General features: G+C 73.6%; 98 protein-coding genes, 4 pseudogenes and 1 riboswitch (1 of these 103 cut by a window edge). Of the genes and pseudogenes, 52 read left to right on the top strand and 50 right to left on the bottom strand.

Annotated features, from left to right (window positions below; genetic code table 11):
* Positions 1 to 33: 33 nt before the first annotated feature.
* The 5 genes from sbnA to R4Z62_RS03175 are packed head-to-tail and all read right to left on the bottom strand — an operon-like array spanning position 34 to position 9,066.
* A complete protein-coding gene (gene sbnA / locus R4Z62_RS03195) occupies positions 34 to 1,077 on the bottom strand; it encodes a 2,3-diaminopropionate biosynthesis protein SbnA (RefSeq protein ID WP_064531298.1) in 1,044 nt (347 codons plus the stop codon).
* Between the two features lie 44 nt (positions 1,078 to 1,121).
* Positions 1,122 to 2,210, bottom strand: coding sequence for a 2,3-diaminopropionate biosynthesis protein SbnB (sbnB, locus tag R4Z62_RS03190; RefSeq protein ID WP_064531297.1), 1,089 nt, complete (start codon positions 2,208 to 2,210; stop codon positions 1,122 to 1,124).
* Entirely contained in the window at positions 2,207 to 3,211 is a 1,005-nt protein-coding gene (locus R4Z62_RS03185; RefSeq protein WP_491519062.1) for a TauD/TfdA family dioxygenase, read from the bottom strand. The genes sbnB and R4Z62_RS03185 overlap by 4 nt, the downstream gene beginning before the upstream one ends.
* Before the next feature lie 33 nt (positions 3,212 to 3,244).
* The gene (locus tag R4Z62_RS03180; RefSeq protein ID WP_491519061.1) at positions 3,245 to 6,508 is read right to left on the bottom strand and encodes a non-ribosomal peptide synthetase; all 3,264 of its coding nucleotides are present in this window, start codon (positions 6,506 to 6,508) and stop codon (positions 3,245 to 3,247) included.
* A gap of 14 nt (positions 6,509 to 6,522) precedes the next feature.
* Positions 6,523 to 9,066: a Pls/PosA family non-ribosomal peptide synthetase gene (locus R4Z62_RS03175; protein WP_491519060.1), complete on the bottom strand. Its 2,544-nt coding sequence runs from the start codon at positions 9,064 to 9,066 to the stop codon at positions 6,523 to 6,525.
* Positions 9,067 to 9,464: 398 nt separating this feature from the next.
* Between R4Z62_RS03175 and R4Z62_RS03170 the strand changes: the two genes are divergently transcribed.
* The 3 genes from R4Z62_RS03170 (at position 9,465) to R4Z62_RS03160 (ending at position 12,630) form a co-directional block, all read left to right on the top strand.
* A complete protein-coding gene (locus tag R4Z62_RS03170; protein ID WP_018570873.1) occupies positions 9,465 to 10,409 on the top strand; it encodes an MIP/aquaporin family protein in 945 nt (314 codons plus the stop codon).
* A gap of 356 nt (positions 10,410 to 10,765) precedes the next feature.
* The gene (locus R4Z62_RS03165) at positions 10,766 to 11,803 is read left to right on the top strand and encodes a permease (protein ID WP_064531293.1); all 1,038 of its coding nucleotides are present in this window, start codon (positions 10,766 to 10,768) and stop codon (positions 11,801 to 11,803) included.
* On the top strand, positions 11,800 to 12,630 hold the full coding sequence (locus tag R4Z62_RS03160; protein ID WP_491519059.1) for a TIGR03943 family putative permease subunit: 831 nt from the start codon (positions 11,800 to 11,802) through the stop codon (positions 12,628 to 12,630). Before R4Z62_RS03165 ends, R4Z62_RS03160 begins: the two co-directional genes overlap by 4 nt.
* Positions 12,631 to 12,705: 75 nt before the next feature.
* On the opposite strand, the gene R4Z62_RS03155 is transcribed toward R4Z62_RS03160, so the two are convergent.
* Positions 12,706 to 13,512: a thioesterase family protein gene (locus R4Z62_RS03155; protein WP_064531291.1), complete on the bottom strand. Its 807-nt coding sequence runs from the start codon at positions 13,510 to 13,512 to the stop codon at positions 12,706 to 12,708.
* A gap of 168 nt (positions 13,513 to 13,680) precedes the next feature.
* On the opposite strand from R4Z62_RS03155, the gene R4Z62_RS03150 reads away from it, so the two are divergent.
* Positions 13,681 to 14,196: a GNAT family N-acetyltransferase gene (locus R4Z62_RS03150; RefSeq protein WP_355484875.1), complete on the top strand. Its 516-nt coding sequence runs from the start codon at positions 13,681 to 13,683 to the stop codon at positions 14,194 to 14,196.
* A 95-nt stretch (positions 14,197 to 14,291) separates the two neighbouring features.
* Here R4Z62_RS03150 and R4Z62_RS03145 read toward each other — a convergent pair whose 3' ends face one another.
* The gene (locus R4Z62_RS03145) at positions 14,292 to 14,717 is read right to left on the bottom strand and encodes an ATP-binding protein (RefSeq protein ID WP_064531289.1); all 426 of its coding nucleotides are present in this window, start codon (positions 14,715 to 14,717) and stop codon (positions 14,292 to 14,294) included.
* A 149-nt stretch (positions 14,718 to 14,866) separates the two neighbouring features.
* Between R4Z62_RS03145 and R4Z62_RS03140 the strand changes: the two genes are divergently transcribed.
* The 3 genes from R4Z62_RS03140 to R4Z62_RS03130 all read left to right on the top strand — a co-directional run bounded on the left by R4Z62_RS03140 (position 14,867) and on the right by R4Z62_RS03130 (position 18,076).
* On the top strand, positions 14,867 to 15,634 hold the full coding sequence (locus tag R4Z62_RS03140) for an IclR family transcriptional regulator (protein ID WP_491519058.1): 768 nt from the start codon (positions 14,867 to 14,869) through the stop codon (positions 15,632 to 15,634).
* Positions 15,635 to 15,719: 85 nt separating this feature from the next.
* Positions 15,720 to 17,237, top strand: coding sequence for a glycerol kinase GlpK (glpK, locus tag R4Z62_RS03135; RefSeq protein ID WP_491519057.1), 1,518 nt, complete (start codon positions 15,720 to 15,722; stop codon positions 17,235 to 17,237).
* A 434-nt stretch (positions 17,238 to 17,671) separates the two neighbouring features.
* Positions 17,672 to 18,076: an SseB family protein gene (locus R4Z62_RS03130; RefSeq protein WP_018570864.1), complete on the top strand. Its 405-nt coding sequence runs from the start codon at positions 17,672 to 17,674 to the stop codon at positions 18,074 to 18,076.
* 24 nt (positions 18,077 to 18,100) lie between these two features.
* On the opposite strand, the gene R4Z62_RS03125 is transcribed toward R4Z62_RS03130, so the two are convergent.
* Positions 18,101 to 18,445, bottom strand: coding sequence for a VOC family protein (locus R4Z62_RS03125; protein ID WP_491519056.1), 345 nt, complete (start codon positions 18,443 to 18,445; stop codon positions 18,101 to 18,103).
* Between the two features lie 355 nt (positions 18,446 to 18,800).
* Here R4Z62_RS03125 and R4Z62_RS03120 point away from each other — a divergent pair, with 355 nt between their 5' ends.
* The 4 genes from R4Z62_RS03120 (at position 18,801) to R4Z62_RS03105 (ending at position 22,039) form a co-directional block, all read left to right on the top strand.
* Complete coding sequence (locus tag R4Z62_RS03120; RefSeq protein WP_064531284.1) at positions 18,801 to 19,055, top strand: helix-turn-helix domain-containing protein; 255 nt, start codon at positions 18,801 to 18,803, stop codon at positions 19,053 to 19,055.
* 225 nt (positions 19,056 to 19,280) lie between these two features.
* Positions 19,281 to 20,117, top strand: a complete 837-nt coding sequence (locus R4Z62_RS03115) for an undecaprenyl-diphosphate phosphatase (protein WP_064531283.1) — start codon at positions 19,281 to 19,283, stop codon at positions 20,115 to 20,117.
* A gap of 127 nt (positions 20,118 to 20,244) precedes the next feature.
* Positions 20,245 to 20,964 carry a FadR/GntR family transcriptional regulator gene (locus R4Z62_RS03110; RefSeq protein WP_079158814.1) on the top strand — a complete coding sequence of 240 codons (720 nt, stop codon included), beginning with the start codon at positions 20,245 to 20,247 and terminating at the stop codon, positions 20,962 to 20,964.
* A 46-nt stretch (positions 20,965 to 21,010) separates the two neighbouring features.
* Positions 21,011 to 22,039: an asparaginase gene (locus tag R4Z62_RS03105; protein ID WP_064531282.1), complete on the top strand. Its 1,029-nt coding sequence runs from the start codon at positions 21,011 to 21,013 to the stop codon at positions 22,037 to 22,039.
* A 104-nt stretch (positions 22,040 to 22,143) separates the two neighbouring features.
* Here R4Z62_RS03105 and R4Z62_RS03100 read toward each other — a convergent pair whose 3' ends face one another.
* A complete protein-coding gene (locus R4Z62_RS03100; protein ID WP_382847586.1) occupies positions 22,144 to 23,334 on the bottom strand; it encodes a D-alanyl-D-alanine carboxypeptidase family protein in 1,191 nt (396 codons plus the stop codon).
* A gap of 143 nt (positions 23,335 to 23,477) precedes the next feature.
* Complete coding sequence (rho, locus tag R4Z62_RS03095; RefSeq protein ID WP_355485611.1) at positions 23,478 to 24,626, bottom strand: transcription termination factor Rho; 1,149 nt, start codon at positions 24,624 to 24,626, stop codon at positions 23,478 to 23,480.
* A 461-nt stretch (positions 24,627 to 25,087) separates the two neighbouring features.
* On the opposite strand from rho, the gene R4Z62_RS03090 reads away from it, so the two are divergent.
* Positions 25,088 to 25,876, top strand: coding sequence for a class I SAM-dependent methyltransferase (locus R4Z62_RS03090; protein ID WP_491519055.1), 789 nt, complete (start codon positions 25,088 to 25,090; stop codon positions 25,874 to 25,876).
* A 101-nt stretch (positions 25,877 to 25,977) separates the two neighbouring features.
* On the opposite strand, the gene R4Z62_RS03085 is transcribed toward R4Z62_RS03090, so the two are convergent.
* The gene (locus R4Z62_RS03085; RefSeq protein ID WP_491519054.1) at positions 25,978 to 26,733 is read right to left on the bottom strand and encodes a GntR family transcriptional regulator; all 756 of its coding nucleotides are present in this window, start codon (positions 26,731 to 26,733) and stop codon (positions 25,978 to 25,980) included.
* 720 nt (positions 26,734 to 27,453) lie between these two features.
* Between R4Z62_RS03085 and R4Z62_RS03080 the strand changes: the two genes are divergently transcribed.
* Positions 27,454 to 28,377, top strand: a complete 924-nt coding sequence (locus R4Z62_RS03080) for an NADP-dependent oxidoreductase (RefSeq protein ID WP_491519053.1) — start codon at positions 27,454 to 27,456, stop codon at positions 28,375 to 28,377.
* Positions 28,374 to 29,123, top strand: a complete 750-nt coding sequence (locus tag R4Z62_RS03075) for a GNAT family N-acetyltransferase (RefSeq protein ID WP_491519052.1) — start codon at positions 28,374 to 28,376, stop codon at positions 29,121 to 29,123. Before R4Z62_RS03080 ends, R4Z62_RS03075 begins: the two co-directional genes overlap by 4 nt.
* Positions 29,124 to 29,235: 112 nt before the next feature.
* Here the strand turns inward: R4Z62_RS03075 and R4Z62_RS03070 are convergent, their stop codons facing one another.
* Positions 29,236 to 29,631 carry a MarR family winged helix-turn-helix transcriptional regulator gene (locus tag R4Z62_RS03070; protein ID WP_355485183.1) on the bottom strand — a complete coding sequence of 132 codons (396 nt, stop codon included), beginning with the start codon at positions 29,629 to 29,631 and terminating at the stop codon, positions 29,236 to 29,238.
* Positions 29,632 to 29,764: 133 nt separating this feature from the next.
* On the opposite strand from R4Z62_RS03070, the gene R4Z62_RS03065 reads away from it, so the two are divergent.
* Together R4Z62_RS03065 and R4Z62_RS03060 are read left to right on the top strand one after the other, a co-directional pair.
* Positions 29,765 to 30,913, top strand: coding sequence for an ABC-2 transporter permease (locus tag R4Z62_RS03065; protein WP_491521830.1), 1,149 nt, complete (start codon positions 29,765 to 29,767; stop codon positions 30,911 to 30,913).
* A gap of 172 nt (positions 30,914 to 31,085) precedes the next feature.
* A complete protein-coding gene (locus R4Z62_RS03060; protein ID WP_491519051.1) occupies positions 31,086 to 31,901 on the top strand; it encodes a putative protein N(5)-glutamine methyltransferase in 816 nt (271 codons plus the stop codon).
* A gap of 50 nt (positions 31,902 to 31,951) precedes the next feature.
* Here the strand turns inward: R4Z62_RS03060 and R4Z62_RS03055 are convergent.
* Positions 31,952 to 34,037, bottom strand: a pseudogene (locus R4Z62_RS03055) (SpoIIE family protein phosphatase).
* Between the two features lie 227 nt (positions 34,038 to 34,264).
* Here R4Z62_RS03055 and R4Z62_RS03050 point away from each other — a divergent pair.
* The 3 genes from R4Z62_RS03050 to R4Z62_RS03040 all read left to right on the top strand — a co-directional run bounded on the left by R4Z62_RS03050 (position 34,265) and on the right by R4Z62_RS03040 (position 37,417).
* Positions 34,265 to 34,636, top strand: coding sequence for a hypothetical protein (locus R4Z62_RS03050; protein ID WP_064531273.1), 372 nt, complete (start codon positions 34,265 to 34,267; stop codon positions 34,634 to 34,636).
* A gap of 188 nt (positions 34,637 to 34,824) precedes the next feature.
* The gene (locus R4Z62_RS03045) at positions 34,825 to 36,840 is read left to right on the top strand and encodes an oxidoreductase (protein WP_491519050.1); all 2,016 of its coding nucleotides are present in this window, start codon (positions 34,825 to 34,827) and stop codon (positions 36,838 to 36,840) included.
* Positions 36,841 to 36,871: 31 nt separating this feature from the next.
* Entirely contained in the window at positions 36,872 to 37,417 is a 546-nt protein-coding gene (locus R4Z62_RS03040) for a PadR family transcriptional regulator (protein WP_064531271.1), read from the top strand.
* Positions 37,418 to 37,443: 26 nt separating this feature from the next.
* Here the strand turns inward: R4Z62_RS03040 and R4Z62_RS03035 are convergent, their stop codons facing one another.
* Together R4Z62_RS03035 and R4Z62_RS03030 are read right to left on the bottom strand one after the other, a co-directional pair.
* Positions 37,444 to 37,998 carry a hypothetical protein gene (locus R4Z62_RS03035; protein ID WP_064531270.1) on the bottom strand — a complete coding sequence of 185 codons (555 nt, stop codon included), beginning with the start codon at positions 37,996 to 37,998 and terminating at the stop codon, positions 37,444 to 37,446.
* A gap of 161 nt (positions 37,999 to 38,159) precedes the next feature.
* On the bottom strand, positions 38,160 to 39,170 hold the full coding sequence (locus tag R4Z62_RS03030; protein WP_491519049.1) for a fibronectin type III domain-containing protein: 1,011 nt from the start codon (positions 39,168 to 39,170) through the stop codon (positions 38,160 to 38,162).
* A gap of 386 nt (positions 39,171 to 39,556) precedes the next feature.
* Here R4Z62_RS03030 and R4Z62_RS03025 point away from each other — a divergent pair, with 386 nt between their 5' ends.
* On the top strand, positions 39,557 to 40,267 hold the full coding sequence (locus R4Z62_RS03025) for a glycoside hydrolase family 75 protein (protein WP_389598167.1): 711 nt from the start codon (positions 39,557 to 39,559) through the stop codon (positions 40,265 to 40,267).
* A gap of 106 nt (positions 40,268 to 40,373) precedes the next feature.
* Here the strand turns inward: R4Z62_RS03025 and R4Z62_RS03020 are convergent, their stop codons facing one another.
* From R4Z62_RS03020 to R4Z62_RS03005, 4 genes are all read right to left on the bottom strand, one after another.
* Positions 40,374 to 40,784 carry a PTS-dependent dihydroxyacetone kinase phosphotransferase subunit DhaM gene (locus R4Z62_RS03020; RefSeq protein ID WP_018570841.1) on the bottom strand — a complete coding sequence of 137 codons (411 nt, stop codon included), beginning with the start codon at positions 40,782 to 40,784 and terminating at the stop codon, positions 40,374 to 40,376.
* 1 nt (position 40,785) lies between these two features.
* Positions 40,786 to 41,394 (bottom strand): dihydroxyacetone kinase subunit DhaL, encoded by a 609-nt coding sequence (dhaL, locus tag R4Z62_RS03015; protein WP_382847603.1) that lies wholly within the window; start codon positions 41,392 to 41,394, stop codon positions 40,786 to 40,788.
* Between the two features lie 58 nt (positions 41,395 to 41,452).
* Positions 41,453 to 42,445 (bottom strand): dihydroxyacetone kinase subunit DhaK, encoded by a 993-nt coding sequence (dhaK, locus tag R4Z62_RS03010; protein WP_064531266.1) that lies wholly within the window; start codon positions 42,443 to 42,445, stop codon positions 41,453 to 41,455.
* Positions 42,446 to 42,619: 174 nt separating this feature from the next.
* Positions 42,620 to 43,924, bottom strand: a complete 1,305-nt coding sequence (locus R4Z62_RS03005; protein ID WP_064531265.1) for a PP2C family protein-serine/threonine phosphatase — start codon at positions 43,922 to 43,924, stop codon at positions 42,620 to 42,622.
* A 281-nt stretch (positions 43,925 to 44,205) separates the two neighbouring features.
* Between R4Z62_RS03005 and R4Z62_RS03000 the strand changes: the two genes are divergently transcribed.
* From R4Z62_RS03000 to R4Z62_RS02990, 3 genes are read left to right on the top strand one after another with little or no spacing between them, the layout of a single operon-like run.
* Positions 44,206 to 45,795 carry a MutS-related protein gene (locus R4Z62_RS03000; protein WP_355485187.1) on the top strand — a complete coding sequence of 530 codons (1,590 nt, stop codon included), beginning with the start codon at positions 44,206 to 44,208 and terminating at the stop codon, positions 45,793 to 45,795.
* Positions 45,792 to 47,375 (top strand): MutS-related protein, encoded by a 1,584-nt coding sequence (locus R4Z62_RS02995; protein WP_064531264.1) that lies wholly within the window; start codon positions 45,792 to 45,794, stop codon positions 47,373 to 47,375. The genes R4Z62_RS03000 and R4Z62_RS02995 overlap by 4 nt, the downstream gene beginning before the upstream one ends.
* Positions 47,339 to 47,914, top strand: coding sequence for a manganese efflux pump MntP (locus tag R4Z62_RS02990; RefSeq protein ID WP_064531263.1), 576 nt, complete (start codon positions 47,339 to 47,341; stop codon positions 47,912 to 47,914). The genes R4Z62_RS02995 and R4Z62_RS02990 overlap by 37 nt, the downstream gene beginning before the upstream one ends.
* 34 nt (positions 47,915 to 47,948) lie before the next feature.
* On the opposite strand, the gene R4Z62_RS02985 is transcribed toward R4Z62_RS02990, so the two are convergent.
* From R4Z62_RS02985 to R4Z62_RS02925, 13 genes are all read right to left on the bottom strand, one after another.
* Positions 47,949 to 48,920, bottom strand: a complete 972-nt coding sequence (locus R4Z62_RS02985; protein WP_491519048.1) for a diacylglycerol/lipid kinase family protein — start codon at positions 48,918 to 48,920, stop codon at positions 47,949 to 47,951.
* A 24-nt stretch (positions 48,921 to 48,944) separates the two neighbouring features.
* Positions 48,945 to 49,460: an NUDIX hydrolase gene (locus tag R4Z62_RS02980; RefSeq protein ID WP_491519047.1), complete on the bottom strand. Its 516-nt coding sequence runs from the start codon at positions 49,458 to 49,460 to the stop codon at positions 48,945 to 48,947.
* Positions 49,461 to 49,490: 30 nt separating this feature from the next.
* Positions 49,491 to 49,554, bottom strand: a riboswitch (Fluoride riboswitch).
* An 81-nt stretch (positions 49,555 to 49,635) separates the two neighbouring features.
* A complete protein-coding gene (locus tag R4Z62_RS02975) occupies positions 49,636 to 50,181 on the bottom strand; it encodes a hypothetical protein (RefSeq protein ID WP_382847612.1) in 546 nt (181 codons plus the stop codon).
* Positions 50,178 to 50,462 (bottom strand): DUF211 domain-containing protein, encoded by a 285-nt coding sequence (locus tag R4Z62_RS02970; RefSeq protein WP_491519046.1) that lies wholly within the window; start codon positions 50,460 to 50,462, stop codon positions 50,178 to 50,180. Before R4Z62_RS02970 ends, R4Z62_RS02975 begins: the two co-directional genes overlap by 4 nt.
* 44 nt (positions 50,463 to 50,506) lie before the next feature.
* On the bottom strand, positions 50,507 to 50,857 hold the full coding sequence (locus R4Z62_RS02965; protein ID WP_064531258.1) for a DUF190 domain-containing protein: 351 nt from the start codon (positions 50,855 to 50,857) through the stop codon (positions 50,507 to 50,509).
* A gap of 58 nt (positions 50,858 to 50,915) precedes the next feature.
* Positions 50,916 to 51,377, bottom strand: a complete 462-nt coding sequence (locus tag R4Z62_RS02960) for a universal stress protein (RefSeq protein WP_491519045.1) — start codon at positions 51,375 to 51,377, stop codon at positions 50,916 to 50,918.
* A gap of 52 nt (positions 51,378 to 51,429) precedes the next feature.
* On the bottom strand, positions 51,430 to 53,532 hold the full coding sequence (locus tag R4Z62_RS02955) for a proton-conducting transporter transmembrane domain-containing protein (RefSeq protein ID WP_491519044.1): 2,103 nt from the start codon (positions 53,530 to 53,532) through the stop codon (positions 51,430 to 51,432).
* Positions 53,525 to 54,352 (bottom strand): NADH-quinone oxidoreductase subunit B family protein, encoded by an 828-nt coding sequence (locus tag R4Z62_RS02950; protein ID WP_491519043.1) that lies wholly within the window; start codon positions 54,350 to 54,352, stop codon positions 53,525 to 53,527. Before R4Z62_RS02950 ends, R4Z62_RS02955 begins: the two co-directional genes overlap by 8 nt.
* Positions 54,349 to 55,881, bottom strand: a complete 1,533-nt coding sequence (locus R4Z62_RS02945) for a hydrogenase large subunit (protein WP_491519042.1) — start codon at positions 55,879 to 55,881, stop codon at positions 54,349 to 54,351. The genes R4Z62_RS02950 and R4Z62_RS02945 overlap by 4 nt, the downstream gene beginning before the upstream one ends.
* Entirely contained in the window at positions 55,878 to 57,350 is a 1,473-nt protein-coding gene (locus R4Z62_RS02940) for a proton-conducting transporter transmembrane domain-containing protein (RefSeq protein WP_491519041.1), read from the bottom strand. Before R4Z62_RS02940 ends, R4Z62_RS02945 begins: the two co-directional genes overlap by 4 nt.
* 19 nt (positions 57,351 to 57,369) lie before the next feature.
* A complete protein-coding gene (locus R4Z62_RS02935) occupies positions 57,370 to 58,053 on the bottom strand; it encodes a hypothetical protein (RefSeq protein WP_018569619.1) in 684 nt (227 codons plus the stop codon).
* A complete protein-coding gene (locus R4Z62_RS02930; protein ID WP_491519040.1) occupies positions 58,053 to 60,383 on the bottom strand; it encodes an NADH-quinone oxidoreductase subunit H in 2,331 nt (776 codons plus the stop codon). Before R4Z62_RS02930 ends, R4Z62_RS02935 begins: the two co-directional genes overlap by 1 nt.
* Positions 60,384 to 61,146: 763 nt before the next feature.
* Positions 61,147 to 62,043, bottom strand: coding sequence for a DUF305 domain-containing protein (locus R4Z62_RS02925; RefSeq protein ID WP_355484203.1), 897 nt, complete (start codon positions 62,041 to 62,043; stop codon positions 61,147 to 61,149).
* 316 nt (positions 62,044 to 62,359) lie between these two features.
* Here R4Z62_RS02925 and R4Z62_RS02920 point away from each other — a divergent pair, with 316 nt between their 5' ends.
* Entirely contained in the window at positions 62,360 to 63,370 is a 1,011-nt protein-coding gene (locus R4Z62_RS02920) for a questin oxidase family protein (RefSeq protein WP_491519039.1), read from the top strand.
* Positions 63,371 to 63,408: 38 nt separating this feature from the next.
* Here the strand turns inward: R4Z62_RS02920 and R4Z62_RS02915 are convergent, their stop codons facing one another.
* From R4Z62_RS02915 to R4Z62_RS02905, 3 genes are all read right to left on the bottom strand, one after another.
* Positions 63,409 to 63,900 carry a DUF1360 domain-containing protein gene (locus tag R4Z62_RS02915; RefSeq protein ID WP_355484207.1) on the bottom strand — a complete coding sequence of 164 codons (492 nt, stop codon included), beginning with the start codon at positions 63,898 to 63,900 and terminating at the stop codon, positions 63,409 to 63,411.
* The gene (locus R4Z62_RS02910; RefSeq protein ID WP_491519038.1) at positions 63,897 to 64,022 is read right to left on the bottom strand and encodes a hypothetical protein; all 126 of its coding nucleotides are present in this window, start codon (positions 64,020 to 64,022) and stop codon (positions 63,897 to 63,899) included. Before R4Z62_RS02910 ends, R4Z62_RS02915 begins: the two co-directional genes overlap by 4 nt.
* Positions 64,023 to 64,244: 222 nt before the next feature.
* Complete coding sequence (locus tag R4Z62_RS02905; RefSeq protein WP_064531249.1) at positions 64,245 to 64,613, bottom strand: DUF6479 family protein; 369 nt, start codon at positions 64,611 to 64,613, stop codon at positions 64,245 to 64,247.
* A 244-nt stretch (positions 64,614 to 64,857) separates the two neighbouring features.
* Here R4Z62_RS02905 and R4Z62_RS02900 point away from each other — a divergent pair, with 244 nt between their 5' ends.
* From R4Z62_RS02900 to R4Z62_RS02885, 4 genes are all read left to right on the top strand, one after another.
* Entirely contained in the window at positions 64,858 to 65,250 is a 393-nt protein-coding gene (locus tag R4Z62_RS02900; RefSeq protein WP_064531248.1) for a four-helix bundle copper-binding protein, read from the top strand.
* Between the two features lie 81 nt (positions 65,251 to 65,331).
* The gene (locus R4Z62_RS02895) at positions 65,332 to 66,192 is read left to right on the top strand and encodes an oxygenase MpaB family protein (protein ID WP_064531247.1); all 861 of its coding nucleotides are present in this window, start codon (positions 65,332 to 65,334) and stop codon (positions 66,190 to 66,192) included.
* 73 nt (positions 66,193 to 66,265) lie between these two features.
* On the top strand, positions 66,266 to 67,846 hold the full coding sequence (locus R4Z62_RS02890) for a phytoene desaturase family protein (RefSeq protein WP_173860797.1): 1,581 nt from the start codon (positions 66,266 to 66,268) through the stop codon (positions 67,844 to 67,846).
* Positions 67,847 to 67,970: 124 nt separating this feature from the next.
* Entirely contained in the window at positions 67,971 to 68,162 is a 192-nt protein-coding gene (locus tag R4Z62_RS02885) for a DUF2795 domain-containing protein (protein ID WP_064531245.1), read from the top strand.
* A gap of 92 nt (positions 68,163 to 68,254) precedes the next feature.
* Here the strand turns inward: R4Z62_RS02885 and R4Z62_RS02880 are convergent, their stop codons facing one another.
* Positions 68,255 to 70,051 carry a serine hydrolase domain-containing protein gene (locus R4Z62_RS02880; RefSeq protein WP_491519037.1) on the bottom strand — a complete coding sequence of 599 codons (1,797 nt, stop codon included), beginning with the start codon at positions 70,049 to 70,051 and terminating at the stop codon, positions 68,255 to 68,257.
* A 168-nt stretch (positions 70,052 to 70,219) separates the two neighbouring features.
* On the bottom strand, positions 70,220 to 72,628 hold the full coding sequence (locus tag R4Z62_RS02875; protein WP_491519036.1) for a penicillin acylase family protein: 2,409 nt from the start codon (positions 72,626 to 72,628) through the stop codon (positions 70,220 to 70,222).
* A gap of 148 nt (positions 72,629 to 72,776) precedes the next feature.
* Here R4Z62_RS02875 and R4Z62_RS02870 point away from each other — a divergent pair, with 148 nt between their 5' ends.
* The 3 genes from R4Z62_RS02870 to R4Z62_RS02860 are packed head-to-tail and all read left to right on the top strand — an operon-like array spanning position 72,777 to position 75,199.
* Complete coding sequence (locus R4Z62_RS02870; RefSeq protein ID WP_491519035.1) at positions 72,777 to 74,288, top strand: fatty acyl-CoA synthetase; 1,512 nt, start codon at positions 72,777 to 72,779, stop codon at positions 74,286 to 74,288.
* A 15-nt stretch (positions 74,289 to 74,303) separates the two neighbouring features.
* On the top strand, positions 74,304 to 74,714 hold the full coding sequence (locus R4Z62_RS02865; RefSeq protein ID WP_491519034.1) for a GNAT family N-acetyltransferase: 411 nt from the start codon (positions 74,304 to 74,306) through the stop codon (positions 74,712 to 74,714).
* Between the two features lie 41 nt (positions 74,715 to 74,755).
* Positions 74,756 to 75,199: a DUF6228 family protein gene (locus R4Z62_RS02860; protein ID WP_491519033.1), complete on the top strand. Its 444-nt coding sequence runs from the start codon at positions 74,756 to 74,758 to the stop codon at positions 75,197 to 75,199.
* Positions 75,200 to 75,236: 37 nt separating this feature from the next.
* On the opposite strand, the gene R4Z62_RS02855 is transcribed toward R4Z62_RS02860, so the two are convergent.
* On the bottom strand, positions 75,237 to 76,235 hold the full coding sequence (locus R4Z62_RS02855) for a site-specific integrase (protein WP_491519032.1): 999 nt from the start codon (positions 76,233 to 76,235) through the stop codon (positions 75,237 to 75,239).
* A 44-nt stretch (positions 76,236 to 76,279) separates the two neighbouring features.
* On the opposite strand from R4Z62_RS02855, the gene R4Z62_RS02850 reads away from it, so the two are divergent.
* Entirely contained in the window at positions 76,280 to 76,546 is a 267-nt protein-coding gene (locus R4Z62_RS02850; RefSeq protein ID WP_491519031.1) for a hypothetical protein, read from the top strand.
* 251 nt (positions 76,547 to 76,797) lie between these two features.
* Here the strand turns inward: R4Z62_RS02850 and R4Z62_RS02845 are convergent, their stop codons facing one another.
* From R4Z62_RS02845 to R4Z62_RS02830, 4 genes are all read right to left on the bottom strand, one after another.
* On the bottom strand, positions 76,798 to 77,133 hold the full coding sequence (locus R4Z62_RS02845; protein WP_491519030.1) for a helix-turn-helix domain-containing protein: 336 nt from the start codon (positions 77,131 to 77,133) through the stop codon (positions 76,798 to 76,800).
* Entirely contained in the window at positions 77,130 to 77,954 is an 825-nt protein-coding gene (locus R4Z62_RS02840; protein WP_491519029.1) for a tyrosine-type recombinase/integrase, read from the bottom strand. Before R4Z62_RS02840 ends, R4Z62_RS02845 begins: the two co-directional genes overlap by 4 nt.
* An 85-nt stretch (positions 77,955 to 78,039) precedes the next feature.
* Positions 78,040 to 79,241 (bottom strand): IS3 family transposase gene (locus R4Z62_RS02835; RefSeq protein WP_491519028.1). Its coding sequence is split into 2 segments (ribosomal slippage): positions 78,040 to 78,956 and positions 78,956 to 79,241, totalling 1,203 coding nucleotides; the frame shifts between segments, so codons are not numbered across the junction.
* 68 nt (positions 79,242 to 79,309) lie between these two features.
* A complete protein-coding gene (locus R4Z62_RS02830) occupies positions 79,310 to 79,576 on the bottom strand; it encodes a hypothetical protein (protein WP_491519027.1) in 267 nt (88 codons plus the stop codon).
* 330 nt (positions 79,577 to 79,906) lie between these two features.
* Here R4Z62_RS02830 and R4Z62_RS02825 point away from each other — a divergent pair.
* The 3 genes and pseudogenes from R4Z62_RS02825 to R4Z62_RS02815 form a co-directional block, all read left to right on the top strand.
* Positions 79,907 to 80,083 (top strand): annotated as a pseudogene (locus R4Z62_RS02825) (DUF4158 domain-containing protein); the annotation flags it as partial.
* Between the two features lie 55 nt (positions 80,084 to 80,138).
* Positions 80,139 to 82,604: a tyrosine-type recombinase/integrase gene (locus R4Z62_RS02820; RefSeq protein WP_491519026.1), complete on the top strand. Its 2,466-nt coding sequence runs from the start codon at positions 80,139 to 80,141 to the stop codon at positions 82,602 to 82,604.
* Between the two features lie 60 nt (positions 82,605 to 82,664).
* Complete coding sequence (locus R4Z62_RS02815) at positions 82,665 to 84,041, top strand: IS1380 family transposase (protein WP_491519025.1); 1,377 nt, start codon at positions 82,665 to 82,667, stop codon at positions 84,039 to 84,041.
* Between the two features lie 162 nt (positions 84,042 to 84,203).
* Here the strand turns inward: R4Z62_RS02815 and R4Z62_RS02810 are convergent, their stop codons facing one another.
* Complete coding sequence (locus R4Z62_RS02810; protein WP_491519024.1) at positions 84,204 to 84,587, bottom strand: hypothetical protein; 384 nt, start codon at positions 84,585 to 84,587, stop codon at positions 84,204 to 84,206.
* Positions 84,588 to 84,679: 92 nt separating this feature from the next.
* Between R4Z62_RS02810 and R4Z62_RS02805 the strand changes: the two genes are divergently transcribed.
* Both R4Z62_RS02805 and R4Z62_RS02800 read left to right on the top strand, forming a co-directional pair.
* Entirely contained in the window at positions 84,680 to 85,468 is a 789-nt protein-coding gene (locus R4Z62_RS02805) for a site-specific integrase (protein WP_491519023.1), read from the top strand.
* Positions 85,469 to 85,537: 69 nt separating this feature from the next.
* On the top strand, positions 85,538 to 86,380 hold the full coding sequence (locus R4Z62_RS02800; protein ID WP_491519022.1) for a phosphotransferase: 843 nt from the start codon (positions 85,538 to 85,540) through the stop codon (positions 86,378 to 86,380).
* Between the two features lie 155 nt (positions 86,381 to 86,535).
* On the opposite strand, the gene R4Z62_RS02795 is transcribed toward R4Z62_RS02800, so the two are convergent.
* The gene (locus tag R4Z62_RS02795) at positions 86,536 to 87,084 is read right to left on the bottom strand and encodes a GNAT family N-acetyltransferase (RefSeq protein ID WP_491519021.1); all 549 of its coding nucleotides are present in this window, start codon (positions 87,082 to 87,084) and stop codon (positions 86,536 to 86,538) included.
* Positions 87,085 to 87,153: 69 nt separating this feature from the next.
* On the opposite strand from R4Z62_RS02795, the pseudogene R4Z62_RS02790 reads away from it, so the two are divergent.
* Positions 87,154 to 90,131, top strand: a pseudogene (locus R4Z62_RS02790) (Tn3 family transposase); the annotation flags it as partial.
* Between the two features lie 89 nt (positions 90,132 to 90,220).
* Here the strand turns inward: R4Z62_RS02790 and R4Z62_RS02785 are convergent.
* Positions 90,221 to 91,141 carry a LysR family transcriptional regulator gene (locus R4Z62_RS02785; protein ID WP_491519020.1) on the bottom strand — a complete coding sequence of 307 codons (921 nt, stop codon included), beginning with the start codon at positions 91,139 to 91,141 and terminating at the stop codon, positions 90,221 to 90,223.
* A gap of 135 nt (positions 91,142 to 91,276) precedes the next feature.
* On the opposite strand from R4Z62_RS02785, the gene R4Z62_RS02780 reads away from it, so the two are divergent.
* The 6 genes and pseudogenes from R4Z62_RS02780 to R4Z62_RS02755 all read left to right on the top strand — a co-directional run.
* Positions 91,277 to 92,038: an SDR family oxidoreductase gene (locus R4Z62_RS02780; protein ID WP_491519019.1), complete on the top strand. Its 762-nt coding sequence runs from the start codon at positions 91,277 to 91,279 to the stop codon at positions 92,036 to 92,038.
* A gap of 72 nt (positions 92,039 to 92,110) precedes the next feature.
* Positions 92,111 to 93,004, top strand: coding sequence for an SDR family oxidoreductase (locus R4Z62_RS02775; RefSeq protein ID WP_491519018.1), 894 nt, complete (start codon positions 92,111 to 92,113; stop codon positions 93,002 to 93,004).
* 60 nt (positions 93,005 to 93,064) lie between these two features.
* Entirely contained in the window at positions 93,065 to 93,973 is a 909-nt protein-coding gene (locus R4Z62_RS02770) for an alpha/beta hydrolase (RefSeq protein WP_491519017.1), read from the top strand.
* A complete protein-coding gene (locus tag R4Z62_RS02765; RefSeq protein ID WP_491519016.1) occupies positions 93,970 to 94,947 on the top strand; it encodes an NADP-dependent oxidoreductase in 978 nt (325 codons plus the stop codon). Before R4Z62_RS02770 ends, R4Z62_RS02765 begins: the two co-directional genes overlap by 4 nt.
* Before the next feature lie 230 nt (positions 94,948 to 95,177).
* Positions 95,178 to 96,101, top strand: coding sequence for a recombinase family protein (locus R4Z62_RS02760; RefSeq protein ID WP_491519015.1), 924 nt, complete (start codon positions 95,178 to 95,180; stop codon positions 96,099 to 96,101).
* A 44-nt stretch (positions 96,102 to 96,145) separates the two neighbouring features.
* Positions 96,146 to 96,481: pseudogene (locus R4Z62_RS02755) on the top strand (GNAT family N-acetyltransferase); the annotation flags it as partial.
* Here R4Z62_RS02755 and paaK read toward each other — a convergent pair.
* Complete coding sequence (gene paaK, locus R4Z62_RS02750) at positions 96,453 to 97,745, bottom strand: phenylacetate--CoA ligase PaaK (RefSeq protein WP_491519014.1); 1,293 nt, start codon at positions 97,743 to 97,745, stop codon at positions 96,453 to 96,455. The pseudogene R4Z62_RS02755 and the gene paaK overlap by 29 nt on opposite strands.
* A gap of 169 nt (positions 97,746 to 97,914) precedes the next feature.
* Between paaK and R4Z62_RS02745 the strand changes: the two genes are divergently transcribed.
* From R4Z62_RS02745 to R4Z62_RS02725, 5 genes are all read left to right on the top strand, one after another.
* On the top strand, positions 97,915 to 98,781 hold the full coding sequence (locus R4Z62_RS02745) for an alpha/beta fold hydrolase (protein ID WP_491519013.1): 867 nt from the start codon (positions 97,915 to 97,917) through the stop codon (positions 98,779 to 98,781).
* Positions 98,782 to 98,818: 37 nt separating this feature from the next.
* The gene (locus tag R4Z62_RS02740; protein WP_355484226.1) at positions 98,819 to 99,550 is read left to right on the top strand and encodes an alpha/beta fold hydrolase; all 732 of its coding nucleotides are present in this window, start codon (positions 98,819 to 98,821) and stop codon (positions 99,548 to 99,550) included.
* Between the two features lie 91 nt (positions 99,551 to 99,641).
* On the top strand, positions 99,642 to 99,884 hold the full coding sequence (locus R4Z62_RS02735) for a DUF397 domain-containing protein (protein WP_018569437.1): 243 nt from the start codon (positions 99,642 to 99,644) through the stop codon (positions 99,882 to 99,884).
* Positions 99,885 to 100,019: 135 nt separating this feature from the next.
* On the top strand, positions 100,020 to 100,934 hold the full coding sequence (locus R4Z62_RS02730) for a universal stress protein (RefSeq protein WP_491519012.1): 915 nt from the start codon (positions 100,020 to 100,022) through the stop codon (positions 100,932 to 100,934).
* Positions 100,935 to 102,166: 1,232 nt separating this feature from the next.
* Complete coding sequence (locus tag R4Z62_RS02725; protein WP_064531237.1) at positions 102,167 to 102,664, top strand: hypothetical protein; 498 nt, start codon at positions 102,167 to 102,169, stop codon at positions 102,662 to 102,664.
* Between the two features lie 64 nt (positions 102,665 to 102,728).
* Here the strand turns inward: R4Z62_RS02725 and R4Z62_RS02720 are convergent, their stop codons facing one another.
* The gene (locus R4Z62_RS02720) at positions 102,729 to 104,729 is read right to left on the bottom strand and encodes an N-acetylmuramoyl-L-alanine amidase (RefSeq protein ID WP_491519011.1); all 2,001 of its coding nucleotides are present in this window, start codon (positions 104,727 to 104,729) and stop codon (positions 102,729 to 102,731) included.
* Between the two features lie 278 nt (positions 104,730 to 105,007).
* The gene (locus tag R4Z62_RS02715; RefSeq protein ID WP_491519010.1) at positions 105,008 to 106,147 is read right to left on the bottom strand and encodes an aminoglycoside phosphotransferase family protein; all 1,140 of its coding nucleotides are present in this window, start codon (positions 106,145 to 106,147) and stop codon (positions 105,008 to 105,010) included.
* 234 nt (positions 106,148 to 106,381) lie between these two features.
* Between R4Z62_RS02715 and R4Z62_RS02710 the strand changes: the two genes are divergently transcribed.
* Positions 106,382 to 107,875, top strand: coding sequence for a DNA-binding protein NsdB (locus R4Z62_RS02710; RefSeq protein ID WP_491519009.1), 1,494 nt, complete (start codon positions 106,382 to 106,384; stop codon positions 107,873 to 107,875).
* Between the two features lie 862 nt (positions 107,876 to 108,737).
* On the top strand, positions 108,738 to 109,151 hold the full coding sequence (locus R4Z62_RS02705) for an SsgA family sporulation/cell division regulator (protein WP_018569431.1): 414 nt from the start codon (positions 108,738 to 108,740) through the stop codon (positions 109,149 to 109,151).
* Between the two features lie 98 nt (positions 109,152 to 109,249).
* On the opposite strand, the gene R4Z62_RS02700 is transcribed toward R4Z62_RS02705, so the two are convergent.
* A complete protein-coding gene (locus tag R4Z62_RS02700) occupies positions 109,250 to 110,275 on the bottom strand; it encodes a Gfo/Idh/MocA family protein (RefSeq protein WP_491519008.1) in 1,026 nt (341 codons plus the stop codon).
* A 123-nt stretch (positions 110,276 to 110,398) separates the two neighbouring features.
* A complete protein-coding gene (locus R4Z62_RS02695) occupies positions 110,399 to 111,499 on the bottom strand; it encodes a baeRF3 domain-containing protein (protein WP_064531231.1) in 1,101 nt (366 codons plus the stop codon).
* A 344-nt stretch (positions 111,500 to 111,843) separates the two neighbouring features.
* Here R4Z62_RS02695 and asnB point away from each other — a divergent pair, with 344 nt between their 5' ends.
* On the top strand, positions 111,844 to 113,273 hold the 5' portion of the coding sequence (gene asnB, locus R4Z62_RS02690; protein ID WP_491519007.1) for an asparagine synthase (glutamine-hydrolyzing). 412 nt of this gene lie beyond the right edge of the window; 1,430 of the gene's 1,842 nt are visible here — the first part of the coding sequence; its start codon is at positions 111,844 to 111,846; its stop codon lies beyond the right edge, outside the window.

Below are 113,273 nucleotides of genomic sequence, written 5' to 3'. Positions count from 1 at the left end.
CCGGGCCCGCGAGGCCGCGCACACCAGAGCGGGCTACGGCTTGCGGCGCCCGTCCGGAGTGCGGGGCACCGGCTCCGCGTCGCGGGTGGCGGTGGTCATCCCCTTGGGGGCGGTCATCGCCTTCGGATCGAGCACCTGGTCGCCGTAGAGATCCTCCAGCCAGGTCGACTGGTAGATCGTGTCGAGATAGCGTTCGCCGAGGTCGGGGGCGATGGCCACCGCCGTCAGATCGCGCTCGTCGTGCTCGGCCAGCCAGGACATGGCCCCGCTGACCACCGTGCCGGTGGAGCCGCCGAACAGGAACCCGCGCCGGGCCAGCCGGTGGCAGGCGCGGATCGTGTCCGCCTCCTCCACCCGGATCACCTCGTCGACGAAGGACTCGTCCAGCAGCGGGGGACGCATGCTCATGCCGAGGCCGGGGATCATCCGGCGGCCCGGCGCACCGCCGAAGGCCACCGAGCCGACGGTGTCCACCGCGACGATCCGCACCGGCCGGTGCCACTCGCGGAAGTAGCGCGCGCACCCCATCAGCGTCCCGGTCGTGCCCGCGCCCACGAACAGCACGTCCAGACGCGGGAACTGACGGGCGATCTCCGGTGCCGTACGACGGTAGTGCGCACCCCAGTTGCCGGGGTTCGTGTACTGGCTGAGCCACACGTACCGCTGGTCGGAGGCGCACAGGGCGCGCACGTAGTCGATCCGGGCGCCCAGGAACCCGCCGTTGGCGTCCAGGTCGGCGATGACATGGACCTCGCTGCCCAGCGCCTCCATCAGCAGCCTGGTCGACAGATTGCAGCGGGAGTCGGTGACGCACAGGAACCGGTAGCCCTTGCTGGCCGCGATCATGCTGAGCGCGACACCCAGGTTGCCGGACGAGGACTCGATCAGGACCGAGTCCTTGCTCAGCAGCCCGTCCTGCTCCGCGGCCTCCACCATCTCGACCGCGGCCTTCAGCTTGATCGAGCCCGCGAAGTTGAAGCCCTCGCACTTCAGGAAGAGCGAGCGCCCGAAGATCGGCCGGAGGTCGACGTAGAGCTGGCCTTCGTTGAAAGCGTGGGGAGCGGTAATGACGGGCACGCTAACCTCCTGATGCCTGGGCCGGGGGACGGGACGATCAGCGATCAGCCGTACCGGCGCAGCTCGTGGAAGAAGTCGTCGACGACATGCAGATTCCCGGCCCGAGCCACCTCGTCGTGGACGTAACCGCCGACGGCGAGGTCGAGGACACCGAGACCGAACGGGGAGAAGACCACGGTCCGGTCGCCCGGCGGCTCCACCCGGCCGGTCAGCACGTCGTCGAGCGTGCCGTCCAGGAAGTCCCGCCCACCGGTGAGCTGTTCGGCCAGATGCGGCGAGGTGTCCGCCTTCAGGCAGTGCTCGACGTCGTCGACGAAGTTGGCCGCCTCCAGCAGGATCCGGGGATCCAGGTCGCGCAGCGACACATGCAGGACCACCGGATGGTGCGCGAACCAGGACGGGTCGCTGACATGCGGTGCGCCCGCCACGGTCGCGAAGACCACCAGGTCGCTGGAGCGGATCAGCTCCTCCGGGCTGTCGTGCACGGTGATCCGCGCGTCCCGCCCGCCCGGCGCGTCGGCCGTGGCCTGGCGCAGATAGCCGCAGAAGCCCGCCGTGCTGTCGGCCGACACGTCGTACACGCCGACCGTGTCGAAGCTCCAGCCGGTGCCGGCGAGAAACGTGTGGATGTACCGGGCGATCAGTCCCGTGCCGAAGAAACCGACCCGGGTGGGCCGGGTCCTGGTGCGGGTGAGCCGGTCCGCGGCCAGCGCCGCCGAGGCCGCTGTCCGGGTGGCGCTGATGATGGAGCTCTCCAGGCACGCGAACGGATAGCCCGTGTCGTGGTCGTTGAGGATCAGCACCGCCGACGCCCGCGGCACCCCGGCCGCGACGTTCTCCGGGAAGCTGGAGATCCACTTCAGCCCGTCCACCCGCACCCGCCCGCCGACCGAGGCGGGCAGCGCGATGATCCGGGAGGTGGGCCGGTCCGGGAAGCGCAGGAAGTACGACGGCGGGTTGACCGTCTGCCCTTCGCCGTGCAGCCGGTAGGTGGCCTCGACCAGGTCCGTGATCTCCTGCTCGCGGCCCTGGAGCGCCTGCCGCACCTGGGCGCCGGAGATCACCGCGAAGGACGGCACACGACCGGGCCGGGCGGTGGGGGAGTCGGTGGCGGGGGACGTCACGGAGGTCATCGCCGTGTTCCTTCCGGGGTCGGGGCGCCGTCGGCCAGCAGCCGCGGCTCGGCCATCGCCACCAGCACCTGCCGCTCGCCGGTGAACGGCTCCCGGCTGTGCGCGGTGCGGATGTTGTCGACGAGCAGCAGATCGTCGGCCTGCCACGGCTCGCGGCGGGTGTGCTCCTCGTAGACGGCGTTGAGCGTCTGGACGACGTCCTCGCCGATCGGAGTCCCGTCGCCGTAGCGGGTGTTGAAGGGGAGCCCGTCGGCGCCGTACTCGTCGACCAGGTACTCGCGCACCTCCGGCGCCAGCGTCCACTCGTTGAGGAAGGCGATCTGGTTGAACCAGCAGCGGCGGCCGGTGACCGGATGCCGTACGACGGCGCTGCGGCGCTGCCGGGTGCGCAGCGAGCCGTCGTCGCGCCACTCGAAGTCGATGCCGTGGGCGCGGCAGTAGTTCTCCACGGTCTCGCGGTCCTCGGTGCCGAACGACTCGGCGAGCGAGGCCCCGATCTCGTCGTTGTAGCTGCGGGTGAGGAGCCAGCCCTCGCGCTCGAACCGCTCGGTCAGCGCCGCGGGCAGCGCCCGCAGCACCTCCTCCGCGTCCGCCACCGCGGTCGCCCCGCCCCGGTCGGGCGCGGCGAGGCAGGCGAACAGCATGAGCGAGGGGACCCGCTGCGCGTAGCTCAGCTCGTGGTGCATGCACATCGGCTGGTTGTCCGGCCAGGCGGTGGACGAGTACAGCCCGCCCCCGTAGGACTGCCGGGGGGCGAACGCCTCGCGTTCCGTCATGGGTTCACCGGCGAGCGCGGTGAACACCGCCCGGACCCGCTCCGGTTCCCCGAGCGGCAGGCCCCGCACCACGAGCGCGCCGTGCTCGGTGACCTGCGCGCGCACGGCCTCCCGGTACGCGGACGCCCAGGCGGCCGCGTCGGCGGGCGGCTCGACGCGCAGGACCGGCGGCCGGTCCGGTCGCGACTCCACCTCCAGCAGTGACGCCGGGGACGAGAACGACATCTCGGTTTCCTTTCGTCGGGCGTGGTGCCGGGATCAGGAGGACGCCAGCAGTTCGGCGGCGCCCAGGACGGCCCGCGCCGCCGCGTCCGGCCGGGTGCGCGGGAAGTAGTGGCCCCCGTCGGTGAGTTCGTGCAGATCGACCAGGTCGGACAGGAACATCCAGTCCCGGTGGCGGTCGGCCGGCCCGGCGGTGTGCGGGTCGTCGGCGGCGAGGACCACCGTCACCGGCACGGCCAGCCGGGCCGCCTCGGGGGAGTCCAGCGCGGCGGCGAAGTAGCGGTGCGCCGCGACGCAGTCGTGCCGGTAGGCGGCGCCGATGTGCTCGGCGTGGTCCGCGTCGAGTTCGCCCAGCTCGGAGTAGCCGCTGTCCGCGCTCAGCCGTGCGGCGATCTCGGCGTTGCTCCGCCCGGACAGCTCCTCGACGGCGGCGGTGCGGGCGGCGGCGGTGCCCGGCAACTGCGCGCCCAGGAACAGCCGTACCACCTCCACCGTGCCGTCCTCGTGCAGCCGCCGCGCCGTCTCGACGGCCAGGGCCGCCCCGGAGGAGTGGCCCCACAGCATGACCTGGCGCGTGCCGCGCCCGCGGATCTCCGCCGCCACCTGCCCGGCGACCTCCTCCAGCGGGGCGAACGGCTCGTCGGCGGCGGCCAGGTCGTGGCCGGGCAGCTCGACCGCGTACACCGCCGGGCCGCGGCCCGCCAGCGCGCTCGCCAGCGGCCGGAAGTTCACCGCGTTGCCGCCCGCGTAGGGGAAGCACACCAGCGCGCACGCGTCGGTGTCACCGGCCGCCGACAGCGGTTGCAGCAACTCCGTGCGCCGGTGCGCGGCGCCGTCCAGCAGCGCGGCGAGGTCGGCGAGCACCGGATGGCGGGTGATGTCCTTGAGGGACACGGCCCGGTCCAGGGCGATGGTCAGCTTCACCGCCGACAGCGAGGTGCCGCCGGAGTCGAAGAAGTGGTCGCCGCGGCCGATCCGCTCGCGGGGCAGGCCCAGCAACTGCGCCCAGGTGTCCGCGAGCCTGCGCTCGGTGGCGGTGCGCGGCGCGTCCTCGGGGCCGCCGTCCGCCGTGTCCTTCTCGGCCAGCCGCGCGGCCAGCGCGGTCAGCGCCTTGCGGTCGGTCTTGCCGTTGGCGGTCAGCGGCAGGGCGTCCTGCCAGTGGAAGGCCGAGGGCACCATGTACGCGGGCAGCGCGGCCCCGAGCGTGCGCCGCAACTCCTCCGCCTCCAGCGGCTGTCCGCTGTAGAAGGCCACCAGATGCGCGCCCCGGCCCGGCAGTTCGGTGACGACGACCGCGCCGTCGCGCACCCCGGGGGCGCGCAGCAGCGTGTTCTCGATCTCCCCGATCTCGATGCGGAAGCCGCGGATCTTGACCTGGCTGTCCCGGCGGCCGAGGAACTCCAGTGCGCCGCCGGGGTGCCAGCGCCCCCAGTCACCGGCCAGATAGAGCCGCTCGCCGGGCCGGTACGGGTCCTCCCGGTACGCCTCGCGGGTGCGCTCGGGATCGTTGACGTAGCCGCGGCCCACGCACACCCCGGAGAAGGCGATCAGACCGGGCGCGCCCAGCGGCACCGGTGCCAGGTGCTCGTCGACGACGAGGACCCGCACGTTGTTCACCGGCCGGCCCAGCAGCACCCGCTCCGGCACGGCCCGCAGGATCTCGTGGTTGGTGTCGTCCGACGTCTCGGTCAGCCCGTACGCGTTGACCAGCGGGATGTCCGGCTTCAGGGCGAACCAGCGCTGGACCAGTTCGTGCCTGAGCGCCTCGCCGGTCACCGACACACAGGCCAGATCGGGCAGTTCGCGCGGCCGCCGCTCCAGATAGGACGCCACCACCTCCAGGTAGGAGGGCACGACCTGGACGACCGCGACCCGGCCGCGCTCCAGCGTGTCGACGAACCGCTCGACGTCCAGGACCGCCTCCTGCTCCACCAGCAGGGTCCGCCCCCCGGTCAGCAGCGCGGCCAGCAACTGCCACAGCGAGATGTCGAAGCACTGCGGGGCGGTCTGCGCCACCACCGACTCCGGCCCGATCTCCAGGTCGTCGATCTTGGCGAACAGGTGGTTGAGCATGCCCGCGTGCTCGCACATCGCGCCCTTCGGCTCACCCGTGGAACCGGAGGTGAAGTAGATGTACGCCAGTCGGCCGGGCGCGATGTCCAGGCCGGGGTCGCCGTCGTCGTGGCCCTCCGCGTACGCGTCCGGCAGCATCAGCTTCTCGGCCGGGTCCGGCAGCGAGGCCAGGGCCTCGTCCAGGGTGGCGGTGCTGCCCGGCTCGGCCAGCACGAGCCGGCAGCCGGCCCGGGACAGTGCCGCCGCGATCCGGCCGGCCGGGAAATGCGGCTCGACGGGCAGATAGACACAGCCGGCCTTGAACACCGCGAGCACCGACGCCAGCCAGTCCAGGGTGCGTTCGGTGACCACCGCGACCACGCCCTCCGGCCCCGGATCGCGGGCCAGCAGGGCCCGCGCCAGCCGGTTCGCGCGGGAGTTCAGCTCGGCGTACGTCCACGAGTCGTTCCCGTGCACGGCGGCCACGGCCTCGGGCCGCTCCCGTACCCGCTGCTCGAACAGCTCGTGCGCCCGCGCGTCGGGCAGGGCGCGCTCCGGTCCCGCGAGCCCTTCGAGCTGCTCGCGCACCTCCGCCTCCGGCAGCAGGCTCTGCCGCGCGTGCTCGGCGTCCGCGTCGGCGGCCATCAGCCGCAGCGCCGTCAGGTGGTAGCCGCAGATCCGGGCCGCCGCCGCCGCGTCCAGCACCTCGGTGCGGTACCGCAGCCGCAGCACCATGTGTCCCGCACGGTCGGCGCAGCCGACCGCGAGCACCGCGTCCCGGTGCAGGCTCTCCCCGCGGGCGTCCTCCGGGTCGAAGACCACCTCGTACGCCGGTCCGGTCAGCCCCAGTTCGCGGCGCAGCCCGTGCACCGGGAAGTCACGGTGGGCCAGCAGGTCGGCCTCGACCCGGCGGGCGGCGCGCACCACGCCGCGCCAGGTCCGCGGCGCGACCGTCAGCCGGCAGGGGAGCGGTTCGCCCCCGCCGGTGGCGCGTCCGGTCACCACGTCCTGCTCGCCGCTGAGCGCGGCCAGCACCTTGGCGTGGGCGGCCAGCAGCACCGCGCCGACCGGCACGCCGAGTTCGGCGGCCAGGGCGCGCACGGCGCGCGCCACCCGGTCCGGCACCGGCTCCTCGTGTCCGGCCGTGCCGGGCCGGGGCCGCGGCGCCCACCGCGGGACGGCGGTGAAACCACCGGCGGTCAGCACCTCGGTCCAGAAGTCCCTGTCCGCTGCCACGAGCGCTCCCATCGAATGACCCTTCCTCAGTTCGCCGCCGGAGCGGCGGGGTTACCGCCCCACTCCGCGTGCGCGGGGACTTCCTCGCCCTTCATCAGGAAGGAGTCGGGCGCCAGCACGGCCCCGTCGCCCAGCGTCACGCCGTAGTGCACATGGGCGCCGATGCCGAGGGTGACGCCCGCGCCGAGCGTGGTGTGCTCGGACTTGAACGTGCCGTCCTCCTGCGAGTGGCACTGGATCTTGCTGCCGGCGTTGAGCGTGCAGTCGTCGCCGATGGCGGTCAGCGTCCGCTCGGTGATGAAGCAGCCGTCGTCGAAGACCCGCCGCCCGATGCGCACCCCGGTCAGCCGCCAGATCAGCGCCTTGTACGGGGTGCCGTTGAACACGGCCAGATAGTGGTCCGGGACCTTCCACAGCCGCTCGTGCCACCAGAAGTACGGGTCGTAGATGGAGCACAGCTGCGGGCGCAGCGCGCGGAACCGGGTCAGGCAGCGCTCCAGCAGGATGTTGTACGCGGTGGTGACGAGGAGCGTGACGGCCAGATAGGCGCCGATCACGAGGTGGCCCAGCGCGCCGTACAGGCCGACCGAGACGAGACCGAACGCGGTGAGCACCGTGGTGTGCAGCCAGCGCACCACCAGGTGCAGGGCCATGGACCGCAGGTTGTAGCGGTTCTTGGCGGCCAGGCCGCGGTGCAGCGCGTCGCCGCTGCGCAGATGGTCGAACCGCGCGTCGCGCTCCACCGTCCGCGGGATCTCGAAGCAGGGGGAGCCGAGCAGTCCGACGCCCTCCCTCACCTCCCCGTCGAGCGGCACCATCACCTTCGTCGCCAGCAGGCAGTTGTCGCCGGTGCGGGCACCGGCCGGGAAGGCGATGTTGTTGCCGAGGAAGTTGTGCGCGCCGATCGCGGCCCGGCTGGTCCGGAAGGACGTGCTGGAGTAGTCGGCGTTGAGGACGGACAGGCCGTCGGCGACCATCGTGCCGCTGCCCACGGACACCAGGAACGGGGACTGGTGCTGCACCTCGGTGCCGAAGTTCGAGCCGGTCTGCTCCACCCGGTCGAGGTCGTACCCGATGCCGCGCAGATAGGGGACGATGTAGGAGCTGTCCCCGAACAGCCAGGTGAAGAACCTGATGTTGGTGAGGGTCGCCATCATCCGGTGCGCGGCGTAGTGGAAGCCGTAGAGCGGGTACACCCGGTCCGGTCTGACCAGTCGGCGCAGCAGCCGCGGCACGGTGCACAGGGCGAGCACGCCCAGGACGATGCCGCCGCAGTACAGCACCGTGGACACGAGCAGGGTGTCGGCGACGATCTCCCCCGCCGTCGTGCCCCGGGTCTCCGCGGCCAGGCGCTTGCTGAGCACCGGCACCTCGGCGAACAGCATGTAGACGCCGCCCACCGCGAGCGGCAGATAGAGCAGGAAGAGCTGGAGCAGGGTGGTGGTCGCGAACCCGGCCCGGCGCAGGGTGCCGCAGCGGGCGGGCGGGACGCGTATGTGGTCGACGTCGGTCGGCTGGGCCGGAGAGCCGTGCCGCCGCTCGCCGGCCGGGACGTGCTGGCCCGGGTAGAGCGCGGAGGCGTGGCCGAGCTGGGAGCCGTCGCCCATGACCGTGTCGATGTCGAGCACGGTCTTCTCGCCGACGAAGACGTCCCGGCCCAGGGTGACGCTGCCGGTGCGGATGCGGCCCGCGTGCGCCCGGTAGCCGAGGAAGACGGCGTCGTTGCGGATCACCGTGCCGGCGCCGACGGTGAGCAGGTCGGTGCAGACCGGCACGGACCGGGAGAGGATCGTGACGTCCTTCCCGATGCGCGCGCCGAGCGCCCGCAGATACATCACGTACAGCGGATTGCCGACGAAGAGCACCATCGGATTGGCGTGGAGCAGTGATTTGACGAGCCAGAAGCGCAGGTACGCCATGCTCCACACCGGGAAATCCTGTGGTTTCCACCGGCCGACGAGAACCCATTTCACCAGGACGGGAAAGGCGCACAGGGCGAGGAAACCGATCGTGCCGCACAGGAACGACCGCAGATAGATGTGGGCGAGACCCGAAGCGGCGGCCACCCATTCATAGGCCTGGGCGGTGACCATGCCGATGACGAAGGAATAGCCGAGGAATATCAGCGTCTGGAGCGTTCCGCACAGCACGGGACCCGGTGCGCGCCGGGGCGCGGCGGGCGCGGGGTGCTCGGGGTGCGCGGCCGGGGCGGTGGACGACGGGTCCGGGGGCGGTGCGGCGGTGGGCGCGGGCGCCGCCGCGACCAGCGCAGCGGCCAGTTCGCGGAGGGTGGGGTGCCGGTAGATGTCCTTCATGGACACCGACGGCAGTTGAGGGTGTTTCCGCACCCGCGCGCAGAACTGCGCCATGACGAGCGAGTTGGCGCCGAGGTCGGTGAAGAAGTGACTCTCGGCGTGTATTCGGTCGGCGTGCACGACGTCCGCGAGGATGCCCGCGAGTTCCCTTTCGGTGTCTGCGGTGTCTGCGGTGTCCGGTTCTGCTTTTCCGTGCCGGGTGAGCGCGGATTCGTCAGGACCGGGCATCAGTATGTCGGCAGACTTCTCCACCATGCGAGCTCCCTGAGGAAAGGTCGAAAACCGTCGGCCAGGGGTGGCCGGTCCCCGAGACCGTGCGTTTTCGCCTGATCACGAAACCATGGATCAGTCTTGTGCCGTGTGCGCGCGCCTGCCACTCGGATCCGGTGCGCCGATGTCTCGGCCGACGCCCCGCGCGCCGGTGTTCAGGCGGCTCAGGCGCGCCGTGGGGCACCCAAAGGATCACCCGTATGGGGGCGGTGCGCGGTCTCCGGGACGGTGGCGGACTCCGGGGCCGGGCGCCGCGCGCCGAGTCGAGTGGCCCCCGAGAGTGCGGACGCGCAGACTGAGCTGAGACGCGGGGCCGTGACCGGGCAGCAGCGCGGTCGGGCTCCCTGCTGGACCGTGCCGGACCGTTCGTCGAGGGGGCCGATATGGCCGTAGAGATCCCGCCCCTGGTCGCGCCCTCCCGCCTGAGGCGTCGCGGGGGCCTGTGGGGCGAGTGCCTGGCGGAGTTCCTGGGGACCCTGGTCCTTATCGCCTTCGGCTGCGGTGTGGTCGCGATGGCGGTCGCCGCGCTGCCCGGCTCCGGCCGCACCGAGGGGCCCACGACCTTCTTCCTGGGCGCGGGCGACTGGCTCCTCATCACCTGGGGCTGGGCGTTCGCCGTGGTCTTCGGTGTGTATGTGGCGGGCGGGGTCAGCGGCGCCCACCTCAACCCGGCGGTGACGCTGGCGTTCGCGGTCCGGCGGAAGTTCCCCTGGTCCAAGGTGCTGCCGTACTGGCTCTCGCAGGTGGTGGGCGCCTTCGTCGGCGCCGCCCTGGTGTACGCGGTCTACCACGACGCCATCAACACCTTCGACCAGGCCATGAAGGGGCCGAAGACGCACGGGCACACCGTCGCGTCCTTCTCCATCTTCGGCACGTTCCCGGCGCCCTACTTCCACGGCGGCTACTGGGGGCCGCTGGTGGACCAGATCGTCGGCACGTCGCTGCTGGTCATGCTGATCGTGGCCATCGTCGACCTGCGCAACACCGCCGTGAAGGCGAACCTCGGCCCGCTCGTGATCGGCTTCGCCGTGGCGGCCGTCGGCATGTCCTACGGGGCCAACGCCGGTTACGCCATCAACCCGGCCCGCGACTTCGGACCCCGGCTGTTCACGTTCTTCGCCGGCTGGGGAGACCTGGCACTGCCGGGCACCGAACCCGGCTCGTACAGCGCCTACTGGTGGGTGCCCATCGTCGGGCCGCTGGTCGGCGGCGTGGTCGGCGTCCTCGTCTACGACCTGTTCATCGGCGACATCCTGCACATCCGCGCCCAGCAGGACGAACTCCCCGAGGTCGGCCGCACCCGGGGTTCCGCCTCCGACGAGGAGTAGGCCACGTTCTCGGCGCCGGACTCGGTGCCCTTGCCGCCGCGCGGCGTCACGTGGTCCCCGGGCTTCAGGTAGTGGTCGGCGGAGAACCGGAACCGGTTGCCGGAGGCGTCCTTGACGGCGTCCTTGCCGAGTGAAGAATCCGTGAAGGCTCCCGGGGGGCGGGGCGGGGCGGGGCGGGGCGGCCGGCGCGAGCCGGGGCACGGCGACCCCGCCGCCGGGGGAGCGCGTCCTCGGGCCCGGCCTCGCCGCACGGATGACCGGGCCGCCGCCGGCCCGCCTCCCGGCGCGTCCCGTACCCGGGGCGGGGGCCGGGGCCCGCTATGTTCGTGCGCACACAGCGAGGTTCGGAGCCGGGGATGCAGAACACAGACGTACGGGACCAGGAGGCGCAGGCGCCACCGGCGCCGCCGCCGGGCGCCGGGGAACGGGCCGCGCGCGGTCTGCCGCGGTCCTGGCCGCTCCTGCTGCTGGGCGCGGCCGTCCTGCCCGGAGCGGTGGTCTTCGCCGTGGGCCGCTGGTCGGACGGGCAGGCGCTGGAGGCATGGCGGACCGTCTGCCTCGCCGTCACCGTGCAGGCCACGCCCTTCCTGCTGCTCGGCACCGTCCTGTCCGGCGCCATCAACGCCTTCGTGCCGGACCGGGTGTTCAGCCGCGTACTGCCCCGGCGGCCCGCGCTCGCCGTCCCGGTGGCCGGGATCGCCGGCGTCGTCCTGCCGGGCTGCGAATGCGCCTCCGTGCCGGTCGCGGGCAGCCTGATCAACCGGGGGGTGACCCCGGCCGCCGCCTTCGCCTTCCTGCTCTCCGCCCCGGCGGTCAACCCGGTCGTGCTGACCGCCACCGCGATCGCCTTCCCCGGGAACCCCGCCATGGTGCTGGCCCGGCTGGTCGCCTCCCTGGTCACCGCCGCCGCGATGGGCTGGCTCTGGCTCTTCCTGGGCCGCGAGGAGTGGCTGCGGCCGACGGCCCGGCACACCGGCCACCGGCCGGGACACAGCCGCTGGACGGAGTTCCGGCGCGGCTTCCAGCACGACTTCCTGCACGCCGGCGGCTTCCTGGTGCTTGGCGCCATGGCGGCGGCCACCTTCAATGTGGCGGTGCCGCGCACCGTGCTCGACACGTTCTCCGGCTCGCCCTGGCTCTCGGTGCTGTTCCTCGCCGGGCTCGCCGTGCTGCTCGCGGTGTGCTCGGAGGCCGACGCGTTCGTCGCGGCCTCGCTCACCGGGTTCTCGCCGCTGGCCCGGCTGACGTTCATGGTGGTCGGCCCGATGGTCGACCTCAAGCTGATCGCGCTTCAGGCGGGCACCTTCGGAAAGGCGTTCGCGGCGCGCTTCTCCACCGCGACCGCCGTCGTCGCCGTCGTGTGCAGCACGCTCGTCGGAGGATTCCTGCTGTGAGACGCCCGTTCCAGGTGGCCCTGCTCGTCCTCAGCGGACTCGGCCTGCTGCACGCCTCGCTCTTCACCGACCTCTTCCTGCGCTATGTGAAGGAGGGCATGCGGCCCCTGCTGATCGCCTCCGGGGTGCTGCTGCTCCTGCTGGGCGTCGCGGAGGCATGGCCCTCGAAGCGGCGTACGGGACATGACGGGGCGACGCACGACGAGCCCGAGCCCGAGCCCGAGCCCGAGCACGGGCATGGGCATGGGCATGGGCATGGGTATGGGCATGGGCACGAACACGGGGCCGGGAGCGGTCACGGGCACGACCACTCCCGGGCGCCGCGCGTCGCCTGGCTGCTGTACCTGCCCGCCCTGAGCCTGCTCTTCTGGGCCCCGCCCGCCCTCGGCGCGTATACCGCCTCCCGCGAGGCGCCCCGGGCCGTCGACCGGCAGAGCAGCTTCGACCCGCTGCCCGCGACCTCGCCGCTCCCGCTGACACTCAGCGACTTCACCCGCCGGGTGCAGCAGGACCGCACCCAGGCCGTCCGCGGCCGTACGGTCCTGCTGACCGGGTTCGTCACGCCGGACAAGGGGCACCGGGACAGCTGGTACCTCACCCGGATCATCCTGAACTGCTGCGCGGCGGACGCCCAGTCCGTGAAGGTGCGCGTCCACGGGGCCGCCCCGCCCGCGAACACCTGGGTCTCGGTGACCGGCACCTGGCACCCGGGCGGCACCCTGGGCACCGCGTCGGCCGCGGCCGCGCTCGACGCCCGCGCGGTCCGGACGATCGACCGGCCGGTCAACGGCTACACGGACGACCTGCCGCTCGTGCCGTCGCGCTGACGGATCGTGCCGTCGCGCTGACGGACAGACGGGCGGACGGGCGGACGGGCAGGGCCCCGGGCCCGTGGCCCGTGGTCAGGCGCCCGGCCGCGGCCGTACGGTCAGGATCTGCTGGGCGTGCCCGACCGGACCGTGCACATCGTGCAGGACCGTGCTGGTGACGCCCTGGCCCGTGGGACCGAAGACGACGGTGGTGTCCAGGCCGGTCCAGCGGCCCTCGGGACGGCGGTGCAGATGCACGGTCAGATCGACGTTGGGGAAGATCCACTCCTTGGGCGACTCCCGTACGGCGATGCCGTTCGCCGTGTCCACCAGGGCCAGGTAGGAGGCGAGCGGGGAGCTGGGCTCGCCGGCCACCAGGGCGAGCGGGGTGGAGACCCAGGCGGTGGCGCGGCCCGGCCGCGGCGGGGCGAGCGGGCGTACGTCGAGGGAGGCGATGTAGCCGCCGGGCCAGTGGTCGGCCATCGGCCACGGGGCGAGCCGCTCGGGCGGGGTGAGCCGGTCGTCGGCGCCGCCCTCGACGCCCGTGGTGTCCTGCGGGGCGAGCAGCCAGGCCCGCGCCCGCACCACCGGGCGCCCGGCGACACTCACCACGGCCTCCAGCAGCTCGATGGTCCGCCCCGGCCGGACGGTCTCCACCTGGATCTCGCACTCTTCCAGGGCCAGCCGGCCCAGGATGTCGTAGCTGATCCGTGACAGCAGCAGCCCGCCCGGCCCCCGGTCCGCCAGATACCCCTCGATCGCGTGGACCACGAGGCCCCCGAGCGGACTGAAGTGCAGCTCCGTCTCGTCCCAGGCCCCGCTCGCGTGGGCGGTCGGCTTGAAACGGTGCTCGTCGGTGCGGACGTAGTAGCTGTCGGGTGCCGTGCTGCCGGTGTTCAACGGACGCCTTCCCTCGGTCTGTGCCTCACTCTCGCTCCGCGCCCGCGCCGGCCGGCTCCGTACCGGGAACCGGGTGCGCGCGGGACGGACACGGGGCAGCATGACACGGACGGCGGTACCCGCCCTGCGGCAGGGTGCCCCGATGCGGCCACCACCGGGGAGGACTCCGTGCACCTGCGCGACGTGACCGAGGACGACGTGGGCGCGTACCTCCGTATGCGGTGCGACCCGGAGATGACGGCCGGGCTCGGCGGACCGCTGCCGGCCGCCGGAATGGCGGACAAGGTGCGCCGGGACGCCGCGGAGGCGGCGGCGGACACCGCCTGGATCAAGATGATCGTCCCCGGCTCCCGCGGCCCGGAGGCGGTCGCCGGGTCGGTGACCATCTGGTCCCACGGCACGGCCGACGGCCCGGTCTCCGAGATCGGCTGGATGGTGCTGCCCGAGTTCCAGGGGCGTGGCCTGGGCGGGCGCGCGGCCCGGCTGCTGCTCGAACGGGCGCGCGACGAGGACCGCTGGGGTCTGGTGCACGCGTTCCCCGCGACGGACAACGCGCCCTCGAACGGCATCTGCCGCTCCCTCGGCTTCCGGCTGCTCGGCGCGTGCGACGTGCCGTTCGCGGGCCGGGTGCTGCGCGGCAACCACTGGGTGATCGACCCGCGGACCGATCTGACGGCCGGCTGACCCGGGAGGGCCCGTGCCGGGGGCGGTGCGCGGGCCGTGCGGATCCGGAGGCGCGCGGGTCCCGGACCGAGTGGGTCCAGGACCGAGAGCGAGTTTCAGCCGGCGAGGACCTCGGCCCAGCGGCTGGTCCCGGTCCGGTCCGCCCGGACGCCGCAGCGGGCGGAGAGCGCGGTGACGATGCCGAGACCGCGGCCGTGCTCGTCGGGGTCGGGCGCCGAGCCGGGGGTGGGCGGAGCCGCCGGGCCGAGGTCGCTCACCTCGACGTGGACGGCGCCGTGGCCGTCGACCGGGACGCGCCACAGCCGCAGCGTCGCGGGCGGCCTGGCGTGCACGAGCGCGTTGGTGACCAGCTCCGACACGACCAGGAGCACGTCGTCGGCGGCCTCGGCGGGCAGGTTCCAGCCGCCCAGCAGCCGGTGCACACGGCGGCGTACCGCCGACACGGCACCGGGCGTGTGCAGCAGGGGGAAGGCGTGGTCGACTTCCCCGTGGGGCGCTGCGTCGAGCTGCGCTACGGTCATGTGCCCTCCTCCTCGGACCTGCCCCGGGCTTCGACCCCACCCGACGCGACATGTCACGCTAAGGAACGAATGCCCCGCAGGTCAATGAACAGCGGTCGGCATTGCCGAACGACAGTCCTGAGCGGGGCAAACAGGACTAATATCGCCCCATGGCCGGACCCGTCCAGTCGATCGAACGAGCCGCGGCGATCCTGCGCCTCCTCGCCGGAGGGCCCCGCAGGCTGGGGCTCGGCGAAGTGGCGTCCTCCCTCGGGCTGGCCAAGGGAACCGCTCACGGCATCCTGCGCACCCTTCAGCACGTGGACTTCGTCGAGCAGGACGAGACCACCGGAAAATACCAGCTCGGAGCGGCACTGCTGCATCTGGGTACCAGTTACCTCGACGTCAACGAACTCCGCTCGCGCGCCATCAACTGGGCCGACGCCCTGGCCGCCCGCAGCGGTGAGGCGGTCCGGCTGGGCACCCCGCTGGAGGGCCAGGTCCTGATCATCCACCATGTGTTCCGGCCCGACGACACCCTCCAGACCCTGGACGTGGGCGCGCTGCTGCCGCTGCACGCCTCCTCGCTGGGCAAGGTCCTGCTGGCCTTCGGCGCGGCCACCCTCGGCCCGCTGCCCGCGGACGGACTGGCCGCCTACACCCGGCACACCCTCGTGGACCGCGCGGATCTGGACCGGGCGCTCGTCGCGATCCGCGAGGTCGGCTGGGGGGCCGAGGTGCAGGAGATGGCCATGGGGGACGCCGGGGTCGCCGCTCCCATCCGCGGGCACGGCGGCCTCGTGGTGGGCGCCGTCTGCCTCTCCGGCCCGGTCGAACGGATCTGCGATCCCAGGGGCACGCCGCGGCCCGCGCTGGTCGCCCTGCTCCGGGAGGCCGCGCGGGCGATCTCCCGGGACCTGGGGGCGGCCCGCTGGTAGATCCGGGCAGGTCTCCGTGCGAGGCCGCCGCAGACGGCCCGGCAGGACCCGCACCCGCGCGACGCATCGGAAGGCAGGCCCGACCATGGTTGACCGGTATGTGATGTCCATCGACCAGGGCACCACGTCCACGCGGTGCATCCTGTTCGACCGCCGCGGACGGCTGTGCTCGGTCGCCCAGCGGGAACACCAGCAGTACTTCCCGCGGCCCGGCTGGGTCGAGCACGACGCCGTGGAGATCTGGCGCAACGTCCAGCGCGTCGTCCCCGAGGCGCTGGAGAGCGCCGGGGCCGACGCGGGCATGATCGCCGCCATCGGCATCGCCAACCAGCGGGAGACGACGGTGCTGTGGGACCGCGGGACCGGCGAGCCGCTGGGCCGGGCCGTCGTCTGGCAGGACACCCGCACGGCACCGCTGGTCGACGCGCTCCGCGACCGGCCCGGCGACGAGTTCTTCCTCGACCGCTGCGGCCTGCCCCCCTCCACCTACTTCTCCGCGCCCCGCATCCGCTGGCTCTTCGACCACACGGAGGGCCTGGAGGAGCGCGCCCGCAGCGGCGAGGTGCTGTTCGGCACGATGGAGAGCTGGCTGATCTGGAACCTCACCGGCGGCACCGACGGCGGTCTGCACATCACCGACCCCACCAACGCCGGGCGCACCATGCTCGTCAACATCCGCACCCTGACCTGGGACCCGGAACTGCTCGACTTCTTCGGCGTCCCGCGCGCCCTGCTGCCCGAGATCCGCTCCTCCGCCGAGAGCTACGGCGAGGCCCGCGCGCTGCTCCCCGGCGTCCGCATCACCGCCGCGCTCGGCGACCAGCAGGCCGCCCTGTTCGGCCAGACCTGCTTCTCGCCCGGCGAGGCCAAGTGCACCTACGGCACCGGCAGCTTCCTGCTCATGAACACCGGCACCGACCTGGTCCGCTCCCGCCACGGCCTGCTCACCACCGTCGCCTACAAGATCGCGGGCGAGCCCACCGTCTACGCCCTCGAAGGGCCCATGGCCGTCACCGGCTCCCTGGTGCAGTGGTTCCGCGACCGGCTCGGCCTGATCGGCAGCGCCCCCGAGATCGAGACGCTGGCCCGCACGGTGGAGGACAACGGCGGCTGCTACATCGTCCCCGCGTTCTCCGGCCTGTTCGCGCCCCACTGGCGCAGCGACGCCCGGGGAGTCGTCGTCGGCCTCACGTCGTACATCACCAAGGGCCATCTGGCCCGCGCCGTGCTGGAGGCGACCGCCTGGCAGACCCGGGAGGTCGTCGACGCCATGAACGCCGACTCCGGGCTCGCGCTGCGCCGGCTCAAGGTGGACGGCGGCATGACCTCCGACCATCTGCTGATGCAGCTGCTCGCCGATGTGCTCGACGTGCCGGTGGTGCGGCCCCTGGTGGCCGAGACGGTCTCGCTCGGCGCGGCCTACGCCGCGGGACTCGCCGTCGGCTACTGGTCCGACCTGGAGGTCCTGCGCGACAACTGGCACCGGGCCGGCCAGTGGCTGCCGGCCATGGACCCCGAGCGGCGTGCCTGGGAGTACGAGAGCTGGCAGCGGGCCGTCGAGCGGTCCCTCGACTGGGTCCGCCCCCGCGGCGACACCCGCTGACCCGCCCGGCCCGCCCGCCGCGGCCGGTCCCCGCCGGATGCGGCGCATCGGCACGCCGCGCGTGGTTACCCGGAGGCTCCGGGGTTCGGAAGTGAGCCCCCCTGGGCTCTCCGCGCCACAGCTCGCGGAGAGCCCTCGTGCACGCCGTGGGGGGAGTCGCCGTGCGGGCCGGAGACGAGGCCGTCGCGGGGGGCCGTGCGGACCGGAGGCGAGGCCGTCGCGGGGGGCCGTGCGGACCGGAGGCGAGGCCGTCGGGGGCCTCCCGTGCGACCCGAGGCGGAGAAGGGTGAGGCGTTCCCGTGCGGGCCGGAGGTGAGAAGGGCGGGGCGGGACGGTTGCGCGGGGGCTGGTCGGGTACGCGAGCAGAACCGTGCCGGGGCCGCCGCGCCCCGCCGGATCCCCGACCGATCACCGCCGCGACCAGGGAACCCGCCATGGAGACACCCGCGAACGACAACACCGCCACGCCCGCCCAGCAGGCGCTGGACGTGCTCGCCGAGAACGCCGAGGACACCGGGGCACTGGACACACTGGCCGGCAGCGACGTGCTGGTTCCCGTGCCGGACGACGTGAGCGACGAGGACGCCACCGATCCCTCGGCGGTGGCGCTGCCCGTCCTGGAACAGCCGGGCGGGGTGCCCGTGGTCCCGGTGTTCACCTCGGAACTGGAGATGTCCGAGCTGCTGCCCTTCATCTCCCGCTACCGGCTGGTGCCCCTGGGCGCCCTCGCGTCCCAGTGGCCCGCCGACGATCTGTCGCTCACGATAGACGCCAGCTCGCCGCACGGTCTGACGCTCACCTCGGAAGGGGTGCGCACCCTGCTGGGCACCCGGGCCTGACCCCGGGGGCCCGGCGGCCGGCGCTCACGCGTCCTGGACGAGTCCGACGAGGTTGCCGTCGGGGTCCTTGACCGAGGCGATGCTCCGGCCGCCGCCCACCTCCTGCACGTCCTGGAGCAGCTCGCCGCCCGCCGCCAGCAGGGCCGCGAGCCGCTCCCGGATGTCGTCCACGTGCCAGTACGGCACCGGACTCGTCATGCCCTTGGCGTGGCCGCTCGGATCGAGACCGATGTCCTGGCCGGCCGCCTTGAAACCGACGTAGTAGGGCTCGTCGGCGTACGGCTCGACCCCCAGCAGCGCGCGGAACAGCGGCTTGGCCCGCTCGAGGTCCTTGACGGGGTAGATGATCGTCCTGAGTCCTTCGGTCATGGTGTGCTCCTCGGTGTCGGCCGGACCCGGCGGGTGCGGCGGTGGTTCCACCGTAGGGCGGGGGAGCGCGCACGACTTCTTGGATCCTGACCGATTGCTCCGGGCGCGCGCGCCCGCCCCCACCACACCATGTGCACCTCGCGCGCGCCCCTCGTGTGCCGTATGCGCCGCCCCCGCGCGACCGCGCTCCCGCACACCGCGTCCGCGCGACCGGCCCCCTTCCCGCGCCGTACTCGCACCCCCCGCGCACCAGCCGGTACCGGCCAAGGGCCCCCGACTCCCGGACGCGGCGACCGGGCCCGCGCCACAGTGGGAGACGCCGGCGACGGGACCGGCCGACCGACAGGAGGCGGAGATGCTGCGGACTCCCGCCGGCCGGGCGACCCGGCTGCTGGTCCTGGAGTGGCTGAAGGCCCCGGCGGAGCACGGCGCGACCGCGCGCTCGGTCGCCGCCGCCCTCGGCGTCCCCCGGCGCACCGCCGAGGCGCACCTCGCCCTCCTCGCCGACCTCGGCCTGCTGCGCACCCGACGGGCCGGCCGCCGCACGTACTACCGGCGCGACGAGATCCGTATCGCCGAGGTGGCCCGGCTGTTCGAGACGGGCTGGTGACCGCGGCGTCCCGGACGGGTGCGCGCGGGCCGGGACGCTAGGGTGATGCCCGGCCTCTTCCGGCCGGTGCGGGCCCCCTCCGCACCGCCGCCGCGCGCGAACGGCTCGATTTGGGAAGCTCCGGGGCCGTACGTCACCGGGATTTCACCTTGGCGTAGTAAGAGTGTCTGCGACGCACGAGCGTCTACAGCACTGTCGACCAACACATTCCCAGAACTGGATCCCATGAGCGCCATCTCCGTCGGTCAGGCCGTCGTCCTCGGAGTCGTCGAGGGGGTGACCGAGTTCCTCCCCGTGTCCTCCACCGGCCACCTCAAGATCGCCGAGGGGCTCATGGACATCCCCGTGGACGACAGCTCCGTCGTCGGGTTCTCCGCCGTCATCCAGGTCGGCGCCATCGCCGCCGTGCTCGTGTACTTCTTCAAGGACATCGTGCGGATCGTCTCCGCCTGGTTCCGCGGCCTGACCGACCGCGAGGAGCGCTACCACCATGACTACAAGTTCGCCTGGTGGGTGATCTACGCGACCATCCCGATCGTCGTGGTCGGCCTGGCCGCCAAGCCGCTGATCGACGGGCCGCTCGGCTCGCTGTGGGTGGTCGCGGGCTCGCTGATCGCCGGCAGCGGGGTGATGTGGTGCGCCGACCAGATGGGACGGCACAAGCGCGGCGAGGACGACACCTCCTTCAAGGACGCGATGCTGGTCGGCGCCTCCCAGATCCTCGCCCTGCTCTTCCCCGGCTTCTCCCGCTCCGGCGCCACCATGTCCACCGCGCTCATCCTCGACCTGGACCGGGTCGCCGCCACCCGGCTCTCCTTCTTCCTGGGCATCCCCGCGCTGACCGGCGCCGGGATCTACGAGCTGAAGGACGCCCTGGGCGCCGGGGTGGGCGCGGCGCCGCTGGCCGTCGGCACGGTCGTCTCCTTCGTCGTCGCCTACGCCTCCATCGCCTGGCTGCTCAAGTTCGTCGCCAAGCACTCCTTCAACGCCTTCGTCCTCTACCGGATCGTCATCGGCGTGCTGCTCTTCGGCCTGCTGGGCGCGGGCGTTCTGAACGCCTGAGCCGTCCGCACCGGCCGGACCGCCCGACGGGCCGCCCGTCGGGCGGCCCGTCGGTGCGGACGGTCGCGGGGCGCGGCGGGCGGGCGGCGGCTTGACAGCTCCGTACCGCGCGCCGGACCATCGCAGGGTGAACCTGTCAGACAGCCAGACAGGTGGGTCGGTGCCCCGGCGCGTCAGCGCCATGGAGGCGGTGCTCACCCACCTGCGCGGCGCCATCGAGCGCGGCGCCTACGCCGTCGGCGACAAGCTCCCCTCCGAGGCGGAGCTGTGCCGCACGCTCGGCGTCTCCCGGCCCGTGCTGCGCGAGGCCCTGCGCGCCCTGCAGACGATGGGTCTGACCGTGTCACGGACCGGCAGGGGCACCTTCGTCGTCGCCCGCTCGGTGGAGGACCCCACCTTCGGCGACTACGCGGCCAGCGACCTCATGGAGGTGCGCCGGCACATCGAGATCCCGGTCGCCGGCTACGCCGCCCGGCGGCGCACCCCCGAGGACGTCGAGCGCCTGACCGGCCTGCTGGAGCGCATGGAGCGGGAGACCGACACGACCGCGTGGGTCGCGCTGGACACCCTGTTCCACCTGTCCGTCGCGCAGGCGGCCCGCAATCCGGTCTTCCGGCGCGTCATCGAGGAGATCCGGGACGCCCTGGCCCGCCAGTCGGCCTTCCTCAACGAACTGGGCGGGCGCCGCGAGCACTCCGACCGCGAGCACCGCGCCCTGGTCGAGGCCCTGGCCGAGGGCAGCGAGGAGGCCGCGGTGCGGGCCATGTCCCACCACCTCGACCGCGTCGAGACGACCCTCACCGACATCGTGCGCTCCGCACCCACGCCCACCGGGGCCGACGCGTGAACCCCACGCAGGCCGTGCCCTCCACCCACCAGTGATCCAGGCAGTGATGTACAGCAGCTTCCCCGCCGAGGCCCCCCTCGTCCGCGAACCCCGCCACGTCCCCGTCGCCCACCTCGTGCGCGGCGGAGTGATCGAGGGCGTCCACCACGGCTCCGTCGTCGTCCTCGACGCCGGCGGCCGGGTCTCCTTCGAGCTCGGCGACCCCGGGGCGGCCTTCTACCCGCGTTCGGCGATCAAGCCCGTCCAGGCCGTCGCCATGGTGCGCGCCGGGCTCCCGCTGGAGGGCGAACTGCTCTCGCTGGCCGCCGCCAGCCACTCCGGCGAGGAGCGCCACCTCGCCGGGACCCGGCGGATCCTGGAACTGGCCGGACTCACCGAGGACGATCTGCGCAACGTCCCCGACCTGCCCTTCGACCCGGTCGTCCGGGACGCCTGGGTGCGCGAGGGCCGGCTGCCCTCCCGGCTCGCCCAGAACTGCTCGGGCAAGCACGCGGCCATGCTCTACACCTGCCGCCTCAACGGCTGGTCGCTCGACGACTACCTGGACCCGGCCCACCCCCTCCAGCAGGCCATCGCCGAGATCGTCGAGGACCTGACCGGGCAGCGCGTCGCGCGGGTCACCGTCGACGGCTGCGGCGCCCCGCTGTTCGCGGTCTCGCTGGAGGGCCTGGCCCGTGCCGCCGCCCGGATCACCACCGCGGTCGCGGACACGCCCGAGGCACGTGTGGCCGACGCGATGCGCGAGCACGCCGAGATGGCGTCGGGCTCGGGCCGGGACGTGGCCGCGCTGATGCGGGCCGTGCCCGGCCTGCTCGCCAAGGACGGCTTCGAGGGCGTCCAGGTCGCCGCGCTGCCCGACGGCCGGGCCGTCGCCGTGAAGATCGCCGACGGCGCGAACCGGGCCCGGATACCGGTCGCCGCCACCGCCCTCGTCCGGGCCGGTGTCGACCCGGCCCTGCTCACCGAGTTCGCGGGCGAGACGCTGCTCGGCGGCGGCGTGCCGGTGGGCCGGGTGCGCCCCGTACGGGCGCTGGACCCGGACCCGGCTCCCGACCCGCTCACGGCCTGCGCCTGACCGGGACCGGCCTGACCGGCCGGAGGTCTGCGGGGACGGTAAGAGGGGGCCCGCACGAGGGCGCCGGAACGCGGCGGTCGTCCGGCCGGTTCCACCGGTCCTCGTCAGCCGCGTACGAGCCGCCGGGCCCTGCGGCGCAGGCCCAGCAGCACCGCTCCCGCGCCCAGGCCCGCGGCTCCCGCGATGGCGCCGTCGCGTGCCCAGTCCTCCTCGGCGGCGGCGGGGGCCGCCGGCGGCGGGGCGGCGGCCGGGTGGGGGAGTACGCTCCGCGCCTCGTGCGCCACCGGGCGCAGCCCGTCGAGCGAACCGACCGGATCGACGTGTCCGGCGGCGTCGAAGCCCCAGTCGAGCAGGGCGCGCGCCTCCTCGTACACCTCGAAGCCCTCGCCCTCCTGAGGGTTCATCACCGTCACGATCAGGGTGCGCCGGCCGTGGTGGGCCGCGGCGACCAGGGTGTTGCCCGCGTTGCTGGTGTAGCCGTTCTTGATGCCGATGAGGCCGGGGTACGGTTCCACGCCGTCGGCGCCGGTGAGCAGCCGGTTGGTGTTCGCGATCTCGAAGGTGCTGCCGCCGTTGCCGGGGAAGGCGGTCTCCACCGTCGAGCAGTAGCGGGCGAAATCCGGGTTGCGCAGCCCGGCGCGTCCGAACACCGCCAGGTCGTACGCGGAGGAGACCTGGCCGTCGGCGTCGTAGCCGTCGGGGGAGACGACGTAGGTGTCCATGGCGCCCAGCGTGCGGGCCTTGGCCTGCATCTGCCGGGCGGTCTGGGTCCAGCCGCCGTTGAGCGCGGCGAGCACGTGCACGGCGTCGTTGCCGGAGTTGAGGAAGACACCGTGCCACAGGTCGGACACCCGGTAGGTGTGTCCCTCGACCACCCCGACCAGGCTGCTGCCCTCGCCGATCCCGGCCAGCTCCCTGGCGCTGACGGTGTGCTGGATGCCGCTGGGGAAGGAGGGCAGCACGGTCAGCGCGAACAGCGTCTTCAGCGTGCTGGCGGGCGGGAGTTGCTCGTGGGCGTTGTGCGCGGCGAGGACTTCGCCGGTGCCCGCGTCGGCCACCACCCAGGACAGCGCGGAGACGTCGGGCGTCTCCGGCGCGCCGGAGCGGAGGCGGACCTGCGTGCCCTCGCGCCGGAGCAGGGCGGGCTGCGGCACCGTCGCGCTCGGCCGCCCCTGCGCCCCGGGATCCGTGCCGGCCCGGCCCTCCGCCGCGACCGGCGAGGTCACTATGAGCATGCCCGCCGCACAGACAGCGCAGGTCGATACGGCAGCCCGAAGAGAGAATCCGATCGTCATATCGCAAACGTAGGGACGGTTCGGCACAGGCGTGACCTTGCCGGGGGCCGAACGAGGCGACGAGCACTCGGATGCCCTAGCTGCCACGGCCGTTCGGGTCGGGGGCCGTACGGCGAAGGGGGCCGTACGGTGGAAGGGGCCGTTCAGTCGTTCGGCAGCGTCGGCTGGACCTGGCGCAGGAACGCGGCGTTGTCCGGTGTCCGGCGCAGCCGCTCCAGCAGGGTCTCCAGACCCGACTGGCCCTCGCGGCCCAGCAGGACCCTGCGCAGCCCCCGGGTGGCCGTCAGCTCGCCCGGGTTCAGGAGGAGTTCCTCGCGGCGGGTGCCGGATGCCTGGATGTCGACGGCCGGATGGATGCGGCGGGTGGCGAGTTCGCGGTTCAGCCGCAGCTCCATGTTGCCGGTGCTCTTCAGCTCCTCGAAGAAGAACTCGTCGGCGCGAGAGCCCGTCTCCACCAGTGCGGTGGCCAGGATGGTGAGCGAACCGCCCTCCTCCGCCAGCCGCGCGGCCCCGAACAGCCGCTTGGGCCCGTGCAGCGCGCTCGCGTCCACGCCGCCGCTGAGGGTGCGGCCGCCCGAGGCGGCGGCGTTGTTGTGGGCCCGGCACAGCCGGGTCAGGGAGTCGAGCAGGAGGACGACGTCCTCACCGGCCTCCACCAGGCGCTTGGCCCGTTCCACGACGAGTTCGGCGAGCGCGATGTGCTGCTTGGGCGTCCGGTCGAACGTGGAGGCGTAGACCTCGCCGTGCACCGAGCGCACCATGTCGGTGACCTCCTCGGGCCGTTCGTCCAGCAGGAGGACCATCAGCCGGCACTCGGGGTGGTTGCCGGCGACGGCGGCGGCGACCTGCTGGAGCAGCACCGTCTTGCCGGTCCTGGGCGGGGCCACGATCAGTCCGCGCTGCCCCTTGCCCACAGGCGCGATCAGGTCCGCCACCCGGCCGGTGAGACCGGCGGCCGGGTGTTCGAAGCGGAGCCGCTCGCGCGGGTGCAGGGGCGTCAGGTCGTGGAATCCGCGGCGGTCGCGCAGCTCGCCGGGGGCGCGGCCGTTCACCCGGGCGATGCCGGTGACGGTGTGCTGCGCCCCCTGTACGGCGTCGACCAGATCGCCCTTGCGCAGGCCGTGGCGGCGGATCAGGGCGGCGGGGAGCTGGGGATCGGCGGGCAGGGGCAGGAGGTCGGGGCCGCGCAGACGGCCCTTTCCGCCGGACTCGATGTCCAGGACACCGGTGACGAGCCGGGCGGCCGCTGCGGGCCGCTCGCCCACCGGGGGATGGTCGAGGGTGACGGTCATGGGCGGTGGTCCTTTCACGGACGGGGACGGGAGGGCACGGAAAGTGCGGTAAGGGACGGGTGGTGCGGGAAGGGACGGGTGGTGCGGGAAGGAGAAGAGCCACGCGGAAAGGTGCCGGGCACGGCCCGGACACCGCGGGCGGAACCACCACCCCGGTCCGGGGACCGGCCGGCGCGCGCTGCGCGCTGCCCGGTGGCCCACGAGATGGCGGCGGGAAGCTGAGGAGCCGGATGCGACAACCGAACGGCGTACGCCTCGGAGCATCAGCTGAGATGAGAAAGGTGGAGAAATCGCACCGGCGCCCACGGAACGGGGGCGAGACTCAGGTGCTTCTGGCAAGGTAACACGCCCGCTTCCGTCTGGCCACCCCCGCACCGTACGAGTGCCGAGGGGCGGGTGACGGGTACCGGCCCCGCCCGGCGGCGGTCCGGGACCGCGCCCGGGGCACTACGCTGACGTGGATGTTCAGCCCGGAAGGTCCCACGGTCCGTGAACTCGTCGTACAGGCGCTGTCCTCCGTCGAGCGTGGGTACGACCTGCTCGCGCCCAAGTTCGACCACACTCCCTTCCGTACCCCGGACGCGGTGCTGGACGCCGTGGGGTCCGTGCTGGAGCGGACCGGGCCGTACAGCGACGGACTCGACCTGTGCTGCGGCACCGGTGCCGGGCTCGATGTGCTGCGGCGGGTGTGCCGCACCTCTGTGACCGGGGTCGACTTCAGCGCGGGCATGCTCGCCGTCGCCCGGCGGCACGCCGGGCGGGCCACCGAAGCAGGTGCCGCCGAAGCAGGAGCCACCGGCGCGGGGGGCTCCGGCGTGGGGGACGCCGGTCCCCGGGTCTCCTGGGTGCGCGGTGACGCGCGTGCCCTGCCGTTCACCGCGGCCTTCGACCTCGTCGTCAGCCTCGGCGCGCTCGGTCACTTCGTCCCGGCCGAACTGCCCCTGCTCTTCGGGCGGGTGGGTGCCGTGCTGCGGCCCGGCGGGGTCTTCGCGCTGCCGGTGTTCGCGCCGCCCCCGCCGCGTTCGCGGGCGTTCTGGACGCTGCTCGGGTTCGACGCGGTGATGCGGGTGCGCAACGCCGTGTGGCGGCCGCCGTTCGTGATGTACTACCGCGCGTTCCGCTTCGGCGACGTGCTGGGCGAGTTGGAGGGGGCCGGGTTCCGTCCGGAACTGCACGCGCTGCCCGGATTCGGCCGGCGCGCCGACGGCAGCCCACGGGCGCGGTTGATCGCGGCCCGTCGGCTGCCCTGAGACGGATGACCGCCCCGGGACGGGCGGCTGCCCCGAGGCGGAAGGTTTCCTCTGGGCGGACGCGTCACGGCTGACGGCGCGGGGCGTGCAGCCGGGGTGGCTCAGCCCGCCGCCGGCAGCGTGAACTCGTAGACGAGCGCGTCCTGTCGGGCGTCCACCACGAGGTCGGTGATCTCCAGGATGCGGGCGTACTGGTCGTGGACGCGGCGGGTCACGCGCACCGAGGGGCCGTCCGCTAGCCGGGTGATCGTGTCCCGGTGGTGCAGCGTCAGACCCGCCCGGCGCATCCAGTCGTAGGTACGGCGGAGTTGGGCGGCGCACGAGCCGTCGGCACGGTCGCGGTAGCGGGCCAGTTCGTCCACCTCGGCGAGCGCCACGGCGGAAAACGATGTCACCGCCGTACGCAGTCCGGAGCCGTCGGCCGTCGCCGAGCGGTAGCGGTGCACGAGGGTCGGGCGCAGCGGCGCGATCCCCAGTTCCGCCGCGTGCTCCGGCGGCGGGGTCTCCCAGGCCACGGTGGCCCGGTCGCAGGCGTCGGGGGCGGCGGAGCGGGCCCCCACCGGGAAGTCCAGGTACGTGGACGACTCGACGGGCAGTCCGGTCAGGGTGGCATGGGTGCCGCGCCGGTCGGTGCTGACGAGCCCGTCGCGCCGCAGCACCTCCAGCGCCTGGCGCACGGTCTCCCGGCTGACCCGGAAGTGCGCGGCCAAGTGGCGTTCGCTCGGCAGCCGTTCGCCGGGCGAAATGGTGCCGGCGCGCAGTTCGCCGAGCAGTTGGGTGGCGATTCTCCAGTAGAGGGGCCGTCCCTCGCTCGCTCCTTCGGTCGTGGGCCGGTGGTGGGGGGTGGTGCGGGCCATGCCGCGCCTCCTGTTGATGACGTACGGTAGCCGTGTGGGCTCATTGCGCCACCACATCTACCATTGGTCTAAACCAGTCGGAAGATGGTTCGCGCAGTTCGACCGAAATCCGCCCACGCCGACCTTTTATCGCTGCCCCGACGGGTCCTGGGGAGGGCCCGCTCGGGCATGTCGGGCCCGCTCATGCGCCTGTCCGCGGCCGGTTCGGCGGGGCGGCCTTCCAGTGCGGGGGGCACGGGTCCGTCACGAAGGCGGCGTCGTACGCCCCCACCGTGTCCAGCCCCGTGCCGACCGGTCCGAAGCGGACGCCGAGGCCGGGCGCGCGGAGTTCGTCGAGCGGGGGGTCGAACCATGACATCGGCGCCGCCGGGGGGAAGAGACGTACAAACGATGATCACAGCGTACGGGGCGTGCCGGAAGCACCTACGGGCAGGATCACGCCATCGGTGCGCTGGGGGTGGGCTGAACTCGCGTACGGCGGTGCTCGGTTCGGATCCGTGGCGGGCGCGTCGACCGGATCGGGAGGGTCGGCCTCCACCGGTGCCCGCAGGGCCCGCCGGCCACCGGGAACACGCCGCCCATCGTGACGGCCGCGTGAACTCCGCGCCCGGACCCGCACCGCCGGGAATAGCCGTCCGGTGATCCTCCTTGCAGGTGGCGTGCCGGCCGCGGTCGCCTCCGCGACCGGTGATGCGCAGACGGCGAAGGAGAGTGGGAGCGATGGCGAAGGCGTACGTCTTCACCCGGTACGGCGGCCCGGAGACCGGGGCGCTGGTGGACATCGACCGGCCCCGGCCCGGTCCCGGTCAGATCCTGGTCGCGGTGCGCGCGGCCGGGGTGAACCCGGTCGACTGGAAGCTGCGCGACGGATTCCGCCGTCCCGGCGACACCGGCGAGCCGGTCTTCCCGATCGTCTTCGGCAGCGAGGCGTCCGGCGTGGTCGAGGAGGTCGGCGAGGGCGTCACCGGCTTCGTCCCCGGCGACGAGGTCTTCGGCAACGCGGCGGGCGGCTACGCGCAGTACACCCTGCTGTCCGCCGCGGTGACCGCGCACAAGCCCGCCGGACTCTCCTTCACCGACGCGGCCACGCTGCCCGTCGCGGCGGCCACGGCCTACGACGGCCTGCGCCAGCTCGCCCTGCCGGCCGGGGCGACCGTGCTGGTCACGGGCGCGGGCGGCGGAGTCGGCTCGGCGGCCCTCCAGATCGCCCGCGCCTTCGGGCTGCGCGCCGTGGGCGTGGCGAGCGAGGGCAAGAAGGACTTCGTCGAGTCGCTCGGCGCGGTGCACGTGGCCTCCGGGCCCGGCTGGGCCGGGCGCGCCCGGACGGCCGTGCCGGACGGTGCCGACGCCGTCTACGACCTGATCGGCGGCGAGGTGCTGAAGGACGCGGCGGGCCTCCTGGCCGACCGCCGCAGGCTGATCACCGCCGGAGCGCCGCCGCAGGAGGTCGAGGCGCTGGGCGGGGAGTGGGTGCGGCGCGCCCGGACCGCCGCCGTCCTGGACGAGCTGGCGGGCCTGGTGGTCCGCGGCACCCTGGACCCGCACGTCACCCTGACCTTCCCGCTGGAGCGGGCCGAGGAGGCGCTGCGCGCCGTGGAGGACGGGCACGCCCGCGGCAAGGTCGTGATCGAGGTCGCCGCGTGAGCGCGCACGGCAGCGCGGCACCCGCCGGGACCGGCGGACACGTCCTGGACAACCCGGCCCTGGCCGCCCTGACCGGACCGCACGCGCATCTGGCCGAGCGGCGCGGCCGGGTGCTGCGCTATCCCGTGGACGTCTCGCCCTGGCTGGCGCTGCCCGACGAGCCCGACGACGCCGACTGGGCCGACCTCGCCGCGCTGGCCGGGCCGGGTTCCGAGGTCCCGCTGCCCGGGTTCCGGGGCGAGGTCCCGGCCGACTGGGAGATCACCTTCCAGGTCGAGGGCGTGCAACTGGTGGACGACGGCCTGGCCGCCGCCCCCGACCCGGAGGCGGTCCGCCTCGGCCCCGCCGACGTACCGGAGATGCTCGCCCTGATCGCCCGCACCGAGCCGGGCCCGTTCCTGCCGCGGACCATCGAACTCGGCACCTACCTGGGCATACGCCGGGACGGGGCGCTCGTCGCGATGGCGGGGGAGCGGCTGCGCCCGCCCGGGTACACGGAGATCAGCGCGGTGTGCACGGACCCCGCCCACCGGGGCCAGGGCCTGGCGAGCCGGCTGGTCCTGGCCGTCGCCCACGGCATCCGCGAACGCGGCGACATCCCCTTCCTGCACACGGGCGCGCAGAACACCGGCGCCATCCGGCTGTACGAGTCCCTGGGCTTCCGGCTGCGGCGGCGCACCGCCTTCCTCGCGGCCCGCACCCCGGAGCGGCTGGGCGAGGGCAGGGCGGCCGTGCCGGTGGGCTAGGCCCGGCCGCCGGGCTGGGTCCGGTCGCGGTCACGTCCTGCCGTCCGGGCCGCAGCCGTTCCCGGCCCCGCCCGCCAGTCGCAAGCCGTTCCCGCCCCCGTCCGCCGCCGGTTCAGCCGGCGGCGGGCGGGGTCCAGCCGTTGTAGCGGGTGAGGTAGTCCGCGAACCGCCGCAGGTCCTCCTCCGGCCAGTCGGCCAGCCGCTCCCGGAACGCCGCCCGGCGGCTATCGGTCACCTGGAGGAGGAGCTGCCGTCCGGCGTCCGTGAGCTGAAGCACCTGGACCCGGTGGTCCTCGGGGTCCAGGAGCCGTTCGATCAGCCCGGTGCGTTCCAGCGCGGCGACCTGGCGGCTGACCGTGGACTTGTCCAGGGCGTAGTGCGCGGCCAGATCGGTGGCACGGCAGCCGCCGCGCTCCTCCAGATGCCCGAGCAGCGTGTACGACACCAGGGACAGCTCCGGGTGCATGCGGCCCGCCGACGCCCTGGCCCGCCGGGCGAACACGGTCATCTCGCGCTGGATGGTCTCCACCGCGCTCTCCGGCTCCTGTGCTGCTGTCACGGAATTCCTCCCCGTCCGACTCTGGTTGTATAGTACAACTGAAATGAGAGTTGTAATTGCCAACCATTGGAGGATGGGAGCGATGAGGTCGCCCGCGCTGCGCCATGTGCTCATCCACCTGGTCACCCCGCTGCTGATGTGCCTGGGCATGGGGCTCGCCTACATGGGCGCCTTCGTGACCCCGGAGCCCCACCATCTGCCCGTCGCGGTCGTCGGCACCGGCCCGCAGGCCAAGGTGTTCGCCCAGACGGTCAAGGACGCGGCGGGCGACCGGCTCGACGTCCGCACGGTCGGCAGCCGAGAGCGGGCCGTCGCCCTGCTCACGTCACGCGACGTCGACGGCGCCTATGTGCCCGGCACCGGCACCGGCACCGGTGCTCACACCGGCTCCGGCCCCGGCGGCGCCGGGGCCCCGGAGCTGATCGTGGCGAGCGCCGGGTCCGACATGAGCGCCACCGCCGTCGAGAAGGTCTTCACCCCCGTCGCGGCGCGGCAGGGACTGCCGCTGAAGGTGACCGACGTGGTGCGGCCCTCCCCGCACGACCCCACGGGCCAGGGCCTGTTCTTCCTGCTGGTCGCGCTGAGCATCGGCTCGTACGCCTCCGTCGCCGCCCTCGGTGCCGCGGGCGCCGCGCTCCCGATGCGGGTCCGCGCCCTGCTCACGGTCGCGGTGTCCGCGGTGGTCGCCGGTCTCGGCGCCCTGCTGGCGGGCCCCGTCTTCCACCTCGCACCGCACGGCCTCGCCGGGGTCTGGGGCATGGCCTGGCTCTACTCGGCGGGCATCCTCTTCATCGGCGTCGGCCTGCACACGTTCCTCAAGCGCTGGACCACGCTCACCATGATGGTGCTGTTCGTGATGCTCAACTTCACTAGCTCCGGCGGCCTGTTCCGGCCCGAGCTGCAGAACGGCTTCTTCGGCACCCTGCACGCCTTCTGGAACGGCGCCGGATTCGTGGAGGGCACCCGCAGCCTGCTCTACTTCGGCGGCGACGGCCTCGGCCGCCACCTGTGGACGCTGGCGGGCTGGCTGCTGCTCGGCCTGGCGGTCACCGCGCTCGCCGCGGCGTACGAGCGGCTGACCGCGCCCGGCTCCCGGGGCGCCCACGCGGCCGGCGGCCCCCACGGCGCCGCCGCAGCCGCCCTGCCCGCCGCGGCCGCCGGCCGGGAGGCCGCCGCGGACACCGTCGAGGCGGAGGCTGAGGCGGAGGCCGAGGAGACGGTCGCCGTCTGAGGCGTGGGGTAGGGTGACTGCGGCCGTGGACGTTCCCGGCCGTGGGAGACCGAGGAGGTGAGACCCATTACCGCTCTGTCAGGTCGGGTGCTCTCCTCCCACCGGGGCGCGGACCACCGTCGGTAGGTGACCGCGGGAGCACCCTTCGGCTCCCGAAAGGTCTCGGCTCTCCATGCCTGAACTTCCCCTCCCGTCCGACCCGTTGCCCGCGCCGCCGCATCGACGCGCCGCGGTGGCCGCCGCGTTGCGCGCGGCCGGCTGTGTGTTCGCCGAGGACGAGGCGGAGTTGATCCTCGCCACCGCCCGCACCCCGCGCGAGGTCACCGCGCTCGTCGAACGGCGCGCCGCCGGACTGCCGCTCGAACACGTCCTGGGCTGGGCGCTCTTCCACGGTCTGCGCGTCGCCGTGGAACCGGGGGTCTTCGTGCCCCGCCGCCGTACCGAGTTCCTGGTCGACGAGGCCGTGGCCCAGGTGCCGGACGCGTCCGTCGTGGTGGATCTGTGCTGCGGCTCGGGCGCGGTGGGCACCGCGCTGGCCGGTCTGCTCGGCCCCGTCGAACTGCACGCCGCCGACATCGACCCCGCGGCGGTGCGCTGCGCCCGCCGCAACATCGCCCCGGCGGGCGGCCGGGTGCACCACGGCGACCTGTACGCGGCGCTCCCTGCGGACCTGCGAGGACGCGTGGACGTCCTCGCCGCCAATGTGCCCTACGTCCCCACCGGCGAGGTGCCCCTGCTCCCGTCCGAGGCCCGCGACCACGAACCCCCGGCCGCCCTCGACGGCGGCGCCGACGGCCTCGACGTCCTGCGCCGCGTCGCCGCCGGGGCCCCGGACTGGCTCGCCCCGGGCGGCTGCCTCCTGGTCGAGACGAGCGAACGCCAGGCCCCGGCCGCCCTGACCGCGTTCACCGCCGCCGGTCTCACCCCGCGCCTGACCACGTCGGAGGAGCTGTACGCCCATGTGGTGGTGGGCACGCGGCAGCGCTGAACCCGGCGCCCGGCAGTGCGCGGAAGCCGGACCCGGAGCCGTGGTCCAGCTCAAGCCTGCCCCGGCGTCTGGGCGCGGGCGACGAGCAGGGCCACGTCGTCGTGGTTGTCCGGCTGGCGGAGTTCGCGCAGGAGGAGGTCGCACAGTTCCTCCAGGGGGCGCGGGGTGTCGTCCAGGAGGGACAGGAGCAGGTCCAGGCGCTCGTCCAGGGGGTGGCGGCGGGTCTCGACCAGGCCGTCGGTGTAGAGGACCAGGAGATCGCCGGGTTCGAGGCCGACGGTGGTGGTGGAGAAGGTGACGCCCCCGACGCCGAGCGGCACCCCGGTGGGCAGCTCCAGCAGTTCCGGCGCGCGGGCCCGGCCGGATGCGGGCGGGCGGCAGGTGCCCGGCGTTGGCGATCCGGCACTGGCGCAGCCGGGGATCGTGGACGGCGTACAGACAGGTGGCGATGGAGTGGTCCAGACCGTCGGTGATGCGGTCCAGGTGCTCCAGCAGGCGCGCCGGGTCGAGGTCGAGGGAGGCCAGGGCCTTGGTGGCGGTGCGCAGCCGCCCCATCGTCGCCGCCGCGCCGATGCCGCTGCCCATGACGTCACCGACGACCAGGGCCGTCTTGTCGTCCTCCAGGGGGATCACGTCGAACCAGTCGCCGCCGACCTCGGTGGTGGCCCCGGCCGGCTGGTAGCGGGAGGCGACCTCCAGGCCGCCGGTGACGGACGGGTGGTGGGGCAGCAGGCTGCGCTGGAGGGTCAGCGCGGTGTCGCGGGCGTTCTGGTACCAGCGCGCGTTGTCGATCTGCACGGCCGCCCGCGCGGCCAGCTCCCGGGCCAGCAGTACGTCGTCCGCGCTGAAGGGGTGCGGATCGCGGGTGCGTTTGAGGTCCAGGGCGCCCAGCACCTCACCGCGCGCGATCAGCGGCACGGCCAGGTAGGAGTGCACACCGGCCCGGCTCAGCAGCACGGCGGCCTCGGGGGAGCGGGCGATGTACGCGAGGTCCTCGTCCTTGACCTCGGCCACCAGCACCGGCTCTCCGGTGCGCACGCACCGGGTGACCAGGCGGTCGGGGCCGTAGCGCGCGATCTGGCCGGGCGGATCGGCGGCCTCCAGGGCGTCCGCGGCGTGGTCGGCCCGCACCGCGAGGGCGCGGATCACCGCGGCCTCGGCGGGCCCCAGCTTGCTGTGCCGGCCCGCGACGACCGCTTCCAGGAGGTCGACGGCCGCGACGTCCGCCAGTTCCGGTACGGCGACGTCGGCCAGCTCCCGTGCCGTGCGGTCCAGGTCCAGGGTGGTGCCGATCCGGGCCGAGGCGTCGGCGATCAGGGCGAGGCGCCGCCGGGCCGCCTCCGCCTCGATGCCGGCCCGGTGCTGCTCGGTGACGTCCACCACGGACACCGCCACGCCCAGCACGGTGCCCACCGCGTCCTCCAGCCGGTACATCGACACCGACCAGGCGTGGTCGGTGTCCGGGTCCGCCGGTGTCCGGCCGACGCCGAAGACGTCGACGAGGGACCGCCCCGTCTCCAGCACCTGCCGCGCCGCCGACTCCACCGCCTCGGCGTCCACCTCCGCCAGCACCTCGGGGACCCGCCGCCCGATGTGCTCCTCGGCGCTGACGCCGTCGATCCGCTCCAGGGCCGGATTGACCGACACGTAGCGCAGCCGGGTGTCCAGGACCGCCAGGCCGATCGGGGACTGCGAGACGATCCGCGCCGACAGCGCCACGTCCCGCTCCAGGCGCCGTACGGTCGACTGGTCGGCCGCGAGTCCCAGCGCGTAGACGTCCCCCCGGTCGTCCAGCAGACGCATGTTGCGGAACTCCACCAGACGGGTGCTGCCGTCCTTGTGCCGGACGGGAAAGGCGCCCGCCCAGCTCCGGCCGGTGCGCAGCACGTCGGCGAAGAGCTTGACGACCACCTCCAGGTGCTCCTCGTGGACCATGATCCGGGCGGCGAACTGGCCGAGCGCCTCCTGCGCGGCGTAACCGAACAGCTCCTCGGCCTGCGGGCTCCACAGCACGATGCGCCCCTCGGCGTCCAGCACGACCGAGGCCACGCGCAGCACGTCCAGCAGCCCGCTCGGCTGCACCGGGCCGGAGACCGGCTCGTCGCCCTCGGCCAGGGGGACCCCGGCTCCCGTCATCCCACGCACCGCCTTCGCCCGTTCACGCGGCTCGCCGTCCCGGTGCCGGCACACCCCGTTGTACCGTGCTCCCGCTCCCGTCCGAGAGGGTCCGTCGCTACCTTCCACCATCTCTCAACACCCGGCAGGTCGTCCCGCCGAATCCGCCGCAAGGAGTGCGGGTGGAGCGCCGCTCGCGGGGAACTCCGGTGCCGTGAAGCGGCGCGGCCACGAGAGGAGCGATCACGATGGACACCGAGCGAGAGCACCCCGAATCCGTCTCGCTGGAGCTGAGCGGATGCAGCAAGGAGGACGCCCGGACCGTGTTCGACGCCCTGTGCGCCTGTTACACGTCCGACCGGTGCACGGACGACGTGCCCCGTGAGTTCCACGAGGTACGGCCGACGGTGTGGCTCGGCACCTTCGAGGTGGCCGAGTCCCCCAAGGCGGAGTGCGCTCCCACGCGCCTTGAGGCGTCCGTCACGGCGGACGCGCAGGGCGGCTACCGGGCGATCGACCACTTCCGTACGACGCTGGACTCCCTGTTCACGGTCCAGGACCTGGCCACGGCCTCCGGTGACCAGGAGCGGGAGCTGCACGTCCGGCTGGAGAGCCGCTGAGGGCGCCCGGTCCGAGGACAGGGAGATCAGAGAGACCAGAAACAAGGCGGAGAAAGCGACGGTCCTGCACCCGTCCGGGTGAGGGCGCCCCGGCGGGTGCCGTACGCCATCTCCTTGTGCAACTAGTTGCATAAAGCGCTCGGGGTCCTCTACAACTAGCGGGTACGCCACCACGCACGGAGGGCCCGATGAGCCGTTACCCGCACCTGCTGAGCCCGCTGGACCTGGGCTTCACCACCCTGCCCAACCGCGTCCTCATGGGGTCCATGCACATCGGCCTGGAGGAGGCCGAGTGCGGCTTCGCGCGGATGGCGGAGTTCTACGCCGCCCGCGCGCGCGGCGGGGTCGGGCTCATCGTCACCGGCGGCATCGCGCCCAACGACGAGGGGCGCCCCTACGAGGGCGGCGCCACGCTCACCACCGAGGCGGAGGCCGACCGGCACACCGAGGTGACCGCCGCCGTGCACCGCGAGGGCGGCCGGATCGCCCTCCAGATCCTGCACTTCGGCCGGTACGCCTACCACCGCGACCTGGTGGCTCCGAGTCCCCTCCAGGCACCCATCAGCCCGTACGTGCCCCGCGAGCTGAGCGACGCCGACGTCGAGCGGACCGTCGGCGACTACGTCCGTACCGCGCTCCTGGCCCGCCGGGCCGGGTACGACGGCGTGGAGATCATGGGCTCCGAGGGCTATCTCGTCAACGAGTTCGTCGCCGCCCGCACCAACCACCGCACCGACCGCTGGGGCGGCACTTACGAGAACCGCATGCGCTTCCCGGTCGAGATCGTCCGCCGGGTGCGCGAGGCGGTCGGCGAGGACTTCATCGTCGTCTACCGGCTGTCCATGCTGGACCTGGTGCCCCACGGCTCGTCCCTGGACGAGGTGATCGCCCTGGCGAAGGCCGTCGAGGCGGCCGGCGCCACCCTCATCAACACCGGCATCGGCTGGCACGAGGCCCGCATCCCCACCATCGCCACCTCCGTGCCGCGCGGCGCCTACACCTGGGTGACGAAGAAGCTCATGGGCGCGGTCTCCGTCCCGCTCGTCACCACCAACCGCATCAACACCCCCGAACTCGCCGAACGGCTGCTCGCCGACGGCACGGCCGACATGGTGTCCATGGCCCGCCCGATGCTCGCCGACCCGGACTTCGTCGCCAAGGCCGCCGCCGGGACACCCGAGGCCATCAACACCTGCATCGGCTGCAACCAGGCCTGCCTCGACCACACCTTCAGCGGGCAGATCACCTCCTGCCTGGTCAACCCGCGCGCCTGCCACGAGACGGAACTCGTGCTCGCCCCGACCCGGCTGCGCAAGCGCGTCGCCGTCGTCGGCGCCGGACCCGCGGGCCTGGCCTGCGCGGTGGCGGCGGCCGAACGCGGCCACCAGGTCACCCTGTTCGACGCGGCGAGCGGGATCGGCGGCCAGCTCGACGTCGCCCGCAGGGTCCCCGGCAAGCAGGAGTTCGACGAGACCCTGCGCTACTTCCGCCACCGGCTCGCCGCGCTCGGCGTCGACGTACGGCTGGACACCCGGGTGGGCGCGGCCGACCTCGCCGGGTACGACGAGATCGCCGTGGCCACCGGGGTCACCCCGCGCATCCCCGACATCCCCGGCGTCGACCACCCCAGCGTCGTCGGCTACCTCGACGTGCTCCGGGGCCTCGCCCCGGTCGGCGAGCGGGTGGCGATCCTCGGCGCGGGCGGCATCGGCTTCGACGTCGCCGAGTTCCTGACGGACCGCGGCGAGCGGACGCACGAGGACCCGGCGGCGTACTTCCGCGCCTGGGGTGTCGACACGGACTACCGCGCACCCGGCGGCCTCGCCGCGCCCGCCCGCCCGAAGGCGCCGCGCACCGTCCACCTGCTCCAGCGCAAGACGACCAAGGTCGGCGCGGGCCTGGGCCGCACCACCGGCTGGATCCACCGCACCGAACTGCGCCACCGGGGCGTCACCATGGTGCCGGGCGTGCGCTACGACCGGATCGACGACGCAGGGCTGCACCTCACCGTCGACGGCGCGAGCCGTGTCCTGGAGGTCGACACGATCGTGCTGTGCACCGGGCAGGAGCCGCGCCGCGACCTGTACGAGGAACTGCTCGCCGCCGGACGCGCCGCGCATCTGATCGGCGGCGCCGACGTGGCCGCCGAACTGGACGCCAAGCGCGCCGTCAAGCAGGGCACCGAACTGGCCGCGGCCCTGTAGGGCGCCCGTAAGGCGTCCCTAGGATGACCGCATGTCACTGCCGCACGCCATCCTCACCGCCCTGCTGGAGAAGCCGTCGTCGGGGCTGGAGCTGACGCGCCGCTTCGACCGGTCGATCGGCTACTTCTGGTCGGCGACGCACCAGCAGATCTACCGCGAACTGGGAAAGCTGGAGGCGGACGGTCTGATCCGGGCGCTGCCGTCCGCCCAGCCGGCCCGCGGGCAGAAGAAGAGCTACGAGGTGCTGCCGGCCGGCCGCGCGGAACTGGCCCGCTGGACGGCGGCGGCCCAGGAGCCCAGGCCGCAGCGGGACGCGCTGCTGCTGCGGCTGCGCGCCGCCGCGGTGGTCGGCACGGCGGGTATCGAGGACGATCTCAGACGCCATCTGGAGGCGCACGAGCGGCAGTTGGCGGAGTACCGGGAGATCGAGGAGCGTGACTTCCCGCCTGGCAGGGACAGCTCCGAGGACCGGCTGCGGCACCTGGTGCTGCGCGCCGGGATCGACCTGGAGACCTTCTGGACCCAGTGGCTCGGGCACGCCCTGGCGGAGTTCGCCGAACTGCCCGACGGCGGCTGAGGGCGGTTGCCGCCGACCGAGGCCGGTCAGAGGCGGTACGGGCCGGAGCGGCGGCGGCGCAGCACCCAGCCGGTGGCGATCAGCGCGGCCCCGACCAGGGTCCCGCCCACCGCGACCGTGAGGGTGCCGTAGTCCCGGACGGCCCCGCCGAGCCCGCCCATCACCCCGCGCGAGGGCGCGGCGGAGGCGGCCGGCGCGGAGGTGGCCGAGATCGTCGGCCGGGACGCGGCGGAGACCACGACGGACTGGGTGCCGGCCGTGATGTTGTTCGCGCACACCACGATCACGGTGTACGTGCCCGGCCGTACGCTCTGCCAGGCCGCCGTCTGGTGCGCGGTCGTCCCGGCCAGGGCGGAGCGGCGGCCCTGGGCGAAGCTCGTCTGCCCGGGGGCGAGCAGCGACGCCGTGCCCCAGCCGCCCTCGACCAGGGTGCACGCGCTGGTGGTGACCGACACGGTGGAGCCGTTGGTGCTCACCGAGATGCCCGGTCCCGCGGCGGCCGGCTGGGCGGCGAGGGCGAGCGTCACGGCGGCGGCCGCCGCTGCCGGGGCGATGTGCGCGAGTGGCTGGGTGTGGCGCATGGAGTCCTCCGGCGGCACGGTCGGCGGGCCGTCCCATGGGCCGCCGGAGACGGGGGATCGCCCGTGCCGTCTCCTCAGGGGCAGCCAACGCCCGCCCGGCGCCGCCCGCACGCGCGGCGCACCCGCTCGGGTGACGCCCGGTGCGATCCGGGCACCACCTACTAGCCGCCGTCCGCCCCGGTGGTCACCGTCCGTTCGGCGGAGAAGCCGCCCCAGGTGCCGTCCGGGAGCTTCGCCCGCAGCCGCACCCGGTGGTGCGCTCCCGCGTCCCGGCCCAGGTAGAAGCTGTAGGTGGCCTTTCCGCGCGGCGGAGCACCGCCCCACACCAGGGAGGTGGCGGGCTGTCCGTCGAGCTGGATCTGGTACTCCGTCACCACGCCGTCGGTGCGCGGCGCGACCCAGTCGAGGTCGAGGTAGTACGCGCCGTCCGCGCGGTGGGTCGCGGCGTGGAACGAGGTCGGCGCGGTGCCCCGTCCGTCGTCGGATCCCGGGGTGGTGAGGACGACGGACGCGCTGGCGGGGGAGAGGTTGTCGGCGGCGTCCCGGGCCCGCACGGTGAAGGAGTACCGGGTGCCCGGCCGCAGCCCGGTGACCACGGTCGCCGTCTGGCCGCCACCCACGCTGTGGATCTTCGTGCCGCCCTGGTAGACGTCGTAGGAGACCACCCGCCGGTCGTCCCGGGCGGCCGACCAGGAGAGCTGGACGGCCCGGCTGCCGACCACCCGGCCGCGCGGGTCGAGCGGCCGGGACGGAGCGGAGCGGTCCGCCGCGACGGCCGCGGGCGTCGTCGCCCGCACCTCCCGGCTGCGCGGCCCGAGCCGTCCCGCGGTGTCCAGCGCCCGCACGGTGAACACATACGTGGTCGACGGGCTGAGCCGGATGACGTCCACCATGTGCTCCGAGGCGGGCACGTCCTTCACCTTCTCGGTGCCGCGGAACACCTGGTACTCCTTGACGCCGGTGCTGGAGGTCACCGCGTTCCACATCACGTGCACGCTGGTGGCGCTGCCGGCCGCCGCGGTGACACCGGCCGGTGCCCCGGGGCCGCCGCCCTCCCCGTCGTCCGCGGCGCCCCGCCCGCACGCCGCGAGGAGCGCGAGCGCCCCGCACACCGCGGCGACACGCCCGGGGAGGCGGGACCGGCGGGAATCGGGCTGCCGAACGCGTCGCACGAGGTCTGCCTCCCCGTCAACTGCGGCGCGGAGGGCCCGGACACCGCTGCGAACAATGGTCCGGACCAATATGCCGTGTTGACGGGGCCGCATCAAGAGGGCCGGGCCGGTCCTGCTCCGTACGCGATTGCGTATGCTGAGGGACATCCCAGCCGAACTGCCCGGTCGATCCAGGGAGTTCGTGCCGTGGCGCGGACCGCTGTCGTCGCTGTTCCCGCGCCGGCGCGGGCGGCCGGGGGATCCGTGGCCCCGCGGCCCGGCCCCCGGCCGCCCGGCAGGTGTTACGGGCCGTGGGCCGTCCGGTCCCCTAACGTGTGCCGCACGATCGAATTCATCACTGATGAGATGAATGTCTGTCAATGTCCCCGAGGAGAGGGTTCCTCATCGTGCGTGTCCAGTCGCTGACCCTCGTCGCGGCGAGCGCCGCCCTGCTGGCTCCGACGACACTGCCCGTCGTTCCCGTGTCCCACCGGCCGCATCCGGAACCCGCGGCCCACGGCGAGAGCGGCACCGCCGCCGGCCTGCTGGCCCGTACGCGCCACTGCGCGCAGATCTCCCACGGCCGCTACCGCTCCGACGCGGGCGTCCGTGCCACGATCCCGGTCTGCGGCCTGCCCGGCGCGGTGTACTGGAAGGCGGACCTGGACATCGACTGCGACGGACGGCCCACCCGCCGCTGCAACCGGCGCACCGACCCGCAGTTCTCCCCGGCCGCCGCCTACGCCCAGTCCGACGGCCGGCGCCTCGACGCCGAACACCTGCCCTACATCGTCCTGCCCGCCCCCAGCCGCATCTGGGACCACCGCGACCACGGACTGCGCGGCGGATCGGTCGCCGCGGTCGTCTACCGGGGCCGGGTGCGGTACGCGGTCGTCGGCGACACCGGCCCCCGGGACGTCATCGGCGAGGCGTCCTACGCCGCCGCGCGCCGGCTCGGCATCCCCGCGGACCCGCGCACCGGCGGGGTGCGCTCGGGAGTGACGTACATCGTCTTCGAGAACTCCCGGGTCGACCGCATCGAGGACCACGCGGAGGCCGTGCGGCAGGGCGAGCGCCTGGTACGGCGGCTGGTCGGCGCGAGCGCGCGGGTCAGATGATCCCCGGCGGGACCGGACCGCCCGCACGGGCCCGCCGGAGCCGGACGGGGCGCGCCCCGCCCCCGCGGTCCCGTCCCGCCCCCGCGGTCCCGTCCCGCGTCCGGCCTCACACCTTCCGGTAGGCGTACGCGTCCGCCGCCGCCGCCTCCACCGCGTCCAGGTCGGCTCCGGTGGCGGCGGTGACGACGGCGGCCACCGCGCCCTCCACGAAGGGGGCGTCCACCAGCCGGGTGTCCTCCGGCAGCTCGTCGCCCTCGGCCAGCAGCGCCTTCACGGTGAGGACGGCGCTGCCGAGGTCGGTCAGGACGGCGACCCCGGCCCCCCGGTCCACGGACGCCGCCGCCGCGGCGACCAGTTCCGCACTGGTGCCGAGGCCACCGCCCTCCCGGCCGCCCGCGGGAGCCACCGGGACGTTGTCCGCCCCGCCCGCGAGCCCCCGCGCCAGCTCCGCCACCGAGGCGGCGACCTCGGCGCTGTGCGACACCAGTACGATCCCCACCGGCTTGTCGTCGCTCACGTCAGCCCTCCGCCCCTTCGGCCGCCTCGGTGAGGGCGGCGATCAGCAACGCCGACGAGGTGGCACCGGGGTCCTGGTGCCCGATGCTGCGTTCCCCGAGATAGCTGGCCCGGCCCTTGCGGGCCTGGAGCGGGGTGGTGTCCCTGGCGCCCTGCTCGGCGGCGGCGCTCGCCGCCGGGAACCCGTCGGCGAGCGCGTCCAGGGCCGGTACCAGCGCGTCGATCATCGTCTTGTCGCCCGGTGCCGCACCGCCCAGCTTCATCACCCCGTCGACCCCGGACCGCAGCGCCTCGGCGAGCTGGGCCTCCGTCACCTCGGGGGCGTCGCCCAGCGCCTTGCCGGTACGGCGCAGCAGGGTCCCGTACAGCGGCCCCGACGCGCCGCCGACCTTCGAGATGAGCTGCTTCCCGGCGAGGGCCAGCACCTCGCCCGGAGTGCCGGGCCGCTCCTGCTCCAGCTCCTGGCGGACGGCCGTGAACCCGCGCTGGAGGTTGCTGCCGTGGTCGGCGTCCCCGATGGCCGAGTCGAGGTCGGTGAGCCGCTGGGCCTCACGGTCGACGGACGCGGCGGTCGCCGTCATCCAGCGGCGGAAGAAATCGGCGTCGAGCACTGGAACTCCCTTGCGTGGTGGATACGCGTGGCGGATACGGTCGGCGTGCCGGCGCGGGTCACAGGCCCCAGCGCAGGCCCGGCGTGTTCACGGGAGCGTCCCACAACCGCAGCAGTTCCTCGTCGATCTGGCACAGGGTGACCGAGGCGCCCGCCATGTCGAGGGAGGTGACGTAGTTGCCGACCAGTGTGCGGGCGACGGCCACCCCGCGCTCGGCGAGCGCCCGGTGCACCTCGGCGTTGAACCCGTACAGCTCCAGCAGCGGGGTCGCGCCCATCCCGTTGACCAGCAGCAGCACGGGGTTGCGCGGGTTCATGTCCTCCAGGATCGCGTTCACCGCGAAGTCCGCGATCTCGCGCGAGGTCATCATCGGCCGCCGCTCCCGCCCCGGCTCGCCGTGGATGCCGATGCCCAGCTCCAGTTCCCCGTCGGGCAGGTCGAAGGTGGGGCTGCCCTTGGCCGGGGTGGTGACGGCGCTCAGCGCGACACCGAAGCTGCGGGAGTTGTCGTCCACCTGCCGGGCGACGGCCTCGACCCGCTCCAGCGGCTGGCCCTCGTCGGCCGCCGCGCCCGCGATCTTCTCCACGAACAGGGTGGCGCCGGTGCCGCGCCGGCCCGCGGTGAAGAGGCTGTCGGTCACCGCCACATCGTCGTCGACCAGCACCTTCGCGATCCGGATGCCCTCGTCCTCGGCGAGTTCGGCGGCCATGTCGAAGTTGAGCACGTCGCCGGTGTAGTTCTTCACGACGAACAGCACACCGGCGCCGCTGTCCACGGCCGCCGCCGCCCGCACCATCTGGTCGGGCACCGGCGAGGTGAAGACCTCTCCGGGACAGGCCGCCGACAGCATGCCGGGACCCACGAACCCGCCGTGCAGCGGCTCGTGCCCCGATCCGCCGCCGGACACCAGCGCGACCTTCCCGGCCACGGGGGCGTCCCGCCGTACGATCACCCGGTTGTCCACATCGACCGTCAGCTCGGGATGGGCGGCCGCCATACCGCGCAGCGCGTCCGCGACGACGGTCTCGGCTACGTTGATCAACATCCTCATGAACATCTCCCGGTGATCTGGCGGGCGTGGTGGGCCGAAGCACTCCTACCGGCAGTATCGGCCTTGCGCGAGCGAAGGTCACGTGTGGCGACCGCACAGGTGAATGGGGCAGTGAATGGGGCAAACGGGTGCCCCGGCACGGTGCGTTGCCGGTGGGCGGGCCGGGACCGGCGCTCAGGGCACCCGCAGCGCCAGCGCCGCCACGTCGTCCTGCTGCCGGTCGCTCATCCGGGTGAGCAGTTCGTCGAGGAAGACCGGCAGGGGCTCGCGGGCCAGTGCGGTGGCGTGCTGGCGCAGCCGGGTCAGTCCGCGTCCGATGTCCTCGCCGGGCCGTTCGATCAGGCCGTCCGTGTAGAGGAGCACGGTGGACCCGGAGGGCAGTTCGCAGGTCGCGGTGGTCCGGGCGAGGGCCGGGTCCACGCCGAGGACCGGGGCGCTCGCCTCCTCCAGCAGGACGGTACGCCCGTCGGGCCGGGCCAGCAGCGGCGGCGGATGACCGGCGTTGGTCCAGTGGAGTCGCCACGGCGCGGTGGCGTCGGTGGTGGGTGTTTCGAGGCGGGCGATGACGGCGGTGACGAGTTCGATGCCGGTCAGGCCCTGCATGACGCGGTCCAGGCGGCTCATCACCCCGGCCGGGTCGTCGCCGCTGTCGTAGGCGAGGGCGCGGAGCATGTTGCGCAGCTGGCCCATGCGGACGGCGGCGGCCAGGTCGTGGCCGACGACGTCGCCGATGGCGAGCACCGCCGAGCCGTCGGGGAGCGGGAAGGCGTCGTACCAGTCGCCGCCCACCTCGGCGCGCTCGCGGGCGGCCACGTAGCGGGCGGCGAGCTGGAGGTGGGCCAGACCGGTCAGGTCGGGCAGCAGGGAGAGCTGGAGCTGTTCGGCGGTGTACTGCTGGAGCGCGTACAGCCGGGCGTTGTCCAGCGCCAGCCCCGCCCGGTGCCCCAGATCCGCCGCCAGCGCCTGCTCCTGCTCGTCGAACACGGCACCCGGCGCGCGCCGCACGAACGTGAGCGCGCCGAGGACCTGGCGGCGCACCAGCATGGGCACGATCAGCGCGGTCCCGGCGTCCAGCATGCGGTACAGGGCCCACTGGGCGGACTGGAGCGGGTCTGCGGGGTCGGGCAGCCCGACGCCGGAGACGACGACCGGCCCCGCGCCGCGCAGCACCTTCGCCAGCGCGGCGGACGAGTCGTCCGGACCGGGCAGCAGCCCGCCGGGCAGCACCCGCAGCGACCGCTCGGGCTCCCGGTCCGTGATCGCGAGCCGCCGCAGCCGCTCGCCCTCGGCCACGTCGACCACACAGGCGTCCGCCAGATGCGGCACGACCAGCCGGGCCAGTCGGCGCAGCGCCTCCTCCGCGTCCAGGCCCGAGGCCAGCGCCCGGCTCGCCTCGGCCAGCAGCCGCAGCCGGGCCGCCCCCGCGTCCGGCTCGTGCTCCGTGTGCGGCGCCCCAGGCTGCCGTGGATCCCGTTTCATCGCGCTCCTCTCGGCACCCGTCCGAATGTATAGCGTTCCGTAGGCAGGTCTGAACGGTCCGTGAGGAACGAACCCGGCGGCGGACACGGCCGACGTCGGGGTTTGCCGCGCGCACAGCGGGAAACAGTGGGAAGCAGACGTTGTCCCCGGCGCGGTCCGCGCGCCGAGCGGTGGTGGATCCCGCCGTGGCCCCCGGTGCGCCGGAGGCCGAACCGCCGACCAGGCCGATGGTTCCTGTCGTCCGACCCGCGTGCGCCCGCGCACCGGAGGAAGGCAGGACCATGGCCGCCGACCGCGCCGCTCCCGACCGGGCCGACCCGGGCGCCCCGCGCGTACCGAGCGTGCTGTTCCCCGACGGCGCCGACCGGGCCGGCATGTCGCCGCCCGAGCCGGACTGCTTCCGCGACCTGAACCTGGACCAGCTCGTCGACGCGCTCGAACTGTGCCGTCCCGCCTACGGTCTCGCGCCGTTCTTCCGGGCGCGGCCGGGGGACCTCCGTACGGTCGGCCACCGGCAGGCCGTCTTCCGGGACCTGGCGGAGCTGCCCGCTCTCGCCGACCGGCTCGACGGCTTCGGCGAGCGGATGCGCGAGGTGCGGGACCGGCTCCGGCGCGCCGGCGCGATGCGCCACCGCTACCAGGCGGCGGACTGGTCGCTGGAGGCGGTGCACGCCTACACCGCGGCGTGCGCGGGGCTCGCCAGGGACCTGGCCCGCGCCGCACCGCGCTCCCCGGCCCTGGGAGCGATCGCCGCGTACGCCGGTTCCTACGTCGCCTCCGCCGCCTTCACCGCACTCGTTCGGGACGCGCGCCGCCTTCAGGAACAGCTGGACGACGTCCACTACTGCCTGCTCATCACCCCGGGACGGGTCAGGGTGAGCGCCTACGAGGGGCAGGGGGACTACGGCGCCGAGGTCCTCGCCGACTTCGAGCGGTTCCGGCAGGGGGAGGCGAAGGACCACCGGTCCCGCTTCCGCTCGGACGAGGTGATGAACCATGTCGAGGAAGCCGTCCTGGACCGGGTCGCCCTGCTGTACCCGGACGTCTTCGCGGAGCTGGAGCGGTTCCGCGAGCGGCACGCGGACTTCCTCGACCCGGGGATCACGGCCTTCGAGCGCGAGATCCAGTTCTATCTGGCCTACCGGGCGTTCACCGCGCCGCTGGAGCGGGCCGGGCTGCCGTTCTGCCTGCCCGAGGTGCTGGAGGGTGCGAAGGGCGACCGGGAGCTCGCCGCGGAGGGGATGTTCGACCTCGTGCTCGCGGACAAGCTCGTCCGGGAGGGGGCCGAGTCGGTGCTCAACGATTTCCGGCTGAGCGGGCCGGAGCGGTTCCTCGTCGTGTCGGGGCCGAACCAGGGCGGCAAGACGACGTTTGCCCGTGCGTTCGGACAGCTGCACCACCTGGCCGCGCTCGGCTGCCCGGTCCCCGCGCGGCGGGCCCGGCTCCTGCTGTGCGACGGGCTGTTCACCCACTTCGAGCACGGCGAGCGCCTCGACGACCCCGGCGGAAAGCTGTACGACGACCTCCTCCGCGTGCACGCCGTCCTGGAGCGGGCGGCACCGGGCGGCGTCGTCGTCCTCAACGAGGTGTTCACCTCCACCACCCTCGACGACGCCGTGCTGCTCGGCGCTCGCACCCTCGAACAGTTCATCGACCGCGGCCTGATCGGCGTCTGCGTCACCTTCGTCGACGAACTGTCCAGGCTGGGCGAGGCCACCGTCAGCATGGTCGCCGCCGTCGACCCCGCCGACCCGGCCGTGCGCACCTTCCGCATCGGACGCGGCCCCGCCGACGGCCTCTCCCACGCCGTCGCCGTCGCCGAACGCCACGGGCTCACCCACGACCGCCTGCGCGCCAGGATCCGGCCGTGAGGGCGCGGCTCCTGCACCGCGACCGCGACCCGGCCTGGGACACCGCGCCCGGCCCGCAGGAGGACGACCTGACGCGGGACCTGGACCTCGGGACGCTGTACGCGGCGATGGCCGACGGCGACGCCTTCCTGTACGAATGCGCCCGCCGGGTCATGATGTCCCCGCTCACCGACCCGGAGGAGATCCGCTACCGGCAGGACGTCCTGGCCGACTGCCTGCGGCAACCGGAGACGGTCCGCGAGCTGTACGCCCTGGCCACCGAGGCCCTGGCCCGCGAGAAGCGCGTCTTCGGCAGCTTCGTACGCTCCCCCGAGGCGTCCCTCGCCCGCTCGCTGGACGTCCTCGCTCTGTTCCTCGAACTCCTCCAGCGGCTGCGGCACCTGGCCGACACCCGTGCCGGGGAGTTCCGCTCCGCCGGGTTCCGCCGGTTCTTCGCCATGCTGGCCACCGAACTCGACGACGACTGCCTCACCCGGCTGCGCGGCCACGCCGAGCGGCTGCGCTTCCGCGGCGGTGTCCTGGTCAGCGCCCGGCCGACCAGTGGCTGCCGGGGCGCGGGGTACGTGCTGCGCGAACCGCCGCACAAGCGCGGCTGGCGCGACCTGTTCACCTCCTCCGGGCCCCCGGCGTACACGTACCACCTGCCCGAACGCGACGAAGCCGGGGCCAGGGCGCTCGGCGAGCTGCGTGGGCGTGGCCTCGACCTCGCCGCCGACGCGCTGGCCCGCTCCTGCGACCACATCCTGGCCTTCTTCACCGCGCTCCGCCGCGAACTGGGCTTCTGCACGGGCTGCCTCAACCTGCGCGCGGTGCTCGCCGCCCGGGGCGCGCCGGTGTGCCGCCCCGATCCCGCGGCACCGGGCACACCGGTCCTCACCTGCCGCGGCCTGTACGACGTGTGTCTCGCGCTGCGCGGCGCCGGGCCCGTCGTCGGCAGCGACGTGGACGCGGACGGGGCCCGGCTGCTGGTGGTCACGGGGGCCAACGAGGGCGGCAAGTCCACCTTCCTGCGTGCCGTGGGACTGGCCCATCTCATGGCGCAGAGCGGCATGTTCGCCGCCGCCGACTCCTTTGCCGCCGACCCGCGCGACCAGGTGTTCACCCACTTCCGGCGGGAGGAGGACCCGGACATGGTCAGCGGCAAACTGGACGAGGAGCTGGCGCGGATGAGCGGCATCGCCGACCGCCTCACCGCGCGCGGCCTCGTCCTGTTCAACGAGTCGTTCGCCGCCACCGACGAGCGGGAGGGCGCGGAGATCAACCGGCAGATCCTGCGCGCCCTGACCGAGGCGGGGGTGAAGGCGGTGTGCGTCACCCATCTGTACGAGCTGTCCCACGGCCTGTACACACACCGCCCGCACGGCGCCGGCACCGTGTTCCTGCGCGCCGAGCGCACCCCCGACGGCCGCCGCACCCACCGGCTGGTCGAGGGCCCGCCCGAGCCCACCGCCCACGGCGCCGATCTGTACGCGCGCGTCTTCGGCGAGCGGCCGGCGGCTCCGGTGGGCGCGGCACTCCTCGACGAGCGCGGAACGGGACGCCCATGGACTGGCTGCGCACCGCGGTCACGGCCGATCTGATCGGCCTGGCCGCCAACTTCGACAACTGGGGGGTGGGCCTCGCCTACGGCGTCGCCGGGATCAGGTTCCCGCACCGGATCAACGCGCTCGTCAACACGGTCGGCCTGGCCAGCGTTCTGTTGGGCGCGTACGGCGGAGACCTCGTCTCCCGCCGGGTGCCCCCGGCCGCCGCCGGCCTGGTCGCGTGCGGGGTGCTCGTGTCGGTGGCGCTCCTCTACCTGTACCAGATGTACGTACGGCCCCGCCGCGTCCACCGCACCGCACCGCCGGTGTCCGCACCCCCCGGCCCGCGCCAGGGCCTGCTGCTCGGTGTCGGCCTGTCGTTCACCAATGTCGCCAACGGCTTCGGGGCCACGGTCTCGGCGGCGGTCCCGCTGTGGGGCGTCGCCGCGGCCGTCACGTTCTGGGGCTACGCGATGATCTGGCTCGGCAACAGACTGGGGACCGGGGTGGCCGCCAGGGTCGTCGGCGCCTGGTCGCCCGCCGTCGCCGCCGCCGTGCTGATCGGTGTCGGCGTGCACGAGGCGACCGGGACATAGCGCGGCTCCGGGCCCGCGTCGCCCGGCCGTACGGTCACTTCGAGGGCACCGGACGGTACAGGAGCAGGGCGGCGGGCGCCGCCGTCAGGGTCAGTGTGTCGGGGGCGGCGGCCGCCTCGCCGTCGTAGGCGTAGGTCAGGCCGCGCAGACCGGCCAGCCGCAGCCGGGGCACGACGTGCTGTTCGGGAAGGGCGAGCGCGTGCGGTGCGTCGACCGCCTCGGCCAGCAGGGCGACCAGCCGGCCGTGCCGCTGCCCGGCGTCCGCGTCGAGCAGCCGCACGTCGAGCAGGCCGTCCGACAGCCGCTCGCGCGTCGGCAGGGCGTGCAGGGAGTGCTGCCGGTACACGCCGTTTCCCGCGAAGAGCAGCCAGAGGCGGCGTGGCGTGCCGTCCAGGCGCAGCGCGAAGGGCCGGGCGGTGCCGCTCGCGAAGGGCAGCGCCAGCGCGGTGGCGGCCCGCCGTCCGCAGCGGGGGCGGACCAGTTCCCGGAAGCGGACCAGATCGGCGTAGGCGCCCAGGGCGAAGGTGTTCAGGAACACCCGGGGCGGCCGGTGGGCGCCCGGCGTGCCGATCAGGGCCACGTCGACGGCCGCTCCCCGGCCCTCTTCCACGGCGGTGGCCGCCACGGAGACGGAGCGCAGACCGGCCGCGGCGGCGAAGTGGTCGAGCGCGCCGCCGGGGAAGACGGCGAGCGGGAGGCCGTGGCGCAGCGCGGCGCGGGCCGCCGCGTTGACCGAGCCGTCGCCGCCGACCACCCCCAGCGCCCCGCCCGCCTCGGCCGCCGACCGGGCGGCCGCCTCCAGGGCGGCGGGCAGGCCGCCGGGGGAGCGGACGGTGACCGGGCGGGCCCGGGGCAGCAGGCTCCGCAGCTCGGCGAGGGCGCGCTCCGCGCCGGTGGCGGCCGGGTTGGCCACCACCCGCAGTCCGGCCCCGCCGGGCAGCGGCCGTATGCGGGACGGGTCCGCGCGCCCCGTCGGCGCCGGACGGCCCCGCCGCTCCGCGGCCATGGCGCGCTCAGCCCCGTCCGGACGTCACCGGGAACGGAACGGGGGGAGCGGGGGCGGCGCCGACAGGGCGCGGGTGACCCGCGTGCCGTTCCGCGGGCGCCACAGGTTGCCCAGGTAGGGCGCGTACCGGCGCCCGCCCCGGTGGAAGAGGCCCGGCAGATGGCCCGCCAGCGGCGGCTTCATGTCGAGAGCGCGCAGCCGGGAGAACGCCACGAATTCGGCCGTCATGCCCTCCTCACGGGAGGAGGGCGTCTGGCCGGGCGCGCCGTCTGCGGTGAACACCAGGTCCACGGTCCGCCGCCCGGTGTCCGGGTCGACGGCCTCCAGGACGAACGCGACCCGGGCCGGTTCCACCGCGAGGCCGGTCTCCTCGCGGGTCTCGCGGCGGGCGCAGGCCACCATGCTCTCGCCCGCGCGGGGGGTGCCGCCGGGCAGCACCCAGTCGTCCGCGCCCCGGGCGGTGCGGTGGACGAGCAGCACCGACTCGCCCCGGAAGACGACGGCGGAGCAGCGCAGCAGGACATCGTCGGGCATCCTCATGCCGATCTCCTCGCAGATGATGTGCGGGTGTTACCGGTAGAGGCCATCAGCAGGAGGTCCTGCGGTTGTGGCGAGCCCCATCGCCATGGCGATGCCCTCCTATTGTGGCGTACGTCCCCGGTCCGTCCGCAAGTCCTCCGCGCGGTCCGGCGGACCCCGCGCGCGGCCCGGCCGGTCACGCGATGCGCAGCCGGATGCCGACCCAGGTGGTCGCGACGCCGCCCGCCGCCATGGCCAGCGCCCACAGGACGGGGCGGGCGGTCAGGAGACGGGCGAGCATGGCGCCGAGGCAGGACAGGGCGAGGACGGCGAGTGCCACGACGATCCACGGCGGGCCGGGCAGGACCGCGCCCAGCGCGAGCGGCAGCGCGGCCCCGGCGAAGCTGGACACACAGGCGACGAGCGCGGCGCGCCAGGACCGCAGCAGGGCGAGCCGCCCCAGGTGCGTGGCGGCCATCTTCCGGCCGCGGCCGAGGCTGAGCTGCCGGGTGATGTGCGCGAGATGGGCCCGGCGTTCGGCGTAGTCGGCCACCATGACGGTGAAGGCGGCGGTGACCAGCGCGGCGCAGCCGACCCGCACCGCCAGGCTCCAGCTGACCGGGGTGCCGGACCCGGTGAGGGAGGCGGAGGCGAGGGTGAGGGCGTTGAGCAGGCCGTCGGTGATCCCGAGGACGAGGGGGAGCCGGACGGCCCCGGCGGCCTTCGTGAGGGAGACGGTCATCTCTTGCGGGGGGTCCGGTCGAGTGTGTAGGCGCCCGCGACCACCTCGTCGGTGCTGTGCACGACGGCACCGGCGTGCTCGATGGCCCGCTGGATGGCCGTCAGGTCCAGGGCGTCGCCCTCGATGGTGACGTCGGTCCCGATGGTCTCGACGTCGATCTCGGTCACGGAGATGTTGACGGCCTGGACGCCCGGCACGTTCTCGATCTTCTGCGCCAGATGGGTGAGGCTCGGCTCGCTGATGGCCATGTCGACATCGAGGACCAGTCGGCGGATCGGCATGAGCGGTGTCCTTGTCGGAGTGCCTGCGTGTCCTGTCGGTGTGCCTACGCGTCGGACCGGTCGTCCGGGGTGAAGCGGACCAGTTCGCATTCCTCCAGGATGGCCGCCCCTTCGGAGACGATCCCGTCGAGCTCCGGCAGGAACGCCCGTACCTTCTCCGGGGAGTCGGCGAAGACGACCGCCATGGGCAGGTCCTCGCTCAGGGACAGGATGCGCTGGGTGTGGATGCGGGAGTGGGCCCCGTAGCCCTCGACCCCGCGGAAGACGCTGGCCCCGGCGATGCCGGCCTTGTGCGCGCGGTGCACGATCTCGGTGGCCAGGGGCTTGTGGTGCACGGTGTCGTTCTCGCCCACGAAGACGGTGACCTTCAGGCCGGGGCGGGTGTGCCTGCTCATGTGCGGTTGCTCCGTTCGGTTGATGTACTGCTCGGAAGTGCCGGGTGCGGGGGCGTTCTCACCCGGTGTCCTCGGGGGGCGCCGCGGCGGGGACCACGAGCACGGGCAGGGCGGCCCGCTCGGTCACCCGCCGCACCACGTCGCCCAGCGGCCGGGCCCGCAGATGGCTGTCCGCGCCGTGGCGGCCCAGGACGATCAGGTCGCAGCCGTGCTCGGCGGCACTCGCGACGAGGTCGGCGGCGATGTCCGTGCCGGTGCCCCAGTCCAGTCGGAGCTGCCCGGCGAAGGGCGGCAGCGCCTGCCACGCCCGGTCGAAGCGCTCCTGCACCCAGGCGCGCTGGGCGCCGAGGTCGCGGGTGCGCTCACCGCCGGTCTCGGTGTGCTCGGACGGTACGAGCACGGCGCGCACCAGGACGCCGCCCCGGTCGCCGGCCAGCGCCACCGCGGCCGCCAGCGCCGCGCGGGCGGCGGGCGAGGCGTCCCAGCCGACGAGGATCCTGTGGAACGGTGACGCGGTCATCGGCTTCCTCCTTCACCGGGCCGGGCCGCGGGAACGACCGCCGCAGGGCCGGTCATGACAGGGCCGCCACGAGGGCCAGGGCGCCGACCAGGACGATCAGCATGTAGGTCAGATAGGCGTCCAGGCGGCCGCACTGGAGGCGCTTGGCCGCGGCCACCAGCGCGCGCAGCGGACGGTAGAACGGCTGGTACAGATACACCTCGACGACCTCCACCACGTCGGACGCGTAGTCGAGGGTGCCTCCGGTCGCCGCCGTGCGCACCGGCCCGGCGCCCTCCGGTCCCGGTTCCCCTTCCGGTTCCGGTGCCGGAGGGTCCCCGGTGCCCGGTCGCGCGGCGACGGCGGGTGCGATGCCGGTGGGTGTGGCGCGGGTGCGGGTGCGCAGCACGGCGCCCAGGACACGCCGGGTCGGGTTGGCGTACCCGAAGGGGGTGTACCGATCGTCGCCGTGCACACCGCCGCTCGCCGAACGCCACGCCGGCACCCGCCGCACCCGCAGGGCCCCGCCGCGCGAGGCCGCCACCAGCAGCACCAGGACGCCCGCGCACAGCACCGGCATCACCACCCACAGCCAGCTCGGGGAGAGGCTGGAGAACCCGGCGAAGACGGGCTGCACGACCCAGGGCGAGACCAGCGCGCCCAGGGTGGCGTCCCGCGGCACCAGCGGTTCGAGACCCGCGCTGATCACCCGTAGCTGAAGCGGTGTCAGGGCGGCGGCGGCCAGGCCGCCCAGGGCCAGCAGCAGGACGCCCGCGCGCCCCGCGATCCCCAGGTCCGCCCGGCACGGGGCACGGCGGGCCGGACGGTCGTCCCGGGGGCCGAGGACGACCATGCCGACGATCCGGACGAAGGTGACCGAGGCGAAACCCGCGGTCAGCGCGATCAGGGCGCCCGCGACCGCGAGGGCGAGTCCGTAGGGGAAGGCGGAGTACCGGAACTGCTGCATGAGGCTCTCCAGCAGGAACCACTCCGAGACGAAGCCCGCGGTGGGCGGCAGCCCGGCGAGGGTGACGGCACCGGCGGCGAGCCCGCCGGCCGCCCACGGCAGCCGGCGCGCGGTGCCGCGCAGCTGTTCGAGGTCGCCGGTACCGGCGTCCGACTCGACGGCCGCGGCTCCGGCGAAGAGCAGTGTCTTGGCGACCGCGTGCGCGATCGTCTGGAGCGTGGCGGCGAGCAGCCCGGCGGCGGTGAGCCGTTCGCTGCCCGTGAGCGCGCCGACGAGCGCGACGGCGTACCCGGTGCAGATCAGGCCCGCGTTCTCGATGCTGGACCAGGCGACGACCCGCTCAAGTCGGGCCTGCACGGCCGCGTGCGCGATGCCGAGGAACGCGGTCAGCGCGGCCAGCAGAAGCAGGGTGACGGCGAGCCAGGCGGGCGGCGGACCCAGCAGCGCGAAGGTGCGCCACAGACCGTAGAAGCCCGCGTTGACGGCGACGCCGGCCAGCACCGGGCGCAGTCCCGCGGGCGCGGCGGCGTAGCCGCGGGGCAGCCACACCTGCACGGGGACCAGCCCGGTCTTGACGGCGAAGGCCAGGACGAGCAGCGCCCAGGTGGCCGAACGCGCGGTGCCCGCGGGCAGCTCCGCGAGCCCGGCGAGGGAGAAGTCCCCGGTGCGGGCGGTGCCCGTCAGCAGACCGAGCAGGAGCGCGGCACCGGACACCTTGCCGAAGCCGAACGTCGCCACGGCCGGACCGATGCGGCGGTGCCCGGCCGCGGTCAGCAGATAGAAGCCGAGGGTGATGCCCTCCCAGGCCATGACGAACAGGAAGACGTTGTCCGCGCTCTCCACCACGGCCACGGAGGCGAGGACCAGGGCGTGGTAGGCGGCCGGGCCCCGGCCGGGCCGCCGCGCGGACGCCCAGCCCGCCGCGGTGAGACAGGCGGCGACGGCGACGGCGAACGTCAGCAGCCAGAACAGCCCCGAAAGACGGTCGACGCGCAGGGCGGCCGTGCCGAACCCCAGAGTGTCGCCGAGGTCCAGGCGCGGGGCGCGCCCCGTCCGGCCCAGGGCGAGCGCGCCCACCGCCGCCAGGCAGCCGCTGCCCGCCGCGCACAGCAGATACGGCACGGCGTACGGCGCTCGCCGCCCCGGCAGGACGTCGAAGAGAGCGGCGGCGGCGAACAGCAGCAGACCGGCCGCGATCAGCTCACTCACCCCGGCCTCCCTCCGTCGTCTCGCCGTCCGGCGGCTCCCGGTCCGCGCGGCCGAGCCGGCCGGTGGCCAGCAGCAGCGCCTGGAGCAGCGAGAACGGGCTCGGCGGCGACCCCGGCACCCAGATGTCGACGTCCAGCAGGCCGCCGATGCCCGAGTGCGTCGCGTAGGACCCGGCCCACATGCCGCCGCTGCACGCGTCGGTGCCGGCGGCGATCACCACGACGGGTTGCGCGGTCGCCTCGTAGGTGCGCCGCAGCGGCGCGGCCATGCCCCGCGCGCCCGCCCCGGTCACCATGAGCACATCGGCGTGGCGCGGACTGGCCGTCAGGAACAGGCCCAGCCGATGGATGTCGTAGACCGGGTTCGTCAGGGCGGCGATCTCCCACTCCTCGCTGCCGTCGGAACCGGCGTCCACGTGCCGGATGTGCAGGGAGCGGCGGAAGCGCGCGGTCCGCGCCGCGAGCCGGGCCCGCAGAGCGGCGACGGCCGCCTCGTCCTCCGGCACCCGGGGCACCACGAGCGCCGCCCGCGCGACGGCGGCCGTCGCGGCGCCGGACGCCCGTGCGAACACGTCGGGGCGGACCCGGACACAGCGCCGGCACAGCACGCAGCGCCCTCGGTCCAGCCGGGGCGTGCCGTCGGACGCGGCGTCCAGCGCGCCGGTGGGGCAGATCCCGTCGAGCTCGGCGCGGGTGACGCGGGGCGCGGCGGGCCGCACGGTCACGGCGGCCGGGAAGTCCCGCTCGTACGGGTCGGTCCCGCGGGGGTAGCGCGTGGTGACGATCCCCTCCCGCAGCCCGCGCACGAACCAGGGCGTCACAGCGCCACCCCCGCGATCGAGAGACCGAAGCTCGCCTCGATGAACGGGAAGTCGGTCAGGACGTCCCCGGCGAACACCTCGTGGAACAGCACGAGGTTGTGGAAGGAGGCCGACCGCGGCACACAGCGGCTGATCCGGCCCTCCCGCAGCCGCAGCAGGTACAGCGTCTCGCCCTGCGGTGCCTCGGCCGAGCCCACCGCGAACCCGCTCGGCGCGTCCGGGACCGGGACGCACAGGGCCGCGTCGCCGTCGAGGGCGCGCAGTTCGCCGCTGGTCTGGTGCAGCAGCTCGAAGGAGCGGGTGAGCTCCGCCCCGCGGACCAGGGTGCGGGCCATGACGTCGCCCTCGGCGAACTCGGGCGGCGCGCCGAGCCCCAGGGACGGATAGGCGTCGTACGGGCGTTCGTAGCGGACGTCGGGGCCCGCTCCCGAGGCCCGGCCGAGCGGTCCGAGCGCGCCGTGCGCGCGGGCGACGGCCGGCGGCAGCGGGCCGGTGCCGCGCAGCCGGTCGAGGAAGGAGGGGGTGTGCAGGGCGGCGCGCCAGTCGGCCCGCACGGCGTCGCGCAGCGCGGCGAGCGCGCCGTCGAGAGCGGCGGGGGACAGGCACGGCAGACCGCTGACACCGCCGGGCACGACCGCGCCCCGCCCGAAGCGGCTGCCGCACAGCCGGCCGGTCAGCCGCAGGACGCGCTCCTTGTGCAGGGCGAACCGGGCGGTGGCGACGGCGAGTCCGGCGGCGTCGGTGAGTTTGACCATGACGTCGAGATGGTTGGCGACCCGCTCCAGTTCGGCGTAGAGCACCCGGACCAGGCGGGCCGCCCAGGGCACGGTGAGACCGGCGCACCGCTCGACGGCGTGGCAGAACGCGAGGGCGTGCGCGACCGAGGCGGTGCCCTCGACGCGCTCGGCGGCCGCCATGCCGTCCTCGACGGTGCGGCCCTCGAAGCGTTTGGAGACGCCGCGGTGCTTGTGGAACACACGGATCTGGACCCGCGGGATGTCCTCGCCCGGGGTCTCCACCAGGTACTCGACGGACTCCACGACTCCGGAGCGCACCGGGCCGTGCGGGATGGTGAACACGCCCGGACCGATGACCGCGCGCGGGAGCGCCGACTCGTCGGGCACGAGCGGGCCCGGGGCGCGCGCGGTCCCGGGCAGCGGGGTCCGGCCGGGCTCCTGGAGCGGCAGCAGCAGCGGGTCGAGCCGCGGATGACCCTCGGGGACGACGCCGAACAGGTCGTGCAGGGCCCGCTCGTACCAGAACGCGGCCGGGAGCCACGGGCTCAGCGACGGATACGTCAGGCGTCCCGGCGGCAGGACCGTCTCCAGCACCAGCGGCTCGGCCCCGCCGCTCGGGAACAGCACGGCGAGCAGCCGTACCGAGCCGTCCGCCCCGCCGCTGCCGAACAGGCCCGCGAACCGTGCTCCGGGCCGCCCCTCGCCCGCCGCCGTGCCCCGCAGCACCCGGCCCCAGGCGGCGGTGCTCAGCCGCCGTACGCCGCTGTCCGGTGCCGGTGCCGGTGCGCTCATGACACGCCTCCCAGTTCCGCCGCGCCCCGGGCCAGCAGCGCGGCCAGCGCGTCGGGCGGGTGCACGCCCAGGACCACCAGGGCCACCAGGCCCGCCGCCACCGGCACCACCATCCACACACTGCGCGCGCCCGGCTCCCCGGCTCCCGGCGCGCCGTCCGCGGGGGCCGGGGTGAGCACGACCTGGGTGGCGGCGACCGCCAGCCCGAAAAAGGCCAGCGTCACCAGCACCACGAGCACCGCTGCCACCCCGTGGTGCCCCGACTCGAGGCCGCCCGCCACGATCTGGAACTCGCTGCGGAAGATCCCGGACGGCGGCAGCGCGGACAGCGCCAGGACCGCGGCCAGGAACATCGGACCCGACCAGGGCAGCACCCGGGCGGCGCCGCGCAGCCGGCGGATCTCCTTGGTGCGGTACGCGCGCACCAGCGCACCGGCGCCCATGAAGGCGTTGCCCTTCGCCGCCGCGTGCGCCAGGACGTGCAGCAGCACACCGGCCAGCGCGATCGGCGCGCCGAAACCGACACCGACGGTGAGGATCCCCATGTGCTCGACGCTGGAGTACGCGAGCAGGCGCTTGATGTCGTGCTGGTCCAGGACGTACAGGGCGGCCAGCAGCAGCGAGGCGACCCCGAGGACCAGCAGCACGGTGCGCGGGAAGTGCGGGCCGAGCGTGCCCGCGGCCACCTGGTAGTAGCGCAGGACGGCGTAGAAGCTGACGGCGAGCAGGGAGCCGGAGAGCATCGCGGAGACGGTGCTCGGCGCCTCGGCGTGCGCGTCGGGCAGCCAGGTGTGCACCGGCACCAGCCCCGCCTTGGTCCCGAATCCCAGCACGGCCAGGACGAAGGAGAGCCGCACCGCGGTGTGCGGCAGGCGTGTCGCCGCCTCCAGCAGCGGGGCGAACCCCAGGTCGTACGTCTGCCCGAGCACCCGGGAGCCCGCGTAGTACATGAAGATCGTGGCGAGCAGCGCGATGCCCAGCCCCGCCGAGGCGAGCAGCACATACTTCCACGCCGCCTCGGTGGCGCCCTCGGTGTTCTCCACGGCCACCAGCAGGGCCGAGACGACGGTGGTCACCTCGACGGCCACCCACAGCAGGGCCAGCCCGTCGACCAGCGGCGCGCACAGCATCGACCAGGCGAACAGGTTGAGGCCGACGTAGAAGCGGCGCGCGTAGCGGGGGAAGTCGCGGCTGCGCTCGTCGTGGCGCAGATAGCCGACGCTGTGCGCGGCGCAGCAGGCGTAGACGAACGCGGTCGCCAGCACGAACACGGTCGACAGAGCGTCGGCCCGCAGGATGCCGGTGTGCAGGGCGTGCCGGCCGCCCTGGGGAACGAGGGCACAGGCGAGCACGAAGCAGGAAGCGCCCGAGGCCACGGTCAGGCACTGCGTCAGGCGCACCGGCGCGGTCAGGGCGGCCGCCGCCGGGAGCAGCGGCAGCAGGGCCAGCAGGGTCAGTACGGCGGTCACGGTCTCTCCTCGCCTCCCCTCAGCCCTGGAGCGAGGTCAGGGACTCGGTGGACAGGGACGCGGTGCGGTGGTGGTGCACGCGCATCAGCACGCCGAACACCACGACGGCCACCAGCAGGTCGAACAGGAACGCCACCTCGATGATGAGCGGCATACCGGCGGCCACCACCAGCGAGGCGAGCGAGACGCCGTTCTCCAGCGAGTAGAACCCGACCGCCTGCGAGACGACGTCGCGCCGCACGATCATCAGGACGAACGCGACCAGCACGACGGACACCGACAGGCCGAGCGCGGCGGGCGGCAGGAACCGGCTGCGCAGATCCAGCGAGCCGACCGCGAAGAACCCGAACCCGGCGAGCGCCAGCGACAGCAGGGTGGCGGCGGCCACCCCGATCGCACCGGACCCGGCGATCTCCACCCGGGCGTCGCGCAGCAGTCGACCGATCAGCCACGGCACCGCGACCACCTTCAGCAGCAGCGACACCACGGCCAGGGCGTACAGCTCGGGCAGGTCGCGTGCGGCGGCCACGATCACCGCGAGCACCGACACCAGGAAGGACTGCACCGCGTACAGACGCACCTGGGAGCGGGACAGGGAGGCCCGCAGCATCGCGAACTCGGTCAGCAGGAGCAGCACCGCAATGGTGTTGGTGGCGCCCTCGAAGGTGGTGGGCGCGGTGCCGGCGGCGAGCGGTGGAGTCATCAGCCGCCTCCCAGATAGAGGGTGAACACCGCGAGGACGGCGAGCAGGAACGCGGCCGCGACGAACTCACTGATCCTGAAGAGGCGCAGTTTGGCGAAGCTGTTGTCGATGACGGCCACCACGCAGCCGAGCAGCGCCGTCTTGCCGACCAGGGCGCCGATCGCCAGGACCACCGAGAGCACGCCGGTGGTGGAGGACAGTCCCCAGGGCGCCAGGAAGACATCGAGGAGGATGGTGTAGAGGATCAGCTGCTTCATCGCCGAGCCCCACTTCAGCAGCGCCAGGTGGGGCCCCGAGTGCTCGAAGGCGCGCGCCTCCTCGATCATCCCGAACTCGTTGGTCCCGGTGTGCGTCTCGACCGGGATGCGGGCCGTCTCGTAGAGGATCACCAGGAACAGCGCGGCGGAGGCCAGCAGATGCGCCGGGCGGATCACCTGGTCCCCCGAGGAGCGCACGGCGGCGGCCTGCGCGTACGGCAGATCGGTCGCCGTGATCATGGCGACGGTGAACACCACGAACAGCATCACCGGCTCGGTGATCGCCCCGAACGTCTTGGACCGGCTCGCTCCCAGCTGCGCGTACGGGCTGCCGCTCTCGGCCGCCGCGACAGCCACCGAGAAGCTCGCCAGTGCCAGCAGGAAGCTGCCGCCGATGATGTCGCCCGCGTAGCCCAGCGGCAGCCCGAACGTGGTCAGGACCGGGATGAGCAGCGGCACCGTCAGATAGCAGCACATCGCCACGACCGGGGCGGCCAGGAAGAACCGGCTCGCCCCGTACGGCGCCAGCGACTCCTTGCCGAACAGCTTCACCAGATCGTGGTACGGCTGCGACACGCGCGGCCCGCGCCGTCCCTGGAGCCGCGCCTCGACCTTCGCGATCCACCCGGACAGCCCGGGAGCGGCGACCAGCACCGTCAGCGGCTGGAGCGCCTGCACCAGGTACGGCGAGAGGGTCACCGCCACGGCGGCCCCCAGCCGTCCGGCCCCGGACGGCGCGTACGGAGCCGGGCCCGGTCCGCCCGCGGAGCGCGGCGGGCGAGGTCCGCGAGGGCCAGGCAGGTCCGGCCGAACAGCCAGCCGCCCAGCACGTCGGCGGGCCGGTGCGCGCGCAGCGCCAGCCGGGCCGCCGCGACGGCGCAGCAGATCCCCGTCGCCGCGCGGCGGTCCTCCAGCGCCAGCGCCCAGGCGACGAGGGCGGTCATGGTGTGCCGGGACGGGAAACTCGCCCCGTGGACGCGGGTGCGGCGCTCCTCGGCGGGGGGGCCGCGGCCGGTCCACGGCCCGGCTCAGCAGCCGTCGGCCGGTCCCGGCGGCGGCGAGCACCGCCGCCGGGACCAGTCGCCCCCCGGGTCCGTGCCGGTGCGGCGGCAGCGCGCAGCGGACGGCGACGACGGTCCAGGCCACCGGGGCGGAGCCCGCCGCGCCGACGGCCCGCCACGCGCGGACCGCGCGCCCGCCGCGCACCGGCGCGGGCGACCAGCGGTCCTCCCACCCGGTGAGCCGCTCGTCGCGGACGGCGGCGGTCAGCAGGCCCAGGCACAGCACGTCCAGGGCCGCCGTGCGCGCGGCGCCGCCGGTCACGGCGGTCACGGCGCCTCTCCCGGGGGCGGTGTCCGGCCCGTCGGCGCGCCGGGGGAAGCGGCGGTGACGGCTCGTGGGCACCACGGCCGTGACGTACCGCCCGGGGACGGTCGTCGCGGCCCGGCTCAGGCATCCGGCGGTGCGCACCACCGCGCACTCGGCGACGGCGGCGGAGGCAGCGGCGTGCGCCATGGCCGCCGACAGCTCGGCGAAGGGCCCGGTCACCGTCAGGTTGCCCGCGAGGTCGGCCTCGTCCGCGTACAGCAGGGCGACGTCGCAGCGCAGCGACGCCTTGTGCGCGAAGGGCAGTGGCCCCAGGCGCAGATGCGCGGGCTTGTCCCGGGCCTGGTCCGGGCGCGGCGTCCGGATGGCGGTGTGCACCTCGCCGGGCGAGTAGAAGTCGTCCACACCCGCGGCCCCCGCCCGCAGGCCCTCCGTCATCTCCTGCACCGTGAGCCATTCGACCGGCACCGGCGCCGCGGACCCGAAGCCGCCCTCGGCGGGGGACGGGACGGCGACCGTGCAGCCGCTGAACCTCCCGTCGGCCATGAGCCGTCGGACCTGGGGCGAGTCCAGCGCGGTGCGGGCGCACAGGAGGCGCAGACCGCGCGGACCGGACGCGGGGAGGCGGGCGAGCAGCGACTCGGGCAGGGGCGGACCGCCGAGGGCGAGCGTCGCCCCCTCGGCCAGGCCGGGCAGAGCGGCCAGGGCGCGGGCCGGTTCCCTGACGATGTCGCGGGGTGTGGGCATGGCACGGGTCCTCCGCGTCGGCGGGACCTCCGGCCCCGCGGCGGTCTCCGCGCCCGGCGGCAGGCAGCACCATCTGGCGGGCCGCCGCCGGGAGCGGGCGGGCAACTGCGGACAGCGGCCGGGCCGCCACCGGACGAGCGGGGTCCGCGACCGGGAGCGGTGCGGGCACGACCGGCGGGGGCGGCCACCACCGGGTGGCCGTGCCGCACACGGGCGGCGGGCCGCCCCGCCGGGCCGGACCCGGCGTGCGCGGAGCGGCCCTGGTGGCGCGGTCTGTGCGGCAGCGTCGGCCATGGTGCTGTCCTCCTCCGGTGTGCGGGCGCACGCGGGACGAACGGGACAGGAACCATTGGCCTCTCGGCGGTTCGGTCACCGGGGCACCGGGGACCACGGCGGGATCCACCACCGTTCGGCGCAGCGGGCGCGCCTTCTCGGTTCACCGTAACCGCCGGGGCGGCGCCTGTCCGCTCGTGCGGTCCGAACAGGTCAGGCGGGGCTCGGGCCGGGCGGTGTCGCGGCACGGCGGCGTTCCGGCCGCGCCCCGCCCGCGCCCGCCGTCTGCGCCCGCCCGCGTACGCACGCGGGCGCGGTCCGCCGAAGAAGGGCCGCCGCCGGGTCGGACGGCCCGAACCGTCCGACCCGGCGACGGCCCGTGCCGTCCCGCGAAGACCTGGTCGTCCCCCGGTGACCTGTGCCGTCCCGCGACGGCGGATGCCGCCCCGCGCCGTCCCGTGCCGCGCGCGGCGGCGGACCTGTGGCGCCGTCAGCCGCGGGCGGCGCGGCGTCGGCGGCGCAGCAGGAGCGTGCCGACGCCCGCGCCCGCGGCGGCCAGGGCGCACCCGGCGGCGACGACGGGCCCGGGGGACACGGGGGCGGCGCCCTCCCCGGTGTCCGCCGCGCCCTTGGGCAGCGTCACCGGGGCGGACGCGGCGGTTCCGGGGACGGTGGCGGCGTGCGCGCCGTGTCCGGACAGCCAGGCCGAGAAGCCCGCGATCTCCGACTCCTGGCCGGTGACGCCGGTGGCGGCCGCCGACCGCAGCTCGGCGTGCACGGCGCGGGCCTGCGGCTCCAGGAACTGGATCAGACCGGAGGTGTGGAGCGGGATCATCATGTCGGCGTACGCCCGGTCGAAGCCGGTGCCCTCGCCGGTGCCGCGCAGTCCGGACAGCAGGCGCTGCACCTCCTGCTCCAGCGCGGCCAGCGTGGTGCGGACATCGGGGGAGAGCCTGGCCAGGGCCTGGGCCGGTGTCATCGCGTACCACTGCCGCAGCCAGCCGGTGAACTGCTCCACCTGGCGCTGGTGCGCGGTGAGCAGGGTCTGGGCACGGGCGCGCAGGGCGCTGTCCGTGCCGCGGTCCAGTTCCAGGCGGGCCATGGCGACGGCCGCTTCGTCGTGCGCGATGATCCCCGCGAGGAACGCGGTCTCCAGGTCCGCGCCGCGCAGCGCCGTCAGTTTCTCGCCGAGCCGGCAGGCGAGCGGCGAGACGGACGCAGCCCCGCCGTCCCCGGCGCGGGCCGCGGGGGACGCGGCGGGGACCGCCGGGGGAGGGGAGGCCGCCGCGGAGGACAGGGCGGTGGCCGGTGCGGCGGGTCCGCACAGGACCGCGCCGAGGGTGAACAGCACGGCGCCTCGGCGGCGCCAGGGTATGGGTATGTGCACGGCAGAGCCCTTCAGGGGGAGAGGCCGGAAGACAGCCCGGCCGGACCTGGCGCGAGCGGTTCCGCGCGGGTCACGGGCGCGGGGAGCCGTACGGGGTGACCGCGTGACCGGCTCGCTCCTCACCGTAGGTACCGTCCCGGGCACGTACCGCTCCGATGTGCTCCATCTGGACGTACGCCCTCCGGCGCCCCGTCCTACGGCCGGGCCCGGGACCGCGGATCTCCCCGCGAGGGCCGAAAGGACCGCGACCGGGGGCGCGGGGCGTAGGACTTCCGCCCGTTACGCCGCCCGGTGCCGCCCGCCTAGGGTCCTCGCCATGGATGCGACAGGGATGCTCGACGAGGCGTTGCAGCGGCTGCACCGGGCGGGTCCGGAACGGCTCGGACGGCTCACCAACCACGCCCCGATGGCGGTCGAGGCGCTGGCCGCGCACGGGCAGGCGGGCGCGGTGCACCGCTGGCTGGACCGGTACGCGGACAAGCTGGAGGAGTTCCCGGCCGCCGTCGAACCCGTCACCCGCGCCGACTGGCGCACGGCGCTCGGCGATCCGCGCCGCGTCGCCGACTGGATCGGCCACTTCACGCACGAGACGGCCGAGCGGCCCTGGCGCGAGGTGCTCACCGAGTGGTGGCCCCGGCTGCTGCCCGGTCTGTACGGCGGCTCGACCCACCCGGTGATCCGGGTGGGCCACGCCGTCCGCACCCTGCTGGGCGGGGAGGCCACCGGGCCGCGCCTGGCCGAACTCGCCCACGGCCTCGGCTACTGGGCCGCCCGGCACCGCCCCGTCACCGGCCTCGCCCCGCTGCCCGGCGCGCCCGGTGCGGCCGCCGCCCTGGACGCCGTGGTGCCCCTCACCGACCCGGAGGGCGGCTTCCCGGCCCGACTCGAACGGGTGACGGCGCTGCCCGTGTGGGCGACCGGGGTCACCGACCCCGACGAGGCGCACCGGCGGCTGACCGAACTGGTGCGCGCGGCCACCCACCGGTACGTCACCCACGGCCACGGCGAGGAGACGATGCTCGTGCACGCGGCCACCGCGCCCAACGCCGTGCTGCGCGCCCTGCCCGCGCTGCCCCGCGCCCTGTGGGTGCCGAGCCTGCGGGCCGCCTGGACGGCGTCAGCGGCGGTGACCGCGATGTACGCGCCGAAGACACCGGTGGCCTACCGCCCCTCGGGCACGTTCGCCCCGGAGGAGGTCGTCGCCCTCGCCCTGGCGCACGGCGACGAGCACGTCATCAAGCTGACCGACACCGCCCTCGACGTCGGCGGTGACCGGGCCCTCGCGGCGGCCCTGCGCGCGGTGGAACTGAGCGAACCCCTGAGGTGAGCGCCGGGCGGCCCGGCCGCCGGTCCGCCCGGCCCGGCTCAGCCCTCCGCCTCCTGCTCCGTGAGGGTCCAGGCGTACTGGAGCCAGTCCGCCACCGTGACGGCGCCGAGGCCCGCGCACACCAGCCGGGTGGCCCGGGGCGCGACGACATAGCCGCCCGTCAGCGCCCCGGCCGTCCAGACCGAGACGCAGAACGGGCAGGACACCAGGTCACCGACCGCGCGCCGGAGCCCGCTGCCGCGCGGCTCGTCCATGACCTCACCGGCCGGCAGCTCCTCCGTGCGGCGGGTGAAGGGCGCCCGTACGAAGCTGGTGACCTTGTCCTTGGTCAGCAGGCGCGAGGACTTGAACGTCGCCGCGCCCAGCAGGAGCACGTCCCAGGGCGGCACCCCGTCGGGCAGCCGCACACCTCGTCGGCGGGCCGCCGCGCCGAACAGCGCCGCCCCGGCGCCGAAGGCCGCCGCGAGCGCGGCGTAGCCGCCGAGGGGCGCCTCGTCCCCGTCGGCGTACCCGTGCCCGCCGCCCGTCACGCCGGCTCCCCGGGTGCGGCCTCGGACCGCCTGTGCCCCAGGCGCGCGGTGCGCACGTCGGCCACCGGCAGGCGGTCGTGGTCGGGCGGCGGCAGTTCGCTGCGGCCGGGGTCTTGGGCCATGGCTCTCACTTCTCCCTCGGTTCCTCAGGTTCTCCCCCGTCGGCGGTGCGGGGGGCGCCACGGCGGGACCGGCGTCCAGCCGGGCCGTCGCGCGGGTCGGTGAACGGCGAACGGTGGACGGTGAACTGCGGGCGGCGGGCGGCGGCTGGGACGGGCGGTCCTGGCTCGGGCGGTCCTGGCTCGGACGGTCCGGCGCCCAGTACGGGTGCCCGGTACCGCTGCTCAGTGCCGTCCGGGGCCGCCGCTGCCGAACGATCCGCTGCCGCCCGCGTCCCAGCGCGGACGCGGCGCCGGGGCACCGGTCCGGGTGCCCGCGTTGCCGTGGCCCGGCAGCCGGTGCGGCGTCAACCGGTCGCCGTCGTGCGGCACTTCGTCCGGCTCGCGGTTCTCCAGCACCGAGCCGACCGGGCCCGAGTCGGGCAGCCGAGGCTGCTCGTCGGGGCGCGGTGGCGCGGGCTCCCGGCGGCGGATGCGCGCGCCCATCCAGAAGGCGCCGATCAGCAGGGCCACCAGGACGAGCCCGGCGACGAACGGCCAGATGCCGATCGCGGCCCCGTGGGCCGCGGCGATGTCCAGCGGTGCGTTGTCCATGGGCCGCGGGTACCCCCGGCCCCCGCCGCGAACCCGGCCCCCGCCGCGAACCCGGCCCCCGCCGCGAACCCGGCCTCCCCCGCGAACCCGGCCTCCCCCGCGAACCCGGGCCTCACGGACCCGGCACCGCTCCGCCTCGCGCACCGGTCCCGGCCCTCCCGTGCCGCCGCCCGGGTGACTGAGGACGGCCGCGGCCCCCGCGCGCCCCGGGTTTGGCGGCCGTGGCACCGGCTACTCGCAAGGCGTGACCACGACGCATACGACATCATCGACGCCTTCGCAACAGGAACTCGTCCGGTTCCTGGAGGACCGCTTCGCGTGTGCGCAGGCGTGTACGGAGTGCGCGCGGGCCTGCGCGCTGCGCGCCAGTCTGGTGGACATCGGCCAGGGCGAGGAACTGGAGCTCCTGCGGCGCAGGGGCATCATGTGCGCGGAGGTCTGCGACGCCACGTGCAGAGTGCTGTCCGAGCAGAACAGCGAGGACGAGGCCGCCGTCCGCGCACAGCTGGAGTGGTGCGTGACCGTCTGCCTGGAGACCGCCCACGTCTTCGACCGGCACCCCGGCGCCGAGCAGGCCGCGGACGCCTGCCGCACCTGCGCCAAGACCTGCGGCGAGTTCACGGCCGGCCTGCGCTGAGCCGCAGGCGTCGCGCGCGGGCCCGCCCGGCTGTCCGGCCCGCCCGTCGACCCGCCGCGGGCGCCGCGTTAGCCTGCCTGCGTGGAGACCATACGCACGGGCGACCCCGGCCTCTTCGGCCCGGGTTCGGTGACGTGGCAGGCGCACAGCGACCCCATGATGTGGATCGCGGGCATCCGGGCCCTGTACCTCCAGGCCCTGCACCCGCGCGCGGTGCGGGGCGTGATGGAGAACTCCGACTTCCGCCGCGACGCCTGGGGCCGGCTGCTGCGCACCGCGCACTTCGTCGGCACCACCACGTACGGCACGACCGACGCCGCCGAGCGGGCGGGCGCCCGGGTCCGTAGGATCCACCGGCTGCTGTCGGCCACCGACCCGGACACCGGCGCGCGGTTCGGGATCGACGACCCCGAGCTGCTGCTGTGGGTGCACTGCGCGGAGATCGACTCCTATCTGCACGTGCTGTGGCGCTCCGGTTTCCCGCTCACCCGCGCCCGCGCCGACCGCTATGTCGCCGAGCACCGCACGAGCGCCCGGCTGGTCGGCCTCGACCCGGACACCGTGCCCGCCTCCCGCGCCGGACTGGCCGCCTACTTCGCCCGGGTCCGCCCGGAGCTCGCCGCCGGTGCCGACGCCCGCGCCGTGGACGACTTCCTGCGCCGCCCGCCCGTCCACCCGCTGCTCGTCCCGGCCCGCGAGGTGCTCTGGCGGCAGGTGGCGCACCTGGCCTACGCCTCCCTGCCCCCGTACGCGCACGACCTGTACGGCAGACCCGCCCCGGCGCCCGCCGTCGTGACCCGGCGGCTGCGGACGGCGGGCGCGCTGCTGCGCTGCGTCCCCGCGCAGGTGCGCTGGCAGCTCCCGCCCCGGCACATCCTCAGCGCGGTGGCGCGGCTCGGCCCCGGCGCCCGCCCCGCGCCCCGCCGCTCCCGCACCCCCTGACCGGCACGCCGCCCCGGCGTCCGCGGCCGCCCGCGCCCTGGCCGCCGCGGAACTCCTCGTGCTACCAAGAGCCATGAGCGCACACGAGGCATCCGGCGGCTACGACGTGGTGATCGTCGGCGGCGGGCACAACGGCCTGGTCGCCGCCGCCTACCTGGCCCGCGCCGGCCGGTCGGTGCTGGTGCTGGAACGGCTGGACCACACCGGCGGCGCGGCCGTCTCCACCCGCCCGTTCGCCGGGGTGGACGCCCGGCTGTCCCGCTACTCCTACCTGGTCAGCCTGCTGCCCGGGAAGATCCTGCGCGACCTCGGCCTGGACGTGCGGCTGCGCCCGCGCACCGTCTCCTCGTACACCCCGGCCCGGCGGGACGGCCGGGCGACCGGGCTGCTCGTGGGCGGCGGCGAGGAACGCACCCGGGAGGCGTTCGCCCGGCTCACCGGCTCGGACCGCGAGTGGCGGGCCTGGCAGCGCTTCTACGCCCTGACCGGCGAGGTCGCCCGGCAGGTCTTCCCCACCCTGACCGAGCCGCTGCCCGGCCGCGAGGAGCTGCGCCGCCGGATCGGCGACGAGGACGCCTGGCGGATGCTGTTCGAGGAGCCCGTCGGGGTGGCCGTGGAGCGGTTCTTCGCCGACGACCTGGTCCGCGGGGTGGTCCTCACCGACGCGCTCATCGGCACCTTCGCCGACGCCCACGACCCGGCCCTGCCGCAGAACCGCTGCTTCCTCTACCACGTGATCGGCGGCGGCACCGGCGCCTGGGACGTGCCGGTCGGCGGCATGGGCGCGCTCACCGACGCCCTCGCGGACGCGGCGCGCGCGGCGGGCGCCCACCTGTTCACCGGCCACGAGGCGGTCCGTATCGCCACCGACGGGCGCCGCGCCGAGGTCACCTACCGGACCGGGGACGGCGAGGGCACGGTGGATGCCCGGCACGTCCTGGTGAACGCCTCCCCGCAGGCGCTGGCCGCCCTCACGGGCGGGCAGGCGCCCGAGCCCGCCGAGGGCGCCCAGTTCAAGGTGAACATGCTGCTGGAGCGGCTGCCCCGGCTGCGGGACACCTCCGTCGATCCGCGCGAGGCGTTCGCGGGCACCTTCCACATCGCCGAGGGCTACCGTGAGCTGGCCGCCGCCCACGCCCAGGCCGCGGCGGGCGAGCTGCCCGCCGCGCCGCCCTCCGAGATCTACTGCCACTCGCTGACCGACCCCACGATCCTCGGCCCGGACCTGCGCGCGAGCGGCCACCAGACCCTCACCCTGTTCGGCCTGCACACCCCGGCGCGGCTGTTCGCCCGCGACAACGACGCCGTACGGGAGAAGCTGCTGGCCGCGACCCTCGCCCAGCTCGACGCGCACCTGGCCGAACCGCTCGCCGACTGCCTGGCGCGGGACGCCGAGGGACGGCCGTGCGTCGAGGCCAGGACCCCGTTGGACCTGGAGCGCGACCTCGGCCTGCCCGGCGGTAACATCTTCCACCGGGCGCTGAGCTGGCCCTACGCCCAGGAGGGCACCGGCCGCTGGGGCGTGGAGACCGCGCACGCCAACGTGCTGCTGTGCGGGGCGGGCGCGGTGCGCGGCGGCGGGGTCAGCGGCGTACCGGGGCACAACGCGGCCATGGCGGTGCTGGAGGGGGGACCGGCCGGGCAGGACGGCTGAATGCCCGCGTCCGGCGGGGGCACCCCGACAGGAGGAAGGATCCCGCGGCACGGCGTACGACGGAGTCCGCGGTACGACCGGGCCGCCCTCCCCGGCGGCCGCACCCCCCACAGGAGGCACCCTCATGGCCGACCTCAGCCCCATCGACCTCCAGAAGGCCCTCAGCGGCGCCGACTACCCCACCGACAAGCAGCACCTGGTGGACCGCGCCCGGAAGAACAAGGCGGACGACAAGATCGTCAGCCGGCTGGACGGTCTCCGGCAGGATCACTTCGACGGACCGAACGAGGTGCAGAAGGCCGTCTTCGACCACTGACCGTCCGTGCGCGCGACGGTCCTGCCGGACCCGCGGGCCCGCCGTCCCCACCGGGAGGCGGGCCCGTCGTCCGTGCGGCGGCCCTCGCGTGCTCAGTCGGCGGACGCCGTCCAGCCCCGCGCCTCCAGCCGGGCCGCGTCCGCCGGACGGGACTCGTCGAACAGCACCCGCCGGCGCGTCTGGACCCGCTGGGCTTCCACGTACGCGCCGCGCCCCACATAGAGGCGGTCCGTGGTGTAGCGCCAGCGCAGCGTCAGTTGCCGGGCCGCCGGGAGCGCGGCGGTCACCTCGTGCCAGCGGCGCCCGGAGTAGCCGGTGGCGGTGCCGTCCGGGTGCCGCTCGGGGGGTCCGCCGCGGCGGACGGCCGTGAACGGCACCGGCTGCCAGGCCGCGCCCCCGTCGGCGGACGCCTCCAGCACGAGCACGTCCGACTGCGGCTCGGTGTCCCACCACAGGGAGCAGCGCAGCCGCGCCCCGCCCGCCGAGGTGTCGAGCGCGGGCAGCGCCAGCGTCGCGGTGCCCGCGCTCGCCATGCCGGAGAACCAGGCCGTACGGCCCCGCTCCGGGCGGACCGCGACGGCCCGCGCCAGGTCGTTGCCGGTCGCGACCCGGGGAGCCGAACCGGAGCGCCAGGCGCGCACCGGGTGCACCGAGTTGCCGAGCACCACCAGGAACGAGTCGGTCGTCGGGTCCAGCACCAGCGACGTACCGGTGAAGCCGGTGTGGCCCGCCGTGGTCGGTGTGGCCATCGCGCCCATGTACCAGTGCTGGTAGAGCTCGAAGCCGAGGCCGTGCGCGTCGCCGGGGAAGGCCGTGTTGAAGTCGGTGAACATCAGCTTCACCGACTCCGGGCGCAGGATGCGGGCGTGCCCGTAGGCGCCGCCGTCGAGCAGGGTCCGGGCGAGCACCGCCAGGTCCCAGGCGCAGGAGAACACACCCGCGTGCCCGGCGACCCCGCCCAGGCTGTACGCGTTCTCGTCGTGCACCTCGCCCCACACCAGGCCCCGGTCAAGGGCCGACCAGGGCTTGCGGGCGTCCTCGGTGGCGGCGATCGACGGCTTCCAGGAGGCGGGCGGGTTGTAGCGGGTGCGGCGCAGACCGAGCGGCCCGGCGATCTCCTCGGCCAGCTGGACGTCCAGCGGGCGGCCCGTGATCTTCTCCAGCACCAGTTGCAGGGAGATCATGTTCAGATCGGAGTACAGGTACACGGTGCCGGGCGGGTTCAGCGGCGCCTCGTCCCAGATCATCTCCAGCTTCCGCTCGTACGTCGGCGCGTCGTACAGCGGCAGGTCCGGCCGGAAACCGGAGGTGTGGGTGAGCAGTTGACGGATCGTCATGGACTGCTTGCCCGCGCGCGCGAAGTCCGGGAGGTAGGAGGCGACCGTGCCCTCCAGCTCCAGCGCGCCCCGCTCGATCTGCTGGACGGCCAGGATCGAGGTGAACAGCTTGGACAGGGACGCCAGGTCGAAGACGGTGTCCCTGGTCGTCGGGTGCTGCTGCTCGGGCGGGAACTCCACGGCGGTGTCGGTCTTCTCGTCGTACGACGCGTAGCGCACCGCCATCCCGATCGGCTCGTGCAGGGCCACGGTGGAGCCCCGCCCCGCGAGCAGCACCGCGCCCGCGTACCAGGGGTGCGCGGGGGACGGCCCGAGGAACGCCTCGGCGTCGGCGACGAGTTGCCGCAGCGGGCCGGGGAGCAGGCCCGCCTGCCGCGCGGAGCCGTGCCGCAGCGTCGCCCGCGCGGCAGCGGGTCCGGGCCGGGCGGTCGCGGCGGCCGGGGCCGCCGGGAGGGCGGCGATGCCGAGCGCGCCGCCCAGGAGCAGGGACACCTGGCCCAGTCGGCGCCGGGTGAGTCCGCGCCCCTCCGCTGCTGCCGTGCCGTCACTCATCGTGGAGTCCTCCCGCGCGCCGCCTGAAAGTATCTTTCGAGACTTGCTGTGCGGGGTGAAACTTTTATGTCAGGAGCGGCCGTTGTCAACGGGGCGTGCGCGAACACGCGCTCAGGTGACGACACATGGGGCGGGGCGGCGGCCGTCCGGCCCCCGCCCCGCACGCACCTACCGGTGCTCGTGCACCCGCACCACGCGCAGCGCGGGCGAGGCCAGGATGTCCTTCTCGCAGAACCGGGACGTCACCCACTTCTGCGCCGAGAACAGCCGCGTCTGGTCGCTGTGGTGCGCCGAGAGCGGGTTCGAGGACTGGGAGTACGTCAGCAGGGTGCGGGCGACCGGGCAGCCGCTGCCGTCCCAGCCCACCGCCTGGATGTAGCTGGAACCGGTCGACACCTCGGCGTAGCCGCCGTGCGCCGGGTCCCACGCCGACTCGACCTTGTTCCACACGCCCAGCGCCTCGGTGCCGCCCGGCACCGGTATGCGCTCGCCGTCGCGCACGACGAACTGGTGCTCCCCGAGCGGCGCGTCGAGCGCGATGCCCGCCGCCCGCAGCTCGGCGACCGTGTCGGCGAGCGCCGTGGCGAACGCGGGCGCCGCGGTGTCCAGCGTGTTCGGCGTACGCACCGGATCGGCCGCCGAGAACGGCACCTTCCACAGGCCGCCCCCGGGCAGATGCCGCCACAGCCGGTCGAAGAGCAGCGCGCCCCGGCTGCCGGTGCGCACGGTGCGGTCCCAGCGCGCGAGCACCCGGCAGGCGTCCCGCACGTCGACCGCCCGGCCGTCGCTGCCCGTGGCCGTGCCGCCCGGCAGCGCGGCACACGCCTTCGCCGCGTCGGCCGCCGCCAGGTCACCGGCGGGCACCCGGTCGGCGAACTGCTGCCGCTGGAGGTCCGCCACGGTCAGCCGGCCCCGGCGCGCCATCGCGGACACGTCCTCGATCGCGCCGCGCGTGCGCAGCCCGGCCTCGGCGGCGGCCGTCCCGAAGATCCGCTCGTACCCGGTCAGCGGCCGGTCGGCGTTGCTCAGCCAGGCGCTGCCGTTGGAGTTCTCCGCGTACGGCGCGTCCTTCAGCACCGGCATGTGCGCGGGCCCGAAGATCCCCGGCTGCACGGCACCGGAGCCGGTGCCCGGCGCGCAGTCGCCGCGCGCACCGTCCAGCACCGCGAGACCCGAGGCCGGATACGTGGCCCGGCCCAGCGGGGTGGAGCAGCGCCGCGCCAGCTCGTCGGTGATCCCGGGCAGCACCTGGGCCTGCGTGTACAGCGAGTGGCCGGCCGAGTCGGCGGCGATGGTGTTCACCCACGGCAGGCCCTGGGTGCGGTCCAGCGCGGCCAGGGCGCCCGCGGTGTCCCGGGCGCGGGCGAGCCCCAGCGAGGTGTCGGACATCCGCAGGTTGCCCGCGTTGGGGTCGTTGAGCGCGTACGCCGTCGTGGCCGTCCACGGCAGCGGCAGCGCCGGGCCGAGCGAGGTGACGACGGGACCGTAGCGCGTCCACCACTGGGTGCGGGTCACCGGCGGGCCGCCGCGCACCGCGACGGCGACCGTCCGCCGGGTCATCCGCTCCCGCGCGCCGTCGACCAGGTACACGGTCGGGTCGGCCGGGTCGAGGGTGAGCTGATGGAGGTTCATGGGGACGCCGGTGGAGACGGTGTGGCTCCAGGCGAAGCGCGCGGTGTGGCCGATCTGCACGTCCGGCGAGCCCAGCAACGAGGCACCCATCACGTCCAGTTCGCCCGGGACGGTCTGCTGCACCTGCCAGAAGCGGCGCCCGCCCTGCCACGGGTAGTGCGGGTTGCCCAGCAGCAGCCCGCGCCCGCCGGCGGTGGTGGCGCCGCTGAAGGCCACCGCGTTGGAGCCCATGTCGGCGTCCTCGGCGGAGAACAGCGCGCGGGCGGCCCCGGCGGCGCGGCCGGGATCCGGTGCGGGCGGCACGGACCCGGTCCCGGGCGCGGGCGGCGCCGCGGCCGTGACGCCGTCCACGGCCCGGCCCTCCCCGCCGAGCACCGCGAAGGCGAACAGCCGTGCCGCCACGTCGAGTTCGGTCACCGGACGCACCCAGGCGGCGCCCCGGCAGGCCGGGTCGGTGACGCGGTGCTGCCGCAGCCAGGCGTTGTACCCGGCGGCGAAGCCGCGGTTCAGGTCCTTGGCCGCGCGGCTCGGCCCGCGCGGTGCGGGCTCGGCGAGCAGCCGCTCCACGGTGCCCGACTGCCGCACCCCGCGGAAGAACAGGTCGCTGGAGAGGTTGGTGGAGGCCGAGGAGAGCGAGAAGTCGGGCGCCGCCTTCGCGCCGAACCAGCGGGAGCGTTCGCCCCGCACGGTCACGAACCCGTCGGCCAGCGTGCACACCTGGTCCGCGGCCTGTGCCCAGCCGGTGCCGAACCCGAGGTCCGCGTAGTCCTCGGCGACGATGTGCGGGATGCCGTACTCGGTGTACCGGATCACGGCGGACAGCCCGCCGTGCGAGGGGTGTTCCTGGCGGCCGTGCTGCGGGGCCGCCGCGGCCGGTAACGCGGCGGACCCGGTGAGCAGGGCGACGGCCGCGACGAGGAGTCTTCTGAAGCGGGTGGTGCGCATCGTGCCTCCCGGCGTCAGGGATGGATGAAGCGGGTGAGCGCGCCGACCGGGCGGGTGCCCGAGGCGGTGGTCACGCCGTGTGCCCCCGGCGGAGCGGGGAGCGCGCGATGCTTGACCTCCTCCGGCGGCGGACCCAGGATCATGTGTCATGACGCCTGGACACCGCAGTACGGTTGACGGGGTCCTGCGGCGCAGCGCCCGGCGCACGCCCGCGCGGACCGCCGTCGAGTACGGCGACCGCTCCTGGACGTACGCCGCGCTCGACGACGCCGTCTCCCGCGCGGCCTCCCTGCTGCGCGCCCGCGGCCTCGTCCCCGGCGACCGGGTCGGCGCCTACGGGCACAACTCCGACGCGTATCTGATCGCCTTCCTCGCCTGCGCCCGCGCGGGCCTGGTACATGTGCCCGTCAACCAGAACCTCACCGGCGACGATCTGGCGTACATCGTCGGGCAGTCGGGCAGCGCGCTGGTCCTGACCGACCCGGACCTCGCCCACCGGCTGCCCGGCGGCACACCGTCCTGGGCGCTGCGCGACACCGACGGCTCGCTGCTCGCCGCGCTCCCGTCCGCACCGCCCTACGACGGCCCCGCCCCGCACGCCGAGGACCTGGTCCAACTGCTCTACACCTCGGGCACCACCGCGCTGCCCAAGGGCGCGATGATGACCCACCGGGCCCTCGTGCACGCCTATCTGAGCGCGATCACCGCCCTCGACCTGTCGGCGGACGACCGGCCCGCGCACGCGCTGCCGCTCTACCACTCGGCGCAGATGCACGTGTTCCTGCTGCCCTACCTCGCCGTGGGCGCGACCAACACCGTCCTGGACGCGCCCGACGGCGACCGCGTCCTGGACCTGGTGGAGGCCGGGCGCGTCGACAGCCTGTTCGCCCCGCCCACGGTCTGGATCGCCCTGGCGGGCCGGCCCGACTTCGCCCACCGGGACCTCGCCGGTCTGCGCAAGGCTTATTACGGCGCCTCCGTCATGCCGGTGCCCGTCCTGGAACGGCTGCGCGCGCGTCTGCCGCACCTCGCCTTCTACAACTGCTTCGGCCAGAGCGAGATCGGCCCGCTGGCCATGGTGCTGGGCCCCGGCGAGCACGAGGGGCGGCTGGACTCCTGCGGCCGGCCGGTGCTCTTCGTGGAGGCCCGCCTCGCCAACGAGCACGGACAGGACGTGCCGGACGGCACACCCGGCGAGATCCTCTACCGCTCACCGCAGTTGTGCGAGGGCTACTGGGACCGGCCCGAGGAGAGCGCCGGGGCGTTCCGGGACGGCTGGTTCCGCTCCGGCGACCTGGCGGTGCGCGACGCCGACGGCTACCACACGGTCGTCGACCGGGTGAAGGACGTCATCAACTCCGGGGGAGTGCTGGTGGCCTCCCGCCAGGTCGAGGACGTGCTGCACACCCACCCCGCCGTCGCCGAGGCCGCCGTCGTCGGCCTCCCCGACGCGCAGTGGATCGAGGCCGTCACCGCCGTCGTCGTCCCGCGCGGCGAGGTCACCGAGGCCGAGCTGATCGCCCACGCCCGCGCACGCCTCTCCCCGTTCAAGGCGCCGAAGCGGGTGGTCCTCGTCGACGCCCTGCCGCGCAACGCCAGCGGGAAGATCCTCAAACGGCAATTGCGCGACCGGCTCCGCGGCGACGCGCCGCGCCCGTAGGGCACGATGGGGCGCATGCCGACGCAGCCCCCGGCCCCCGGCCGCACCGACCGCCCGGTTCCGGTCACCGTCACGGCGCCCGCGCTCCTGCTGTGCCCCTGGCGCGCGGCGTACGCCGCCGAACTCGCCGTGCTGTACCGCGACCCGCTCCTGCGCCGCTTCCTCAGCCACTCCATCCCCGACGAGGCGGGCGCGCTGCGCTGGATCGACGAGCAGCGGCGGCGGCGACAGAGCGGCGACCGGTTCGCCTTCGCCGTCGTGGAACGCTCCGGGGCGGCGGAGCCGGCCTCGGTACTGGTGGGCTCGCGTATTCAACTGTCGCCAGTTGATCAATCTGGCTCCGGAATCACTACTGACCGTGACGCTCCTGGCGGGGATCTGGGTGTGGAGCCCCCAACGTCGACGGGACGTAGTACCGCGTCGTAATGGCGATGACCGGGCCGTGTCGGCGTCCTTATCCTCAGTGGGTGAGTCTGATCGAGGTGGTTCCTGGGCAGGTCGAGCTCGTCGTTCGGGGGGTGGGGTCGCAAGCGCCCTCTATCCGGTTGTTCGACTGGTCGCGGACAGATGAGTTCGAGGTCGTATTCGCCGTGGAGGCTGTCGACGACGGCCTGCGCGCACGGATCGGGGCCGTGACCGTGTCTGCCTGGGACGGTGCGGGATACCTGACCGAGTTTCTCGACGGTCTTGCGCGTGACTTCCGCGGTTGGGATGGCGAGCGGTCTTGGGTCAACAACGAGCTGGTCGTAGCAGCAACGTTCGGTTCGGGCGGTCACGTGTATCTGAGCTGGACCCTGCGAGCCGACGTCTTCTCCAGCGGATGGGAGTGCACTGTGACGACCGTGATTGACGCTGGCGAAGAGCTGACGACTGTCGCTGCCGACGTGCGGGAATTCTTCCGCCAGGGGTAGCCGTCCCAGTGGCCCCGAAGCAAGCACTCATGCGCGCTCAGGCTCTCGGAACTGGAGGGCCCCCAACTTCGCTGGTTCCGCGAGGAACCCAGCCTGTTGGTGACCTTGCGTGATCTCCTGGAGCGTATCGGCTCCAGGTCCCTCCGGTCTCGTTGCGGAGGCGGCTGGTGGTCTTGTCGTGGTAGCCGAGAGCGTCCGCGACGACGGGTGCGGGGAGTTCGAGGAGTTGCTGCCGGATGGCGGCGCCGCGGGCGGCGGCGATCGGGATTCCGACCTTGTTCAGGAGCGCGGACAGGTGGTTGGGGCCGAGCGGCTGGCCGGTCCGGCGGCCGGGGAAGAGCCAGCGGGACGCCGGGTTGGTGGCAGTGTTCATGTTGCCGCGGTTCGTGATGTGCTCCAGCAGCAGGGCGGCGACCGGCGCGGGAACGGGTGAGGGCGGCTCGCCGAGTCGTAGCAGCACGGCGTCGCCGTCGCGGATGACGTCGTCGATGGTGAGCCGGACGACGCGGCTCAGCGGTTGTGCGTAGAGAAGAACGATGACTCCGGCGACGCGGAGTCGCATCGGTATCTCCGTATCGGTCAGAAGCCTGCCCAGGGCAGTGAGGCGTTCGTCTTCGCTCAGTGCGGGCCGACGGGAGATCTTCATCGCGGGGATGGCCAGGGAACGTCGGGAGTACCGGCCCTGCATGGCCCAGTTGAGGAAGCCTCTCAGGCGGGTGCGGGCGTGCTCGGCGTTCTCGGCGAACCAGGCGTCGATGTCGACCTGGCCGCATGACGCGAGGGTGGTGTTCCGCTCGCCGAGCCATTGCAGGAAGGCGGTCGCGTACTTGATCTGTTCGCTGGCGAAGCGTCGGATGCTGGGTGTGATGTGGCTCCGCTCGGCGCGGGCCCGCAGCCCGGGGAGGACGTGCCAGGTCGCGAAGAGCCTGATCGTCTTGGTTTGCTCGGGATCGGCGATGTCGGCCAGGTGGCCGAGAAGCCAGCGCTGAAAGGAACAGAGGTGCTTGTCGACCGCGGGCAGGACTCCGCAGGCCATGAGGAGTTCTTCCAGGTGAGAGGCCGCTCGCCAGGGCTGGAGTTGTGGAACGCGTCGTGGGTCAGCGGAATCTCGCCGAGGCCGAGTCGGCGAAGCAGCTGCGGGGCGTTTCCCAGCTGCCCGCGGCGCATGTCCAGCCATGCCAGTCCGCTTCCGGGTTTGTCCATCGTCACCAGCAAATCGAACAGCGCGACCAACGCGGGACGGACGCGGCCCGTGCCGTCGTCGAGAAGCGCGGTGAGCCGGTCGGTGAGCGCGCAGCGTTCGCAGAGCCGACCGCCCGGGAGCTTGCCCTCGAAGCCGCAGCGTGAGCAGTCGAAGGTCGGGGAGAAACCGGCGCAGGTGGTGCAGGTCGCAGCCCCGTCACCTGGACGGAGCCCAGGAAGGGCCCGGTCCTCGCCACATCCCGGGCAGGTGCCCCGTGTCCTGACAGCTCGATCCGAACAGGTCCGGCAGACGTACCCGTCCGGCCAGGCGCCGGCCTTGTGCCTGCGGAGACCGCAGCGGCAGCAAACGGCCATGAACCAGCGCTCGTACTGTTCGTCGGTGGCGTGGGAGCGGGTCATGCGTCGGGCAGGATGCGGGCCGCGCGGGGGCGGAGCTTCGCGACGTTCGAAGGCGGGGTGGGCAGGTCGCCGGTGGCGGTCTTGCGGACGCCGGCGTTCTCGGCGGTGGTGGCCACCAGGTCGGCCGGGGTGCAGGACAGGATGTCGCAGAGCGCCGCCATGACCTGCAACGACAGGCGTTCGGGGGTGCCGGAGACCAGGCGGTGCACCTGGGAGGCGGCCAGGTCGATGCCGCGTTCGCGCAACAGCGGCACCAGTTCGGTGGCCGTGAAGACCTGATGCTGGGCCATCACCTCGCGCAGCCGCCAGGTGTATCCGACCTTCCGTTTCATACTTGCCTCCCGGTCTGGGTCTGGAGAGCGGCGGTAATGGTGGAGTCCAGATGCCGCCGCAGGGTCCGGGTGCGGAAGTCCGAGGACACACAGGTGTAGAGCGAGGTGGTACTGGCGTGCTCGTGACCGACCTGCTCCTGGACGAAGCGCGGGTCCCAGCCGTCCTCGATCAGGTGGGCGACGTAGGACCTGCGGAAAGAGTGGAAGTCGAGCCCGTCATCCAGGCCGAGGGCCTTGCGATAGGCAACGAAGCGGGAGTTGAGCCGCTGGCAGCCGATCCGCAGCCCCCGCTCGGAGGGCCAGGCAGCCGGGTTGTCGTCGGTGCCGAACAGCGGGCGGACCTCGGTAAACCACTCGTCCAGGACGTCCGGGGTCCAGTCGAAGACGGTCAGCACCCCGCGGCGTTTGGGCGGCGAGCCCTTCTTGGCCTTGCCGAACCGGACCTGGCAGCGGCCGTACTCGCCGAACTCGCCGCCGTGCGGGTTGCGGCCGAAGTCGGCCGCGTCGAGCATCCGCGTCTCGTTGCGCCGCGTCCCGAAGGCGTAGGCGGTCTTGAACAGCGTCGCGTCGCGGAAAGCCGGCAGCCAGCCCTTGCGGCGGAAGGCCCGGATGCGGGCGACCCCGTCGTCGCAGTGCGCGAAGAAGGCGTGCAGCTCGGCCTTGGTGAACGCGCGCTTCTTCGCGTCCGCCTCGTTGTCCTGGACGTGCACCGCGGTGTTCCACTCATGTACCACCTGAACCGGGTGGGTCCCGAACCGCTCCTCGCAGGCGGCCGTCCACTCATAGAGCGGATCGGTGATGAAGTGGCAGAACGCCCGCACGGCCTCCGAGTATGAGCGGATCGTGGAGCGCTTCAGATCTCGCAGCGAACGCAGGTGGGCCTTGACCCCGAATCCTGGACACGGGTTATGCGGCTGGTGTCAGCGTAGTTGATGTTGTTTCGGACGCTGTCTCGTAAGCGATCGGGCTGCGTTGCCCGAGGCGGGAGTGACGGCGTCGGGTGTTGTAACGGTTGAGCCAGCGGAATGCGTCGAGGCGGGCCTCACGTTCGCTGGACCAGTGCTTGCGGCCCTGAAGCGTCTCGCGTTTGAACGTTGCGTTGAAGGACTCGGCGAGGGCGTTGTCCGCGGAGCTGCCGATTGCGCTCATGGACTGGCGGACGCCGGCTTGGCGGCAGGCGTCGGCGAAGACCCGGCTGGTGTACTGGGCCCCGTGGTCGGTGTGCATGACCGCTCCGGCGAGGCTGCCGCGGGTCCGTTCGGCGGCGGCCAGTGCGTCAGTGACGAGGTCAGCGCGCATGTGGTCCGCAATGGCCCAGCCGGCCAGGCGGCGTGAGGCGAGGTCGATGACGGTGGCCAGGTAGAGGAACTTCCCGCCGTCCAGCGGGAGATAGGTAATGTCGCCGACGTACTTCGTGTTCGGCTCGCTTGCCGTGAAGTCGCGGCCGACGAGGTCCGGGGCCTTCGCCGCGGCCGGGTCCGCAACAGTGGTGCGGTGCCTGCGGCGCAAGCGCACGCCCGCCAGACCGGCGCCCCGCATCACACGCGCGATCCGCTTGTGATTGACGTGCTCACCCGCTTCGCGGAGCTCGGCTGTGATCCTCGGAACGCCATAGGTGCCGTCCGACTCGCGGTGCACGACCCGTATCCGGGCGGCGAGGCGAGCGTCGGCCGCCTGCCGGGCGACCCGGTCCGCGGCCGTCCGACGCCAGTAGTAGAAGCTGGAGCGGGCGATGCCGAGGATGGTGCACAGCCGCTTCACGCCGTAGCGGCGGTGGTGGTCGGCAACGAACTGGAAGCGGTTCACCAGCGCGTCTCCCCGGCGAAATACTTCGCCGCCTTGCGCAGGATCTCGCGTTCTTCCTCCAACTCGCGGACCTTCTTGCGCAGAGCGGCATTCTCCGCTTCCAACGGCGTCGGTGGCTCGGTCGACACCTCCGCCCGGCGTCCCCGAGGACGGCTCGCGCCGGCTGCCCGCACCCAGTTCCGCAGGGTCTCGGGGTTGATGCCCAGATCGGCGGCGACCTGCCGGATCGTCGCCTCGGGCCGCGACTGGTACAGCGCGACCGCGTCCGCCTTGAACTGCGGCGGATAGTTCTTCATGACCACGAGATGTCCATTCTCAGATCCTCAGGATCCAGTGTCTCGTGTGTCCAGGATCAAGGGGCAAAGCCCGGTCACCACTCATCGACCATTGCCGGCGTCCAGAGCCAGGGATAGGTGTTCACGTAGGCCGCGAACGCCTTGACCGTATTCTCCCGGCCCTCGACAGTCGTTCGGGCCAGATTCCGGGCGAGCTGCTGGTTGGCGAACCCGGTCAGCATCGCCGTGAAAACCTGCTCTTCCGGCCGCAGCAACGCGACCCCGTCGACCAGGTGCAGCCCGGCCGCCCCCGGTATCGACCCGTTGAACCCCACCGATTCACCACCCTTCGTGACTCGCATTAGATGCGAGAAAACCGCATCCTATGCGAGTCGCCGAGAAGCCCGCAGTCAGCCCCCTGCATGGACCACGATGAGGTCCGAGACGCGGGTATCGTCACCACCCAGAGACCACTCTCAAGTCCGCAGGTCCGCAGCGCGGTTGCCCTTGTCGCCCCGGGAAATTCGCCGACTGTCGCGAGTTCGCATCCGATGCAATTGGCGGTGGTCGGAACATCGGCACAGCGGTTGGCGCTGAGAATGATCATGGTCGGCTAGCACACCGGCTGCGGGCTCCGCTGGGGTTCGCGGAAAGATCGCCGGGCGGGTGCCGGGGCTGGCTACGGTCCGCTCGTGCCGGTGGAGTTTTTGACTGATGAGCAGGCCGAGGCGTACGGGCAGTTCGCCGAGGAACCGACCCGCCCCGAGCTGGAGCGGTTCTTCTTCCTGGATGACGTCGACCGCGACCTGATCGCCCGGCGCCGCTCGACGCACCACCAGCTGGGCTTCGCGCTCCAGATGTGGTGTGTTAACTGCACCAGTGTCTCCGATCAAGGAGCGATGATCTCCGCCGGCAAGGAAGAGTGTGTTGCAAGACCTGCATCGCCAGCTGATCGAGGGCCGGGCCGATGTGCCACGCGTCGGCTCGGTCGTCGAGCTGGAATCCATACCTCGGTACACCGTTCTCGACGCTGACGGGTCCGCGGTCGCCCCCGTCGTTCCGTACCTCCGCGGCCTGATCCTGGACGACAACCGGCCGCTGACCGCCAAGAGTTACGCGTACGACCTGCTGCGCTGGTACCGACTGCTGTGGTTCCTCGGCGTCCCCTGGGACCGGGCGACCGAGGCAGAAGCGTCCGCGTTGGTCGGATGGCTCCGGGTCGCCCCGAATCCGCAGCGCCGCCGGGGGAACCCGAACGCACCGCACCCCGGCTCGGTGAACCCCCGCACGGGCAAGCCCTATCTGAAGGTCGGCTACGCCCCCAGCACGATCAACCACTGCCTCACCGTGGTCAGCAGCTTCTACGCCTACCACCGGCACTACGGCCGGGGCCCGCTCGTCAACCCGGTTCCGGAGCCACGGGCACAGCGCCGGGCGCTCGCTCACCGGGCCCCGGACAGCGAGGTCCCTCAATTCCGGCGGGCCAGGCTCCGCCAGCGGGTCCGCCGGACCGATCCCCGCTCGATTCCCGACTCGATGTGGGACGAGTTCTTCGGGGCGATGACGTGCGGCCGTGACCGGGCCGCGGTCCTGCTCTACGTCTCCAGTGGCTCCCGCGCCAGCGAACTCCTCGGGGTCACCCCGGGAGACATCGACTGGGCCAAGCAACTGATGTGGGTGATCACCAAGGGGACCGACGACCGCGAGGCGGTCCCGGCCAGCCCGCAGGCGCTGACGGTCCTGGCCGCTTACCTCGACCACATCGGACTGCCGCCGGCCGACGAGCCGGTTCTCCGCACGCGGCGGGGCCCGGACCGGCCGCTGACCTACTGGGCGATGCGGCGCGTGATCCAGCGCGCAAACGAGAGGCTCGGCACGAACTGGACCCTGCACGACCTGCGGCACACCGCAGCCACTCGGATGGCAAACGACCCAACCTCACCCTCGCCCAGGTCCGCGCGATCATGCGGCACACCGACCTGGCCACCACCGGCCGCTACCTCAATGCCCGCCCCGAGGACCTCTTCGACGCCCTGCAGGCCCACTACAACCGCCCGCGGGTGCAACGGACCTTCGCCGCCGGTTACGACCCCGACGACGTCAAGGCGGTGTTCGGTGCCTAACCGCACGACCGTCGAGACCTACACGGCCCGCCACCGGCGCCAGAACTACGACACGGCGCCCAATCAGACCGAGCCGAGAAGGTTCATCCGCGCATCACTGAAGGCGGCCCCAGCTCCCCGGCCCGCAAAGCCTCCAGCCCCGTTCGGGGACCTGTCACAGGCCAGCATGGACGATCTGTGCGAGCTCGCCCGTCACGCGTGGCCGAACCAGGGGCGCTCCCTGGTGGAGAAACGCACGGCCGGCATCCGGATGCTCTTCGGGCACCTGGAGACGCTGCCGGGGCAGACCTGGCAGGAGCGCTGGGAGGCCAGCGGGTTCAACGAGGAGAACGCCCTCTCGGTCAATGTCCTGGGACGGCCAGGGGTCGGCTACGACGGCAGCAACATGGTCTCGGCGCTGAAGATGGCCTTCGCCGCCCGGATCATCCAGCCCTCGCTCTCCGGATTCCGGGCGAACAAGTTCTCCGACTACGCCGAGCCGTTCCGGAAGATCCAGCAGGACCCCCGGCTGGACGAGTTCTTCAAGACGGTCGACGCTCAAGAGCGGCTCACCACCATGCACCGGCAGCGGGCGAAATTCGACCTGACCTGCGCGCTCACGACACAGGGCATCCACTTGGAGGACCTGACCCCGCCAGCCCTGCTGCACTACTCGCTGGAGAACAAGCGTCTGGGGCTGACGCCCGGCGCGACCAAGAGAACCACGCGTTTCGCGGCCCTGGGCGCCTGGGAGATCCTGCACAGGATGGGGCACTTCCCTCCTGGGACGGCCCCGACTCTGAGGACCTTCATCTATGACGGTCAGCGAAGCGTCGAGGAACTCGTCGACCGCTACAACATCAAGAACGCCGCCGTCCGGCAGCTCCTGATCGACTACCTGGCACGGCGCAAGTCCGACACCGACTACATCACCCTCGAAGGTCTCGCCCGCCAGCTGGCGAGCCTGTTCTGGGCCGTCATTGAGGAACTCAACCCCGAGCAGGAGGACCTGAACCTCAGCCAGGAGCTATACGACCAGTGGCGAGCCGAGATCCAGTACTGGCGGAAGAACGGCAAGGCCGACCGGACCCGGCTGCGAAAAGACGCTGCCTCTGTGCTGCTGGCCGTCCGCTGCCTCTACGTTGACCTTCACAGTTGGGCCGTCGCCGAACCGGAGCGGTGGGCTCAGTGGGTGGCTCCCTGCCCGATCCTGCCGCGAGATCTAACCTCGCGCTTTCACGAGGTGGGCTGTCCAAGCATTGATCAGAAACACGGAAAGTGCCCTTGACCTGCAACGATGGGACTTGCTGAGGGTCCTGTTGGCTGCAAGGAAAAGAGCACTTCCCAGGTGAGAGAGCCTATCTCGTCGTACCCACGTGTCCGTGTCCAGGGAGACGGTCGGCAGGTGGTCTCGCAGGCCGGTGCGGTCCTGCTGCTGGAGACGGTCCGCAAGACGGGTCTTGACCAGGCGGTATCCGCAGCTCTGGCGCCGTGGCGGAAGCCGCGGGCCGTTCATGATCCCGGCAAGATCCTCCTGGATCTCGCTCTGGCGGTCGCATTGGGCGGGGACTGCCTCGCGGACGTCGCCATGCTGCGGTGCGAGCCGGCCGTCTTCGGCCCGGTCGCCTCCGATCCGACCGTCTCCCGCCTGATCGACACCCTTGCCGCCTCCGGCGAGAAAGCCCTGCGAGCCGTCCGAAACGCGCGGTCAGAAGTCCGTGATCGTGCCTGGTCGTTGGCCGGTGAGAACGCCCCGGACTCCGATGGCCAGGTCACCGTCGACCTCGACGGCGTCCTGCTGATTGCGCACTCCGACAAGCAGGATGCGGCCGCGACCTGGAAGAAGACCTACGGCCATCACCCACTGACGGCCTTCGTCGACCACGGACCGGGCGGAACCGGCGAGCCCGTCGCCGCTCTTCTCCGGCCGGGCAACGCGGGCTCCAACACAGCCGCCGACCACATCACCACCGCACGGCTCGCCCTGGCACAGCTGCCGAAGAACCACCGGCGGGGACGGCAGACGCTGATCCGCACGGACTCCGCCGGCGGCACCCACGACTTCGTGTCCTGGCTCGCGAAGCGAGGCCGATGGCTGTCCTACTCGGTCGGCATGGTGATCACCGAGACCATCCACCAGCATGTGCTGAAGATCCCGGCCCTGACCTGGACCCCGGCCGTCGAGGCCGACGGCACGGTCCGTGACGGGGCCTGGGTCGCCGAGCTCACCGGCAGCCTGCTGGACGGCTGGCCGAAGGGCATGCGACTGATCGTCCGCAAGGAACGGCCGCATCCCGGGGCCCAGTTGCGGATCACCGACGCGGACGGTATGCGGATCACGTGCTTCGCGACCAACACCCCGGACCGTCCCATCGCCGAACTCGAGCTCCGGCACCGGCTGCGGGCCCGCGCCGAGGACCGGATCCGGGCCGCCCGGTCCACCGGCCTGCGCAACCTGCCCCTTCACCACACCGCACAGAACAAGGTCTGGCTGGAGATCGTCCAGATCGCGCTCGACCTGCTGGCCTGGATGCCCATGCTCGCCCTGACCGGCCAGGCCCGTCTCTGGGAGCCCCGCCGCCTGCGGTTCCGCCTGCTCCCCACCGCCGCCCAGCTCATCACCACCGGCCGGCGCCGCATCCTCCGTCTCGCCCGCCACTGGCCCTGGACCGGTGAGGTCACAGGCGCCCTCGAACGGCTTGCACTCCTGCCGAACCCCGGCTGACCAGCACCCTTCCCGTCCCTACGAGAGAGCCGCCACAGACCGGAGCAGTGGAACCCGGCGTCCACCCGAGACGACACACGGGCCCTCGCAGTGCCCGCCATCAGCCATCGAAAGCGAAACGGTCCACCGACTCCGTCGGCGGACCGCCATGCAAGATCGAGGCTAAAGGGGTTCGGCAAGCGGCGCCGCGAGATCAACCGGCGGATGGCCGACCGCACCCGCGCTCGCCAGCCTCTGTTGCCGGTCCTTGTCCGACATGTTGAGGACCGTTACGAGCACCTGGCGGACCTGCTGGAGGCTGCCCGTCCCGTCCCTCTTGGCGAGCCGTTCGAACACCAGGAGCGTCGCTACAGCCGCACGGATTCCCGCGAGGACCGCCGCCGGGCCAAGACCGTGGCCGAGCCGTCCGTCCGGATCATCGACCACAGCACCGGCGAGATGATCAACTTGACCATGGCGGAGGAGTCGGCGTTCTGGGAGTGGGTGGCCGTTGAGATCCTGCGGCACAGCGGCATCCGGGTCGAAGAGCTCGTTGAACTGACTCACCTCAGCATTCGCCAATACGAACGGCCCAACGGCGAGGTCATCGCTCTCCTGGTCGTCGCCCCGTCGAAGAGTGAACGCGAGCGGGTTATCCGATGTCCGCCGAGCTGTTCCATGCCATCGCGCAGATCATCCGCCGCCAGACCCGCAACAGCCAGGCCATTCCCCTCGTGACCCGCTACGACTCGCACGAGAAGCTCTGGTCAGAACCTATGCCGTTTCTGTTCCAGCGTCAGCTGGGGACTGTCCGCAATGTCATCGCCCCGCACACGATCCTCAACATGCTCGCGCGCAGCTGCGAAGAAATTGCTGAGAGCGCCCCGGCGTTCGCCGGCACCAAGTTCACGCCGCACGACTTCCGCCGACTCTTCGCGACCGAGATCGTCAACGGCGGCCTTCCAATCCACATCGGTGCCGCCCTCCTCGGACACCTGAATCTCCAGACGACACAGGGCTACGTCGCGGTCTTCGCCGAGGACATCGTCAAGCACTACCAGGAGTTCCTGAACCATCGCCGAGACCTGCGTCCCGAGCACGAGTACGGCGATGTTACCCCCGAGGAGTGGGCCGAGTTCGAGAAGCACTTCGACAAACGCAAGGTCGAACTCGGCAACTGTGCTCGCCCCTACGGATCACCCTGCCAGCATGAACACGCCTGCATTCGATGCCCCATGCTCCAGGTCAGCCCAAAGATGTTGCCCAGGCTCGCCGAGTTGGAGAAGGATCTCTTGCTGAGGCGCAAGAGGGCCCAGGAGGAGCAATGGCTCGGCGAAATCGAAGGAATCGACTTGACACTCACCTTCCTCCGGACCAAGCAGGCAGATGCCGCACGACTCACACGCCGGGTCCCCGTCGACCTGGGAATGCCAAGGCCACGTCACTAGGAGAACCGTGACCAAACCGCTCAGTTGCTCCCATACGTGTATGTGTACTCAACGATAAGGGAGGGCGATATGGAGCCATTCGAACTCCGTCGCGCAGTTGAAGCGGGACGGGCGACCGCTTCCGAGCTGGGCCTTCAGGTCAACGATGTGGTCGTCATCCACAACTCGGACCGCGTCGCGCTGCGCCTGGTCCCTTGCGATGTTCTGGCTCGGGTCGCCCCTTCGGGGCATCTGGCTGATTCCGAGTTTGAAGTAGAGGTCGCTCACCATCTCGCCGACGTCGACGCTCCGGTCGCTGAGCTCGATCCTCGGGTCGAGCCTCGAGTCTATGTGCGTGACGCCTTCGCCATCTCGCTCTGGACCTACTACGAACCTGTGGGATCAGAGATCGCGCCGGCAGACTACGCAGATGTGTTCCTGCGGCACCATGCCGCCCTGCGCCAGATCGATCTGGACGCACCGCATTTCACCGATCGAGTCGCTGTGGCACTGAGAGAGGTGAACGATCGGGAGCAGTCCCCCGAGCTGCCCGATTCTGACCGGGAACTTCTCAGCGACACGCTCAGTGGTCTGAGCGCCGCGATCAGCATCGACAAAGCCCGCGACCAGCTGTTGCACGGCGAGCCGCACCCGGGCAACCTCCTGAACACAAGGAGAGGGCCGCTTTTCATAGACCTCGCCACGTGCTGCCGTGGGCCGATCGAGTTCGACCTAGCCCATGCGCCCGAAGAAGTGGGAAAGCACTATGCGGGTGCTGACCACGACCTGATTCATCGGTGCCGCGCCCTGAACTGGGCGATGTTCTCGGCCTGGCGCTGGCGCCGAGACGACCAAATGCCTGACCGGGACCGCTGGAGAGCGGAGGGGCTCAACCAGGTTCGTGCCGCACTTGACCGCTGCAGACTGGGCTGAACTCAAGGCAGAGGGCTGCTGGGCCAGTCCCGATCCGCTGCGCCGTGTGCGGCATCCCGACACGGTGCAGCGGTCGAACTCGGCCGGCTTGAGAGGACATCTCATCCTCTCGCCACGTGCTCACAGCAATGGCCCGGACGCGGACAAGTCCTAGCTCAAGCGGACGGCATGACCGAAGACCACACGCCGAACCACTGCTCGGCGCCGAACTCCTCGAACCGCTCCACCTCGGCGAACCCCAGCTTCGCCGCGAGCCGCATCGAGCGGTCGTTGGCGGTCTGGGTGCACAGCACCACCGGCTCGCTGGGGAGTGTGTCAGCGAACCAGCCGAGTGCCGCTGCGCAGGCCTCAGCGGCGTACCCGCATCCCCACGCCTTGGGCAGGAACATGTAGCCTAGCTCGGCCTCCCCGGCATCCGGACGGACGTGGCCCGGACGCTCTGCGTCGCGCCGATCGAGCGAGACCGTGCCGATCATCGCTCCGTCGAGATCGATCACGAAAAGGCCAGGGCGCCGCCCGGGCACTCCAGGCACCGCGCGTTCGAGTTCGTCCCGCGGTCGAGGGCCTCCGAGGTAAGTGCGCACTTCTGGCGATGCGAACAGCTCGATGAACGCCGCACGGTCTCCGGCCTCGGACTCGCGGAGCACGAGCCGTTCGGTCTTTATCGGGGCAGGTGGCCAGGCGACAGGTCCGAGTCCGGTCATGGCGGGCAACCTATCGCACGCCTGTGAGAGTGATCTGAAAGAGAAGGCATGGGCGGACGCCTTGACATAGTGCAGAGAAGCACGGTGCGCTACATCGGCCGGTTCCTCCCGGACGATCCGCTCGACGCACCGTGGCCGGTGGTCGAGTACCTGGCCGCGCAGCTCGGCATCGAGGACGCGTCGGTGGTGAAGCGGTACACCGAGCGGTCGAAGACGGCGTACGAGCACGCGTGGGAGATCCGGGATGCCTACGAGTACCACGAGTACGACAACCCGGAGTGGTCCCGGCGGTTCCGCACCTTCTTGCACGGGCGGGCGTGGACGCACGCCGAGGGCCCGAAGGCGCTGTTTGACCACGCGGTGGGCTGGCTGCGCCGTAACCGGGTGCTGCTGCCCGGGGTGTCGGTGCTGGCCCGGCAGGTGTCGGAGGTGCGGAAGGTCGCGGAGAGGCGGCTGCACGCCACGGTCGCGGGGGCCGCGCGGCGGGCGGACCCGGCGCTGCCCGGGGATCTGGTGGCGACGTTGAAGACGCCGGAGGGCTCGCGGTTCTCGGAGCTGGAGCGGCTGCGCCGGCCGCCGACGCGGACGACGGGTACGACGTTCGCCCGTGCGCTGGAGCGGGTGGACGAGATCGGCGCGTACCGGCTCGGGCGGCTGAGGCTGTCGCAGATCCCGCCGAACCGGATGGCGGCGCTGGCCCGGTACGCGCTGGGGTCGAAGGCGCCGCTGCTGGAGCGGGCGGCGGAGCTCAAGCGCACGGCGATGCTCACCGCGGTGATGCGGCACCTGGAGGCGAAGGTGATCGACGAGGCTCTGGACCTGTTCCAGGTCCTCATGGCCACCCGGCTGCTGAACACGGCGAAGCGCAAGACGGAGAAGGAGCGGCTGTCGACGCTGCCGCAGCTGGAGAAGGCGTCACGGGTGCTCGCGCGGGCGGCGAAGGTCCTGTTCGAGGAGCTGGAGCTGGTCGAGGAGCAGGAGGCGGACCTGGACGTGGCCGCGCTGTGGGCAGCCGTGGAGGAGGTCGCCCCGCGCGCGGCCGTGATGAGTGCGGCGGCCACCGTGATGACCCTGGTGCCCGAGGACGAGAACTCGGCCGAGATCGCCATGCGGGCCGCGCTCGCGAACCGGTACGCGACGGTGCGCCCGTTCCTCGCGTTGCTGGGTGAGTCGAAGGCGCTGGATGCGGCGAGCGCCGGTAAGCGGGTCCTGGCCGGGGTGCGGGGTCTTCCGGCGCTGGCCCGGCGGAAGGTGGGCGTCAAGCCGCTGCTACCGCGCGAGGTGGACGACAAGCTCGTGTCGCCGGCGTGGCGCAAGGCGGTGTACGCCAACCGGGAGCTGCCGCAGGGCGCGGTCGACCGGGACGCGTACGTGGTGTGCGTGCTGGAGCAGCTCCACCGGGCCCTGAACAACCGCGACGTGTTCGCCTCACCCTCGCACCGCTGGTCCACCCCGCGCGCCCGCCTGCTGGACGGCCCCGACTGGGACGCGGTCGAGGAGGACATCCTGGCGGCCCTGAGCCTGGACACGCCCGTCACCGAGCACCTGGCGGAGCTGGTGCGGGGCCTGGACGCCGGATGGAAGCAGCTCGCCGAACGCCTTCAGGAGGCGGGGCCGGAGGCGAAGGTCTCCATCGAGGTACAGGACGACGGGCGGGTGAAGCTGAACGTCGACAAGCTCGGCGCCCTCGGCGAGCCGAAGTCCCTGACCTGGCTCCGCCAGCGGGTCGAGAAGATGCTCCCGAAGATCGACCTTCCGGACCTGCTGTTCGAGGTGAACGCCTGGACCGGGTTCCTCGACGCCTTCGTCCACCTCGGCGACGGCACCACCCGGATGAAGGACCTGCCCACCTCGGTGGTCGCGTGCTGGTCTCCGAGGCGTGCAACATCGGCCTGGCCCCGGTGGTCAACCCCGGCTACGAGGCCCTGACCCGGGCCCGGCTCGTACACGTCGACCAGTACTACCTGCGCGCCGACACCATCGCCGCGGCGAACGCACGGCTGATCGCCGCCCAGGCGGACATCCCGATCGTGCGCTACTGGGGCGACGGGCTGCTCGCCTCCGTGGACGGGCTGCGCTTCAAGGTTCCGGTGCGCACCATCAACGCCGCCCCGTCGCCGAAGTACTTCGGGTTCAAGCGGGGCATCACCTGGCTCAACGCCGTCAACGACCAGGTCGCGGGCATCGGTCAGATGATCGTGCCCGGCACCCCGCGCGACTCCCTGCACATCCTGGACGCGCTGCTGAACCTGGACGGCGGGGTGAAGCCGGAGATGGTGGCGACCGACAACGCCTCGTACTCCGACATGGTGTTCGGCCTGTTCAAGATCCTCGGCTATAACTTCAGCCCGCGGTTCCGCGACCTGGACGACCAGCGGTTCTGGCGGGTCACGATGCCCGGCGTCGAGACCGGCACGTACGGCGCGGTGGAGGACCTGGCCCGCAACCGCGTGAACTTGAACAAGGTGATTACGCACTGGCCGGACATGCTGAAGGTCGCCGGTTCCCTGGTCACCGACCAGGTCCGCGCCTACGACCTGCTGCGCATGTTCGGACGCGACGGCCGCCCGACCCCGCTCGGGGCGGCGTTCGCCGAGTACGGGCGGATCGCCAAGACCGAGCACCTGCTGCGCGTGGTCGACCCGGTGGACGACACCTACCGCCGTCAGATGAACCGGCAGCTCACCGTGCAGGAGTCCCGCCACGAGCTGGCGAGGGACGTGTGCCACGGCAAGCGCGGCACCATCCATCAGGCGTACCGCGACGGCATGGAGGACCAGCTCGGCGCGCTCGGCCTGGTCCTCAACTCCATCGTGCTCTGGACGACGAAGTACATCGACGCGGCTGTCGCCCAGCTCCGCGCCGAGGGCCACGAGATCCACGACGAGGACATCGCCCGCCTGTCCCCGCTCAAGCACCGCAACCTGAACCTGCTCGGCCGCTACAGCTTCACCGCCAGCGTCCCGGCCGCCGGCGCCCTGCGCCCGCTGCGCGACCCGGACGCGCCGGAGCTGGACGAGGACGAGGACGAGTCGGCGGCCGACTGAAGCCGAGGCGTCAGCCGGTGGGCACCAGTGCGGCGTCGTACTGCTCGACGGCCCAAGGCAGCACCACGCAGGGGAGCAGGAACCAGTCGCTAGTGCTGGGTCGGCTCCGGCAGTTCGGAGGTGACGGCGCGGATGGCGCTCCGGAACCAGCGCTGCCCCAAATCGCCGTCGAGCCGGGGGTGCCAGGCCATCAGGTAGCCCAGTGAGCGGATTTCCTCGGGAGCGGGCAGGATTCGGATGCCGGGGTCCGGGCGTTGCTGCGCGAGTAGCCGCGCGGGCAGTGTGAGGATCAGCCGGGTGCCCGGGACCGAGCGCAGGGCCAGCGAATGGTAGGGGACGGTCAGTCCGGCCCGGCGGTGCTTTCCGAGGTCTTCCAGGCGTTGCTCGATCGCGGTCTGACGCTCGCCGATGGTGCCGACGATGACGTGGGTGGCGCCCAGGTACTCCTCCAGGGCGATCGCCGGACGTTCGGCGAGCGGGTGGTCGGCGGAGAGTACGCAGACGAACCGGTCGTCGAGGAGATGTTCGGTGTGCAGGGCGGGGAGTGGTGTTGATCTGGCGAAGAACACCAGGTCGACGACCCCCCGGTCGAGGTCCTCGTAGATGGCGTCGTGCCAGGTGCGGAAGTGCAGTGTGGAGCGCGGCGACTCCTGGAACACGCGCTGGAAGACCGCGGGCGCGAACACCTGGGTGAAGTCGGTCCCCGCGACCCGGAAGGTCTCGGCGGCCTCCGCGGGGTCGAACCCCTCCGGGGCGAACAGGCTCTCCAGCCGCGGCAGGACTGCCCGCAGCTGACGCTGGACGCGCTCGGCCCGCGGGGTGAGCCGGTACCCGCCCGGCGTGCGCACCAGCAGCTCGTCGCCGAGGGTGTCCCGCAGCCGCTGCAGGGCCCGGCTCATCGCAGGCTGGCTCATTGCGGCGACTTCGGCGGCGCGCGAGACATGCCGCTCCTCCAGCAGTGCGGCCAGCGGAGCCAGCAGATTGAGGTCGACCCGTTCGATATGCACCATCTGAATAATCTATATCTTGATGATGCATTGGACAAATAATTGCAGGCGGCTGAGGGTTGATTCAGTCGCCGGGCGGACCGCCCGTGAACCAGCACAGTGCCAGGCGTCCGTCCGGACGCCGGATCAGGAGCAGTGATGAACGGCGCGGTATCGCAGCACGGATCCACCCGGCCCAGGGTGGCCGTGGTAACCGGCGGCTCGGGCGGAATCGGGGGCGCGGTCGCGCGCCGGCTGGCCGCGGACGGCATGGCAGTCGTCGTCCACTACGCGGGCAGCGCGGCGAAGGCCGAGGCGGTCGTCGAGTCGGTCACCGCAGTTGGCGGCACGGCGGTGGCCCTGCCCGGCGACGTCGCCGAGCCGACGGAGATGACCGGGCTCTTCGACGCCGTGGAGGAACGTTTCGGGAGCGTCGACGTGGTCGTCAACACCGCGGGGATCATGCTGCTGGCCCCGCTCGCCGAGATGGAGCTGGAAGCCTTCGACCGGATGCACCGGGTCAACGTCCGCGGGACCTTCGTGGTCTCCCGGCTCGCGGCCCGCAGGCTGAGCCCCGGCGGCGCGCTGATCAACTTCTCCACCTCGGTGACCCGGCTCCAGCAGCCCGGCTACGGCGGCTACGCGGCGACCAAGGGCGCGGTCGAGGCCATGACTTTGATCCTGGCACGCGAACTGCGCGGCCGGGACGTCACCGTCAACGCGGTGGCCCCCGGGCCGACCGCGACACCGCTTTTCGCCGAGGGCAAGAGCGAGGAGCTGATCGCCCGGATCGCCGCCGCCTCACCGCTGGAGCGGCTCGGCACACCGGAGGACGTCGCCGAGGCCGTCGCCTTCCTGGCCGGGTCCGCCGGCCGCTGGGTCAACGGCCAGGTGCTGTACAGCAACGGCGGCATCGCCTGATCCTCTCCACCACTTCCGCCTCTCTTCTCCCTCTCCGTTCCTTCCCTCCACCCCTGCGATAGGAGACCCACCATGTCGACTGCGCTCATCACGGGTGCCGCCACCGGTATTGGCAACCTGACCGCGCGAGCCCTGGCCCGGGCCGGTCACCGCGTCTACGCCTCGATGCGGGCCCCCAGGGGCCGCAACGCCGCCCGCGCCGAAGAACTGCACCGCCTGGCCGCGGCCGAACGCCTCGACCTGCACGTGGTCGAACTTGACGTCACCTCGCAGGAGTCCGCCGACCGCGCAGTGGCGGCCGTGCTCGAGAACGCGGGAGCGCTCGACGTCGTCATCCACAACGCCGGGCACCTGGTCACCGGCTACGTCGAGGCGTTCACCGCCGAGGAGATCGCCCACCTGGTCGACGTCAACACCCTCGGCGTCCAGCGGCTCAACCGCGCCGCGCTGCCGCACCTGCGCGGGCAGGGCAGCGGCACCCTCCTCTATGTGGGCAGCACCATCCCGGTGACCACACCGCCGTTCCTCGGTCCGTACGTGGTGTCGAAGGCGGCGATGGACGCGCTTGCCCTGGTGACCTCCTACGAGGTGGCGCCGCTCGGCATCGAGACGGTGATCGTCATGCCGGGAGCCTTCACCCAGGGCACCGACCACTTCCCCACCGCAGGACGGCCCGCGGACGCCGCTGGTGTCACCGCCGGCTACCGGGCCCTGGACCCGCTGGTCGCCCGCAACGAGCAGGCCACGGAGGGCCTGTTCGCCCCGGGCATGCAGGTGGACCCCTCGGTCGTCGCCAAGGAGATCACCAGGATCCTGTCCCTGCCCTTCGGTGAGCGCCCTTTCCGCAGCGTGGTGGACCTGACCAACTCCCTGGTCGAGCAGGCCAACTCCGCGGTGCTGGAGGCTCGCACGGACTTCGTGCGGCGCATGGGCTTCGAGGATGTCCTGCACGTCACCCGGGCGTAGGCCGCCCCGCACCCGTTCCGTCACCGATCGCATCACCTCCCCTCGCAAGGAAACGACGACATGACCCGCAGTCAGCTGGACTCCGTCTCCGACCTTTTGTTGAACTCGCCGCTGGACCTGGGCGGCGACGTGGCGAAGATGCGCCGCGTCTTCGACGAGATACTCGGCGCCGCGCCGCTGCCCGGCGACGTCCGCACCCGGATCACCGACCTGGGCGGGGTACCCGCCGTCGAGGTGCGCGCCGGCGCCGCCGCGCCGACGGCCGCCACCGTGCTGTACTTCCACGGCGGCGCCTATGCGATCGGCTCCGCCGCCGCCAGCGTCGGCCTGGTCTCCGAGATCGCCCGGCGGACCGCGGCCACCGCGCTGTCCGTCGACTACCGGCTCGCCCCCGAGCATCCCTTCCCGGCCGCGGTGGACGACGCGCTGGCCGCCTACCGGGCGCTGCTCGACCGAGGCGTCCCGGCCGGCTCGATCGCGGTCACCGGCGAGTCGGCCGGCGGCGGCCTCGCCCTCGCCCTGCTGCTGGCGATCCGGGACGCGGGGCTGCCGCAGCCGTCGTCCGCGACCGTCCTGTCCCCATGGACGGACCTCACCCAGTCCGGCGGCACCATGACCACCCGGGCCGAGGCGGATCCGGCGCTTACCCGTCGGGCCCTTCGGACCAGGGCCGCCGACTACCTCGCCGGGGCGGATCCACGCACCCCGCTGGCCAGCCCGCTGCATGCCGATCTGCGCGGACTGCCACCGCTGCTGATCCAGGCCGGCGGCCGGGAGATCCTGCTCGACGACGCTCTGCGGCTGGCCGCGCGGGCCGCCCACGCCGACGTTCCGGTCACCCTGCGGACCTTCCCCGGAGCGCCGCACGTCTTCCAGGGCTTCGCCCCGCTCGTCGACGAGGCGGCGCAGGCTCTCGACCAGGTCGCAGCCTTCGTCAACGGCCATATCCAGCCGGAGGGACGCCCATGAAAGCCGTACGCTTCCACCGCTACGGAGACATCGACGTGCTCGGCGTCGAGGACGTCGAACCGCGTCCGCTGGGCCCACGCGACGTGCTGGTACAGGTGCGGGCCGCCGGGATCAACCCGGGTGAGGCCAAGATCCGTACCGGATCCCTGCACGAGCGGTTCCCCGCGACGTTCCCCTCCGGACAGGGCAGCGACCTCGCCGGCACCGTCGCCGCGACCGGGGCCGCAGTGACCCGCTGGGCGCCCGGGGACCCGGTTCTCGGCTGGTCCTGGGAGCGGTCCAGCCACGCCGAGTACGTCGTCGTCCCGCACGACCAGCTCGTCCGCAAGCCCGACGGGCTCCCCTGGACCGCCGCAGGCGCCCTCTACGTCGCGGGCAGCACCGCCTGGGCAGGAATCACCGCTGTCGACCCGGGGGCCGGCAAGACGGTCGTGGTCAGCGGGGCCACCGGCGGAGTCGGCACCATCGCCGTCCAACTCCTGCGCCTGCGCCGGGCGCACGTGGTCGCGATCGCCTCCCCGCGGCACCGGGACTGGCTGGAGTCCCAGGGCGCCACCCTCGTCCACTACGGGAGTGGAGTCACCGAACGCCTCCGCCGGACGATTGAGGGCGACGGGGCCGACACGGCGCACGCCTTCCTCGACTTCCACGGCGGCGACTACCCGCGAATCGCGCTCTCCCTGGGGGTGCTGCCCCGCAAGGTCAACACGCTCGACTACGGCGTCGCCGCCGCGCTCGGCGCCCGGGCACAGGGCAGTGCCGAGGGCACCAGCCGGGCGGTGCTGACCGAGTTGGCCGAGCTGACGGCGGCCGGCCGGATCAAGGTGCCGATCAGCCGGACCCACCCGCTGGAAGAGGTCCGGGCGGCCTTCACCCACCTGGAACACGACCACCCTCTGGGCAAGGTCGTCCTCCTCCCAAACGCCGTCCCCCACAGCATCGAGAGCAACGACGCTCGAACGGAGCGCAGGTGACGCTGGCTCAGGCGGGTGCGGAGCTCTCAACGAGGGCCCAGTACCTTCTCCGCGGCGGCTCCGGCGAGCAACCCCCAGCATCAGGCAGCCCCGCGGCGGTGTCGGGGTCCGAGTAGGAGCGGTCCAGGAAACCGGTATTGCTCGGCGCGAATCCAATCAGATCCGATGGTGATTGCTGACAGGGTTTGACGACAGAAGAGTGCGATCCTCCGTACGGAAGGGGCCCCTCGGTGGCGAACCTGATCTACAAGCGGGTCTCGACCGACCAGCAGTCCACCGCCCGGCAGGACCTCATCCTAGCCGAGGCCGGGATCGAGGACCCGGTCGTCTTCGAGGAGGCCCCCGGCACCTCCAGCCGCCTCCACCCGCTCCAGCGCCCGAGGTTCGGCGAACTGCTCACCTACGCGCGGCCGGGCGACACGGTGCACATCTCCGAGATGTTCCGCCTCGTACGCGGCAACCAGCACATCCTCGACGTGCTCGACGTCCTGCACCGTGACCGTCTCGCGCTTCGCATCCACGACGGCGCGTTCTCCGCCATGGACCTCACCGCACGCCACCCGCGCACCGGCGAGCTGCTGTCCACCGTGAAGTTCATGGTGCAGACCCTCGCCGCCGCCGGCGAACTCCAACGCGACCTCCAGCGCGAGCTGACCTACGACGGACTGCGCGCCGCCGAGGCCAAGGGCAGCAAGGGCGGCCGCCGCCCCGCCATCGGGGCTGGGGCGGCCGGCGTCGTACGCAGGGCGTACCTCGAAGGCCGCTCCATCGCCGCACTCGCCCGTGACCACGGTGTCAGCCGCGGCGCGGTCCGCACCGCCGTCGCTGACCTTCTGCCCGACCACACCGTCACCACGGAGGACGCCCCCGCCCCGGAGCTTCCGGTCGCCCTCGACATGCCGGGCAAGGTCGCCGACTACCTCCGCACGGTCGACTTGGAGCTTGCCGAGCGCACCGCGCTCGACCACGGGGTGACCGTACGGCGCGGCCAGGGCTACACCCTGCGCGTCAGCGCCACCGCCGAGGTCCACCGCCAGCTCCTCGCCCGCTGCCAGCCGCTCGACGGCGGCCAGGGCCTCCCCGCGGTCCCGGCCCAGCGCAAGGCCCGCCGTGAGTACGAGAACCGGGTCAGCGCCCTCACGCCAAGACCATGATCATTCTCAGCGCCAACCGCTGTACCGATGTTCCCCGAGGCCGGGAGTGCCTGGCGGGGCACGTGGTCCTCAAGGACGTCGCCCCCGGCTCCCCGTCCGCCGAGGTCGGCTACTGGACCGCCGCCCACGCGCGCGGCCGGGGCGTGGCGCCCCGGGCGCTCGACGCGCTCACCGGCTGGGCCTTCACGGCGTTCGGCGCCCGGGGACCGGCCCGGCTCGTCCTGCGGCACCAGGAGGACAACACGGCGTCCTGCCGGGTCGCGGCCAAGTGCGGCTACGAGCTGACCGGGGCGCTCCCCGCCGCGCCGCCGGCGTACCCGCGCGCGGGACATGTGCACACCCGCTTCCGGGTCACGGGCGCAGGTCCACGATCCGCCTGATCTTGCCCACCGACCGCTCCAGGGACTCCGGTTCCACGATCTCCACCCCGACCGACACCCCGACTCCGTCCTTGACCGCCGCCGCGATCGAGCGGGCCGCGGCCTCCCGCGTCTTGGGCCCGGCGCCCGGCCGCGCCTCGGCACGGACCGTGAGGGCGTCGAGCCGGTCCTCGCGGGTGAGCCGGAGCTGGAAGTGCGGTGCGACGCCCGGGGTGCGCAGCACGATCTCCTCGATCTGCGTCGGGAACACGTTCACCCCGCGCAGGATCACCAGGTCGTCGCTGCGGCCGGTGATCCGCTCCATCCGCCGGAAGGACCGCGCGGTGCCCGGCAGCAGCCGGGTCAGATCCCGGGTGCGGTAGCGGATCACCGGCATCGCCTCCTTGGTGAGCGAGGTGAACACCAGCTCGCCCTCCTCGCCCTCGGGCAGCACCTCGCCGGTGAGCGGGTCGACGATCTCCGGGTAGAAGTGGTCCTCCCAGATGTGCAGGCCGTCCTTGGTCTCCACGCACTCCTGCGCCACCCCCGGCCCGATCACCTCCGAGAGGCCGTAGATGTCGACCGCGTCGATCCCGAGCCGCTCCTCGATCTCGCGCCGCATCTCCTCGCTCCACGGCTCCGCCCCGAACACCCCCACGCGCAGCGAGGTGCCGCGCGGATCGACGCCCTGCCGTTCGAACTCGTCGAGCAGCGTGAGCATGTACGACGGGGTGACCATGATGATCCGGGGCTCCAGGTCCTGGATCAGCTGCACCTGACGGGCCGTCATGCCGCCCGAGGCGGGCACGACCGTGCAGCCGAGCCGTTCGGCGCCGTAGTGCGCGCCCAGGCCGCCGGTGAACAGCCCGTAGCCGTACGCCACATGGACGACGTCGCCGGGCCGGGCGCCCGCCGCGCGCAGCGAACGGGCGATCATGTCCGCCCACATCGACAGATCGCCGTCCGTGTAGCCCACGACGGTCGGGTGCCCGGTGGTGCCGCTGGAGGCGTGCAGGCGGCGCACCCGCTCCCGGGGCACGGCGAACATCCCGTACGGGTGGTGCGCGCGCAGGTCGTCCTTGGCTGTGAGGGGGAAGCGGGCCAGGTCGGCGAGCGAACGGCAGTCGTCGGGGTGCACCCCGGCCGCGGCGAAGGACTCCCGGTGGAAGGGGACGTTCTCGTACGCGTGCCGCAGCGAGGCGCGCAGCCGCTCCAGCTGGAGCGCGCGCAGTTCCTCGACGCCGAGCCGTTCCCCCGCGTCCAGCAGACATGCCGCATCCGCCATCGGGTCTCTCCCTCACCTACTACGAAAAGCATGACAATCGGGTCAACTGAACGACCGATCATTCGGTCGAGATGTTGGAGATCAGTAATCCAGGCCGAGGCGCCGCAGGCAAGAGCCCTGCGGGGAAAATCCCTGGCGGCCCGCCCTCCCCACCGGCCAGGATCGGCCCATGCCGACCTTCACCGCGCCCGACGGAACCCGCCTCGCCTACCGGCTGCGCGGTCAGGGCGACCCGCTGGTGGTGCTGCCCGGCGGGCCGATGCGGGCCTCCGCCTACCTCGGGGACCTGGGCGGGCTCACCGCACACCGCCGATTGGTCCTGCTCGACCTGCGTGGCACCGGCGCCTCCTCGGCCCCGGCCGACCCGGCGACGTACCGCTGCGACCGGCAGACCGACGACATCGAAGCACTCCGCGTCCATCTGGGCCTGGAGCGGCTGGACCTGCTCGCGCACTCGGCCGGCGGCAGCCTCGCCACGCTCTACGCGGCCCAGCGGCCCCGGCGCGTCGGCCGCCTCGCCCTGATCAGCGCCGCCCTGCGCCCGCTCGGACTGAGCCCGGCCCCCGCCGACCGGCTCGCCGCCGCCCGGCTGCGGAGCGGCGAACCGTGGTTCGAGCGGGCGTACCCCGTGCTGGCGGCCTGGCTCGCGGGCGACGGACCGTACGACGACGTGTTCACCCCCTTCTTCCACGGCCGCTGGGACGAGGAGATCCGCGCGCACGCCGACGCCGAGCAGACGCAGACCAACGAGGAGGCCGCCGACCGCTACTTCGCCGACGCCGCGTTCGACCCGGCCGCCACCCGCGCGGCGCTCACCGCGCTGACCGCGCCCGTCCTCGTCCTGGCCGGGGAACTCGACGGCGGCCCCCGCCCGGACCTGGCCCGCCGCGCCGCCGCCGCGTTCGCGCACGCCGAGTTCGCCCTCCAGCCGGGCGCGGGGCACTATCCGTGGCTGGACGGCCCGCGGTGGTTCGTACGGCGGGTGGCGGCCTTCCTCGCCGGCGAGCGGGCCGCCCCTTCGCCGTCGGCAGAATGACGGCGCCGCCGCCGTCCGCCCCGGCTACCGTCCCCGCATGGACACCGGACCGCACACCGCCGACGTCAACGGCATCACCCTCGCCTACCGCGCCTGGGGCCCGGCGGACGCGCCGCCCGTGGTCCTGCTGCACTGCCGGGGCGCCGACGGCAGCGACTGGGCCCCGATCGCGCGCCGCCTGGCGGGCGGACCGCGTCCGTGCCGCCTCTACGCCCCGGACCTGCGCGGCCACGGCGGCAGCAGCCGGCTCGGGGACCGGCCCGGTGCCTACGCCCACGAGGCGCTGCGCGACGACGTGCTCGGCCTCCTCGACGTGCTCGGCGCCGAACGGGCCGACGTCGTCGGCCACTCGCTGGGCGGCGCCGTCGCCTGCCTGATCGCCCAGCACGCGCCCGCACGCGTACGGCGGCTCGTCCTGGAGGACGTGCCCGTGCCGCTCCCGCTGGACCCGCCCCGGCCGCCGGCCGCGCGGCCACGCGGCGAACTGCCGTACGACTGGGAGATGATCCTGGCCACCGACCGCCAGCGCAACGCGCCCGACCCCGCCTGGGCCGCGGGCATGGGCCGGATCACCGCGCCCGCGCTGCTGGTCGCGGGCGGGGCGTCCAGTTCCGTCCCCCAGGACCAGGTCACCGGCCTGGCGGCGCTGATCCCCGGCGCCCGCGTCGTCACCGTGGACGCGGGGCACCTGGTGCACGCGAAGCGGCCCGAGGAGTTCCTCTCCGTGGTGACACCCTTCCTGACCGGCCTCCCCTGCCGTCCTTCCTGACCGACCGGACGCCCCGCGCGGATGGCCTGTCGGCGATGCCACCCGATCGCTAGGCTGAGCCGCGGACGACGGAATCGGGAGGAGCACGGACGTGGCCGAGAGCACTGTCCAGCAGCACCCGCTCGCGGGATGGGACAAGCCCGAGCTGGACCTCACCAGCGCCGAGTGGCAGTCCAGCAGCCGTGGCCTGGGGGATGTCCAGATCGCCTTCGTCGAGGGGTTCATCGCGATGCGCAACAGCCGTCGCCCGGAGAGCCCCTCGCTGATCTTCACCCCCGCGGAGTGGGGCGCGTTCGTCTCGGGCGCACGGGAAGGGGAGTTCGACCTCACCTGAGCGGGGGCGCCGGAGGCCGAACCGGGGGTGTTCCCGCCGGTTTTCCGGACACGCGACCTTCAAAGCCCGGTCCGCGCCGACGCCTTTGCCAGGCTGGCGCGGCAGGGAAGGCCGCCCTCCGGAGATGAGGTACCCATGAGCACTCCGCCGGTCGTCGCAGCGGTCGACGGCTCCGACGACAGCCTGCGCGCCCTCGACTGGGCGCTGGACGCGGCCCGGCGCCGCCGGGCGCCGCTGCGCGTCGTCCACGTCCGCCAGTACGCCCCCTGGACCCAGCCCGACGTCCTGGTCACCGGGCCGCCCGCGGACGCCGGGGACGAGGTGCTCGACGCGGCCCGCGCCCATGTGGCGGCGCGGGGCGACACCGGGACGGACGTCGGGTACGACGGACTCGACGGGCTGCCCGGCGCCCTGCTGCCCGAACTCGGCGCGACCGCGCGGCTGCTGGTGCTCGGCTCCCGGGGCCGCGGCGGCTTCAGAAGCCTTCTGCTGGGCTCCAACGGCCTGGCCGCCGCGCGCGACGCGGAGTGCCCGGTCGTCGTGGTGCCCCGGCCCGGACGCGAGGTCGACGACGACGAAGCCCCGGCCGTCGCCCCCGGGCCGCGGGTGGTCGCCGGTCTGAACGTCGACAGCCCCGACGACGCCGTGCTCGCCTTCGCCTTCGCCGAGGCCGCCCTGCGCGGGGCCCGCGTCCAGGTGGTCACCGCCTATCCGTGGCCGGTGCGCACCTGGGGAGCGGCGGCGGGGGAAGTGCCCATGCCGGTGATCGCCCAGGACGAGGTGGAGAGCGAGGTCGGCACCCTCGCCGACGGCTTCCTCGCCCCGCACCGGACCCGGCACCCCGATGTACCCGCCGAAGTACAGGTCCTCCCCGGCGACGCCGCCGGCCGGCTGGTCGGCGCCTCCCGCGACGCCGAACTCGTCGTGGTCGGCCGCCACCGCCGCCGCCTGCTGGCGCCCGCCCGCATGATGGGCTCCGTCACCCAGGCGGTCCTGCTGCACGCCCCCGGCCCCATCGCGGTGATCCCGCCGTCCCCGCCCGAGGAGTGACACGCACCGCCGGGCTCCGCCGGTGCGGCGGCCGGACGAGGGCGGCCGGGCCCCGCCTTCCGCCGCCGTGGACCGGGGCCCCGGCGTGCGGCGACACGTCACGCGGAGCGCCGGACGGCGCCGCCCGGCGAAGTCCGTGCGATGACTTCCCGCCCGTCCGGGCGGCCGGGGCGGGCGTGTACCGGGAGACGGCGCGATGAGGCGGGGCCGGGCGCCGAGGTCCGCCGCACGGGCGGAGGACCGGCGGGCGCGCCGGGGCCGTCGCCCGGTCCCGGCTCGATCGGCGGGGACGCCGTGCTACCGGCCGGTGGTGCGGCGGGCCGTTGTGCACCACGTCCGGCGGTTGGGTGTCGGCGGTCGGATCGCTGGGCGTATCCGTACGGGTTTCATCGGGGACCAGGCTGTGGGGCCGGGGCTGGGGCCCGGTCCCGGCCCGATCGGCGGGGGACGCCGTGCCGCCAGCCGGGTGGCGCAGCGGGCCGCCCTACACCACGCCCGGAGGCCCGGAGGCCCGGAGGCCCGGAGGCCCGGAGGCCCGGTGTCGCTCGCCGGACCGCCCGGCGCATCCGTACCCGATCAACGGGCACCGGCCCGTCCGCCACCGTCCGCATACAGGAACCGCCCGGCAGGGGCACCCGTCGCGCGCTCGATCTCGTGCTGACCCTCCGCCACGACGGCGTCGGCGGTGTCCTGGACGAGCCGGCCGACGCCGCCGGGCCCGCCGCCCGGGTGCGGGCTGTCCGGACGTCCTCCCGGGCGCCGGTGCGTACGCCGCCGACGCCCTTGTGGCGGCCGTCCGCGGGTCGCCGTGCGGGCGCTCTTCGCCCGTGCCGTCCGGCCCGCCGCGCTCGCCCCCGCCCCGCCGCCGCCACCCGGCTGCTGCCCGTGCCCGAAGCGGCCGGACGGTTCGACGCCGCCGCGCGCACCCCCACCGTGCCCGTCCTGCGCCGGACCACCGGACCACCGGACCGAACACGAGGGCCGGTTCCTCGCCCGGCGCCCGGCGCCCTGCGCCGGGCCCACGGCACCGGCGACCTCACCGCGGCGCTCGCCCAGGCCGCCGCCTCCTTCCTCGCGGGCCCCGACCGCGCGCGGCTGCGCGCACACCCCGCCCCCCCCGGCCGGCACGAGCGGGCGCCGCGACGGCGGACCGGCCGGTTCCGGGTGAGGTCCGCCCCGGACGGAGGCCGCCCGCACGTCGCGCGGCACGCCGGGACACGTACCATGGCGGCATGTCGTTCCTCCGTCGCCGCAGCGCCACGCCCGCCGGGCCCGACTTCGACGTTCTGGCCATGGACCCGGGCGACTGGCCCGGCAATCTGGGCGCCGGGCTGCTGCCCGCGCCCGACGGCACCTGCCAGGGCGTGTTCCTGCGCTACGACCTCTTCGGCGGCCGCGGCACCGCGATGATCATCGGGAACCTCCCCGAGGGCTCCCCGGCCCGCGAGGTCCCCGACGGCGAGGTGCCCTTCGAGGTGGCCCAGCTGCTGCTGGCCCTGGAGAACGACGAGGAGATCACCGTCGTCGGCACCGAGGACATGCCGGTGCTCCAGGGCGACAATCTGCTGATCGTGCGCCGCCTCAAGCTCTCCGAGAGCCGGATCTCCTGCGTCCAGTTCGACCGCAGCGACGGCGTCCTGGTGACCATCGCCGCCTGGGACCGCCCGATCACGGACGACCTGTACGCGCTGCTCAAGCCGCTGCCCGCCGAGCTGTTCCAGCAGGGCTGAGCAGCCGACCGGCACACCCGTGCGGGGCCGGCCCCCTCCCGAAGGGGGCCGGCCCCGCACGCGGTCACCGGCCCGAGGGCCGCACCTGTACGTCCGCCGCCCGGACGAACGCCACCCGGTGGCCGAACTGGATCTCGTAGTACAGGTCCTTGCCGACCACCACCCGGTGCGAGTCGGTGGTGAACGTGACCGAGTACAGGTACTCACCGGGCACCGCGTCCCCGAGCACGTACCGCTGGCCGGCCGGCAGCGTGTACGGCAGTGGTGTCACGGCCTGCACCGGCACCCCGGCCGGATACGCCTCCTTCTCCGGGTACGCCCTGCCGTACACGGGCACACCGGCCACGCCCGGCTTCGGCGTGACCACCAGCCCGGCCGCGTTCACCGCGGTGGCCTGCCGCGCGGGGTTGCGGAACCATGCCTTCTGGCCGAGGTACCAGATCGCCGTCCAGTCGCCCTGCCGCCCGGCCACCGCGTACTGCTGGCCGGTCTCCGCCCGCGAGGCCACGTCGTTCACATCGGTCGTGGAGCCACCGCCGCCCGGACGCAGCCCGATGTCCTTGACCAGCGGGGCGGACGCGTCCGGCCGGGTGTACAGCCGCACCTCGTTGGAGCCGTGCGCCGCGCACGGCGTCCCGGCGGTGACGCAGCCCGTGTACTCCGTCCCGTTGGCCGCGTAGTCCGGGCGGATCGTCACCAGTCCGCCGCCGCTGCCCGCGGTCGGCACGAAGGGGCGGCCCAGCAGCTCGAAGTAGTGCCGCCAGTCCCAGTACGGGCCGGGGTCGGTGTGCATGTCCGGGACGGCCCCGGCGGTCGGACCCGGCACCGTGTCGTGCCCCAGGATGTGCTGCCGGTCCAGCGGGATGCCGTACTTCCCGGCGAGATAGCGCACCAGCCGCGCCGAGGAGCGGTACATCGCCTCCGTGTACCAGGCGTCCGGATCGGCGAGGAAGCCCTCGTGCTCCAGCCCGATCGACGTGGCGTTGACGTACCAGTTGCCCGCGTGCCAGGACACGTCCTTGTTGTCCACGTGCTGGGCGATGTGCCCGTCGGTGGAGCGCAGCGTGTAGTTCCACGACACATAGGTCGGATCCTGGACCAGGTTGAGGACACCGTCCCAGCGGCCCTCGGTGTCATGGATGACGATGTACCGGATCCGCTCGGACCTCGGCCGGTCGCCCAGGTCGTGGTTGCCGTAGTCGTCGGTGCCGAACTCCTGGTACGGCGCCGGGACCCACTCGCAGGACACCGAGGCGGGGCACTCCGTACCGGCCGAGGAGGCCGGTGCGAGCCCGGTCCGCGCCAGCAGGGCCCGGTCGGGGGCCAGCCGCGGCCGGGCCGCGAGCACGACGCGCTGCCCGGCGTCCGTGGTGCGCCGCTCACCGGAGCGGATCACGGCGTACACGTCGTCGGCGTAGGCCGCCGCCGTGCCGCTGTCCTGCGCGCCGGAGAACCGGGCCACCGCCCCGTACCAGGCGGCGGGGTCCGCGCTCAGCGGCTCGCCCAGCCGCCGCTGCGCGTCGGCCAGCAGGGCGGCGCCGCCCGCGATGTTCGCCGCCGCGTCCGCGCGCAGCCGCTCGGCGGGCGTCCCGGTCAGGGCGGCCGCCCGGGGCAGGGTCTTCAGCCGGTCCGGCAGCGCGGAGTCCGCCGGTACGGCGGCGGGTGCCGCCGGGTGCAGGGCGGGGCGGGCATCGTCACCGCGCGGGTCCTCGGCCCCGTCGCCGTGGTGCTCCCCGGCGCGGGCCAGCGCCGTCCGGGCGTCCGTGAGGTGCATCGGGCCGTAGCCGCCGCTCACGCTCGGGGCCCCGGCGTGCCCGTCCCAGCGGGACTGGAGGTAGGAGACGCCCAGCAGGACGCTGAGCGGTACGTGGTAGCGCTCGGCCGCGGCGGAGAACGCGCGCTGGAGCCGGCCGGTGTCGTCCGCGGCACCCGCGGACGGGGCGCCCAGCAGCGGCAGCAGCAGCGCGGCGCAGGCGAGGGCGCCGCCCGCCGTACGCGCGGCGGCCCGCCCCGGCGTGGCTCTGCGGCCCCCGGTGAGGTCGGAGTCGCTGACGGATCCTCGCAATGCTGCCTCCTGGGGCGCTCGGGCGTGCGTGACGGGGCGTGCGGGGCCGGCGTGGGTCAGTGGTACCGGCTGTCCGACGATCCGTCAATCATGCGCGCGAGGAGGCGATTTCCCATGTCAGGCGGGGGCCCGGCGAGTTTCGCCGCGGCGCCGCGCGGGCCTGCGGCGCGTCAGTGGCGTACACCTGTGGTCGGCGTGCACCGGTGCCCGCCGCGCACACGAGGGAGGTCCGCGGCACCCCGTCCCGACGGGGTGCCGCGGACCTCCCTCGTGTGCCCTCAGCGGGTGCCGACCGCGGCGCGCACGGCCCGGCGCGCCAGCTGGCAGTCGTCGTGCAGCCGCCGCAGCAGCAGCCGCTGCTCCTCGCCGGCCGGGGCGGCGGCCGGGTGGGGCATGCCCGGTGCCACCGGGGCCGGGTCGTGCATCGAGCGCTGCACCGCCGTCTCGTAGGTGCGGATCTCCCGGGTCAGCACCAGCATCAGGTTCACCAGGAAGGCGTCCCGCGCCCCCGGTCCGGCCACCTGGGCGAGCTGGCTGATCTGCCGCCGGGCCTCGGGCGCCTGGCCGAGCACGGACCACAGCGTCGCCAGGTCGTAGCCCGGCAGGTACCAGCCCGCGTGCTCCCAGTCCACCAGGACCGGGCCGGCCGGGGAGAGCAGGATGTTGGCGAGCAGCGCGTCGCCGTGGCAGAACTGGGCCATGCCCTGCCGGCCCGCCGCGTGCGCGATGCCGTGCAGCAGCTTCTGGAGGTCGCCCATGTCGCGGTCGGTGAGCAGGCCCAGCTCGTGGAAGCGGGCGATCTCGGCGGCGTAGTCCAGCGGGGCGTCGAACGTCCCCGCGGGCGGCCGCCAGGTGTTCAGCCGGCACAGCGCGCCGAGGGCCGCGCGGATGTCCGCCCGCGGCGGCGTCTGCGACGGGTGCCGCTGGAGCGCGGCCACCCGGCCCGGCGCGCGCTCGATGACGAGGGTGCAGTTGTCCGGGTCCGCCGCGATCAGCCGGGGCACACGGACCGGGGGCCGGTGCCGGACGAACGAGCGGTAGACCGCTATTTCGTGCCGGTACCGCTCGGCCCACTCGCGGGACGGGTCCAGTAAGCACTTGGCGACCGCCGTGGCGCGCCCGGTCGTGCCGACCAGGAGCACGGAGCGGCCGCTGCGGCGCAGCACCTGGACCGGTGCGAACTCCGGACAGATCCGCTGCACCGAGGCGAGGGCGGTGCGCAGGGGCGCGCCCTGCGGGCCGGACAGGTCGAGCCTCCCGCTCAGGGGTGGTGTGCCGAGCCCCGCGGCGCGTCGCGGCCGGCCCACGCCGAGCACGGGGGCCGGCGGACGCGCGGGGTCGAGGAGGGGGCCGCCGACGCCCGGACGGGGACGCAGCGGCCGGGGCGGGGCGGACACGGAGGACGATGCTGCGTACATGGGCGAGACAGATCCCTTCGTGTGCCTGCTGCTCGAAGTGCGCTGCCCGGCCCGGACGCCCGGGTGCACCCTGGGGAATGTCCCTGGCGACCGGGTCGGGGCGGCGCTTTCCTACCTGACACCGGTCGCCCCGTGGCACACCATGTGGCGTGCCCTGGCGAACCCTGGCGAATAGTCGCCCGGCAACTCTCACCGGGGCTACTGTCAACTCAGCCGAGTACCTGGGGGCTTGACGTGACAGGACAACCCAACGCCCGTCTCGCGGATCTGTTCGGCCTGGCCGGCTGGTCCAAGGGGGAGCTCGCGAGGCTGGTCAACCGGCAGGCGGCGGCCATGGGCCACCCCCAGCTGGCGACCGACACCTCCCGGGTACGGCGCTGGATCGACAGGGGAGAGATCCCGCGCGATCCCGTGCCACGGGTGCTGGCGGCCCTGTTCACCGAGCGTCTCGGCCGTGTCGTGACCATCGAGGATCTCGGTCTGGTACGGCACGGGCGCACGGGGAGACGGCAGGGCGACGGGGAAGCGGAACATCCCGACGGCATGCCGTGGGCGCCCGAGCAGACCGCCGCGGTCCTCACCGAATTCACGGGAATGGACCTCATGCTCAACCGACGCGGCTTGGTGGGCGCGGGTGCCGCGCTCACCGCGGGATCAGCACTCAGCGGTGCCCTGCACGACTGGCTGCACACCGAACCGGCCCTGACGGGCGACGCCCCCCCACTCGACCACCCCCTCAACGCCGACCCCGCCGGATTCGACCGCTACGACGCCGCCCCGGTCGGGGCGGAGGAGGTCGAGGAACTGGAACGCTCCGTGGAGGTGTTCCGCGCCTGGGACGCCGCGCGCGGCGGCGGCCTCCAGCGCAAGGCGGTGGTGGGCCAGCTCAACGAGGTGGGCGGCATGCTCGCCTACCGCCACCCCGCCCATCTCCAGCGGCGCCTGTGGGGCGTCGCCGCCAACCTCGCCGTCCTGGCCGGCTGGATGTCGCACGACGTCGGCCTGGAACCCACCGCCCAGAAGTACTTCGTCATCGCCACCCACGCCGCGCGCGAGGGCGGCGACCGGCCCCGCGCGGGTGAGGCGCTGTCGCGCGCGGCCCGCCAGAAGGTGCACCTGGGCCGGCCCGACGAGGCGCTGGACCTGATGAAGCTCGCCCAGTCCGGTTCCGGCGACCGGCTCCAGCCGCGCACCAAGGCGATGTTCCACACCATCGAGGCCTGGGCGCAGGCCGCGATGGGCAAGGGACAGGCCATGCGCCGCACCCTCGGCCGCGCCGAGGACCTGTTCGTCGCCGACAGGGGCGACGGCGAACCGCTGCCCTGGATGCAGACCTTCAAGGCCGAGGACCTGTACGGGATGCAGGCGCTCGCCTACCGCACGCTGGCGGAGTTCGACCCGGACGCGGCCGTGCACGCCCAGCACTACGCGGAGAAGGCGCTCGCGCTGCGGATCGACGGCCGTGAGCGGTCGAAGATCTTCGACCATCTGTCCATGGCCTCCGCCTGCTTCATCGCGGACGACCCGGAGCAGGCGGACCGCTACGCGCGGCTGGCCCTGATGTCGATGGGGTCCAACTCCTCGCGGCGCACCTGGGACCGGCTGCGCGAGATGTACCGGCTCACCGCCCAGTACGCCGGGTATCCGAGGATCCACGAGCTGCGCGAGGAGATCCGCCTCGCCATGCCCCGGCCCCGGGGCAAGGGCGCGGGCGGCACACCGGTGTAGCGGGCGGGCCCGGACGCGTCCGCCGTACGGGCAAGTGCCGGACCGGATCCCACCACCGCCCCACCGTCATGCCGTCACGCCGACCGGGACCGACCGGGACGTCATCCGGGCGGCGAGCACACCGGTGCCGTCCTCGCGCACGGCCGCGCCGGACTCCTCCGGGACCGGACCGCCCGTGCGCCCTCGCGCGCGTCGCGCGCGGCGGCGGACCGCGGTGCGGGCGTCGGCGGCAGCCGGCTCACGTCCGCCGCCCAGCCGTGCCCCGGCACCGGAGCGCGGCAGGAGCGGGCCGCCGGGCCGGAGGGTGTGTCCGGCGTGCGGTCCCGCCGGGCTCTGTCCCGTCCGCGCCGGGCCCCCTCCCGTCCCTCGCCGGTCCGGGCGCGCCCCGGCGGTGGGCCGGGGGAGCGGTCCGCGGGCAGGGGGACGGCATGGCGCACTCCGATACGGGGACGGGGATCGCGCGGCAGGAGAGGGGCCCGCGAAAGAAGGGCCCGCTACGACTGTGGCACAGCGGACGGCGGCCCGTAAGGGATTCGGCGACACCCGATACGGTGGTGCTTCTGGCATATGCCACAGTCTCTTCGGAGCGGCTCGGCCTCCGTCGTCCGCGTACTGCATCCGCTGACTGGAGCGTATGACGTCTACGTATTCCGACGGACCGTCGAGCTGCCGGAGGCGCCGTTCGCGTGTGCGTTCGACAGTGCGACACCCTCCGCTCGCGGCATGCGGCAGTCCGGCACGGCCGGAGTGACGCAGGTCACATGAATTGGGGGGCGGTCAGGCGTAATGCGAACGGCACCTACGGGCTCCTAAGAACACACGGCAGAACCGGCCGACCTCCGACCCGCAGGGGAGACCGACCATGGACATCACCCTCGAACAGTCCGCCCGCGCCCGCCTGATCACCGCGGACGGGCAGGAACTCCCCGTCCCCGCCACGCTCCGCTACGCCTCCGTGGATCCGCTGGCCGTGCACGTGGACTTCCCGCCCGAGGCGTCACTGGACGGGGAGGAGGTGACCTGGACCTTCTCCCGCACCCTGCTCGAAGAAGGGCTGGGCCAGCCGGCCGGGGCGGGCGACGTGCACTTCTGGCCCTGCGGCGACGCCCGGACCGCGGTCGAACTGCACTCCAGGTCGGGCATGGCCCTCCTCCAGTTCGACACCCCGGCGCTCCACCGCTTCCTGCTGCGCAGCTACGCGGTCGTCGCGGCCGGCCAGGAGGACGTCGGCGCGGCCGTCGACCGGGGCCTGACCGCGCTGTTCGGCGCGGTGTGAAGCGCACCGGACAGCGCGGCGCCCCGTCCCGCATGGGACCCCGCACCGCGCTCCCGCACTGCGCCATCGCACGACGCTCCCACGCGGCGTGCCCGCGCTCAGCGGCCGTCCGGCCCGTACAGCCCCGGGCGCGGGGCGAGGGTGACCGGCACCCGGCCCCCGCTCTCCAGCGAGCGGACGCCCGCCTCGGCGACGACGGAGGCGGCATAGCCGTCCCACGCGCCGGGACCGGTGACCCGCCCGCCCCGGGTGGCGTCGACCCAGGACTGCACCTCGCGGTCGTAGGCGTCGGCGAAGCGCACGAGATAGTCCTGCGGCACCTCCTCGCGCGCCCGGCCCCGCGCGGTGACGAGCATCCCGTGGTCGTCGCCGATCCGCGCGCTGCCCGTCTCGCCCACCGCCTCGCAGCGCACCTGGTAGCCGAAGCCGCAGTTGACGAAGACCTCGACGTCCACCAGCGCGCCCCGCTCCGTCTCGAAGAGCACGAACTGCGGGTCTGCCAGCCCTTCGGGTGACCGGGCGGAGGACGCCGGACGCAGCACGGTCACGGCGGTCAGCTCCTGCCCGAGCAGCCAGCGGGCCGCGTCGATCTCGTGCGACACCGAGCTGTTGATCAGCATGGCGCTGGTGAAGTGCGGCGGCGAGGAGACATTGCGGTGCGTGCAGTGCAGCATCAGGGGGCGCCCCAACTCCCCGCCGTCCAGCAGGGCCTTCAGCCGCAGATAGCCGGTGTCGTAGCGCCGCATGAAGCCGATCTGCGCCAGCCGCCGCCCGAGCCGCGCCTCCGCCTCCACCACCCGCAGCGCCCCGGCCGGGGCCGGCACCATCGGCTTCTCGCACAGCACCGGCAGGCCCCGCGCGAAGGCCGCGAGCAGCGCCTCCTCGTGCGCCGGACCGGGTGAGGCGATCAGTACGGCGTCCACCCCGGGCGCGTCCAGGGCGGCCACGGCCTCGCCGTGCACCGAGGCGCCCTCGATGCCGCCCACTGCCGCTTCGGCCCGCGCGGTGTCCGGGTCGGCCACGGCGGCGACCCTGGCTCCGCTCACCACCCGGTCAAGACGCCGTATGTGATCGGCGCCCATGTGTCCGGCACCCAGTACGGCCACCCCCAGCAGCTCGCCCACGTGCGCTCCCTCCTTGCCGGCCCTTGTCGACGGATTCCGCCGTAGCGTAGACGCCGGCGAGGAGGGAGCTGGGGGAGCGGGGGCCGGGGCGGGCGGGTTCGGCCGGGGCGGCCGGGGGAGGGTTCAGTAGCGCAGCACGGCGGCGATGCGCTGTTCCTCGCCGAGGGTGCCGTCCGGGACGAAGCGGACCTCGGCCCCGGTCTCCAGGCACTGCTCGACGATCTCGTCCACGATGTCCTCACGGGCGTCGAGATCGCCGCCCGCCGCCGGGACCAGATGGTCCCCGGCGTCGTCGCGCACGGTCACCCGGTAGTTCTCCTCGACGACCAGCAGCCGCACCCGTCCCTCGCGGGCGCTGCGCCACAGCTCGTCGACGCCGGCCGCGAACTCCTTGCGCCCGCGGGCCGCCTCCAGCTCCCGGGTGACGGCGTCGGTCTCCTCGCGGGCCCGTGCCCGGAGCACCGGTTGCAGCGCGCGCCGCACGGCCTCGGGCGTGGCGTGCGCCAGCCCGCCGTGCGGGACGTGCACCGCGTGCCGGGCGACGCCGCCGCACTCGTCGAGGACGGCCAGCGCGCCCGGCTCACCGGTGACGTAGAGCGGCCGCGGGCGCTCGCGCAGCACCGCGCCCATCGCGGTGTCCGCCTCCCGCAGGAATTGGCGGGTGCGCTCGTCGCGGAACGTGCTCGGCGCGTCGCCGGTCCGCTCCTGGCGCTCGGCGTCGAAGTTCTCGGTGAGGTCCCGGGTCAGCGGGAAGCCGCCGGTGCGGTCCTCGGCGACCCGGCCCCCGCCGCCGCTCCACAGGGTCATCCGGTCGGCGGAGACCGACAGGACCCAGAAGGGGCTCTCGGCGGCGTTCGCGGAGACCAGGTTGCGGGTGAGGAAGGTGTCCGAGAGCACCACCCGCTCCGGCACGCTGCGGCCCAGCGACCACACCTGGTGCTCGCCGGGGGCGGCGAAGATCAGCAGTCCGTCCTCCGCGTAGGTCAGGTCCACCTCGGCCAGTGCCTCGTCGAGCTGGCGTTCGACGTCGGCGCGGCGCTCCCGGGTGACCGCCGGATCGGTCTCCAGCTGCTTCTTGGCCTCGGCCACGGCATTGCGCAGCCGGACCCGGTCCTGGGCGTTGTCGGGTTCCCTGCGGTGTGTCGGCGTGAGCACGGACACGGCGGGATAGCTGCGCGGGCGCCGCAGCTCGGCGAGGGTCGCGGGACTCAGATCGTGCTCCATGACAGCACCATAGGGCCGATTCACGTATCGGGCATTTGGAGTAATCAGGTCCCGCTCGGGGGTAACTCGTCGCTCCGGGCTCCCGCTTGCCCCGGCCGTCCGCCGGATCGCATACGGGCGGGTGGCCGGAGGTGGCCGTTGGAGAAGTCTTTGCCGGTGGCCGGTTCCCGGTGGACCACTCCTGGCGGCACGCGTACCGGCGGGCCTCGCGAAGGCAAAGCGCGGCCGAAAGCGCGGGGGTGGCCCGGCCGTCCGGGCGACGGCCGCGTTGACCGGTGCCGGGTGCGTGAAACACGCTCGTCATATAGGTGCTTGTTACAACTGCTTCGCCTGGAGGTAGGGACATGTGCGGTATCACCGGCTGGGTCTCCTTCGACCGCGACCTGCGTTCCGAGGCGGCGGCACTGGACGCGATGACGGAGACGATGGCCTGCCGCGGCCCCGACGACCGGGGCACGTGGGCGCAGGGCCCCGCCGCCCTCGGACACCGCCGGCTCGCGATCATCGACCTGCCCGGCGGACGCCAGCCGATGAGCGACACCACCCCGGACGGCACCGTGGCGATGGTCTACTCGGGTGAGGCCTACAACTTCACGGAACTGCGCGCCGACCTCGCCGCGCGCGGCCACCGCTTCACCACCGACTCCGACACCGAGGTCGTGCTGCGCGGCTATCTCGAATGGGGCGACGCCGTCGCCGAGCGGCTCAACGGCATGTACGCCTTCGCGATCTGGGACGGCCGTCACGACAAGCTCGTCATGATCCGCGACCGCATGGGGATCAAGCCCTTCTACTACTATCGAACGCCCGACGGAGTCCTCTTCGGCTCCGAGCCCAAGGCGATCCTCGCCAACCCGCTGGCCCGCCGCCGGGTCACCCTGGACGGCCTGCGCGAACTGTTCACGTTCGTGAAGACCCCCGGCCACGCCGTGTGGGACGGCATGCGCGAGGTCCAGCCCGGCACCGTCGTCACCGTCGACCGCGAGGGCCTGCACACCCGCGTCTACTGGCGGCTCGACACCCGCCCGCACACCGACGACCGCGACACCACCATCGCCACCGTGCGCTCGCTCCTCGACGACATCGTGCGCCGCCAGCTCGTCGCCGACGTGCCCCGCTGCACCCTGCTCTCCGGCGGCCTCGACTCCTCGGCGATGACGGCGCTGGCCGCCCGGCAACTGGCCGAGCAGGGCGAGAAGGTGCGCAGCTTCGCCGTCGACTTCGTCGGTCAGACGGACCGTTTCGTCGCCGACGAGCTGCGCGGCACCCCCGACACCCCGTTCGTGCACGACCTGGCCCGCGCCGCCGACACCGACCACCAGGACATCGTGCTCGACGCGCAGTCGCTGGCCGACCCCGAGGTGCGGGCGCGCGTCCTGAGCGCCCGTGACCTGCCCATGGGCTTCGGCGACATGGACGCCTCGCTGTACCTGCTGTTCCGCAGCATCCGCGACCACTCCACGGTCGCCCTGTCCGGCGAGTCCGCCGACGAGGTCTTCGGCGGCTACCTCCAGTTCTTCGACGAGGAGGCCCGCCGCGCCGACACCTTCCCGTGGCTGGTGCGCTTCAGCCGCGACTTCGGCGACGACGGCGACGTGCTGCGCCCGGACCTCACCCGCGCCCTGGACCTGCCGGCGTACATCGCGGACGGCTACCGCACCGCCGTCGCCGGCATCCGCCGCCTCGACGGGGAGAGCGACTTCGAGTTCCGGATGCGGCAGATCTGCCATCTGCACCTGACCCGCTTCGTCCGCGTCCTGCTCGACCGCAAGGA

The organism is Streptomyces sp. PL-25 (genome assembly GCF_058344915.1).
This window is presented reverse-complemented; position numbering and strand designations above follow the sequence as displayed.

Coding starts and splice junctions, on each gene's coding strand:
- sbnB (WP_064531297.1), bottom strand. CDS start 2,210: ATGACCTCCGTGACGTCCCCCGCCACCGACTCCCCCACCGCCCGGCCC.
- R4Z62_RS03185 (WP_491519062.1), bottom strand. CDS start 3,211: ATGTCGTTCTCGTCCCCGGCGTCACTGCTGGAGGTGGAGTCGCGACCG.
- R4Z62_RS03180 (WP_491519061.1), bottom strand. CDS start 6,508: ATGGGAGCGCTCGTGGCAGCGGACAGGGACTTCTGGACCGAGGTGCTG.
- R4Z62_RS03175 (WP_491519060.1), bottom strand. CDS start 9,066: ATGGTGGAGAAGTCTGCCGACATACTGATGCCCGGTCCTGACGAATCC.
- R4Z62_RS03170 (WP_018570873.1), top strand. CDS start 9,465: ATGGCCGTAGAGATCCCGCCCCTGGTCGCGCCCTCCCGCCTGAGGCGT.
- R4Z62_RS03165 (WP_064531293.1), top strand. CDS start 10,766: ATGCAGAACACAGACGTACGGGACCAGGAGGCGCAGGCGCCACCGGCG.
- R4Z62_RS03145 (WP_064531289.1), bottom strand. CDS start 14,717: ATGACCGTAGCGCAGCTCGACGCAGCGCCCCACGGGGAAGTCGACCAC.
- R4Z62_RS03140 (WP_491519058.1), top strand. CDS start 14,867: ATGGCCGGACCCGTCCAGTCGATCGAACGAGCCGCGGCGATCCTGCGC.
- glpK (WP_491519057.1), top strand. CDS start 15,720: ATGGTTGACCGGTATGTGATGTCCATCGACCAGGGCACCACGTCCACG.
- R4Z62_RS03130 (WP_018570864.1), top strand. CDS start 17,672: ATGGAGACACCCGCGAACGACAACACCGCCACGCCCGCCCAGCAGGCG.
- R4Z62_RS03125 (WP_491519056.1), bottom strand. CDS start 18,445: ATGACCGAAGGACTCAGGACGATCATCTACCCCGTCAAGGACCTCGAG.
- R4Z62_RS03120 (WP_064531284.1), top strand. CDS start 18,801: ATGCTGCGGACTCCCGCCGGCCGGGCGACCCGGCTGCTGGTCCTGGAG.
- R4Z62_RS03115 (WP_064531283.1), top strand. CDS start 19,281: ATGAGCGCCATCTCCGTCGGTCAGGCCGTCGTCCTCGGAGTCGTCGAG.
- R4Z62_RS03105 (WP_064531282.1), top strand. CDS start 21,011: ATGTACAGCAGCTTCCCCGCCGAGGCCCCCCTCGTCCGCGAACCCCGC.
- R4Z62_RS03100 (WP_382847586.1), bottom strand. CDS start 23,334: ATGACGATCGGATTCTCTCTTCGGGCTGCCGTATCGACCTGCGCTGTC.
- rho (WP_355485611.1), bottom strand. CDS start 24,626: ATGACCGTCACCCTCGACCATCCCCCGGTGGGCGAGCGGCCCGCAGCG.
- R4Z62_RS03090 (WP_491519055.1), top strand. CDS start 25,088: ATGTTCAGCCCGGAAGGTCCCACGGTCCGTGAACTCGTCGTACAGGCG.
- R4Z62_RS03085 (WP_491519054.1), bottom strand. CDS start 26,733: ATGGCCCGCACCACCCCCCACCACCGGCCCACGACCGAAGGAGCGAGC.
- R4Z62_RS03080 (WP_491519053.1), top strand. CDS start 27,454: ATGGCGAAGGCGTACGTCTTCACCCGGTACGGCGGCCCGGAGACCGGG.
- R4Z62_RS03070 (WP_355485183.1), bottom strand. CDS start 29,631: ATGACCGTGTTCGCCCGGCGGGCCAGGGCGTCGGCGGGCCGCATGCAC.
- R4Z62_RS03065 (WP_491521830.1), top strand. CDS start 29,765: ATGAGGTCGCCCGCGCTGCGCCATGTGCTCATCCACCTGGTCACCCCG.
- R4Z62_RS03060 (WP_491519051.1), top strand. CDS start 31,086: ATGCCTGAACTTCCCCTCCCGTCCGACCCGTTGCCCGCGCCGCCGCAT.
- R4Z62_RS03050 (WP_064531273.1), top strand. CDS start 34,265: ATGGACACCGAGCGAGAGCACCCCGAATCCGTCTCGCTGGAGCTGAGC.
- R4Z62_RS03045 (WP_491519050.1), top strand. CDS start 34,825: ATGAGCCGTTACCCGCACCTGCTGAGCCCGCTGGACCTGGGCTTCACC.
- R4Z62_RS03040 (WP_064531271.1), top strand. CDS start 36,872: ATGTCACTGCCGCACGCCATCCTCACCGCCCTGCTGGAGAAGCCGTCG.
- R4Z62_RS03035 (WP_064531270.1), bottom strand. CDS start 37,998: ATGCGCCACACCCAGCCACTCGCGCACATCGCCCCGGCAGCGGCGGCC.
- dhaK (WP_064531266.1), bottom strand. CDS start 42,445: ATGAGGATGTTGATCAACGTAGCCGAGACCGTCGTCGCGGACGCGCTG.
- R4Z62_RS03005 (WP_064531265.1), bottom strand. CDS start 43,924: ATGAAACGGGATCCACGGCAGCCTGGGGCGCCGCACACGGAGCACGAG.
- R4Z62_RS03000 (WP_355485187.1), top strand. CDS start 44,206: ATGGCCGCCGACCGCGCCGCTCCCGACCGGGCCGACCCGGGCGCCCCG.
- R4Z62_RS02990 (WP_064531263.1), top strand. CDS start 47,339: ATGGACTGGCTGCGCACCGCGGTCACGGCCGATCTGATCGGCCTGGCC.
- R4Z62_RS02985 (WP_491519048.1), bottom strand. CDS start 48,920: ATGGCCGCGGAGCGGCGGGGCCGTCCGGCGCCGACGGGGCGCGCGGAC.
- R4Z62_RS02980 (WP_491519047.1), bottom strand. CDS start 49,460: ATGAGGATGCCCGACGATGTCCTGCTGCGCTGCTCCGCCGTCGTCTTC.
- R4Z62_RS02975 (WP_382847612.1), bottom strand. CDS start 50,181: ATGACCGTCTCCCTCACGAAGGCCGCCGGGGCCGTCCGGCTCCCCCTC.
- R4Z62_RS02970 (WP_491519046.1), bottom strand. CDS start 50,462: ATGCCGATCCGCCGACTGGTCCTCGATGTCGACATGGCCATCAGCGAG.
- R4Z62_RS02965 (WP_064531258.1), bottom strand. CDS start 50,857: ATGAGCAGGCACACCCGCCCCGGCCTGAAGGTCACCGTCTTCGTGGGC.
- R4Z62_RS02960 (WP_491519045.1), bottom strand. CDS start 51,377: ATGACCGCGTCACCGTTCCACAGGATCCTCGTCGGCTGGGACGCCTCG.
- R4Z62_RS02945 (WP_491519042.1), bottom strand. CDS start 55,881: ATGAGCGCACCGGCACCGGCACCGGACAGCGGCGTACGGCGGCTGAGC.
- R4Z62_RS02935 (WP_018569619.1), bottom strand. CDS start 58,053: ATGACTCCACCGCTCGCCGCCGGCACCGCGCCCACCACCTTCGAGGGC.
- R4Z62_RS02930 (WP_491519040.1), bottom strand. CDS start 60,383: ATGCCCACACCCCGCGACATCGTCAGGGAACCGGCCCGCGCCCTGGCC.
- R4Z62_RS02920 (WP_491519039.1), top strand. CDS start 62,360: ATGGATGCGACAGGGATGCTCGACGAGGCGTTGCAGCGGCTGCACCGG.
- R4Z62_RS02910 (WP_491519038.1), bottom strand. CDS start 64,022: ATGGCCCAAGACCCCGGCCGCAGCGAACTGCCGCCGCCCGACCACGAC.
- R4Z62_RS02905 (WP_064531249.1), bottom strand. CDS start 64,613: ATGGACAACGCACCGCTGGACATCGCCGCGGCCCACGGGGCCGCGATC.
- R4Z62_RS02890 (WP_173860797.1), top strand. CDS start 66,266: ATGAGCGCACACGAGGCATCCGGCGGCTACGACGTGGTGATCGTCGGC.
- R4Z62_RS02885 (WP_064531245.1), top strand. CDS start 67,971: ATGGCCGACCTCAGCCCCATCGACCTCCAGAAGGCCCTCAGCGGCGCC.
- R4Z62_RS02880 (WP_491519037.1), bottom strand. CDS start 70,051: ATGAGTGACGGCACGGCAGCAGCGGAGGGGCGCGGACTCACCCGGCGC.
- R4Z62_RS02875 (WP_491519036.1), bottom strand. CDS start 72,628: ATGCGCACCACCCGCTTCAGAAGACTCCTCGTCGCGGCCGTCGCCCTG.
- R4Z62_RS02870 (WP_491519035.1), top strand. CDS start 72,777: ATGACGCCTGGACACCGCAGTACGGTTGACGGGGTCCTGCGGCGCAGC.
- R4Z62_RS02865 (WP_491519034.1), top strand. CDS start 74,304: ATGCCGACGCAGCCCCCGGCCCCCGGCCGCACCGACCGCCCGGTTCCG.
- R4Z62_RS02855 (WP_491519032.1), bottom strand. CDS start 76,235: ATGGCCTGCGGAGTCCTGCCCGCGGTCGACAAGCACCTCTGTTCCTTT.
- R4Z62_RS02845 (WP_491519030.1), bottom strand. CDS start 77,133: ATGAAACGGAAGGTCGGATACACCTGGCGGCTGCGCGAGGTGATGGCC.
- R4Z62_RS02830 (WP_491519027.1), bottom strand. CDS start 79,576: ATGCGAGTCACGAAGGGTGGTGAATCGGTGGGGTTCAACGGGTCGATA.
- R4Z62_RS02805 (WP_491519023.1), top strand. CDS start 84,680: ATGTCCGCCGAGCTGTTCCATGCCATCGCGCAGATCATCCGCCGCCAG.
- R4Z62_RS02800 (WP_491519022.1), top strand. CDS start 85,538: ATGGAGCCATTCGAACTCCGTCGCGCAGTTGAAGCGGGACGGGCGACC.
- R4Z62_RS02795 (WP_491519021.1), bottom strand. CDS start 87,084: ATGACCGGACTCGGACCTGTCGCCTGGCCACCTGCCCCGATAAAGACC.
- R4Z62_RS02785 (WP_491519020.1), bottom strand. CDS start 91,141: ATGGTGCATATCGAACGGGTCGACCTCAATCTGCTGGCTCCGCTGGCC.
- R4Z62_RS02780 (WP_491519019.1), top strand. CDS start 91,277: ATGAACGGCGCGGTATCGCAGCACGGATCCACCCGGCCCAGGGTGGCC.
- R4Z62_RS02775 (WP_491519018.1), top strand. CDS start 92,111: ATGTCGACTGCGCTCATCACGGGTGCCGCCACCGGTATTGGCAACCTG.
- R4Z62_RS02770 (WP_491519017.1), top strand. CDS start 93,065: ATGACCCGCAGTCAGCTGGACTCCGTCTCCGACCTTTTGTTGAACTCG.
- R4Z62_RS02765 (WP_491519016.1), top strand. CDS start 93,970: ATGAAAGCCGTACGCTTCCACCGCTACGGAGACATCGACGTGCTCGGC.
- paaK (WP_491519014.1), bottom strand. CDS start 97,745: ATGGCGGATGCGGCATGTCTGCTGGACGCGGGGGAACGGCTCGGCGTC.
- R4Z62_RS02745 (WP_491519013.1), top strand. CDS start 97,915: ATGCCGACCTTCACCGCGCCCGACGGAACCCGCCTCGCCTACCGGCTG.
- R4Z62_RS02740 (WP_355484226.1), top strand. CDS start 98,819: ATGGACACCGGACCGCACACCGCCGACGTCAACGGCATCACCCTCGCC.
- R4Z62_RS02730 (WP_491519012.1), top strand. CDS start 100,020: ATGAGCACTCCGCCGGTCGTCGCAGCGGTCGACGGCTCCGACGACAGC.
- R4Z62_RS02725 (WP_064531237.1), top strand. CDS start 102,167: ATGTCGTTCCTCCGTCGCCGCAGCGCCACGCCCGCCGGGCCCGACTTC.
- R4Z62_RS02715 (WP_491519010.1), bottom strand. CDS start 106,147: ATGTACGCAGCATCGTCCTCCGTGTCCGCCCCGCCCCGGCCGCTGCGT.
- R4Z62_RS02705 (WP_018569431.1), top strand. CDS start 108,738: ATGGACATCACCCTCGAACAGTCCGCCCGCGCCCGCCTGATCACCGCG.
- R4Z62_RS02695 (WP_064531231.1), bottom strand. CDS start 111,499: ATGGAGCACGATCTGAGTCCCGCGACCCTCGCCGAGCTGCGGCGCCCG.